This window comes from Streptomyces sp. NPDC054887 (assembly GCF_053610585.1).
Genome location: NZ_JBSGYQ010000008.1, coordinates 1 through 115,343 on the forward strand (window position 1 = coordinate 1; position 115,343 = coordinate 115,343).

Here is a 115,343-nt window from a genome sequence, read left to right on the forward strand (position 1 = left end):
CCGGTGTACCGGTCGGGCCCCGCCGTGGCGTGGTGTGTCAGGCGGTCACCGGCGTGCCGAGCATCGCCGAGGCTCGCTGGAGAGGGCTGAGGGCCGGCGCGGGCGCGGCCTGGGGGACGGCGCCGCGGCACGTGAAGCCGAGCATGGTCATGGCCCGGACGACCTCGCCGGCGCTGAAGTCACGGCGGTCCTGGCGGGTGACGACCTCACCCACTTGCTTGACCGGGTAGTGGCGGCGGCCGATGATCACGGAATCGCCGGTGACCGGCTCGGGCTTGACGCCCTTCATTGACTCCAGCACGCCGTCCTTCGACAGGTCGAACGGGAAGCGGGCGATGACACAGCGCATGAGACCTCACAATGAGTGGGAGGGAACGGTCCGGCCTGGGCGGGACGGCTCAGGAGGAGAGGGCGAGATCGCCCGGGGTGCCGCCGTGGTCGGTGACCCGGGGCAGGAGTGCGGGCCACCGGTGACCGCCCATGGCCGGCAGGTCGCGCAGGCGCAGCCGGTCCGTGTACGTTCCGTCGGCGCGGGCGGCGGTGAGCTGGGCCTCGGTGATCAGAGCGGTGCGCCGGCCGTCCCCGTCACAGACGATCAGATGCGCGGCGCGGGCGCCGGCCATGACCGACAGAGCCACTTCGACGGTCATGTCGTCCCAGACCTGCGGCCCGTCCGAGTACGTGCCGTCCACCAGGTGGTGCCCGGTGGCGGTGGCCGCCGGGTGGACTCGCGTCTGAACCGGTGTCAAAGGTGCCTCCTGCGAAGACGGTGAGCGTGCGGAGCGAGGTACTAGGCCGCCGCGCCGAAGGGCGCGGCGCCGCGGGTGGTGCGGCGGGCGGCCTGCGCGGGCCGGCCGCGCCGCGAACGGGCCGCGCCGGCACGCTTCGGGCGCTCGCTCACCGGCGCGGTGATGACGACCGGGATGCCCGAGGGGGCCTGCGCCCCGGTGATGCGGTCCAGTTCGGACTCGCCCGAGCGCACCTGGGTGATCTGCGGCCGGATGCCGGCGTTGGACATGAGGCGGACCATGTCCCGGCGCTGGTGGGGGGTGACCAGGGTGACGACGCTGCCGGACTCGCCCGCGCGGGCGGTGCGGCCGCCCCGGTGCAGGTAGTCCTTGTGGTCGGTCGGCGGGTCGACGTTCACGACCAGGTCGAGGTTGTCGACGTGGATGCCGCGGGCTGCGACGTTCGTGGCGACCAGCACGGTGACGTGACCGGTCTTGAACTGCGCCAGCGTGCGGGTGCGCTGCGGCTGGGACTTGCCGCCGTGCAGGGCCGCGGCCCGCACACCGCTGGTGAGCAGGTCCTGGGTCAGCCGGTCCACGGCGTGCTTGGTGTCCAGGAACATGATCACCCGCCCGTCACGGGCGGCGATGCGGGTGGTGGTGTCGTGCTTGTCGCCTCCGTGGACGTACAGCACGTGGTGCTCCATCGTCGTGACCGCGCCGGCCGACGGGTCGACCGAGTGCACGACGGGGTCGGCCAGGTAGCGGCGGACCAGCAGGTCGACGTTGCGGTCGAGCGTGGCGGAGAACAGCATCCGCTGGCCCTCCGGACGCACCTGGTCGAGCAGTTCGGTGACCTGCGGCATGAAGCCCATGTCGGCCATCTGGTCGGCCTCGTCCAGCACCGTGACCGCCACCTGGTCCAGCCGGCAGTCGCCGCGCTCGATCAGGTCCTTGAGCCGTCCGGGGGTCGCGACGACGACCTCGGCACCGCTGCGCAGCGCACCGGCCTGGCGGCCGATCGACATCCCGCCGACCACCGTGGCGAGCCTCAGCCGCACGGCGCGGGCGTACGGGGTGAGCGCGTCGGTGACCTGCTGCGCCAGTTCCCGGGTGGGGACGAGGACGAGGGCGAGCGGCTGACGGGCCTCGGCGCGCTGTCCCGCCGTACGCGCCAGCAGCGCGAGACCGAAGGCCAGCGTCTTGCCGGAGCCGGTGCGGCCACGGCCCAGGACGTCGCGGCCGGCGAGGGAGTTGGGCAGCGTGGCGCCCTGGATGGGGAACGGTACGGTCACGCCCTCCGCCGTCAGCGCCGCGAGCAACTGCTCAGGCATGCCGAGGTCGGCGAACGCCTCGACGGCGGGCAGCGCCGGGGTGATCGTCTCCGGCAGGGCGAACTCACCCTGCACCGCGGCGGGCCGGCGGCCGTATCCGCCCGAGCGGCCGCTGCCGCCGGAGCGGCTCGGCGTACCGGAGCGGCCGGGCGTACCCGAGCGGGTGGACGCCGGCGAGCCGAAGCGACCGCTCCGGCCGGCGCCGCCGGAACCGTCGGTGTAGCCACCGCTCGTACGGGTGCGGGAGGAGCGTTCGTTCGTGCGAGTGCGGTTCATGATGCGGGGCCTTCCTCGATGCGGCAGGTATCAAGGAGTTTCCGCAGCGAATGAACAGCACGGAGAATCGCGAGAACGAGCCGGAATGAATGCGCAGACGAAAGTCGAGCCGACCACCGGACAAGAAGGTCCGGGCAATCGCTGAAGCGTGCGGCGAGCCTTGAGAGCCGGGGGCGCGGTTCCGGAGCGAAGCTCTTACGGAAAATACGCGTCCGGAGCCAGGTCGGACGCTCGTCGTGCGGTGGGGCCTGCGGATGCTCCGATGCCGGCCGGAGCGGGAATCGCCGCAGGAGCGGGGAGGGCAGTGCCCTGCGCCCGGAAATGCAACGAGCTGGGGCCCGCACCCCAAGGTGCGGGCCCCAGCTCGTACTACGCGTCAGCGTCAGGCGGGAACGATGTTCTCCGCCGTCGGGCCCTTCTGGCCCTGCGCGATGTCGAAGTTCACCTTCTGGCCTTCGAGCAGCTCACGGAAGCCCTGGGCGGCGATGTTCGAGTAGTGGGCGAACACGTCCGCGCCGCCACCGTCCTGCTCGATGAAGCCGAAGCCCTTTTCTGCGTTGAACCACTTCACGGTGCCAGATGCCATGTCAATCTCCTTCGGGGCAGTGCCGGAGTCCGCACTGTGCGGCTCCGCGTCGCTGCGATGATCACCCGCCCGGAAATGACCGGAAATACAAAAGTGTCGCCACCGGAGGAAAATCCGGTGGAGGCACCTAGAGTTTTGGGAACCACAACTGCAACTTGTAACGACAGTAGCACGGCGAGATCGGCCGTGCGTCTTCAGTGATTCCGCTCGGCCTGTTGTCGGAGATACCCTCTGTCCGCCTTGCTTTAATTTCTCGCTTCGCGGCTGCAGATATTCGACGGTCCCGGAATTCGACGTGCGGGCAGGTCCCGGGTGCACGGGTGGTCCCAGTACGTGGCGGCGGAGGGGTGCCAGGACCGGCGCAGGGGGTCGCGGACCCGCCGTACGCACAGGCCGACGGGCGTGAGCACCAGGAAGTACAGCGCGGCGAGCGCCGCCCGGCGCGGGGGGTCAGTCCATTGGAATCGCCTCACGCCAGTCGTCCCCCTTCTCCCGCCACGGGGGCTGGGCCTCCTTCTCCAGCAGGAAGTCGCCGAGGACCAGCAGGTCGATCCCGGTGCGCATGAAGCACGTGTACGCCTCCTCCGGCGTGTTGACGATGGGTTCGCCCCGGACGTTGAACGAGGTGTTCACCAGCACGGGGCAGCCGGTCAGGTCCCGGAAGGCGGTGAGGAGCCGGCGGAAGGACGGATTGCCGTGCGGGCCCACCGTCTGCACACGGGACGACCGGTCGACGTGGGTGACCGCCGGAATCGTGGACCGCCGGACCCGGAGCAGGTCGAGCCCCGTCGGCCCGCCACGGTCGCCGGTCCGCTCGTTTCCGGCGCCGTCCCGGCACTGCTCGGCCGCGACCTGGGCGGTCAGCAGCATGTACGGGCTCTCCTGGCGGAGGTCGAACCACCGCCCGGCGTCCTCGCTCAGCACGGCGGGGGCGAAGGGCCGGAACGACTCCCGGAACTTGATCCTCATGTTCAGCGTCGACTGCATGCGGGCGTCGCGCGGGTCGGCCAGGATCGAGCGCGCGCCCAGCGCCCGGGGGCCGAACTCCATGCGGCCCTGGAACCAGCCGACGATCCGGCCGGCGGCGATCTCCGCCGCCACCCGCCGGGCCAGGCGGTCGCCGGACAGACGGGTGTGCGGGATGCCACCGCGTTCCAGGAACGCCGCGATCTCCTCGGCTCCGTAGGCGGGCCCGAGCAGCGCTCCGGACATGGCGTCGGTGTGCCGGGCGACGTGCGCGCGGGGGGCGCCGCGCCGGTGGGACTCGGCCAGGGCGGCGCCCAGGGCGCCGCCCGCGTCACCGGCCGCCGGCTGTACCCACACCTCGTCGCAGACGCCCTCCGCCACGATCCTGCCGTTGGCCACGCAGTTCAGGGCGACCCCGCCGGCCAGGCACAGCCGCCGCTCCCCGGTGCGCTCGCACACCGTCCTCGCGAGCCGCAGCATCACTTCCTCGGTGACCTGCTGGACGGAGGCCGCCAGGTCGAACTCGCGCTGGGTGAGCGGCCCTTCCGCCTCCCGGCGCGGCCCGCCGAACAGCTCCTCGAAGCCGCGTCCGGTCATGACGCGGCCGTACAGGTAGTCGAAGTGGCGCAGATCCAGGCGGAACGAACCGTCCGGTCTGACGTCGATGAGCCGCTCGCGGATGAGGCGGGCGTAACGGGGGGTCCCGTAGGGGGCGAGGCCCATCAGCTTGTACTCGCCCGAATCGACCTTGAAGCCGCAGAAGTAGGTGAACGCCGAGTACAGCAGGCCGAGCGAGTGCGGGAACCGCAGCTCGCCCAGCGCGTCGAGCCGTGTTCCCCGGCCGTGCCACATGCTGGTCGTCGCCCACTCGCCGACCCCGTCGACGCACAGGACGGCCGCCGACTCGTACGGGCTGGGGCAGAACGCCGAAGCCGCGTGCGAGGCGTGGTGCCGCCCGGAGACGACCGGCGGCAGCACGCCGCCGTCGCCGGGCCGCGCCCCCAGGTGGCGGCGCACCTCCCGTACGGTGTTCCGCTTGTGGGCCCGCCACTGCGGGAAGGCGTCGGCGAACGCCGGGAAGCCCCTCGGCGCGGTGGCCAGCCAGGTGGCCATGACACGCCGGGACTTCAGGGCGGAGTCCTCGTAGAAGGCGACGGCGGCGACGTCGCCGAGCTTCGCCCCGACGGCTGCGAGGCAGTAGTCGACCGCCCCGGCCGGGAAGCGGGGATCGTGCCTGCGGCGGCTGAAGCGCTCCTCCTGGGCGGCGGCCAGCGGGACGCCGTCCGCCACGACGGCCGCCGCGCTGTCGTGGTAGAACGCGGAGATTCCCAGGATCAGTTCCGGCACCGGCGCCCCTCCCGTTCCCGTCCCCGTATGCCCCGGTCGTGTGCCGGGCGGCGGCCCCGCATCAGAAGAGCGGGTAGATGGACGCGTCGTCCTCGGGCTGGGGGCGCAGCCCGGACCGGCGGTCCCGGCCGGGCGCGGGAGACGGCAGGGGCGCCGGGCCCGCGGCGGGCGGCCGTCGCCGCAGTCGGTCCAGGAGTCGCCGGATCACGGACACGGGTGGCTCCTCAGGTGAGATCGAGATGCCCGGCGAGCAGCCGGGCGACGGTGTCGTACCCCAGGTCGGTGCAGTGGACCCGGTCGATGAACAGCCACGCGTCGGGCGTGGTGGCCTCCGCGAGCGCGGCGTTCATGTCGAGGAAGGGCACGTCGAGACCGGCGCATCCGGCGCCGATCGCCCCGGCGTACCTCCGGCCCACCTCCAGGGTGGAGATGTCGTTGTGCAGCCGGCGGAAGTTGGACACGTCGTCCAGCTCGTCGAAGAGCAGCTTCTCCTCCGGGGTGGGTTCCTCCCGCACCCAGGGGGCGAGCGGCTGGAGGACGAACGTCAGGCGTGCGCCCATGGCCTCGGCGAGCAGCTTCCACGTACCGAGGTGCCGCACCGTGAGGCCGGCCGCCCGGTCGATCCGCTCCTGCGGCGTCGGCACGGTGTCGGGGGCGGCCCCGCACTCGAAGAACGCGCCGTGCCGGCCCTGGCGCTCCGCCGGCAGCCTGCTCAGCACCAGGTTGTTGACGCCGGAGAACAGCACGATGTCCGCCACCTCGGGCAACTGCTGCTGGAACAGCGTGAGGAGCATCAGCTCCTGCGCCGAGTTGTGGCTCTGCCCCGAGAAGTTGAGCCAGGGCAGCCGGGGCGCGTGCCGCGTCCACAGCCGGGAAGGCACGGTGGCGGCGTCACCGGTGGCCCCCACGCCGAACGTCGCCGAACTCCCGGCGAGCAGCCGCACCGGGCCGGACGGCCGCTCGCCGCAGACCGTGGCCACGGCGTCCCCCGGCCCCCGGGTAACGCGGAAACCGTGTTCGTCGGTGCTGTAGACGGGTGTCTTCTCGTTGCCGTACTGGAAGAACCCCAGGTACGGCTGGTCCTCCAGGACGAAGGTGTAGTGCTCCATCTGCGGGGCGAGCTGAGCTCGGGGTGACTGCACGGCGAAGGGTCTCCCGTCCCTGGGTGCCGGTCGGTGGACGCGTGGGCGCTAGGCCGACGCGGGGGGCGGCGGCGCGGGCAGGGAACCGGGACGGTCCTCCCGTATCAGGTCCGCGTTGACGGCCATCGCCGCCAGACCTCCGCTGGCCGCCGCCATGGCGGCCTGCTGCATGTTCCTGCCGAGGTCCCCCGCCACGTAAAGCCGGGGCAGTGAGGTGCGCCCGCGCTCGTCGGTCTGCACGGACTCCAGGTCGCCGCCGGGCAGCCACGGGCGCAGGGGTTCCACGCGCGGCTCGGTGTCCATGTGGAGGAACAGCGCGCCGAACGTCAGCGACCGGCCGTTCGCCAGCTCCACCGCCACGCCGTCGGGGTGCGGGGAGACCCGGGCGACCGCGTCGGTGACGGTGGGGATGCCCGCCGCGGTCAGCCGCTCCCGCTCGTCCTCGGGGAGTTCGCGCCGGTCGGACAGGTAGGTGAGGGAGCCGGACCAGACGGTCAGGGTCGCCGCCAGGCACTCACCGGGCACGACACCGCCGTACACGCCGAAGGACTTGCCGCGTACTTCCCAGGCGTGGCAGTACGGACACTCGAACACCGAGGTGCCCCACAGAGCGGCCAGGCCGGGCACGGGCGGCAACTGCGAGCGCACGCCGGCCGCGTAGATCACGGTACGGCTGCGGAAGACGCCGGACTCCTTGGTGGTGGTCACCACGTGGTCGCCGTCGGGCTCCACCGACACCACCGCGTCGTCGCGGAACGTCACGTCGTACGCGCCCAGTTCGGCCCGGGCCCTGGCGCGGAAGCCGGCGATGTCGGCCCCGTCGTTGGTGAGGACGTTGTGCATGACGCCGGCCGCCATGTTGCGCGCGTCACCCGAGTCGACGAGCAGGACGCGGCGGCACGAACGGCCCAGGTACAGGGCGGCGTTCAGCCCCGCGGGTCCGCCTCCGACGATCACGGTGTCGTAGGGCTCTGCGGTCAAGGGTCCACTCCTTCGTCGGGGGGTCGGAGTTCCGCGGCGTCCGCGCGCAGGGGAGCGAGCAGCAGCAGCGCACCGGCGGCCAGGGCGCAGCCGCAGATGACGAACACGGTCGGTACGGACAGGGCCTCGGCCAGCAGCCCGCCGAGGGTCGCGCCCACGGGCATGGCGCCCCAGGCGCACAGCCGGGACACGCTCATCACACGGCCCTGGAACTCCTCGGGCGTCAGCCGCTGCCGCAGCGACATGACGGGAATGTTCCAGCCCATCATGAACACGCCGTTGCACAGCAGCGCGACCGCCGCCTGCACCGGGGTGCGGGCGAGGCCCAGAGCGGCGTACGAGAGCCCCGAGGCGACCAGGCACCAGCACGCCAGCCGTACGGCGGGCAGCCGTCCGGCCAGCTTCGGGGCGAGCCAGCTGCCGCCCACCGCGCCCACGGAGCCGGCCGTCAGCAGCAGCCCGTAACCGGTGGCGTCCAGCCCGAGCGTTCCGTGGCTGAGGAGTACGAGCATGGAGAAGGTGGCGGAGAAGACGAGCCCGTACAGCGCGCTGGCCGCCAGCGTCCGCCGGAGCGTCCGGTGGCCCGCCACGAAGCGCAACCCGGCCCGGATACCGGCGAGTACGGGCTCCGGCGGAGCGCCGGGGGCACGCTCGGCCGGCTCGCGCCGCAGGGGAACGAGACCCAGCAGCAGGACGGCGGCCACGGCGTACAGCACACCGCCGGTGGCGAGCGCCGCCGTGGCGGCCACACCGACCAGCAGGCCGGCGACCGGCGGCCCCGCCATCTCGTTGCACACGATCTGCGCGGCGGACAGGCGGCCGTTGGCCCGTTCCAGGTCCCGCGCTCCGACGATGCGCGGGAGCATCGCCGGGGCCGCCGTGTCGACCAGCGTCTCGGCGATCCCCAGCACGAACGCGAGCGCGTACAGGACGGCGAGCGGCCGGTCGCCGGCGAGCGCCGCCGTCGCGCCCAGCAGGACGGCGCCGCGCGCCAGGTTGCTCCACAGCACGATGCGCCGGCGGTCCAGACGGTCGACCAGCACGCCGGCGGGCAGCGCGAACAGCAGCCACGGCAGCATGTTGACCGCCGTCAGACCCGCCACCGCCGCCGGGTCCGGATGGCCGGCGACCACCAGCAGCGGCAGCAGGGTGCGGGTGACGCCGTCGCCCGCGTTGGACGCGGCGGTCGACGCCCACAGCCACCGGAACGGGCGGCCGAGACCCGGCCGGGCGGTGGACGTGGTGGGGGAGGCGCTAGCCAAGTCCTCTCCCCGCGTGCCGGCGGGCCCCGGGCCGTTCACTCATGCCAGCTCCGCAGCCCCAGCAGCCGTTCGCCGAGCGGGCTCAGCTCGGCCGGTCCGTACAGCAGGTGCTCCTCCTTGCGCACTCCGCCCTCCGGGGGGTGCGGCGGCACGCGGTCCCGCCAGAACCGGACGCGCGCCTCCCGCAGCGGCGCGTTCTCCTCCCAGGCCGGGGCCATGGACATGTACTGCGCCATCCGCACCCGGTCCCGCGAGACGTTCGGGTGGACCCCGTGCGGCAGCAGGCTGTTGAAGACGATCAGGTCGCCCGGGCGCACCTCCGGGACGGTGATGCGGTACCCGGTGATGTCCGGGGTGTACGGGTCGCGGTCCTCCGGCTGCCCCTTCACCCAGGCGTCCCACTCGGTGAAGATCTCCGGCACGCACTGGAAACCGCCGATGTCCTCGTTGCCCTCGGTCAGGGACAGCACCGCCTGGCAGCTCACCGGCAGGGGGTCGCCGGACGTGTCCACGTCCCAGTGGACGAAACCGCCGAAGGCGCGGGAGCCGTGGTTGGGCGGATTGACGTTGGCGAAGTCGATGGTCACCCACAGGTCCGTACGGTCCCAGATGTCGACGAAGGCGTCGTAGACCCGCCGCGTCTGCCGGTTGTCCCACTGCGCCTGGTGGTTGTACATCTCGACGAGGCCGCTGTGGCCGGGCAGCCGCTCGTTCCCGGTGTGGGCCGACGACCAGGTGGACGGGTCGTCCGGGCGCATGCCCTGGAAGTCCCACAGCGCCTCGGTGAGCCGGGTGACATTGCGCTCCGGCACCGCCTGCCGCACCACCACATAACCCTCGGTGGTCCACTGCTCCCAGTCCCGCGGGGACAGGACCCGCAGGGGCAGCGACTTGTGTACGTCCCTGAGCTGGACTGTGTTCACGGACTCACCTCCGGCAGGTGGAGCGCCCTCACATGGTCGAGTACCTCGAAGGGGTTCACCAGCGAGCTTTCGGACAACCCCGCGCGGGGGCCCGGCGGGCGACGGCTCACTCGATCACCAACCGCTGTCCGGGCAGGACGACGGCGTCCAGCGCGGTACTTGCCAGCAACTCCAGCGCTTCGTCGAGATGGTTGAGGATCGGGCGCCCGCCGCCGTTGGCGCTCGTGTTGATCAGCACGGGCAGGCCCGTGCGGGCGCCGACGGCCCGGCAGAGCCGGTGCAGCGCGGGGTGCGTGCCGGACCGTACCGTCTGCAGGCGGGCCGTCCCGTCGATGTGCCGCACCTCCCCGAGGAGCCGGGCCCGTTCGGGTCGCACGCGCGCGGCGAACAGCATGGTGTCCGTGTGGTCGAGGGGCCCGGTGAAGTACCGCTCGGCGTCCTCCGCCGGACACAGCGGGGCGACGGGGCGGAACCACTCCCGGCCCTTGATCGTCTGGGAGACGTACTGCCGGGCCCCCGGCCAGTGCGCCGAGACGAGCAGGGAACGGTGGCCCAGGGCGCGCGGCCCGGTCTCCATGCCGCCCTCCAGCCAGGCCACGCACTTGCGGTCGGCCAGCAGTTCCGCCACCGCCTCGACGAACTGCGCCTCGGTGTCGGTCGACCGTACGGCGTGCCCCGCCCGCAGCGCCGTAGTCCGCGCCCCGTCCCGGGGAATCGTCAACGGGCCGCCCGCGTACGGCAGAGGGGAGCCGGGTGAGCCGTCCCCCACGGCCGGCCGCTCCGCCGGGTCGGCGGCGGCCAGCGCCGCGCCGAGCGCGATGCCGGAGTCGTCGCAGCAGGTCGGGATGTGGACCCGGGTGAACTGCCCGGACTCCACCAGGGCGCTGTTCGCGGTGATGTTGAGCGCGCAGCCGCCCGCGTAGCAGAGGGTGGAGTAGCCCGGGAAGCGCGTGCTGATGCCGGTGACCAGGTGCGCCAGGTCCCGTTCGACGGCGGCCTGGAGGGTCGCGGCCAGGTCCCGGCACACACGGTCGTCGGGGCTGTGGCCCACCTCGGTCCGGCGGCCGTCCGCGGTACGGAACTCGTCGGGGAACACCGACCCGTAGGAGTGCACGACGTCGTCGTCGGAGGAGTCCGCGAGGCCCGCGTCGAGGTATCCGCCGCTGTCCGGGTCGTACTCCCACCAGTGGTCGGCGTAGCGCAGGGCCGTGCCCGTCAGCGCGTCCTCGTCGAGGGGTTCGTACAGGTCGGGGGAACGGGTCCGCGCGCCCTGGGGAACGAGCATGGCGCGCAGCACCGGGAGCAGCGCGGGGTCGGGCTCACCCGTCGCGGACAGCCCGAGGAGCTTGCCCGTGTCGAACTGGCTGCCGTGCACGCGCCGCGCCAGCGCTTCGTAGACGAGTCCGAAGCGCGGGCCCGTCCGGTTGGTGAAGGACAGTACGGGGGTGAGCCTGTCGCCCTCGCCGAGGCAGACCATGCCGTTCTCGGCGTAGTTGCCGGTGCCGTCGAGGGCGATCACCAGGGCCTTGCGGGCCCCCGACGTGTAGTAGGCGAGCGCGGCGTGCGCGTAGTGGTGGCGCACCACGGTCAGTTCCACCTCGCCCAGGCCCTCGGCCAGTGGCCAGCCCGCGAGGTCGACCGTGCGGACGACCGCGTCGAGGAGGTTCCCGCCGGGCCGCGCCCACCAGGCGTCCTTGCCGACCAGCTCGACCAGCGCCGGCGGCAGCACGCGGCACACCGGCGTGTACCAGTCGGCCACGGCGACACGGGTCAGCGGCGACTCGGCGGCGGCCCGGAGTTCGGCCAGCCACTCCGGAGCGGTCCGTGCGAACCGCTCGTTCCCTCCGCACACGTGGCGCAGGCCCAGACGCCGTTCCGCCTCGATGACGTGGTGGCCCGACGCCTGCGTCAGGGCGGCGCCCGCGTCATGGCCGAAGTGCATTCCGATCGTTGCCACGAAACCGTACCGCTCTCTCTCGGGGGCGTCAGGCCAGGGCGGCGGTCTGGGCGTGGTGCCGCTCCAGCAGCCCCTGGACCACTTCGCGCATGTAGGCGCAGTAGCCGGGAGACATCACCTGGATCGACCCGTTCTCCTCCTCCAGCGCTCCGGCCGAACCGCCCGAGCAGGTGCCCTGGAGTTCGCAGCCCTGGCAGCCGGGGCCGTTGGTGTACGCGCGCATGCCGTAGTCCTGGTAGGCGTCGGAGGCGAAGATGCCCTGCCAGTCGTCGATGGTGCCGAGCTTGCGGGCGGTGGCCTTGCAGGCGAAGACACTGCCGTTCGGCTCGATGGACAGCTGGCGGCCCACCGCGGGGCACGTCTTGTAGTCGGCCTGCGCGGCCCACTTGCGCTCATCGATGATCATCTGGAACGTCTGGTACCAGTACCCGCTGAGCTGTACGCCGCGCTCGCGCCCGTAGTCCACCGCGTGCAGCAGCCGCTGGGCCACGTCGTGCGGGCTGTGCCGGTCGAAGAACTCCTTGGCCTGGAACGACACGATCACGTCGAGCGAGTCGAGGCCGGCCTCGGCGACGAAGTCGATGAGCGGGGTGCCCCACTTGTCCCACGTGAACTGCGAGAGGACGGTGGTGATGCTGACCGGCACCCCGGCCGCCTTCATGTCCAGGATGGCCTTGCGCACCACGGGCCACGGCGTGCGCTGCTGCTGTCCGCCCCGGAACTCGCCCGTCTCCGGCACCAGGTAGTCGATCGAGACGGTGGTGTCCACCTTGTGGCGGGCCAGGGCCGCCAGCAGTTCGTCGTCGATGCGCGAGCCGTTGCTCGTCAGGTCGTACGAGAGGGAGACGCCGTCGTGACGGTCCCCGAAGGTACGCAGTACGTGCAGGATCGTGCCCCGGGCCAGAGTCGGCTCGCCGCCGAAGAACGAGACGGTCAGGTGCCCGCCGCCGTTGGCCTTGCGAAGGGCGATGGCCTCCTTGACGGTCTTCTCCGCCACGTCCAGGGACATGTGCATGGACGGGTTCCGCCCGGAGTCGGATCCGTGGTTCCAGTCGCCCTTGGCCAGCGTCGGCCCGGAGTCCGGCCGTGCGCGGCGCAGTTCGACCAGGACGGGACCGGGCTTCACGCTCTCGCCCGAGGTGTTCCGCTCCTCCACACCGCCGTCGAAGTTGTACGCGAAACAGCCCTGGCAGGAGAAGTTGCAGGCGTTCGTCAGCACCAGCTGGATGGAGGAGTGGAAGACGCCGCTGCTGAGCGCGGCCTGCCGACTCTCAAGCAGCGCGTCGATCTCCTCGGCCTCGTCGCGGCCGGCCTCCACCAGATAGCGCGCGTCGATGAGATCACGCAGTGACGCCTCGTCGATCCTTTCCCGCAACTGATCGAGCGTCATGCCGTCCGCCGCTTCCTTCAGCAGCTCCACGATGTCCCGGTCGATCAGCCGCGCATTTCCGTACAGGGAATGGAAGGCCATCGTGCGCGCGCTTCCGTCATACGTGCCGAGGCGTCCGCCGAAAGCGGTGAAATCACGATCTTCGGCGGAACGCAGCGTGCGGGCGTAACGCGAGGACTGGTAGATCGAATTCGGCATGGAAGGGCCTCTCCCTGCGTATCGGAGCATCCGGCAAGGCATCGGGACAATCGGCCGCCGCAGGCGGGTGCACGACATGCCCCACCTGCGGCGTATGAAGGCCCGGCCGTGTCCGGCGGGCCCGGGAGGTGCTTCGGAACTCAGGCGGGCGTGTCCTCTTTCCGCTGTTCAGCGGCGACAGGGGCGGCCTGTGCTTCCTTCCGCACCGGGGTGATGGTCGGAGCGTTGCCCTTGTCGGGCGATACGAACGCGCAGGGCCGGGACGACGCGGTGACCGCGGGCCGGACCACTTTTCTCACTTCGGCCATGGAGCCTCCTCCAATTGTGGGGCGCGCAACAGACCACACTGAAGCAGATGCCGCCGACACGGATAAGAGGACCTTTCGGCCACGACCCGACGGCCGGAACGGGAACATTTCAGGCCGTGCGGAGCGCCCCGGGAAATTCGCACCGTGAGGCCGGATATGGCGTGCCGTTCGGAGTCGAATTCGCCGTCGATTAGATCAATTGCGGCCGCGACAATTGATCGACAAGGGTGCCCTGTCGGTCCTGCCGCCGCGCGCCGAAGGGCATTCGCGGCGGCGCTACCGGCCCCTTTCCCGCGACGGACGACCGGCGCGGGAGAGGAGCGGCCCGGCCCGGCACCGGGGGCGGCCGGACGGACTCCCGGAAGGGTCGGCACGGCGGTGGTGGCCGTCGACTGGCGTGATGTGTTCCGCCCCGCCGCGCGATGCCGACCGGCCGCCGGACACCGCAGCGGCCGGCGGCCCTGGCGCGTTCAGCTCCACGGCGGGGTGCCGCTGCCGCCCCCGGCGTGCCCGGGCGGACTCGTGGGTCGGCCCGGCCGCCCGTACGCGCCGAAACCCGTTTGACGCTCGCCACAGGTCCGGGCTCGGATGACGTTCCATGAGCAGCACACATCACACGCCCCCCGGCCCGCCCGCCGTCGACGACCACCTCGTACGGCGGCTGATCGCGCGGCAGTTCCCGCGCTGGGCACACCTGGACGTGGTGCGGTTCCCGTCCGGCGGCACGGTCAACGCCATGTACCGGCTGGGCGACGACATGGTCGTACGGCTGCCGCTGCGCGACGGCGGGGCCGGTGACGTGGCGAAGGAGCGCCAGTGGCTGCCGCGGCTCGCGGACCTGCTGCCGACGGCTGTGCCCGAGGTGCTCGGCGCCGGGGAGCCCGCCGAGGGGTACCCGTGGTCCTGGTCGGTCTACCGGTGGCGGGCCGGTGAGAACCCCCGGGAGGGGGCGCTCAGGCAGCCCGTGCGGCTGGCCGAGGATCTCGCCGCCTTCGTGGCCGCGATGCGCGGGATCACCCTGCCGGGCGCTCCGGAGGCTTACCGCGGAGGCGCCCTCGCCACGCTCGACGCCGGGACCCGCGCGGCGATCGAGGCACTGCGGGGAATGCCCGGCGAGGGCGTGGACTGCGACGCGGCGGCAGCCGTGTGGGAGGACGCGCTGCGCGCCCCTGGCCGGGAGAGGCCGTCGGTGTGGCTGCACGCCGACCTGATGCCGGGCAACCTGCTGGTGGACCAGGAGGGCAGGCTGACGTCGGTGATCGACTTCGGCTGTGCGGGGACGGGCGATCCGGCCTGCGATCTGTTCCCCGCGTGGAACCTGCTGCCGGCCGACGGGCGGCGGGTGTTCCGCGAGGCGCTCGGCGTGGACGACGCGACCTGGGCCCGGGGACGGGCGCGGACGCTGTCCCAGGCCCTGATCTCGCTGCCGTACTACCACCGCACGAACCGCGCGATGGCCCGCAACGCCCGGTACGTGATCCGGGCGGTACTCGGGGAAGTGGCCGGCACCGGCCGCAGGCCCTGACGGGTGATCGTCAGGGCCTGCGGCCGCGCGGTGGGCTCTTGGGTGGGTTACGGGCACTTCACCCGTGGGTTGTACGGTGCGAAGAGGCCGCTGGGGTTGTCCTTCCACAGCCAGACGTGCAGCGAGTAGTGCACGGGCAGCCCGGGGATGTCGGTGAACGGACCGTCGAACTTCTGGCCGAACAGCTTCGGGCGGTCCTTGGTGGTCTTCGGGTTCTGGTCGGCGTCCGGCACGATGTACTCCAGCGCCACCAGTTGGCGCTTCCCTGCCTTGTCCGGCGCGTAGAGCACCGCCGCGGGACGCCCGGGGTGCAGGGAGCCGATGTTGGCCGGGTCGACGTAGTGGTACCCCATGCCGCCCCGGGTGGGGTCGCTGACGCACTCGTCGGTGCTCTTGAACCCGGCGGCGACCGCGAGCCTGGGCGCGTGGAAGGCGCCGCTGGCCGCCGCCGCGACATCGAGCCGGCGGTTGGTGTCGTCATTGGCGCCGGGGGCGGCGGCGATCGTCAGCGAGGCCAGTGCGGCGAGGGAGATGCCGACGGCGACCGGTCGTGCGCGCATACGTCTGCTCCTGTTCGGTCCTGGAATTTCACCCCGAGCCTGTACGCCGGTGCCTGCCACCGCACACGAAGCGCATCCGTTAGGGCGTCGGCGGCGCGGCGGGCGTGCTGGGCGGGACGGGTCCCTGGAGGCGGGGAGCGTACGTGCGGAACGGGACGGCGGGAGGGACGCGACGCCTCGCGCCGGCCCACGGGGGGAAACATCTCGCGGCCAAGGGGAATGGTCACGACAGGTTCGGTTAACCGGTTGTCATGGCACGGATACTGAAGTTGGGGCAGCACAAGGGAGCGGACTCGCCGCCGGACGCCGGGGACGGCACCGGCCCTGGGCCCGATCCGGAGGTGGAGCGGGACGCTCCCGACGCGTTGGCGGACATGCCGAAGAAGTCCTGGTGGGCGGTACTGCGGCGCACGGTCAAGGAGTTCACGGACGACGAACTCGCCGACCGGGCGGCAGCCCTCACCTACTACGGCGTGCTCTCGCTGTTCCCGGCGCTGCTGGTGCTGGTCTCCCTGCTGGGGGTCGCGGGGGAGTCGGCGACCAAGCAGGTGCTCGACAACCTCCAGCAGCTGGCTCCCGGCTCCGCGCGCCAGGTGATCGCCGACGCGGTGGAGCAGTTGCAGTCCAGCGGCGGTACGGGTTCGGTGCTGGCCGTGGTCGGTCTGCTGACGGCGCTCTGGTCGGCGTCGGGGTACGTGGCGGCGTTCATCCGGTCCTCCAACGCCGTGTACGACATCCCCGAGGGGCGCCCGGTGTGGAAGGTACTGCCGGTACGCCTGGGCGTGACGGTGGTACTGATGGTGCTGGCCTGCGCCAGTGCGCTCATCGTGGTGTTCACCGGCGGCCTCGCCCGCCAGGCCGGGAAGGCCCTCGGAGTCGGTGACGCCGGGCTGACCCTGTGGGGGATCGCCAAGTGGCCGGTCCTCGTCCTGCTGGTGATCATCATGATCGCGATCCTGTACTGGGCGTCGCCCAACGCGAAGGGGCGCGGCTTCAAGTGGGTCACGCCGGGCAGCTTCCTGGCCCTGGTCCTGTGGATGGCGGCGTCCGCGGGCTTCGCCGTGTACGTGGCGAACTTCTCCTCGTACAACAAGACGTACGGCACGCTCGCCGGTGTCATCATCTTCCTCGTGTGGCTGTGGATCACCAATGTGGCGATCCTGCTGGGCCTGGAGTTCGACGCCGAGATGGTCCGCGAACGCGCCATCGTGGGCGGCCATCCGGCGGACGAAGAGCCGTACGTGGCACCGCGCGACACCCGTGCGTGGAGTGAGGCGGAACGCCGTGCCGCTGAATGACCCCGTACGCGCGACCGTGACCGGCGGCGGGGCCGGGCACCGGCCGGCCGCGTCCGGGCCGTCGCGGGGCGCGGTGGACCGGCTGCGCCGCATGGACCGGGAACTGACGCGCCGCGCCGCCGCCTGGGACTCGCCCTTCGCCCGGCGCGTACTGCCGGCCGTGGAGTCCGCGGCCGAGCACACCAAGCTGTGGTGGGCCGCCGCCGCGCTGTCCGCCGCCGCCGGAGGCCCCAGGGGCCGCAGGGCGGCGGTGGCCGGACTGACGAGCATGGGCGTGGCATCCCTCGTGTCCAACGGGCTGTGCAAGCGGCTCTACGACCGATGCCGGCCGCCGAAGGGCATCATTCCGCACGAGGACGTGCACGAGAGGCCGGACAGTTCCTCCTTCCCCTCCGGACACACCGCCGCCGCCGTCGGGTTCACCGCCGCCGTGCTTCCCTCGTCCCCCCGCGCCGGTGCGCTCTGCGCGGCCCTCGCGGCCATGGTGGCGGTCGAAAGGGTGCACAGCGGCGCGCACTACCCCACCGACGTCGCCGCCGGAGCCGCCATCGGCCTCGCCAGTGCCTCACTGGTGCGCTACGCGCCCCGTCTGCTCCTCCACAGGATCACGACGCTGTGACCGGTCGGTGCGCATACGGGTGGTACGCCGGGTCGGGGGTACGCGACGCGGCGACAGGGGCCCGCACCCGCACCGCTCGACGACCGCTCGGCCGGAGCGCCGAGAAGTCATGACGGGTGGTCGGGCGGGACGGCTGAAGAGAAACGAAAGGCAGGTGAAGGGGTTTGAGTACCGCCGACCATCGCGGCACGCACGGCACCGGCCAGGAACCCGTGGGTGAGCTGGTCTCCCGGGCGTCGGAGCAGATCTCACAGCTGATGCGCGAAGAACTGCGCCTCGCGCAGGCCGAGATGACGCGGAAGGGCAAACGGTTCGGGATCGGCGGCGGCCTCTTCGGCGGCGCCACCATGATCGCGCTACTGGGGCTCCAGGCGCTCGTGGCCACCGTGATCGCGGTCCTCGCGCTGGTGCTGCCGCTGTGGGCCTCCGCCCTCGTCGTCACCGGCGTCCTGTTCCTGCTCGCCTCGGTCCTGGCCGTGGCCGGCAAGAAGCAGGTCGGCGGGGCCACTCCGCCCGTACCCGAGCGGGCGATCGACAGTGTCAAGGCCGACGTGGCCGAGATCAAGGAAAGGGCACACCGATGACCGACCAGTCCCACGCGTACACGCCCACGCCCGAGGAACTGCGCGAGCAGGTGGACGGCACCCGCGAGCAACTGGGCCAGACCGTGGAGGCGCTGGCCGCCAAGGCGGACGTGAAGGCCCGCGCCCAGGACAAGGCGGCCGCCGTCAAGCAGCAGGTGGCCGAGAAGACGGCCCAGGCCAAGGTGCAGGTCCTCGAAAAGGCCGCCCAGGTCGGCCAGTTGGCCAAGGACCGGACGCCGGAGCCGGTACGGGAGAAGGCCGCGCAGGCGAAGGCCCAGCTCACCGGCACGGCGGACACCCTGGCGGCGAAGATCCAGGAGAAGACGCCCGAACCGGCGCGGGAGAAGGCCCTGCACACCGCGCGGGCCGCGCGCGACAACCGGAAGCCGCTGCTGGCCGCGGCCGCCGCTCTCGTCGTCGTCCTGGCCGTGCGCCGCAGGCGCAGGCGCTGACGAGGGCTCCCGGGCCGCCCCGGACGGGGCGGCCGACCGCGGCACGGCACCGGTCCCATCGACCGCGGGCCGTGCCGCGGCCGTCCCCGGGTGCGCGGTGGCCCCGCGCTCCCCGTACCGCTGCGAACGCCCTTGGTCCGGCATACGAGCAGGTCGGGTGAACAGCCGCACCTCCCGGTGCATGATGGGGGGCATGACGACCAACGGGGGAGGTCGGCGCGAGCCGACCAGTTACGAACTCAAGCCGCCCACTCCGCCCGTGCCCGACGAAACGGGCTCCGCGACCACACGCCCCGAGCCCTTCACGGCACCCCCCGCGCCCGCCCGGCCGTCGACGCCCCCGGCGCGTTCCGCGGCACCCCCGGCGCCGGCCGATGCCGGTCCGCAGGCCGGCGCCGGCCGCCTGGTCGGCGGCCGCTACCGGCTCTTGGAGCGCCTGGGATCCGGCGGCATGGGCACGGTGTGGCGGGCCCGCGACGAGGTGGTCGACCGGGATGTGGCGATCAAGGAGCCCCGGCTGCCGGAGCATTTCACGCCTGCCGAACGCCACACCGCACACCAGCGCATGCAGCGCGAGGCCCGGGCCGCGGCGCGCATCGACCATCCCTCGGTGGTGGCGATCCATGACGTGGTCACCGAGAACGACAGCCCCTGGATCGTCATGGAGCTGCTGCGGGGCAAGTCCCTCGCCGAAGTCCTCGACGAAGGCACCCTGAACCCGCCGGAAGCGGCCAGGATCGGCCTCGCGGTGCTCGGCGCACTCGACGCGGCGCACGAAGCCGGGGTGCTGCACCGCGATGTGAAGCCCGGCAACGTCATGATCGGCAGCCACGACCGGGTCGTACTCACCGACTTCGGCATCGCGCAGATGGAGGGCGAGCAGAAGCTCACCGAGACGGGCGGCTTCGTCGGTTCCCCCGAGTACATCGCCCCGGAGCGGGTGCTGGGCCGCCGCCCGGGGCCCGAATCGGATCTCTGGTCGCTCGGCGTGATGCTCTATCAGGCGGTCGAAGGCGTATCGCCGTTCCGGCGGCAGACCACCCCCAGCACCCTTCAGGCCGTCCTGCTCGCCGAACTGCCGCCCCCTCAGCACACGGCGGAACTGACCGAGGCGCTCACCGGCCTCCTGCGCAAGGAGCCGGAGAGCCGGCTCACCGCCGGCTCGGCACAGACCCTCCTGCGCGCGGCCCTCGCACCCGCCGCCCGCCCGGATCCGAGCCCCCGGACATCCGCCACGTCCGAGGGCGGCGCGCCCCGGAGGCCACGCACCCCGAGGCTGATCGCCGTCGCGGCCGCTGTCGCGCTCACTCTCGCGCTGGCCGTCGTGCTGGTCCCCCGGTTGACCAGCGACGAACCGCCGGAGGGGTGGAAGCGCTACGAGGAGTACCGCATGCAGCTCACGGTCGCCGCTCCGGCCGACTGGACCATCTCCACCGCGGACGACCTGGAGAGCAGCGACGGAGCCTATGTCGCCACCGAGTACACCTCGCCCAAGGGCGACATGAGCCTGCTGGTGAGCCAGAAGCAGAAGGCCACCGAAACGGCACGCGCGACGGCGGACCGCTGGAAGACCGAGTACGAGCAGGCCGGTCCGCCCGACGGCGGTTCCCCCGCCGCCTCGACGGTGGAGACCACCACCGAACAGGGCAAGGACGCGGCGATCATCACCAACGAGTACAGCGAGGAGACCGAGGGCACGCCGCGGCGCCTCAGCAAGACCCTGATCGTGGTCAACTCCGCGCAGGAACGCCTGACGCTGTCGGTGGAGGTGCCGGCCGGGAAGTCGGCGGCCAGGACGGCCGGTGATCTGCTGAGGAAGGCACGCTCGGAGTACCGGATAAACGACCTCTGACCGGCCGGGTGCTCTCTCTGGGGTCCCGGCAGGCCGGTACGGCCTGGCCCGCACCCGGCGGCTCGCCCGTACCCCGAGTCGCGCACGCCTACGCCAGTACGGCCATCGACACGGCCCCGCAGGCGTCGACGACGCAGCACCACTCCGACCAGGCGCGGGGTACGACCCGCCCGCTCCGGTGGTGGACGAAGTCCCAGGCGGCGTGGCCCAGCCAGCCGGCGGCCAGCAGATAGAGGCCGAAGGTCTCGTCGGCGGTCACGGCGATCAGCGCCACGGCGGCGAAGCCCACGAGCCCGGCGATCTGGAGGGCGAGGACGCGCGGGCGTCGCAGCTCGCCCCGCAGCGCTCCGAAGAGCAGGTAGCACACCGGCATGGTGACCAGGAGGGCGGCGAGGAACCCCGGCGCCGGCAGTCCGTCGGCGAACGTGGCGACAGCCAGGGCGAGCGCCAGCATCGTGGGCCACCGGTGCCCGACCGCGACCAGAACGCCCCTGCCCGGCGAAGGGCGCAGCCGGGTGCCGACTCCGGGTGCGGTGCGCCCGCCGTCGTCCCGTTCGTCCTGCGTGGTTCCGGTCGTCATGGCGTCTCCAGGTGCTGAAGCGGGAAGGGGAGCGGCGGGGCGGGACCGAGGGCGGCCCGGTTCCACTGTCGCGCCCGGCCGGGCCGATCCGGGCGCGTCGCCGGAGGGGATGTCCGCCGCCTTGGGGTAGTGGTCCTTCCGGCATAGGGTCGGCGCATGGGGGAGCGCTTCATGGTGGTGGTCGGTTACGCGTCGGCCGAGTTGCTCGACATCGCGTGCGTGACCACGGGCCTGGCCATGGCCAACGGGATCGGCGAGCCCGCGGTGCCGTACCGGGTGAGCGTGGCCGGCCCTGGCGGCGATCCGATCGTCTGCGGGTCCGGACTCACGCTGCTGAGCCAGCACTCCCTGGAACGGCTGGTCGGTCCGATCGACACGCTGATCGTGTCGGGCGGCATCGGATTCGAGAACGCGGCCCGCGACGACCGGTTCGTCGGGCACGTGCGGCGGCTGGCCAGGGAGAGCCGGCGGGTGGCCTCCGTGTGCACCGGGGCGGGCGTGCTCGCCGCCGCCGGACTGCTGGACGGCCGCCGGGCCACCACGCACTGGCGGTTCGCGGACCGGCTCGCGGCACGCCATCCGCAGGTCCGGATGGACCCGGCCCCCATCTACATCCGCGACGGGAACGTCTACACGGCGGCGGGCATCACCAGCGCACTCGATCTCACCCTCGCCTTCATCGAGGAGGACCATGGCCCCGAACTGGCCCGCCAGGTGGCCCGGGACCTGGTCACCTACCTGCAACGGCCCGGCAACCAGGCGCAGATGAGCCTGTTCACCGCCGCGCCGCCGGCGCGCGACGACATGGTGCGCGAGCTGGTCGCACACATCACCGCCCACCCCGACCGCGACCTCGGCACAGTGGCCCTGGCCGCCCGCGCGGGTGTCACCCCGCGCCACCTCACCCGGCTGTTCACGGAACATCTCGGGCTGGCGCCCGCCCGGTTCGTACGGCGGGCCCGCACCGAGGCCGCCGCCCACCTCCTGGCCTCGACCACGCTGCCCATGGCGGGCGTGGCCGCCCGCTGCGGATTCGGCAGTGCCGAGTCGCTGCGCCAGGCGTTCACCGCCCGGTACGGAATCTCGCCCTCCCGCTACCGCGCAACCCAGCGGCGGCGCCCGTCCCGCTGACGCCGGCCTGACCCACGCCCGAGGGGCGCCGCCGTGGCGGTCGCCGTCAAGAAGGAGACGCACGGCTCTTGTCAGTGCAATGTCACATTACTATTTTACATGGCACGCGAAGTCGTGCCCGATCGTCAACCTCCTTACTGGGCAAGGGCATTCGCGGATCCGTACGCACGCTGTCGCACCACCACCCCCCATCTCCGACAGGAGTTCACTGGTGTCCCAGCTCAGATCCCTGTGCAGGCCGCTGCTCGCCGCAGCCGCCGCCGTCGCCCTGCTCGCCCCGCTGGGGCAGGTGGCGCGGGCCGAGGAGTCCGGCACGCGGCCGCCCGCCGCGGCCGCCCCCCAAGGCCCCCGCTCACCCGGCGGCGAGCATCCGCGCGACGAGGTCGACCGCCTCGCCCGGGCGCCCCGGTCGACCCCGGCCCCCGCACCCGCCCCTGGCGGACAGGCCAAGGGCCGGACGCCCGGCCGCCAGAGTCCGGCGGCGGCACACCGCGCCGGGTCCGCGCCCACCACCGCGGCGGGGGTGGCGTGCACGCTCGACGGCGTCACCGGCCTCACGCCGGAGCGGTTCACCGACTTCCTGGCCGACCCGGCGGTCACCGCCGACGGCTGTCTGGCCGCACTCGTGTGGAGGTGGGACGCCCGGCTCGCACCCGTCATGTCCGACGCCCACGTGCAGGCGGTGAGCCGGCGCGTCGCCGCGCTCTCCGGCTCCCACGACGGCCGCAACTCGACCCACCTGCTGGAGATGCTCACCTATCTCCACGCCGTGGCCTACCACGACTTCTCGCGTACCGAGATCGACGTCACGGACCCCCCGACCACCGAGGCCATGCGCCGCGCGCTCCACGCCTTCGGCACCGCGCCCCGTACCTTCGCCGTCACCAGGACCAACGCCGAGAGCCTGCGGGAGGCGCTCTACGCGGGCAGCGCCCCGGGCCTGCGGCACAGCCAGCTCGGGCTGATCAAAAAGGTGCTGGCCACGATGGACAAGTACCACAAGGGCCAGTACGACAACGCTTCCTGGGGCGGCGCCGCGCTGGCCGCCCTCTCCGTGAACTACCTCGGTGTCTACCCCGGCAACAAGGACACGGCGTTCCACGCCCTGGTCGCCCGCAGCGACGCGTACCGGGCCGCGTTCCGGGCCTTCGCGCACCACACCCACCTCAAGGGCACCGTGAACGAGTGGGTCGTCCGCGACGCGCTGAGCGAGTACGGCCGCTTCGGGCAGATAGCGGAGCTCACCGGCCGCACCGTGCCCGACCTCGGCGCCCTGCTGCCCGTCGCCGAGCGCAACTTCGGCACGGGGCGCGCGCCCTGGGCCGCCCTCGCGTCGTGGCTCAACTTCTACGAGGCGTGCGCCCCCTACGGCGTCTGCAAGGCGGACATCGAACGGCGGATCTTCCCGCACACCTACACATACGACGGCGGGGCGATCAAGGTCCGCACCGGACTGGACCGTGCCACCGTCGACCAGCTGTACTACGCGAGCAAGCAGGTCAAAGCACAGTTCCACCGGGTGGTCGGCTCGCTGGAACCGCTGGCCGGCGACACCAACGCCTCGCTCGGCGTCGTGCTCTACGCCTCCCGGGCCGACTACGAGAACTACCACCCGCTCCTCACCGGGATGGGCACCGCCAACGGCGGCGTCTACATCGAGCGGGGCGCGACCTTCTACACGTATCAGCGCAGGGTTCCGCAGGACTCCTCGCTCACCCTGGAGGAACTGTTCCGCCACGAGTACGTCCACTACCTCAACGGCCGCTGGGCGGTGCCCGGTTACTTCGGGGAGGGCCCCTGGTACAGCGGTGACCGCACCACGGCGATGGACGAGGGGACCGCGGAGTTCTTCGACGGCGCCACCCGCGACGACGGCGTGGCCGTACGCAAGTCACTGGTCCGGAGCGTCATCGCCGACACGGCCGGCGGCCGTCCGCGCATGAGTGTCGACCAACTGCTGCACGCCACGTACGACGGGGACGGTTTCCGGTTCTACGCCTACGCCGGAACCTTCTTCGAGTTCCTGTGGACCGAGCGGCCGGCGCTGCTGCGGCAGATGTACCGGCATCTGCGGGCCGACGACCCGGCGGCTTTCGACGCCTGGCGCGCCCGCCTCGGGGACGACGACGGCCTCCAGCGGGCCTACGACGCCTTCCTGGACGCGCAGATCGCCAAGGTGGACGACCTGTTCGTGCCCCACACCACCTACACGCCCAACGACCGGCTCGAGGACGACTCGGTGGCTGCCGTACGGGAGGACCTCCAGTCGGCGACGGCCGCGCACCCCGACTGCGTCGAGAAGGGAGGGCCCGGCATGAGGCGTTTCGCCTGCACCGGCCGGATCACCGCCCGCCTCTCCGACGCGACGGACGCCGGCCGCGTGTTCCAGGACATGTCCGAGACGGTGGACCATTTCATCCTCGACCGGGCCGAGGGCGCCTCGAACAACCTCGGCGACATGAACTGTTCCTTCGACGAGGTCGAGATCTGGCCCAACGGCCGGGCGGGCACGTCCTCGTACGCCTGCGAAGGCCCGCTGCGCAGCTGACCCGGAGCGGACCGGGGCAGGGCACGCGCCCCGCCCCGGTCCCCCCGTCACGCCGGGACGGGGGCGTCCGGGTGCGCCGCTTCGGCCTCCGGCTCCTGCGGCGGCTCGCCGAGCTGCTCGCGCAGGTAGTTCCAGATCACGGCGATCAGCGCTGTCGCCGGCACCGCGAGCAGGCTGCCCACGACGCCGGCCAGGCTGCCGCCCAGCGTCACCGCCAGCAGGACCACGGCCGCGTGGAGGCCGAGGCCCCGGCTCTGGATCATGGGCTGGAACACATTGCCCTCCAGCTGCTGCACCAGGACGATGATCGCCAGCACGAGCAGCGCGTCCGTCAGGCCGTTGGACACCAGCGCGATGAGCACCGCGACCAGGCCGGCGAACAGCGCGCCCACGATCGGCACGAACGCGGACACGAAGGTCAGGACCGACAGCGGGAGCACCAGCGGTACGTCCAGGATCCACAGGCCGAGCCCGATGAAGACGGCGTCCAGCAGGCCGACGAACGCCTGCGAGCGCACGAACGACCCCAGTGTGTCCCAGCTCCGCGCCGCCACGACCGGGACGTCGGTGGACAGCCGGCCGGGGAGCTGACGGGAGAGCCACGGCAGGAACCGCGGCCCGTCCTTGAGGAAGAAGAACATCAGGAACACTGCCAGGACGGCGTTGATCAGGCCGTTGAACACGGTGCTCACTCCCGTGCCGACCGCGGTGACCATGCTGCCGAGGCTGTCCTTGATACGGGCGATCGCGGAGTCGAAGGCACCCGCGATCTGGTCGTCGCCTATGTTCAGCGGCGGTCCTGCGGCCCAGGCGCGCAGTTTCTCGACGCCTTCCACCACGCCGTCGGTCAGCTCGCCCGACTGGGACGCCACCGGCACCGCGATCAGCGCCACGATGCCCGCCGCGACCAGCAGGAACAGTACGGTCACCAGCGCCGCGGCCAGGGCGGGGCGCCACCCGTGACGGCGCAGGAAGCGCGCCAGGGGCCAGGTCAGCGTGGTGAGCAGCAGGCCGATGATGAGCGGCCACACGACCGACCACATCCGGCCCAGGACCCACAGGGCCACCGCGGTCATCAGGAGGACCAGCAGCACATCGAGGGAGACGCGCGCCGATGTCCGCAGCGCGGCGGCGGTTTTCGTGGAACTCAAGGTGGCAGCCATGGGGGTCACCCTATGGGGAGGCCGCCGAGCGCGGGACGCCCGGTGGCCGGGACCCCCCAACCACCCGCGCGGACGCGTGAGTTCCGGATGCGCGCTGTGGCCCGAAAGCGGCGCTCACTACCGCTCCCCGCGCCCGGCGTAGTCCTTCTCTGCCGTCGGCGCTTGCTCTACCTATCGAGAATCGATAGATTACCATCGTAGGTCGATCGAGGGAGAGATGATGGGGAAGCTGACAGTGCTGGCGCTGCGTGCCGTGCTCGTGGCGCTGCTCGCCGGTTCGGTGTTCGTGCAGGCGGTGATGGTGCCGCTGCTGGCCATCGACATGGAGGGGCTCAAGCCGGAGTACGCGTACCTGCGCACCCCGCTCCTCGTGATTGCGGTGCTCGGCGTCCTGACGGTGCAGGTCGTGCTGGTCTGCGTGTGGCGGCTGGTGACGATGGTGCGACGCGGAACGGTGTTCTCCCACGCGGCCTTCCGGTACGTCGACGTGGTGATCGGCGCGGTCGTCGCGGCCGCTCTCGTCGTGTTCGCGCTCGGGGTGGTCCTGGCGCCGGGCGAGGCCGTGGCCCCGGGCATCGTGCTGCTGATCGGCGGGGCCGGCGTGGCGGTGCTGGGGGTCGCGCTCATCGTGCTCGTACTGCGGATGCTGCTCGCCCAGGCCGTGGCACGTGATGTCGAGGCGGCGCAGATGCAGGCCGAACTCGACGAGGTGATCTGATGCCGATCGCCGTCGACATCGACGTGATGCTGGCCAGGCGGAAGATGTCCGTCGGCGAGCTCGCGGACCGTGTCGGGATCACGCCCGCCAACCTGGCGGTGCTCAAGAACGGCCGCGCCAAGGCGGTGCGCTTCGCGACGCTCGCCGCGCTCTGCGAAGTCCTCGAATGCCAGCCGGGAGACCTGCTGCGCTGGGAGGCGCCGGACGGCGCTGACAGCTGACCCGGCCACGGACGGCTGACCCGGGCGCGCGTCCCACGACCGGCCGGCCGGCACGTCCCTCCCCGCCCTGGGGAGGGACCGCGGGCACGGACCGGGCCGCCGCGGGCGCCCCGGCCTACGCGCCCTTGGGCAGGCTCGCAAAGAACTCCACGACGTCGTCGATCAGGAGCTGCGGCTGTTCGAGGGACAGGAAGTTGCCGCCGCGCTCGAACTCGGTCCAGCGCACCACGTGGTGGTCCCGCTCGGCGAACCGGCGGATCGCCACGTCGGTCGGCAGGGCGACGGCCACGGCGGTCGGCACCGTTCCGGCGGCCTTCGGTGCCCAGGCGGCCGGGTCGTGGGCCATCTCGTAGTACAGGTGGGCCGAGGGGCCGGCGCTGCCGGTGAACCAGTAGAGGCTCACGTTCGTCAGCAGGGTGTCGCGGTCGACGGCGTCCTCGGGCAGTTCGTTCGCCGGATCGGTCCACTCCTTGAACTTCTCCACGATCCAGGCGAGCTGGCCCACCGGCGAGTCGTGCAGCCCGTGGGCCACCGTCTCGGGGCGCGTCGACTGGATGGCGTTGAAACCCATCTTGTCGTCGCGGAAGTCCTGGAGGCGCTGGAGCCGGGCCTGCTCGGCCTCCGTCAGGCCCGCGAAGTCGGCGGGGTCCTCGGAGGGGAAGGTGACCAGGCCGTTCACGTGCACGCCCACCACGTGCTCGGGGGCCGTCCTGGCCATCTCGCCGGCGATCCAGGCGCCGCCGCCGTTGCCCTGCACGCCGTAGCGGTCGTAACCGAGGCGGGCCATCAGTGCGGTGAAGGCCCCGGCGATACGGCCGGTGTTCCAGCCCGTGGAGGACAGCGGCGTGGAGAAGCCCACGCCGGGCGTCGAGGTGACGACGACGTGGAACCTCCGTGACAGCGCCTCGACGACGTCGGCGAACTGGACGAAGGAGCCGGGCCAGTCGTGCACGAGGAGCAGCGGCAGGGCCTGCGGATCGGCCGACCGCACGTGCGCGAAGTGGATGTTCTGCCCGTCGATCTCGGTCACGTACTGGGGGAACCGGTTCAGCCGGGCCTCCGCCTCGCGCCAGTCGAAGCCGTCGGCCCAGTAGGCGGCCAGTTCCTTCAGGTACGCGACGGGGACACCCCGCTCCCAGCCGTCCACGCCCGGGACGCCGGCGCCCCAGCGGGCCTGGCGCAGTCGGGAACGCAGGTCGTCGAGGTCTGCCTGGGAGATGTCGATCCGGAAGGGCCGGATCTCCGCACCGGCGGCGTCGGCGTGCGAGGGGTTCACAGCTGCGGCGTTGCTGTTGGTCTCCATGGGGACGACTCTAGGACGGGTACAGGAAAGATACGTTCGTAATGGCAGGGCAGAGTGCCGCCCATGCTCGACGCCACCAGGGGGGCCGCCGGCGGATACCGGCTCGCCGCCGGGGCGGCCATGCCGCCGCAGAGGCGATCGACGCCGGAACGTGTGTGCTGGAGGCCGGCGCCGATTCGCCGGCCTCGCTCGCCCCGCACCTCGGGCTGCCCGGGCACGACTTCACGGTGGCCGGCCCGCCGGAACTCCGCGCTCACCTGCGGGAACCGGCCGGGCGCTACGCCAGCTCGACGCCACCGCCGCCCGAATCCCCGTCCGGCGGCTTCACCGCCCCGTCCGACCGGTGAGCCGGGAGGCATGACCGGCGGGTAGGTGGGTACATGGCGCGGGGCCTCGGGACGACGTGTCCGGGGGCGAGGGCGGGCGTCGGCACGGCGCCGGTCCCCAGTCGTGATCCACAGGGTGGTGCAGGGACTTGGAACACCTCCGGAACGGGTGCGCGCTGCTCGCCGCCGCCGTGACCGCCGTCGTGCTCTTCGGCCGCTGGTGGGCGACGCGGAACCAGGCCGCGAGCACGGCCCCCACGGCCCGGCGGGGCGCACCCCCCGTCGCCGGGGCGAGGTCGCTCGCCGCCCGCGCGTTCGCCGGTCTGCCGCCGGACGGCGCAGGGCGTACGTACGCGTCGGCCGCCAGGGGATCGCGGGTGGTGCACGAAGCCGAAGCGCATCTGCGCCAGTGCTGGGAGCGGATGCGACCGCTGTACGAGCCGCCGGGCGGGTGAGCCCGTGTGCGGGGCCGGGCGCGTGTGCGTCAAACGGTCACACGACCGTCACACTCCCGGGCGGTGCGACGGCGATATGCGGCAATGCGAAGAGAAACCGGATTTCTCCCCAGGGAGCCGTCGTGTTGGCCATCGCTCTGCTTCTCCCGCCGTTCCTCCTGGGCCTGATCGTCCTCATGGGCCGCTACGAGGACCGGATGCTCACCCCCGCCGAAGCGCCGCGCCACGCCCGCCCACGCCATCTGCGACTGGTGCCACGCAGCGGTGCCCGCGCCGAGCCCACCACCGAAGCACCGACGGGTGACGTGGCCGCGTAACCGCGACCGCGCCGACCGGACCGCCGGGCCTGCCGACTCACGGCTGACCCGCGGGGTTCACCACTCCCGGGTGGCGATCAGCTTCTCCACGTCCGCGTCACCGAAGCCGTAGGCGTGCGCGACGAACCAGAAGTTCTCCGCGATCTCCTCGCGGGCAGTGGTCTCGATCGCACAGCCCGCGGCCTCGAACTCGGTCTCCAGCGCGTTGAATTCCTCCGTGGCGGCCTGCGTCAGGACGTAGAGCGCGGCCAGATCGGCCGGCGGGTCCGTCTCGATGCGCTCGCACAGCCGGAGGAGGATCGCCTTGCCCTGGTCCACCACCCGGTCCGGGAAATAGCTGTCCGCGTACATGGCCCGCAGGAACGAGTGTGCGGACACCTTCTGATTGCTGATGGACACGCGGTTCCCCGTCCTTGGCATGCATGGAAGTGCAGAGCGTCGAACAAGCTATCCCATGCTCCGGCGGGGCGAGTTGCCGGCCGTGGTCGCGGAGAATCCGGGGCGCCCGCCGAAACACCGCCGCGCGCCCCGGACTGCGGGGCGCGCGGCGGCGCGACGGGGCGGAACCGGATCAGAAGGTCAGGTTCCAGGCGTCGATCCTGCCGGTGTCCTGGGACGCGATGTCGCGGACACGGAGCTTCCAGGCGCCGTTGGCGACCTCGGAGGAGGCGTTCACCGTGTACGTCTTCGCCACGTTGTCCGTGCCGTCGCTGTTGGCGAAGTCCTCCAGGACGTACACCGTGCCGTCCGGCGCGACCAGGGACACGACGAGGTCACCGCGGTAGGTGTGCTTGATGTCCACGCCCACCTTGAGGGTGGCCGGCGCGTTGCCGGTCACGCCCGAGACGGCGAGGGGGCTGTCGACGGTCGCGTTGTCGGCGATCGTGACGTCCGCGGTGTTCTCGAAGTACGCGCCGGGGAGCGGGGGAGTGCTGCCGACGGCCTTCAGCGCGTCGGTCTGGCCCTCGCCGAAGAAGCCGTTCTTGGTGGTCGTGCCCGTGCAGCGGCTGTCCGAGGGGCAGGCCGTGTCGGTCGCCTGGACGCCGAGCCTGGAGCGAAGGTCGGCCGGGGTCGCGGTCGGGTTGACGCTGGCCAGCAGCGCGGCGACGCCGGCGACGTGCGGGGAGGCCATCGACGTACCGTTCATGTTGCCGTACTTGCCGCCCGGGAGCGTCGAGTAGACACCTGACGTGCCGTCGCCGCCGGGGGCGGCGATGTCGATGACGCCGTTGCCGTAGTTGGAGTACGACGCCTTCACGTTGCCCTTGCCCATGGCGGCGACGGTCACGACGCCCGGCAGCTCGGTCGGGATGTCGAGGCAGGCGTTGGTGATCGTCCGGGTGACGGGCGTGGAGTCGTTCGGGCTCTCCGTGTCGACCGTCTTGTTCGCGAGGTCGAGGTTGGAGTTGCCCGCCGCGGCGACCTGGAGCGAGCCCTTGCGCTCCGCGTACTCCTGGGCGCGCTTGACGCCCTCGATGATGGCCGCCTGGTCGGCGTTGTCCGGGCAGTTGAACTGCCAGGGATCCGTGTAGTAGCTGTTGTTGGTGACCTTGAAGCCGTGGTCGCCGGCCCACATGAATCCGCAGATGGTGTTCTCGGCGAAGAACAGGCTGCTGCCCGGCTCGGCGATGCGGACCGAGGAGACCTTGACCCCCGGCGCCACACCGACGACGCCCTTGCTGTTCTTGGCGGCCGCGATGGTGCCGGCGACGTGCGTGCCGTGCGTGCCGACGTCACGCCAGGCCCCGGTACGGGTGTCCGCCTTGCCGTAGGCGCACGAGACGGAGTCGGCGGCGTTGAAGTTCGGGGCGATGTCCTGGTGCTGGTCGTCCACGCCCGTGTCCAGCACGCCGACCTTGACCGACGCGGAGCCGGTCGTCACGGCCCACGCCTGGTCCGCCTTGATCTGGGTCATGTCCCAGCGGTTCAGGCTCTCGGTGAGCGTGGTCGCCGACTGGGTCGGGTTCGCCGGCAGCGCGGGGTTGTACGCGTCGGCCGGGACGTCGGAGGTGCGGGTCGCGCCGACCTGCTGCACTCCGGCGACGCTCCGCATGGCCGGGGCGAAACCGGTCGAGGCCGAGTGCGCGACGATCACACCGATCGCGTCGTACGCGGCGAAGACCGAACCGCCGTTGGCGGTGATCGCCGTCCGTACGGCGCTGGTGTCCCCGGGGGTGGTGATCACGAGGTGGGCCCGGGTGCCGGCGGCCCAGGCGGCGGTGGTGGCGGCGTCGGCCCGGGGGGCCGCGGCGACGGCCGCGGCCGGAGCGGCGAGAGCCAGCGTGGCTCCGAGGGCGACGGCGGCGACCACGGGGGCCTGGAGCCGGCTGGATATGTGACGTCTCAATGCGTCCTCCGAGTCCCGGCACGCCGATGGGGCCGCCGGGGACGAAAACGTGTAGGGGGTGAACGCAACATGTCAGACACCCCCGCCGCCGGGTAAGAGGGGAATCCCTTGCAGTGCGCGGGACGGAGGGCGAGGGTCCCGCGCGGACGCCAACAGGGGCCGCTCCGCGCCCGGTCGGCACTGCCGGCCGGCGGATCCGGCCGGGCCCCTACCGGCGCAGGAGGGACAGCTCTCGGTTCATCTCGGCCAGGAAGCGGACGACGACCCTCAGCTCGTCGGGGGTGAAACGGCCGCGTGCGGCGTCGGTGCCGCGGGCAAGAGGAGAGAAGTAGTCCCGGGCCACCTTCCTGGCCGCCTCGGCGTAGTGCAGGTGGACCACCCGGCGGTCGTCGGCCGCCCGGACGCGCCGGATGTGACCGGTCTTCTCCAGGCGGTCGAGACAGGCGGTCATGGCGCCCGACGTGAGGTTCAGGCGCTTGCGCAGCCGGCCGGGCGTCATGGGCCCCTCGTCGTCGCCGTCCCCGTCGAGGACCGCGATCAGGGCCTGCACGTCGGTCAGGTGCAACCCCTGGGCCTGGGCGAACTCCTGGGCGATGCGGTTGAACTCGCCGTTCAGGCGGCGCAGCAGTACGGCGAACTCCTGCAACCCGACGGGGTCCTCGGAGGGAAGTGGGGGGGAGGGGGTGCCGGCGCTGCTCATCGCACCAGGATAAGGTATCTCGACCATTGACATACTTGATGGCTGACATAACTCGTTCACGTCGCTTGGGATCCTCATGAGAAGCACACCGCGCTGGGCCCGATGGCTAGTCCCCGTAGCGCTCCTGATCGTCTGGCTCGGCATCGGCGGCACCCTCGGCCCGTACGCCGGCAAGCTGGGCGAGGTGGCCACCAACGACCAGGCCGCGTTCCTGCCGCGCAGCGCGGAGTCCACCAGGGTGCTGGAGGCCCGCCGGGCGTTCGACCGGGCGGAGACGGTCCCCGCCGTCGTGGTGTGGACGGTGGACGGTGGCCCGGTCACCCGGGACCAGCGGTCCGCCGCGACGAGGGCCGTCGCGGAGCTGGCGGGGCGGCCCGGAGTCGTCGGGCGGCCGTCGCCCGCCCTCGTGTCGAAGGACGGCGCGGCGATGCAGGCCGTCGTCCAGCTGCGACCGGACCTGGGGGAGGAACTGCCCGACGTCCTCGGGGCGGTGCGCGAGGCGGCGGGCGGCGTACCGGGCTCGACCGCGCGCATCGCCGGACCGGCGGCGAGCCAGGCCGACCTGTCGGACGCGTTCGCCGGCATCGACGGTCTGCTGCTGGGTGTGGCGCTCGGCGCCGTACTGCTGATCCTGCTGCTCGTCTACCGCAGTGTGCTGCTGCCGTTCGTCATCATCCTGGGGGCGGTCTTCGCGCTCGGACTGGCCTGCGCCGTGGTCTACGCGCTGGCGGACCGGGACGTCGTGCGGGTGGACGGCCAGGTGCAGGGCATCCTCTCCATCCTGGTCATCGGCGCGGCCACCGACTACGCCCTGCTGCTGGCCGCCCGCTTCCGGGAGGAACTCGCGGTACGGGAGGACCGGGCGGCCGCCGCGCTGGCCGCGGTGCGCCGCTCGTTCGGCGCCGTCACGGCGAGCGCCGCGACCGTGGCGCTCGGGCTGCTGGCCCTGCTCGCGAGCGACCTCACCAACAACCGCGCGCTCGGCCCGGTCGGCGCGATCGGCATCGTCTGCGCCGTGCTGTCCACCCTGACGTTCCTGCCGGCCGTACTGGCGCTGCTCGGCCGTGCCGCGTACTGGCCGGCCCGGCCGAAGCCGTCGGACGCCGACGCCGAGGGCCACGGCGTGTGGCGCCGCGTCGCCGCGCTGGTCGACCGCCGGCCGCGCCGCGTGTGGGTCACCACCGCCCTCGTCCTGACGGCGTTCGCCGCGTTCTCCCCGGCGCTGTCGTCCAAGGGGGTTCCGCTCGACGAGATCTTCGTCAACGACGCCCCCTCCGTGGCGGCCCAGGAGAACCTCGGCAGGCACTTTCCGGGCGGCTCGGGAAACCCCGCGGTGATCATCGCCGACGCCGGTAGTGCCGCGGAGGTGACGGCTGCCGCACGGAGCACCGAGGGTGTGGCGTCGGCCGCCGCCGTTTCGGCGTCCGGCCGGCCGGGCGCCGGGCAACCGCTCGTCGTGGACGGCCGGTTGCGCATCGACGCCACCCTGGAGGCCGCCGCCGACAGCGACGCCGCCAAGGACACGGTCGAACGGCTGCGTGCGAACGTGCACGCGGTGAAAGGCGCAGACGCCCTCGTCGGCGGCTACACGGCGCAGCAGTACGACACACAGCAGACGGCCGCCCGCGACCGGCTGGTCATCGTGCCGGTCGTCCTCGCCGTCATCCTGCTGATCCTGATACTGCTGCTGCGCTCGCTGCTGGTCCCCGTGCTGCTGGTGGCGACGGTCGCGCTCAACTTCCTCGCGACGCTCGGGGTGTCGGCGCTCGTCTTCGAGCACCTCCTCGGCTTCAGCGGCACCGACGCGTCGGTGCCGCTCTACGGGTTCGTGTTCCTGGTGGCGCTCGGCGTCGACTACAACATCTTCCTGATGTCCCGGGTACGGGAGGAAGCACTCGTCCACGGCTCCCGCCGGGGCGTGCTGCGCGGCCTCGCCACGACGGGCGGGGTGATCACCTCGGCGGGCGTGGTCCTCGCGGCGACGTTCGCCGCCCTGATGGTGATCCCCCTGGCCTTCCTGGCGCAGATCGCGTTCATCGTGGCCTTCGGTGTGCTCCTGGACACCCTCGTGGTCCGCTCCCTGCTGGTGCCGGCGCTGGTGGTCGACATCGGCCCCCGTGCCTGGTGGCCGAGCGTCCTGGCGCGGGCGGACGCCCCGGCGGGTACGGCGGCTGAACCCACGCGGTGATACCGCCCGCCGCCCGGCCCGCCGCCGTACGGCGATCAGGCCGGCCGACGCGGCGGGGCGGGGACCGGACAGGACCCCGCCCCGCCGCCGAGGGCGAGGCCGCCGGCCCCCGCGCGTCCGCCGGCCACGTCAGCGCCCGTCCGCAACCCGGGCCCCGACGTCCTCGCGAAGCCGCGCCTTGTCGGTCTTGCCGACGGCGGTCAGAGGAAGCCCGTCCACCTCGACGAGGCGTTCGGGCAGCTTGAACCTCGCCAGCCCGCTGCTCTCCAGGAACCCGCGGATCTCCCGCAGCGACGGCGCTCCCTCGTCACCGCCGACGACGTACAGGCAGACGGCTTCGCCCAGCACGGGATGCGGCATCGCGACGGCCGCGGCGGCCCGTACCCCGGGGTGCGTCAGCACCAGCGCCTCCAGTTCGTCCGCCGGGATCTTCTCTCCACCGCGGTTGATCACGTCCTTGAGGCGGCCGGCGACCACGAAATTGCCGCAGGGGAGGCGGCGCACGAGGTCGCCGGTGCGGTAGAAGCCGTCGGCGGTGAACGACGCGGCCGCCGCGCCCCCGTGGTAGGCAGTGATGACGCCCGGTCCCCTGGCCAGGATTTCGCCGGTCTCCCCGTCGGCGACGGACCGGCCCTCGCCGTCCACCACCAGGATCTCGTCGCCGGGCGAGGACGGCCGCCCCTGCGTGGTGAACGCGACCTCGGGCGGATCGTCGAGCCGGGTGAAGTTCAGCAGTCCCTCGCTCATGCCGTACACCTGCTGGATCCGGCAGTCGAAGACGCCGGCCAGCCGCTTCGCCGTGGACTCGTCGAGGCGGGCCCCGCCGACCTGGAGGACGCGCAGACTCGACAGGTCGCGGCCGCCCAGGGCGGCACGCGCGGTGAGCCACTGCCGGGCGAGCGCGGGAGTGAGCGCGCAGTGCGTGACGCGTTCGCGCTCGATCAGCGCGAGGGCCGCGGCCGCGTCGTCCGGCGCGGCGAGCGCGACCTTCCCTCCCCGGGCGAGCGTGCCGAGCAAACCCGGACTGGAGAAGGCGAAGCCGTGCGTCACGGGCAGGACGGCGAGGAACACCGAGTCCGGTGTCAGCCCCGAGACCGCCGCGGAGGTACGGATCACGTGCCCGAGCGCCTCGTGGGTGCGGGCGATGGGCTTGGGCGCGCCCGTGGTCCCGCTCGACAGCAGATACAGGGCGGTGTCCGAGGGCCGCCGGTCCACCCGCGCGGGCGCCGGCTCACGGGCTTCGACGCACCGGTCGAGGTCCACGTGGCCGCCGGCCGGCCCCTCGGCGCCGGAAACCAGCAGGGTGCGTACGGACGGATGCCGTTCCCGGAGCCTCTCCGCGAGCCGCAGGTGGTCGAAGCGCTGATGCCGGGCCGGTACGGCGAGCGCCGCCGGGGCCAACGCGTCGAGAACGGGCCCCAGTTCGTGTTCGCGCAGGGCGGGGAGCGCGAGAGCCGGTCGCACACCGAGCCGGATCAGCGCCAGCACGAGAACGACGAACTGCGCCTGGTTCGGCAGCTGTACGAGCACGGTCTCGCCGGCGCGGATCCCGGTGTGCGCGAGCCGGGCGGCGCACCCCGACACCGCTGCGTCCAGTTCGGCCCGGGTGAACGCGCGGCCGGCGCCCACCAGCGCGGCACGGTGGCCGGGATGCGCGCGCGTACCCAGGACGAGTTCGTCGAGGAACTCCGGCCGCCACCAGCCGCGATCCCGGTACTCGGCGCCGGCCCCCGCACCCGGCCCGTGATCGCCGACGGCGTCCGCGAGCTGCCGCACGGTGTAGTCGTGCTCGGTCCACAGGTCGACGCGGACGGCGAACCGGTCGGCCAGTTCGACCTGAAGCTGCGTCAGATCGACGGAGTCGAGCGCGAGATCGGCGCGCAACCGCGCGTCCTCGTGCAGCAGTTCCTCACGGATGCCGAGGTCGCGGAGGATCCTTCGCGCTGTGTCGATGCCCCTCAACCGGGACTCCTTCCGTCGCCGCCGCCGCTCCCGCCGTCGTGAGCGCAGTGAGCGGTATGCCCGGTGCGTCTGCCGGTGAGACGGGCGCACGGGCGCAGTGAGGAGCACAAGTGCCCCCGGAGGCGTACGCAGTGGACGGCGGCGGCCTCCGCGCGCTCTGCATGGTGCGTGTCCGGTGTGTGACGCTGAGACATCACGCCGGTTGCGGCACGGGAGTGAGATGGACCCAACACACAGCGGGACGCTCGCGGTACCGGGCGCCCGGATCTATTTCGAAGTACGCGGTGAGGGGCCGTTCCTGCTGCTCATCGGCGGAGGCAACTCCGACGCGTCCGTGTTCAAGCGCCTGGCCGCCGTCCTGGCCGGGGGCCACCGCGTCGTCACGTACGATCCACGCGGCAACTCACGCAGCGTGCTCGAAGGACCCCCGGTGGACCAGCGGGTCGAGGAGCACACGGACGACGCCCACCGGCTGGTCGAGCACCTCGCCGCACCGGACGAGCCGGTGCACGTCTTCGGAAGCTGCTCGGGGGGTCTCGTCGCGCTGGAACTCACGATCCGCCATCCGGACAGGATCCGCCTGACGATCGCCCACGAACCGCCCGTCCTCAGCATCCTCCCGGACGCCGAACGCCACCTCGCGCTCCTGGACGACATCTGCCGCACCTATCACCGCGAGGGCATGGTGCCGGCCCTCGTCAAGCTCCAGGCCCTGCACGGCGGCCGGCCCGCCCCGGCCCTCCCCGAAGTGCACGACAACACCGCCTTCTTCCTGGGCCACTTCGTCCGGCCGTTCACCCGGTTCGTCCCCGACCTCGCCGCACTCGCGCAGGTCGCGGACCGGGTGGTGTGGGCCGGCGGCCACGCCTCGCGCGACGACCTCGTCCACCGTCCCACGCTCGACCTCGCCCGCCGGTTCGGCCGCGAACCGGAGCTGTTCCCCGGCGGACACGTCGGCTATGCGAGGTACCCCGCCGACTTCGCCGAGCGGCTCGTCGAGGTCCTCGCCGCCGTACCCGGCGCGGCGGCCTGTCCGGGTGGCGCCACCGGCGGGGGACAGTGACGTGCGGATCGTGATGGGGGCCCAGAACTGCGGCTTCGGGCCCGCCGCTGAACTCGTCGCCGTATCGCGGCTGCTCAAGGGGCACGAGCGCGTCTTCGTCGGCGACGGCGTCGCCGCCGCCTTCGCCCGGCGCAACCCCGAGGCGTTCGACGACCTGTACGACACCGGCGGGATGCCGGAGAGGGCCGCAGCGGCGGTGATCGACGACCTGCTGCGCGGCGGTGACCACGTCGTCTCGGTCATGGACGCCGACCTGGTCCTCCGGTCCGTGGTGGCGCGGCGGCCCGTCACCATGGTGGACAGCCTGTTCAGCTTCTGGCAGCTCACACGGCCGCTGCCGGCCGTCCGGGAGCTCTGCGCGACCATGCCGCGCTCCTGCTTCGCCTCCGCCGACAAGCACCTCGCGGACCTCTCTCCGCACGAGCGGGTCGTCGCGGCGCACCTGCTCGCCACGCACAGCGTCGTGCAGAACTTCCCCGGTGTCGCCGAGCGGGCGGCCGAGTTCGCCGCCCTCGGCGCCGGTCCCGCGCTGTACCGGACCGGCTCGATCGTCGACGTGGAAGGGCTGCGGAGCGTCGTCCGCGCCGCCGGGCCGGAGTACGACCTGCTGATCAACGTCGGGGGGTTCAAGAACTTCCTGCTGGACTTCGACATCAACAACGACTACCTGCGGCTGCTGCACCGGTGGATCCCCGATCTGCTGCGCGACTGGCCCCGGTTCCCGCGCGTCCTGGTCTGCGGCGGCCCGTTCGGCCCGGGCCGCGAGCGGACGGTCCGGGCCGCCGGGCGGCAGGCCGACTGCCGCTTCCTGCGGCAGCGCGAGCTGCTCCAGGTGGTGGCGAGCACGCCCGACTACCTGCTGGCGCCCGGGCTCACGGCACTCCACGAGTCGATCGCCCTCGGGCGGCTGCCCCTGGCGATCCACGAGCAGCACTACGCCCATGTGTTCACCCTGCGCGCACTGGACGGCACGCTGTTCGGCCGTGGCGGGGCGCGGTTCGCGGACGTGGCGCCGCACCACGCGCTGCCGGAGGACGACTTCGCCGGCACGGCGGCCCTCGTGCTGCTGGCCGGCCGCGTCCTGGAGGACGAAGAGCTGTACGGGACGTTCCGGCGGACGTTCAACGCGCGCATCGAGCGGTACGTCTCACTCCGCCCGCTCCAGCGGCAGCACGGCGTCGAGGAACTCGCGCGGCTGCTCGACGGCAGGCCGGTGCACTCGGCGCTGTCCGCCATCCTGGGCACCCCGCGCGCGGCGTGACCACCGGCTCCGCTCACTCCCCGCGTCGGCGCGACCCCGCCGACGGCCGACCGCCGCGGCCTCGCGGGGCGGCTGGGCTGCCGCAGGGGCCCGCCGTATCCCGCGCGCCCCGAATCGTTGCCGTACGCCGTGCAACGCCACCGCGTACGCGCGCCCCGAAGCCTGCCGCCCGTCGCACGCCGCGTAACCCTGCCGCCCGTCCCACGCCGCGCAACCTGCCGCGTCCCACGCCCGCGGCCTGCCCCGCCTGCGCCGACCCGCCGCTCCCCGTGCCCGACCTCGCCTCGGCACGCTTGCGGCGTACCAGGCAGGCTGTCCTCATGTCTCAGCTCACTCCCCAGCCCCAACTGCCCGGAGAGTCCGGCCACATGGTTGTCTGCGGCGACGACGCACTGGCCGTGCGGCTCGCCTCCGAACTGCGCCACGTGTACCGGGAGCGGGTCACGCTCGTCGGCCCCGCCGGCGGCGCGGCCCTCGGGACGCGGCTCACCGTGCCGGCGCAGAGCCGCGGATCCGTGCTCCTGGGGCGCGTGTCGACCGTGCTCGCCCGGTCGGCGTCCCATCCTGTCGGCTCCGCGCCCCTGGCGGTGCTGGAAGCCCCCGAGCCGACCGACTCCGTACTGGCGACGGCCGGGATCGGCCGGGCCGCCGCGCTCGCGCTCGTGTACGACGACGACGAGACGAACATCAGGGCCGCGCTCGCGGCCCGACGGCTCAACCCCGGGCTGAGGCTGGTGATCCGCCTCTACAACCGCAAACTCGGCCAGCACCTGGAAGAACTGCTCGACCAGGCGGCCCTGGTCACCCTCCCGGATCTGGACCCGGCCGCCCTCGACGCGTCGACCACCGTGCTGTCGGACGCCGACACGGCCGCGCCCGCCCTGGCCGCCAGCGCCGTCGTGGGCACCAGCAAGGTCGTCCATGCCGACGGGTTCCTCCTGCGTGCGGTGGAGCGCACCCCGCCGGCGCCCGGCGAGGTCTCCGAACCCGGCCTGTGCACGCTCGCCCTCCTCTCCGCCACCGCGACCGACCCGGCCGGACAGGAGGGATCGGAGGCAAGCGGGACGTCGGGGCCGCAGCTCCTGCCCGACCCCCGTACCGTCGCCGCGGCGACCGGGCGGGGCACGGTCGTCCTCGAAACCGTCACCCACACCGGTCCGCTCCCGTCGGCCGGCCGCCTCTCCGGCCGGGGCGTACCCCTGGCGCAACTGTTCTCGCGCCGCCTGCGGTGGTCGCTCGCCGCCGGCGCACTCGCCGTCGTGGCCCTGACCGTGGCGTCCGCCGTCGTCACCGACGAGGGACCGCTGCACGCCTCCTACATCACGCTGCTGGACCTGTTCTCCATCAACGAACCCGCGCTGGGCGAGCGCCCGGCGCGCCAGGTCCTGCAACTGCTGTCCGGACTGGTGGGCCTGGCGCTGCTGCCCCTGCTCATCGCCGCGTCCCTGGAGGCGCTCGGCGTACTGCGCAGCGCCTCCGCCCTGCGCCGCCCGCCGCGCGGGCTCTCGGGCCACGTCGTCCTCCTGGGACTCGGCAAGATCGGCACCCGGGTCCTCGGGCAACTGCGCGACCTCCACATCCCCGTCGTGTGCGTCGAGGAGGACCCGGAGGCGCGCGGCATCGCACTCGCCCGCCGCCTGCGCGTGCCCACCGTGATCGGCGACGTGACCCAGGAGGGCGTACTGGAAGCGGCCAAGATCCACCGCGCGCACGCCCTGCTCGCCCTGACCAGCTCCGACACCACGAATTTGGAGGCCGCCCTCTACGCCCGCACGGTCCGCCCTGACCTCCATGTGTCGCTGAGGCTGTACGACGACGACTTCGCCACCGCCGTCTACCGGACGCTGCGCGTCGCCCACCCGCGCGCACTCACCCGCAGCCGCAGCGTCTCCCACCTGGCCGCCCCGGCCTTCGCCGGCGCCATGATGGGGCGTCAGATTCTTGGCGCCATACCGGTGGAGCGCAAGGTGCTGGTCTTCGCCGCCCTGGTGGTGGCCGGTCATCCGCAACTGGAGGGCCGTACCATCGCGGAAGCCTTCCGGCCCGGCTTCTGGCGCGTCCTCGCCCTCGACACCACCGCCCCCGCCGACCGGCGCCCCGACCTTGCCGCACCCCGCGCGGCCGACGGCGACGAGCATCCGACGGGGCTCATCTGGGACCTGCATCCCGGTTACGTCCTCCAGCCGCAGGACCGTGTCGTCCTCGCCGCCACCCGGCGCGGCCTGGCCGAACTGCTCGGCAGACACGCCTAGCCACGGGGGAGTGCCCCGGACCGTCCCGCGTGAGGCCGACCGGCCGGGCCGAGCGTCGCGGGCCCGCCGGCTCTCAGTAGGCTCTCGGTGTCCCCGGCGGAGGCCGACCTCCGGCCGCACTCCGCCCCCCGACGCCCCAGGAGCCCCATGACCAGCGGTGACCCGACGGCCCGCCGCCCCCGGGGCGGCACCCCGCCGGCCGGCGCTCTCACCTACGCTCCGGCGGGAGCCACGTGCCCCGGCGACGCGGCGTGGCCGCCGACGGACGGCACGTTCCGGCGGTACGAACACACGGTCGTCATCGGGCACGGCGACGCCGACTGGCGGGCGGCGGCCGACGCCGTACTGCGGTGGGGCGTGAAGCGCCGCAGCGGCTTCGCCGTCACGCCGGGCCCCGGGGCCGGGGAGCGGGTGGCCGAGGGAGCCGCGTACCGGATCACCGCCGCCCGGGGGCCCGTCGCGGTGCACGAACCGGTACGGGTCGTCGCGGTCGTGGACCGGCCCGACCGGTGCGGCTTCGCGTACGGGACCGGGCCGGGGCATCCGATCTGCGGTGAGGAGGCGTTCGTCGTCCACCGGGCGTCCGACGGCACGGTCTCCTTCACGCTCCGCTCCCTGACCCGTCCGGCACCCTCCGGACCGTGGCGCGTGCTCTTCCCGCTGCTGCTGCTCGCGCAGGGCCACTTCCGCCGCCGGTACCTGCGCGCGCTGCTGCCCGCCGCACGCGCGGCCGCCGCCGCCGCGAAGCGCCGCGAGCCCTGAGGCGGCGGGAGCGTCGGAGGGACTCGCCGGGGCCGGCCGGCATCGCGCAGCCCGGCCGACCGCCCGCGACGAATACCGGGACGGGCGTGCCGCAGGAGGCCCACCGCCGAAGCGCCCCGGGGAACTCCGCATTCCCGTCGGCGGTCATGACGTCATCCTGCACCGGGACGTGATTACCGGTGTCTTACGGGGGACGCCCGCCGGTGTACCGGCGGGGCGGCCTCCTGTTTGCTGAGGGCATGATGGGGCCCGGCCGATCGCGGTCGCCCCGCTCGTCCCGCAGGAGGTCCAGGTGTCCCGTGTGTCCCGCCGTGTCGTCGTGCCCGCCCTTCTGGTGCTGGTGGTTGCCGCCGGCATCGGGCTGTACCTCTTCCAGCCCTGGAAGGCGTTCACCGAGACCACGGTGAACGAGGCCCTTCCGACCGCCTCAGAACCCGCGGCCGCGCCGGAGAAGCCGGACGAGGCCGGTGGCGAGAGCAAGGAGCCGGCGGCGAAGGACACGGGGCCCCTGGACCTCGCCGAGGGCGGCTTCGTCACCCACGAGCACGGCACCAGCGGCACGGCCCGCACGGTCCGGCTCGCCGATGGCGGGCAGGTGCTGCGGCTCGAGGACCTCAAGACCTCGGACGGACCGGACGTACGGGTCTACCTGTCGACCCGGGACGCCGACGCGGTGGAGGCGGGGCTGGGCGAGGGGGCCGTCCAGCTCGGCAAGCTCAAGGGCAACCTGGGCAACCAGAACTACGCCGTCCCGCCCGGCACGGACCTGTCGAAGTTCCACAGCGCCGTGCTGTGGTGCAAGCGGTTCTCGGTCTCCTTCGGCGCCGCCGACCTCGCCCCGGTGACGAGCTGACCCGTTGAACACCCGCCCCGCCGCCGCCCCCGCCCGCCGCGTCCTCGTCGTCGAGGACGATCCGACCGTCGCCGAGGTCGTCACCGGCTACCTCACCCGCGCCGGTTACCACGTCGCCCACGCCGCCGACGGCCTCGCCGCGCTCGACATGGCCGCCGCCCTGCGGCCCCAGCTTGTCGTCCTGGACCTCATGCTGCCCGGCCTGGACGGCCTGGAGGTGTTCCGCAGGCTGCGGGCGGGCGGCGGGCCGCCGCTTCCGGTGGTGATGCTGACCGCGCGCGGCGAGGAGGCGGACCGCATCCTCGGCCTGGAACTCGGTGCGGACGACTACATGGCCAAACCCTTCAGCCCCCGCGAACTGGTGCTGAGAGTGGCCTCCGTTCTGCGCCGCTCCGAGGCGACACCGCCCGTCGCCGCCTCGGCGGCCCTGCGGGCCGGCGACCTGGCCGCCGACCCGGTCGCCCGGCGCGCCGAACGCGGCGGCCAGGAACTGGCGCTCACCGGGCGCGAGTTCGACCTCCTGGTCTTCCTGCTGCGCCACCCGGGCCGGGTCTTCTCCCGCGAGGAACTGCTGCGGCAGGTCTGGGGATGGGAGTTCGGCGACGCGTCGACCGTCACCGTCCACGTCCGCCGGCTGCGCGAGAAGGTCGAGGACGACCCGGCCGCACCGAAGCTCATCAGCACCGTATGGAGCGCCGGCTACCGCTTCGACCCGCCGGCGGACACGGCGGCCCGGGACGGGGGCCTCCAGCCGTGATCGACATGCTGATCATCGTCGCCCTCGCGGCGCTCGGCGCCCTGCTCGCCGGCCTCCTCGCCGCCCCCGCCGTCACCCTGCTGCGCCGCCGGTCGGTCGTCCTGTCGATGTTCGCCGTCGCCGCGCTCGCCGTCGTCGCGATGGCGGCGGGCACGGTCGCGGTGGCGCTGGAGATGTTCCTGTCCGGCCACGACTTCCGCGTGGTGCTGATCGTGGTCGCCGTGTCGGGCGCCGTCTCGCTGGGCGCCGCGCTGCTGTTCGGACGCCGGATCGCCGCCGGCAGCCGCGAACTGGCGGCGGCCGCGCTCACCGTCGGCAGCGAGACCGGCTTCGTGGCGCCCGCGGACCCGCCCACCGCCGAACTCGCCGCGCTGGCCGCCGCCCTGGAGGAGACAGCGGCCCGGCTGAAGGCCGCGCAGGCGCGCGAGCGGGCACTGGACGCCTCGCGACGGGAACTGATCGCCTGGATCTCGCACGACCTGCGCACCCCCCTGGCCGGGCTGCGCGCGATGGCGGAGGCCCTGGAGGACGGCGTCGTACCCGAACCGGGCCGCTACCACGCCCGCATCCGCACCGAAGTCGAACGGCTCACCGGCATGGTCGACGACCTCTTCGAGCTGTCCCGCATCCAGGCCGGGTCCCTGGAGCTGGCCCTGACCCGCATGTCGGTCTACGACCTGGTGGACGACGCCCTCGCAGCCGCCCGGCCGCTCGCGGAGGAGCGGGGGGTGCGGCTGCTGGACGGCGGCATCGCGCCGCTTCCGGTCCGCGTCGACGGGCAGGGCATCACGCGGGTGCTCGGGAACCTCCTGGTCAACGCCATCCGGGCGACACCGGCCGACGGCACCGTCGCGGTGAGCGCGCGCCGCGAGGTCGACCGGGTCGTGCTCGCGGTCGAGGACGGCTGCGGCGGCATCCCCGAGCAGGACCTGCCGCGCGTCTTCGACACCGGATGGCGCGGCGGCCAGGCGCGTACCCCACCGGCCGGCGGCACGGCCGCGCCCGCCTCCACGGCGGGTGACGCCGCGGGCGAGGTGCCGGCCACCGCCCATGCGGCGGCGGGGGGACAGCGGCGGCACGGCGACACCGGCGCCGGACTCGGGCTCGCGATCGTGCGCGGCATCGTCGAGGCCCATGCCGGGCACGCCTCGGTCCGGAACACGGGAGCGGGTTGCCGCTTCGAGATCACCCTCCCGGCCGCCGACGCCCGCCGGCCGGAGCACGCCGTGTGAGGCGGTTGCGCGCGCCGCGGGGCCGTACGACCCGTCGGGCGGCGGCCGCGCGGTGACGCGCCCATCGCCTCCCGTCGCACCGTCGGCACGGCTGCCCGCGGGGAGTCGGCCCGCGACCGACGAGCCACCGGCCGCCCGACCGGCCGCCCGCCGCGCGTCCGCCCACCGAGCCGGACGCCCCCTGCCCCCGCCGGCCCGGACGACGCCCGGCCGCCCACCGCCGGGCCGTCCGCCCGCCCGGCAACTGCCCGCTCGCCTACCGCCCGTCCGAGCCCCGAACGCCGCCCGCCGAACCGGACGACGCCGTGTCCGCCGTTCCCTCGCCTTCGGTGTCCACGTGCGGCAGGACGCGGTCCAGCCAGCGCGGTGTCCACCAGGCCGCCCTGCCGAGCAGGGTCATGGCGGCAGGGACGAGCAGCAGGCGGACGACGGTGGCGTCGATGAGCACACTGGCGGCGAGCCCCAGGCCGAGCATCTTGACCACGATGTTGTCGCTGACGATGAAGGCCGCGAAGACGCTCACCATGATCAGCGCGGCGCACGTGATGACCCGCGCGGTGATCTCCAGGGCGTGCGCGACGCTCGCCTTCGGGTCACCCGTGCGCAGCCACGCCTCGTGCACACGGGAGAGCAGGAAGATCTCGTAGTCCATGCTGAGGCCGAAGACGATGGCGAACATCATCATCGGTACGTAGCTCTCGATCGGCACGTCGCCGGACACGCCGAGCGCCGGGCCGCCCCAGCCCCACTGGAACACGGCCACGACCACGCCGTACGAGGCCGCGATCGACAGCACGTTCAGCACGGCGGCCTTGACGGCGACGAGCACGCCGCGGAAGACGACGAGGATGACGAGGAACGCCAGGCCGACGACTACCGCGATGATCAGGGGCAGCCTGCTGGACACGATGTCCAGGAAGTCGACCTGGGCTGCGGTCGTGCCGGTCACATAGGTACGGGCGTCGGTGCCGGACACCGCCTGGGGCAGGACGTCGTCCACGAGGTGGTTGACGAGCCGGGTGGTCCTCTCGTCCTGGGGGGCGGCCACCGAGTACGCCGTGCCGATCAGCACGTCGCCGTCCGACGTGGGGCTCAGCGGAGTGATCAGCGCCGCGTCCGGCACGTCGTCGAGGGCCTTCTGCAGGGTGTCGGCCAGGGCGGACCGGTCGGACTGGGGGACGTCGCTCTGGTCGACGACCAGTGTCATCGGACCGTTCGACCCGGGTCCGAAGGCCGAGGACATCAGATCGTAGGCGCGCCGGTCCGTGAAGGACTTGGGGTCCGCCCCGTCACCGATGTGACCGAGCTGGATGAACAGCAGCGGAATGGCGAGGACCGCCAGGACCACCACTCCGGACGCCGCGAACCACCACGGGCGGCGTTCCACCCGCTGCGCGTAGCGGTGCCACGTGCCGTGGGCCTCCCCGCCCGGTCCGGCGTCGGACTCCGCGACCGGACGGCGCACCCGGAGCCTGTCGATCCGCCGGCCGGTCAGCCCGAGCATCGCCGGGACCAGGGTGAGTGCGCCGAGTACCGCCGTGACGACGGTGACGGCGGCGGCCAGGCCCAGCTTGCCGATGAAGCTGATGCCCGACACCCACAGGCCCGACAGGGCGATGACGACCGTGCAGCCGGAGACCAGCACCGCGCGGCCGCTGGTGGCCGCCGCGAAACCGGCCGCCGTCACGGGGTCCTTCCCGTCGAGCAGGTTCTGGCGGTGGCGGGTGATCAGGAAGAGCGCGTAGTCGATCCCGACGCCGAGACCGATCATCGTGGCGAGCGTGGGGGAGACCGTCGCGAACGTGAATGCCGCCGCCAGCAGCCCGAGGAGGGCCAGTCCGCAGATCACGGCGACGAGCGCGGTCACCAGCGGGAGCACCGCCGCCACGACGCTGCCGAAGCCCAGCAGGAGCACCAGGATCGCCACGCCGAAGCCGATCGCCTCACTGGTGCGGTCGTCCGCCTCGGGCCGGGCCAGCTCCCCGAGGGGTCCGCCGTACTCCACGGTCACCTCGGCGTCCCGCAGCGGCTCGACGGCCGAGTCCACCCCGTCCAGGTACGACGACCCGAGCGTGGAGGGCTGCACGTCGAACCGGACGGTGATGTACGCCGTCTTCCCGTCGGTGGACAGGGGGCCGACGTTCTTGGAGCCGGAGGGCGGCGGAGTGCCGGGAGGGGGAAGCGGATTCTGCGCGCTCAGCACGTGCGGCAGTTTCTTGAGGTTCGCGACCGTGGTGCCCATCTGGTCACTGACGTCGCTCAGCGGCTTGGCGGAGTCGTTCAGTACGATCTGGGCCCCGTAGCCGCCGGCGGCCGGATCGTGCGCCTTGAGCACGGCGAGGCCGTCCTGCGACTGCGAGCCGGGCAGGGCGAAGTCGTCCGAGTACTCGCCCCCGTGGGTGCGGCTGAGTGCCTGTGTGCCGGCCAGCGCCGCAAGCCACAGGACCAGCACGATCACGAAATGACGGGCGCACCATTCGCCGGTCCGCCGCAGCGCCCCTCGGGGGCGCCGCGCCGTGGTGGACCCGGCGGACGGCTCCGGCATCGACATGCGCTCTCCCGACGTCCACCGGTTCTCTCGCCACCGCGGCCCGTGGACGTCCATGCCGCGCCCAGGAGGCGACGCACCGGGCTGACGCCATTCAAACCGGCGCACCCGGGCGCGGCATCTTCACGGCGGAGAACGAGTGACGAGGTCACGCCTTCCCGCGCGTCGCCTCCGACGCCGTGCGGGCGCCGAGCGCCCGAGCGCGTCCGGAGGGTCGGCGGTGCGCCGGTCTCACCAGGTGCGGCCGAGCCGCAGCACCTGGTCGCGGACGCGCGTGACGTGCGGGTTCTCCGTACCGCCGGGCCGCTGCACGAGGTAGGCGGTGTTGATGGGCGGGTCGTCGGGCTCGTGCAGGGCGACCAGAGCGCCGGAAGCGAGTTCGTCCGCGCACAGGTAGCGCGGCAGGACCGTGAACCCGCCGCCGGCCGCGACCGCGGACAGGACGCCGCGCAGGTCGGGGACCGTGACGGCGGCCCGTCGGGTCAGGCGCTTGCCGAAGACGTGACGCCAGTAGCGCCGTGCGATGGGCAGGTCCTCGGCGTAGGTGACCAGGGGTACGGGGCTGAGGACCGCCGGGCCTTCGGCGGCCAGTCCCTCCCGGAGGCGGTCGGCCCAGACGGGGGCGGCGACCAGGACGAACTCCTCGTCCATCAGCGGCACGGAGGCCAGGGTCCGCCCGCGCGGACGGGTGGTGGCGATCACCACGTCGTGCCGGCCGGCGCGCAGTTCGTCCAGCAGGTGATCGGTCAGGCCGGTGGTCACGCGCAGCCGTACGCCGTCGGCGACGAGGCCGGCGAGCCCCGGCAGCACACGCGTGCACAGCAGTTCGGCGGGGCCCGCCAGGTGTACCGGCTCGGCCGGGCTGTCGTCCGGCGAGGCGGGCGCGGTCGCGACGGCCAGGGCGTCCAGGGGTGCGGCGACCCGGGTGGCGAGCTCGTCCGCGACCGGGGTCGGCGCGACGCCGCGCGGCAGCCGCTCGAACAGCTCGCGCCCGGTCTGCCGTTCCAGCGTGCGGATCTGCGTGGTGACGGTGGGCTGCGAGAGGCCCAGCAACTGGGCGGCGGCGGTGAAGGATCCGGCGCGGTACACCGCGAGGAAGGTACGCAGGAGGTTGAGATCCGCCGGGGGTTGCGACCCGCCCGCGTGCTGGGGCGGACGTACCGGCTCATCGGTATTCCTATGCTTCACACACCGAACCTTATGTGGCACCTATGGGGGCGCTGGAGAGACGGGGTGCTCCGTCCGCACCCCGTCCCTGCCGGCAGGCCGTTCAGGCCGCCGGGGTCTCCTCCACCACCAGCACGATCTTGCCGGTGGTGCGGCCGGTCTCGCCGAGGCCGTGGGCCTTGGCGGCTTCGGCGAGGGGGAAGGTGGCGTCGACGTGGGCGCGCAGGGCGCCGGCCGCCACCAGGTCGGCGATCGCGTTCATTCCGCCGTGGTCGGCCTCGACGAGGAGGGTCTCGACGCGCACGCCCCGCGCGGCCGCCTTCCGCGCCTCTTCCGGGTCCTCTCCGGGCAGCAGCGAGACGAGGATTCCGCCCGGGCGCAGTACGTCCAGGGAGCGGGTGCGGGTGTCGCCCGAGAGGGGGTCGAGCGCCATGTCGATGTCCTGGACGGCCTCGGCGAAGTCGACGGTGCGGTAGTCGACGACCTCGTCGGCGCCGAGCGAGCGTACGAAGTCGTGCTTGGCCGCGCTCGCGGTGCCGATGACGTATGCGCCACGGGACTTGGCGATCTGGACGGCGAGGTGGCCGACCCCGCCGGCGGCCGCGTGGACGAGGACGCGCTGCCCGGCGCTGACCGCGGCGGTGTCGACGATCGCCTGGTGGGCGGTGAGGGCGGCGAGGGGCAGGGCGCCGGCCTGCACGTGGTCGATGCCTGCGGGCTTGCGGGCGAAGGCGCGGGCGGGCGCGGTCACGTACTCGGCGTGGGACCCGACGCCGTAGGGGTACGGCAGCATGCCGAAGACCTCGTCGCCGGGCTTGAAGACCGTCACGCCGTAGCCGACGGCCTCGACGACCCCGGAGACGTCCCAGCCGAGCACGAGCGGGAGGCGGTCGAGGAAGAGGCCCTGCGCGCGGTGCTTCCAGTCGGTCGGGTTGACGCCTGCGGCGCGGACGGCGACCAGGATCTGGCTCGGGCCGGGAGCGGGCCGGGGCACGCGAACTTCCCTCAGTACGTCGGCGGTCCCGTGGGTGTCCTGGCTGATGGCACGCATGGTGGTGGTGTTCGTCATACGTACAGCCTCGCCGGGGTCCGGGTTCCGTACCATGGCATGATTGCCATCTTTCGACAGGATCGTGCCATGGGAAACGCTCACCGTGTGGTCGTACTGGCTCTGGACGGGGTGTACCCGTTCGAGCTGGGCATGCCGAGCCGTGTCTTCGGGGCGGCCGGCGGCCGGTACGAGGTGCTGACGTGCACCGTCGACGGGCGGCCGGTGCGGACCAACTCCGACTTCTCGGTCACCGTCGAACACGGCCCGGAAATCCTGCGTACGGCCGACACCGTCGTCCTCCCGCCGTTCGACACCTCCCGCCTCCAGCGGGAGGCGCCCGCGGCCGTCCTGACGGCGCTCGCTTCCGTGCCGCCCGGCGTCCGCATCGTGTCCATCTGCACCGCCGCCTTCCTGCTCGCGGCCGCCGGGCTGCTCGACGGCCGGCCGGCCACCACGCACTGGGCCGTCGCGGACGTCTTCCGCGACTGGTACCCGCAGGTCGACCTGGATCCGGACGTCCTGTTCGTCGACGACGGCGACGTGCTGACCTCGGCCGGCGCGGCGTCCGGAGTCGACGTCTGCCTGCACCTCGTACGCGAGGACCACGGCAGCGAGGTCGCCAACCGGGTGGCGCGCGCCTGTGTGGTCCCGCCGTGGCGGGACGGCGGCCAGGCGCAGTACATCGAGCAGCCGGTGCCCGGAACCTCCGGGAACGGAACGTCCGCCACCCGCCAGTGGGCGCTGGAGAACCTCCACGAGCCGCTGACCCTGGCCGAACTCGCCGGCCACGCGCGCATGAGCCTGCGCACGTTCGCCCGCCGCTTCCGCGAAGAGGTCGGCATGAGCCCGGGCCGGTGGCTCATCCAGCAGCGCGTCGCCCGGGCGCGGCACCTCCTGGAGTCCACCGACCTGGCGGTGGACGACGTCGCCGGGCAGGTCGGCTTCGCCACCGGCACCTCGCTGCGGCAGCACCTGCACGCCGCCATCGGCGTGACGCCGCTCGCCTACCGGCGGACCTTCCGGGGCGCGACGCCGGCGGGTGTCTGAGCACCGCAGCGGCCGGGGGTCCGAGGGGGCGGGTGCCCGAGCACCGGAGCGGCCGGGGGTGCAAGGGGGCGGGCCGTGACGACGGTATTCCCCGCGACCCATCGGGAACCCGATGTCCGTCATCGGATTCGTCATTGGCCGCCGACGGGCGACCGGGCCTACCTTCGGACACCTCGCCGCACCGGCGAGCCGGACCCGCGTCGTCGGAGCCCGGCGACCGCCGGAGCGTGCGCCCCGCACCCTTCTGGGCCACAGCGGCCCGCGACCTCGGAGTGACCCACCATGTCGAAGATCCTTTTCGTGATGACCGGCGCCGACCACTGGACGCTGGCCGACGGCACCAAGCACCCCACCGGCTTCTGGGCCGAGGAGGCCGTCGCCCCGTACGAGGTGTTCAGGGCCGCAGGTCACGAGATCGTCGTCGCCACGCCCGGCGGCGTCGTGCCGACCGTGGACGGGAGCAGCCTGGCGCCCGAGGTCAACGGCGGCCCGGAGGGGGCCGCCGGGATCGCCGCCGCCCTCGGTTCGTTCACCGAGCTGCGCCGCCCGATAGCCCTCGAGCAGGTGCGTCTCGACGACTACGCCGCAGTGTTCTACCCCGGCGGCCACGGCCCCATGGAGGACCTGGCCGTCGACTCCGCCTCCGGCCGGATCCTCGTCGACGCCCTCGACTCGGGCAAGCCGCTCGCCGTCGTCTGCCACGGCCCGGCGGCGCTCCTGGCCGCCCGCAAGGCCGACGGCTCCCATGCGTTCGCCGGTTACGAGGTGGCCGCCTTCAGCAACGCCGAGGAGACGCAGGCCGGTTTCGCCGACAAGGCGAAGTGGCTGCTGGAGACCCGTCTCGTCGAGGCCGGCGTACAGGTGCGCACGGGTGAGCCGTGGGCGCCGAACGTGCTCGTCGACCGCAACCTGATCACCGGTCAGAACCCCGCATCCTCCGCCCCGCTCGCCGCCGAAGTCCTCAGGAAGCTGGCCTGACGACGCCAGAGGGCCCGCCGGCCGGGAGCAGTCACCCGTCCGCGCCCCGGGGGTTGTCCGTCGCCCCGCGCGGATACGGCGGGAGCCGCGGGCGGCCCCGGTTGCAGGGTGCCGCCCGCGGCGAGACCGTGGAAAGGGGAGCACCGAAGCGGCGACGGCGCTGCGCGCGACGCCACCGCCGGCGGTGGCACGACACCCGGTTGTACTGCGCCGTTACCCGGCAGAACTGTCCCGTCATCTCGTCCTGGCGTTCCAGCGGTCCGCGAATCGGCGTCGGTCCCCGACCCGGAAGAAGCGCACAGGAAGCTGAGAAGGCCATGGTGAACGGACCAATGGGCAGGCGTCCCAATGGAGAGCATCCGGAGCGGGCCGACGCCGACATCACGAAAGTCGCCGAATTCACGGGCCGCTACGTGGTCCTGCTCGACCAGGAGGAGCCGGAGCGCGGCATGGACGCCCTGCGCACCTCCGTCGGCATCTCGTCGGTCGAACACGTCCACGGAGCCGAGGCCGGCGGCGTCGCCGACCTCCTCGAGAACCCCGACACATCGGTGCTCTTCGACGAACTCGGCGTCGCCGTCGTCGAAGTGCAGCCGGACCAGCGCCACTCGCTGGTCACCACGGCCGAGGGCGAGGCGAGCATCGTCGCGGCGGAACCGGAACGCGTCGTCTACGCCTCGGTGATCACAGAGGCGCAGCACACCCTGACCGGCTTCTACCCGACGTACCGCAGCGACGAGGCCGAGGTCGACCGCCACACCATCGCCGGGGCCGCGGGCGCCCTCGGACCGGCCTGGGACGAGCACCAGATGACCTGGGGCATCCAGGCGATCCGTGCCAACTGGTCCCTGATGACCGGGCGCGACGTGAAGATCGCGGTCCTCGACACCGGAGTGGACACCGACCACCAGGACCTGGTCGGCTGCATCGAGGAGGCCGTCTCCTTCGTCCCCGGTCAGAGCGCGGAGGACGGCAACGGCCACGGCACGCACTGCGTCGGCACCGCGGCCTCCCCCGCGGAGAACGGCCGTTACGGGGTCGCCGTCGGCTCCCGCGTGCTGGCGGGCAAGGTGCTCAACAACCGCGGCAGGGGCTCCGACGGCCAGATCCTCGCCGGCATGGCGTGGGCGGTCTCGCAGGGCGCCAAGGTCATCTCCATGTCGCTGGGCGGCCCGGTGGAGCAGGGTGAGCTCTTCCCGCAGACGTACGAGAACGTGGCGCAGCGGGCGCTCCAGCACGGAGTGGTGATCGTCGCCGCGTCGGGGAACGAGAGCCGCCGCCCCGGGTTCATCGCCCCCGTCGGACGGCCCGCCAACTGCCCGTCCATCCTCTCGGTGGGCGCGCTCGGCAAGGACCTGGCGACCGCGTCGTTCTCCTGCGGCGGCATCAACGGCGCGGGCGGACAGGTCGACATCGCGGCGCCCGGCGTCGAGATCTGGTCGGCGGCCCCGGACGGCACGTACCAGACGCTGGACGGCACCAGCATGGCCACGCCGCACGTGGCCGGTGTCCTGGCGATGCTGGCCGAGGCGCACCCCACCGCGTCGGCGACGGACCTCAAGGCACGACTGCTGTCCATGGCGCACCCGCTGCCGCAGCCGGCCCGGGACGTCGGCTCGGGTCTCCTCCAGGCCCCATGAGCGAGCTACCCGGTGGCGGCGTACCGGTCGAGGTCATCGTCTCCCTCGATCCCGACCGGTACGCGCGGACCGTCGAGGACGCCCGCCGGATCGGCCTGGTGGTCACCGGTGAACAACCGGTGCTCGGCTCCCTGTCCGGAACCGTCGCCGAGGACCGGATCCCGGCCCTGCGGGCCGTCGAGGGCATCGAGTCGGTCGACCGTGCCCGCAGCGTACGGCTCCCCCCACCGGACTCGCCCGTCCAGTGACCTCGCTATAACTGGACCATGATCTATCACGTGGTCACGCTCGACGAGTGGCTGGCCGATCCCGACCGCCCCTACGCGCCGGCCTCCCTCGCGAGCGACGGCTTCGTGCACTGTTCCGCCGACGAGAGCACGACGCTCGCCGTCGCGGACGCCTACTTCCGCGACCGGAACGGTCCTCTCATGGCCCTGCTCATCGACGAGGACGGACTCGACACCGGCGTGGAGTGGGAGGGCGCGGGGGGCACTCCGCCCCCCGGCGTCGCCCCCGGCATGGCGTTCCCGCACGTCTACGGGCCCATCAGGCGTGACGCGGTCGCAGGGCTGATGGAGATTCAGCGGGACGACGAGGGCCGCGCCCTCGGCCTCGCGCCCTGGAGCTGAGGGAACCCCGGCCGGCCGAGCCGGACCGGTACGGCGTTCAACCGGCGGGGGTCGCCTTCAGCAGCACACTGATGACACGGTCCAGGGAGTCCTTGCCGTGGGGGTCCGCGAGGTTCGCCCAGAGCTTGAACATCAGCCGCCGTACGGTCGGATTGGGCAGGCTGTTCTTGGCGATGAACCGCATGACGTGCGGATTGCCGAGCGCGTGCACGATGAAGCGCCCCAGGGTGAAGTAGCTGCCCACGGCGCCGTGCAGGACACGCGAGTAGGCGCCGAGGGCGCGTTCGCGCTGCGCGGCGCTCGGCCGGGCCAGCGCCTGGGCGATGACGTCGGCGGCGAGGCGGCCCGACTCCATGGCGTAGTCGATGCCGTCCCCGCTCAGCGGATTGATCGTCCCCCCGGCGTCGCCGGTCAGCAGCATGCCCCGGGTGTACTGCGCGGGGCGCGTCAGGCCGGCCGGCAGCGCGGCGCCCCGGACGGGGCCGGCCGCGTGCTCCTCGCCGATGCGCCAGTCCTCCGGCAGGCGGGCCGTCCAGTCCCTGAGCAGTGCGCGGTAGTCGACGTCGAAGGGCAGGTCGACGCCGAACGTGCCGACACCGACGTTCGAGCTGCCGTCGCCCAGCGGGAAGATCCATCCGTAACCCGGCAGCATCTGCCGGCGCCCCCGTGCGTCCGGGGCCCAGAGATCCACCCACGCCTCCAGGTAGTCGTCGTCGTGGCGGGGCGTGGTGTAGTAGCGGCGTACGGCCACTCCCACGGGGCGGTCCTTGCGCTGCGGCAGCCCCATGGCCACCGCCATGCGGCTGGAAGCGCCGTCGGCGGCGACGACGACCCGGGCGTCGATCTCGCGTGAGCGGTCACCGCACCGCGCGACCACGCCGCGGATCCGGCCAGTGCGCTCGTCCAGCACCGGGCCGGTGACCTTGGTCCCCTCCAGCAGCCGGACGCCGACCGACGCCGCCCGCAGCGCCAGCAGGTGATCGAGGTCCATGCGCGTGCGGACCAGGCCGAAGTCGGGAAAGCTGGCCAGCTCCGGCCACGGGATCTCGACCCTGAGCCCGCCGCCGTAGGCACGCAGCCCCTTCGTACGCACCCAGCCGGGCTGCGCGGGGCTGACGTCGATACCCATGGCGACGAGCTCCTTGACGGCCCGTGGGGTGAGGCCGTCGCCGCACGTCTTGTCGCGGGGAAAGGTCGCCTTCTCCACCAGCAGGACGTCCAGCCCCGTCTGGGCGAGGTAGTAGGCGGCGGCGGACCCCGCCGGGCCCGCCCCCACCACGACGACGTCGGCCGCGTCCCGCACCTGCAGAGCCGTCATGGCGTTCCCTCTTCGCTCGTCCACGTGCCGTTCGACCGGCGGAGAAGGGTTCATTACCCCGTCCGGCGACGGGTCGACCCACCGTTGGTCCGTGAGGGGTACGAGCCCGGAGTCAGGCGCTCGTGAGGACCACCAGTTGCCGGGTCGCCCGGGTCATGGCGACGTAGCGGTCGACCGCCCCCTCGACACCCGTGCCGAACGCCTCCGGATCCACGAGGACGACCAGGTCGAATTCGAGCCCCTTGGACAGCTCGGGGGTCAGCGACCGGACGCGGGGTGTCGTCCGGAACGTGGGATCACCGATGACGCAGGCGGTCCCGTCGGCATGGGCGGCGAGCCAGGCGTCCAGGATCGAGTGCAGATCCGCGGCGGATCCGTGCACGACCGGGACGCCGCTGTTGCGGATGGAGGCCGGCACGTTGGCGTCCGGCAGTTCGGCACGGATGACCGGTGCGGCCTCCGCCATGATCTCCTCCGGGGTCCGGTAGTTGATGCCGAGTGAGGTGAGAACGATCCGGTCGAATCCGACCCGGCCGAGCCGTTCCTCCCACGACTCCGTGAATCCGTGTCTGGCCTGGGCGCGGTCCCCGACGATGGTGAAGCTCCGGGACGGGCAGCGGAGCAGCAGCATCTGCCACTGGGCGTCGGTCAGTTCCTGTGCCTCGTCCACGACGATGTGCGCGAAAGGACCGGCGAGCAGATCCGGTTCTGCGCCGCGCGTCGCCGTGTCGTCGGCGAGGCTGTCCCGCATGTCCTGGCCGCGCAGCATGGTCAGCACCCCCTCGCCGTCGTCGTCGGCTTCGAGAAGGGCGTCGACGACCTTGGTCATGTGCTCCCGGTCGGCGGCCGCGGCGGCGGCGCGCCGGCGCTCGCGTCGTGACGCCTCCGGGTCGCCGAGCCGCTGCCGCGCCGCGTCCAGGAGCGGAAGGTCCGACTCCGTCCACGCCTGTGGGTCCTCGCGCCGCAGCCGCCGCACGTCGTCGGGGCCGAGCCAGGGAGCGCACTTGCGCAGGTAGGCGGGGACCGACCACAGGTCGCCCACGACATCGGCCGCCTCCAGCAGCGGCCACGCCCGGTCGAAGGCCGTGAGCAGTTCCCTGTTCTGCGTCAGCGACTTGCGCAGGAGGTGGGGCGGGACGTCGTCCTCGTGCTTGTCCACCAGGATCGTCAGCAGTTCCTCCCAGACCTGGCCGCGCGCCTCGTTGTGCGGAGTGCCGGGTTCGGCCGCTTCGAACGCCACGGCCCAGTCGTCGGCGCTCAGCCGGACGTCCGACCAGTGGGTCGTCACGGTCATTCCCCTGGCGGGCGGCTCCTCGTAGAACCTGACGGCCGTCTCGATCGCCCGCACCAGGTGCGCGGACGACTTCAGCCGTGCCACGACCGGGTCGGTCTCGACCCCTGCCGAGGCGCCCTCGGCGACGAGGTCCCGCAGGGTGCACGTCTGCACGCCCTCCTCTCCGAGGCTGGGCAGTACGTCGGCGACGTACCCCAGGTACGGCTGGTGCGGGCCGACGAACAGCACGCCGCCCCGGCGGTGACCGAGCCGGGGGTCCGAGTACAGGAGGTAGGCGGAGCGGTGCAGAGCCACGACGGTCTTGCCCGTACCGGGACCGCCGTCGACGACGAGGGCGCCGCGCGACCCCGCGCGGATGATGGCGTCCTGGTCGGCCTGGATGGTGCCGAGCACGTCCCTCATCCGGGGCGAACGGGTACTGCCCAGGCTCGCGATGAAGGCGGACTGGTCGTCGAGCGCGGCGTGCCCGGCGAAGCCGTCCGAGGCGAACACCTCGTCCCAGTAGTCGCTGATCCGGCCCCGGGCCCAGCGGTACCTGCGGCGGCTGGCCAGCCCCATGGGGTTGGCGTGGGTGGCTCCGAAGAACGGCTCGGCCGACGGGGAGCGCCAGTCGAGCAGCAGCCGGCGGCCCGCGCTGTCCGTGAGGCCGATCCGTCCGACGTACACGGGCTCGGGATCGTCGGCGGCGACCATGTGCCCGAGGCACAGGTCCAGCCCGAAGCGGCGCAATGCGCGCAGCCGGGCCGTCAGCCGGTGGACCTCCAGGTCCCGGTCCATCGCCTGGCGGCCCGTGCCCCCGGGGGCCCTGCGCTCGGCGTCGAGGCGGTCGGACACCTCGGCGATCGACTGCTCCAGGCACTCCGCGACGGCCGCGAAGTGCTGCTCGTCGCCCGCGATCAGGGCCGGGTCGGACTTGGGGGAGAGGCGGTCGGGAAGGTCGAACGCGCTGGTGGTCAGGGGGTGCACTCCACAACTCCGATCTGGCGCCGCTTGCGGCTGCGGCGCGGGCGTCCGGTCCGGGTGACGGTCGGGGCGGCCGGGGCGAACGATGCTCCGCCTCGACATGGGTTCCGTGGCCGGGACCGGGGCCGGTTCGGGCGCCGGTGTCCGTCCGTTCCCGTGCTCTGGTGCGGCTTCGAAGGTTCCGCGTGTTTCGGGCAGTTTCGCGCCTCTCGCTCCTGTGAATTGCGGCTACGGCGGACGATTCTGCGGCACGACCGGGGCCTTGCGGCAAGCCCCCCGGCGCGCTATAAGTTGAGAGTGGCAAGGAGGCGGTATTCTCCTTGCCTTTTTTCGTCCCGCATGGCGGAGACCCGGCCCGGCGGGCGGAGCCCCGCCCGGTCCCCAGTGCGGTACGTCGCGAGAGCCGGCGCCGGCCCGCGTGGATTCCGGGCCTCGTCAGCGCCGCAGTGCACCGGCGGCGGTCGGGGCCGTGTGACCGCGGTACGGGCCTCGGGATACCCTCGCGGGGTGACTCTTCTCGTGATGCGCCGACACGTGGACTACGTGCGCGTCACGACCATGAGCTGTCTGCCCCAGGACTGACCTTCCCCTTTCCAACGGTCCTGTAGCGGACGAGCGGTACTCGGGCACACCCCTGCCGACGGCTTTCCGTACCCCCGCGATCCCGCCATCTTCGGGAGCAGGGCCTCGCTTCAGCAGAGACGGAACACCATCATGTCGCGCATGTCGCCCCTTTCCGCCGGCTCGCTGCCGGTCATCGATCTGTCCAAGGCCGACGACCCCGTGGCCCGGGAGGCGTTCCACAAGGAACTGCACGCCGCAGCGCGCGACGTCGGTTTCCTCCATCTGACCGGCCACGGCGTCAGCGCCGAGGAGACCGCCGAAGTACTGCGCCTCACCAGGGAGTTCTTCGCACTGCCGGAGGCCGACAGGCTGGCCGTCAGCAACGTGCGCTCCCCGCACTTCCGCGGCTACACCCGCGTCGGGCACGAACTCACCGGCGGCCGCTTCGACTGGCGCGACCAGCTCGACGTGGGCGCCGAACGGCCCGCACCCGTCGTCGGACCCGGCGACCCGCCGTACCTCTGGCTGGAGGGCCCCAACCAGTGGCCCGCCGCGCTGCCGGAACTGCGTACGGTGGTGCTGGCCTGGCAGGAGCGGCTGGCGGCGGTCGCCCACCGGTTGCTGCGCGAACTGCTGCTCTCCATCGGGGCGCCGGCGGACTTCTTCGACGAGGCGTTCGCCGACCGCCCGCACCTGCACACCAAGCTGATCCGCTACCCCGGATCGGCGCCTTCCGGAAGTGGCCAGGGCGTGGGGGCGCACAAGGACTACGGGTTCCTGACGCTGCTGCTCCAGGACGGGGTGGGCGGTCTCCAGGTCCGTTCCGACGACGGTTTCGTCGAGGTGCCGCCGCTGCCCGGCGCGTTCGTGGTCAACCTGGGCGAGCTGCTGGAAATCGCGACGGACGGCTACCTGTCGGCCACCGACCACCGGGTGGTCAGCCCGCCGGGGGCGGTGGAGCGCTTCTCCGTGCCCTTCTTCTACAACCCGCGCCTCGACGCCGTCATCGGCACCGTCCCGGGTCCCTACCTGAGCGAGGCCCCGGGCATCGCGCACGACCACACGAACCCGCTGCACGCGGAGTACGGCCGCAACGAACTCAAGGGCTGGGTACGGGCCCACCCCGAGGTCGCCCGCCGCCACCACCCCCAACTGATCGGCGAATGACGCAAAGCGGGGTGCGCGCCCCCTCCGGGCAGCGCACCCCGCTCGCCGCGGTCCCTACCGGGAATTGCGGGGCTGGGTGAAGCGGAGCATGTTGCCGGCCGGGTCGCGGAAGGCGCAGTCGCGGACGCCGTACGGCTGGTCGATCGGCTCCTGGAGGACTTCGCCCCCGGCGGCCCGGATCTGTTCGAAGGTGGCGTCGCAGTCGGCGGTGGAGAAGATCACACCGCGCAGCATCCCCTTGGCCAGCAGTTCCGCCATCGCCTGCTTGTCCGCCGGCGAGGCGTTGGGGTCGGCGGCCGGCGGTTCGAGCACGATCTCCACGTCCGGCTGCGCGCGCGACCCGAGGGTCACCCAGCGCATTCCCTCGAACGCGACGTCGTTGCGCACCTCCAGGCCGAGGACGTCTCGGTAGAAGGCCAGGGCCTTGTCATGGTCGTCGACTGCGATGAAGCACTGAGCGAGGTTGATGTCCATGCCTCCGACGCTACGAGGCGGCGCCGGGTTCCGCTTCTCCGATCCTGACCGATCCGGTGCTCCCGACCGGGTCGCCGTTGCGCAGCGGCCGAGTGAGGACCTTGGCCACGCAGGCGGGGATCGCGGCGCCCTCGTCGTGGCGGCGGGCCCGGTACGCGCTCGGGCTCTCGCCCACCAGCTCGGTGAAGCGTGAGCTGAACGAACCCAGCGACGTACATCCGACCGCGAAGCAGACGTCCGTCACACTGAGGTCGCCCCGTCTCAGCAGCGCCTTGGCCCGCTCGACACGGCGGGTCATCAGGTAGCTGTACGGCGTCTCGCCGAACGCGGCGCGGAAGCTGCGGGAGAAGTGCCCCGGTGACATGAGGGCGACCTTGGCCAGCGCCGGAACGTCCAGCGGCTGCGCGTAGTCGCGGTCCATCGCGTCGCGTGCGCGCCGCAGTCGTACGAGATCCTCAAGCGTCACGCCCACCAGCATCGCACGGACCGGGACGCCCGTCCGGCCGGTCGGCCGGGTCCGGCGCGGGCAGGCGCCACGACCCGGACGACACCGCCGACGGGACGGCGGACCGCCGCAGCGACCGGTCCGGCGAAGGAGAACCGGAGATACTGGCTCGCGTAGATCGAAGTCTCGACGCAGGCGGAGAGCGCGAAGGCGCCCGTAACAGAGGGAGACGTGATGAGCAGGGTCACGAGGACGGACACGCGGTCGGCCGGTCCGCATGTCGCCGACAGCCATGACCTGATCCGCGTGCACGGCGCGCGCGAGAACAACCTCAAGGACGTCAGCATCGAGATCCCCAAGCGCCGCCTGACGGTCTTCACCGGTGTCTCGGGCTCGGGGAAGAGCTCGCTGGTGTTCGACACGATCGCCGCGGAGTCGCAGCGCCTGATCAACGAGACCTACAGCGCGTTCGTGCAGGGCTTCATGCCCACGCTGGCCCGGCCCGAGGTCGACGTACTCGAAGGTCTGACGACCGCGATCATCGTCGACCAGCAGCGCATGGGCGGCGACCCCCGTTCCACGGTCGGCACCGCCACCGACGCCAACGCGATGCTGCGCATCCTCTTCAGCCGGCTGGGGAAACCGCACATCGGCCCGCCCGGCGCGTACTCCTTCAACGTCGCCTCGGTCACCGCGAGCGGCGGGTTCAGAGTCGAGCGCGGCGCCGAGAAGACCAAGACGGAGAAGGTCACCTTCAGCCGCACCGGCGGCATGTGCACCCGCTGCGAGGGCCGGGGCGCCGTCTCCGACATCGACCTCACGCAGCTCTACGACGACTCCAAGTCGATCGCGGAGGGCGCCTTCACCATCCCCGGCTGGAAGTCGGACAACGTGTGGACCGTGGGGATCTACGCCGAGTCGGGCTTCCTCGACCCGAACAAACCGATCCGCAGATACACCAAGAAGGAGATGCAGGACTTCCTCTACCGTGAGCCAACCAAGGTCAAGGTCAACGGCGTCAACCTCACCTACGAGGGGCTGATCCCCAAGATCCAGAAGTCGTTCCTCTCCAAGGACAAGGAGGCGATGCAGCCGCACATCCGGGCGTTCGTGGAGCGGGCCGTCACCTTCACCACGTGCCCCGAGTGCGACGGCACCCGGCTCAGCGAGGCCGCGCGGTCCTCGAAGATCGACAAGATCAGCATCGGCGACGCCTGCGCGATGCAGATCAGCGACCTCGCCGAGTGGGTGCGCGGCCTCTCGGACCCGACGGTCGCGCCGCTGCTCACCGCGCTCCAGCACACCCTCGACTCGTTCGTGGAGATCGGCCTCGGCTACCTTTCGCTGGACCGGGCCTCGGGCACGCTGTCCGGCGGCGAGGCGCAGCGGGTCAAGATGATCCGCCACCTCGGCTCCTCGCTCACCGATGTCACGTACGTCTTCGACGAGCCCACGATCGGCCTGCACCCGCACGACATCCAGCGGATGAACAACCTGCTGCTGCGCCTGCGGGACAAGGGCAACACGGTGCTCGTCGTGGAGCACAAGCCGGAGACGATCGCGATCGCCGACCACCTCGTCGACCTCGGTCCGGGCGCGGGAACGGGAGGCGGCACCGTCTGCTTCGAGGGCACCGTCGAGGGGCTGCGGGCCAGCGACACCGTCACCGGCCGCCACCTGGACGACCGGGCGTCCCTCAAGGAGACCGTCCGCGAGTCGACCGGCGCACTGGAGATCCGTGGCGCGTCGGCACACAACCTGCGCGACGTCGACGTCGACATCCCCCTCGGGGTGCTGTGCGTGGTCACGGGTGTGGCCGGCTCCGGCAAGAGCTCCCTCGTGCACGGGTCGATCCCCGCGGGCGAGGGCGTGGTGTCGGTCGACCAGGCCCCCATCCGGGGTTCGCGCCGCTCCAACCCGGCCACGTACACCGGTCTGCTCGACCCCGTCCGCAAGGCGTTCGCCAAGGCCAACGGTGTCAAGCCGGCGCTCTTCAGCGCGAACTCCGAGGGCGCCTGCCCCAACTGCAACGGGGCCGGCGTCATCTACACGGACCTGGCGATGATGGCCGGGGTGGCGATCCCGTGCGAGGAGTGCGAGGGCAAGCGGTTCCAGGCAGCGGTGCTGGAGTACCGCCTCGGCGGCCGTGACATCAGCGAGGTGCTCGCGATGTCGGTGACCGAGGCGGAGGCGTTCTTCGCCGCCGGCGAGGCGCGCACACCGGCCGCGCACAAGATCCTCGACCGGCTCGCCGACGTCGGCCTCGGCTACCTCACCCTCGGCCAGCCGCTGACCACCCTCTCCGGCGGCGAGCGGCAGCGGCTCAAGCTGGCGACGCACATGGGCGACAAGGGCGGCGTGTACATCCTCGACGAGCCGACCACCGGCCTGCACCTCGCCGACGTCCAGCAACTGCTGGGCCTGCTCGACCGGTTGGTCGACTCCGGCAAGTCCGTGATCGTCGTGGAGCACCACCAGGCGGTCATGGCGCACGCCGACTGGATCATCGACCTCGGCCCGGGCGCCGGCCACGACGGCGGCCGGATCGTCTTCGAGGGCACGCCCGCCGACCTGGTCGCCGCCCGCTCCACGCTCACCGGCGAGCACCTGGCGGCCTACGTCGGCGCCTGACCGCGGGCGTTCCCGTGGTCCGGGTGTGGCCGGAGTGAACCTCCGCCACACCCGGACCGGACCCCGTTGTCGGTGGTGGCTGGGAGGCTTGGGGACATGGACAGGGACGAGGAGTTGCTGCGCGGCCGGATCTACGGCCAGGACCACGACGACCCCCGGCGCGGACCGCGGCCGGGACGGGAGTACGCCGAGCTGGTCGGCGGACCGCTGGACGGCCTGCTGCTCGACATCACCGGATGGGCGGCCGACCGGACCGACAGCGGTGTCGCCCTGGAGACGGAGCTGGGGCAATTCGGGGCCGGCGGACGGGCTCTGTACGATCCCCGCCCCGGCGACCCCTGCCGTTGGGACTGGTCGGGGGACGCTCCCTGAACGCCTCGCACCGCGCGTCGGCAGGGCGGCCCGTACGCCCCGTAAGACGCTTCCGTCCGCCTCGTCCTCCCGGGCCTGCGGCCGTTGCCCGAAGGGCGGTGCGGGCGGCGGGCGCGCTGCTCGTAAGCTGACCCGCTATGGACACCAAGGAGGCCGGCAGACGGCCGATCGACGGCCGGTTCGAACTGCTGGGCAGGCTCGGCAGCGGCGGCATGGGCACCGTGTGGCGGGCCCGGGACATCGTGCTGCACCGCGAAGTCGCGCTGAAGGAAGTACGTGCGCCCGACCCCGCGACGGCGGAGGCCGACCCGGCCAGGGCGCGCATGCTCAGCGAGCGCGTGCTGCGTGAGGCCCGGGCACTCGCCCGGCTCGCCCATCCCCATGTGGTCACCATCCATCACATCGTGGACTCGTCCGACGGCCCCCACCCGTGGATCGTCATGGAGCTGGTGCCGGGGCAGTCCCTGCACGAACGCCTGGCCCAGGGCCCGTTGAGCGTCGCCGAGGCGGTCACCGTGGGGCGCGGCGTGCTGTCCGCGCTCCGGGCCGCGCACGGCGCGGGCATCCACCACCGGGACGTGAAGCCCGCCAACGTCCTTCTGCGCCCCGACGGCAGTCCTGTTCTGACCGACTTCGGCATCGCCGTACTCCGCGAGTCGACCAGCCTCACCGCCACGGGCGACCTCATCGGCTCGCCCGAGTACATCGCGCCCGAACGCATCCGCGGCGAGGAGGGCAACCCCGCCTCCGACCTGTGGTCCCTCGGCATGCTGCTCTACACCGCCCTTGAGGGATGGCACCCGTTGAGGCGCGACACGAGCCTGTCGACGCTGGTGGCCGTCCTCGACGAGCCGATACCCCCGCCGGTGCGCTCGGGCCCCCTCGCCCCGTTCCTCGACGCCGTGCTCACCCGGGACGCCTCGGCGCGCCCGGACGCCGCCCGGCTGGAGCAGATGCTCGTCGACGCCGGGCGCGGGGCCGAGTCCGCTCCTCCGACGGCCGCGCCGTGGCCCGCGCCGCCCGCCGTTCCCCAGGCCGCGACCGTGCACGACGTCCCGGGGCGGCCCGTGCCGTCCTGGCCGTCGAGCGCCCATCCGGCGACCCCGTCGTCCGGCTTCGGCCCTCCGCCGCAGCCCGGCACGGTTCTCGACAACCCGTCGTACCGCCCCTCGTCCCCCGGGGCACGGAAACGGTGGACCGTGCCCCTGCTGACCGCCGCGTTGCTGGCCACGGCGACCGTGGCGGTGCTGAACGCCCTGCCCTTCGACAGCGGTCTGTTCGGTGGGGACCAGCGGAAGGATTCCGCCTCCACGGCGGGCGTCACCGGCGGCGGGGACAGCCCGGACACGACGGAGCGCAAGGACGTCAAACAGCCGGCGCAGGCGTCACTGCCGCCGTCCAAGCAGACGAAGAACCTCCTCGCACCGGACAGCGCGCGGAAGGCGATCGCGGCGCTCAAGGCGAAGACGGGTACGACGAAGTTCTTCGAGTTCACCGTCTACAAGGAGTACGCGATCGCCAACGTGCCGGTCGCGGGAAGCGGGTCGAAGTACGACCGTTACGTGTACCGGAACGGCTACGCCGCGAAGGAGGGCCCCGGCGGCACCGCCATCGGTACGGAGGAAGGCCCGATCGACGTCAGCAAGGTCGACTGGGACAAGCTGCCCGCGCTCATCGGGAAGGCCGACAAGGAGCTCGGCATCAAGCAACCGACGATGCGTTACGCCATCGTGCGCGGTCCGGTGTTCGAGAGCGTGCCGACCATCAACATCTACCTCATCGACGAGTACAGCTCGTCCGGATACCTCGTCGCCGATTTCGACGGCGCGGTGCTGAACACCTTCGAAGCCCAGAACTGAGCACACCGTGGAGCCGGTACGACACCAGGCGTCGTACCGGCCGGACGGTCGAGGTGCTCAGAAGTTGCTGGGCGGCAGCGGAAGAGGCAGACCGGGCAGACCGTCGATGCTCTGCGCGATGTGGTCCTTTTTGGCGAAGTACGCGCTCAGCGAGGCGTCGTCCTCGCGCGAGAAGCGCTTGCCGTGCAGGTCGCGGTCCTCGTCGTACGACATGAACGGCACCCCGTAGCCGCAGGAGTCACGGACGAGTTCGGCCGTCACGACGATGATCGCGCGCAGCCCGTGCAGGGCCGGGTCGATGTCGGGGAAGTGTGCGAGGAGTTCCTCGAAGCGCGGGTCGTCGCGGAAGACGGGCTCGCCCCGGCCGTGCACGCGAACGATGTTGGGCGGTCCCTGGAAGGCGCACCACATCACCGTGATGCGGCCGTTCTCCCGCAGGTGTGCGACGGTCTCGGCCGTGCTGCCGGCGAAGTCGAGATAGGCGATCCGCTCCTCGTCGAGCACCGCGAAGGAGCCCTTGAGGCCCTTGGGGGAGAGGTTGACCGTTCCGTCTCCGGCCAGTGGGGCGGTCGCGGTGAAGAATATCGGCTGCTGCTCTATGAAGGTGCGCAGCCGGCCGTCGATGCGTTCGTAAGTCTTTCCCATGCCTAAGAATTATGTGCGGAAACTCTTCGCATGTCTAACGATCTGACCGGTCCGGTCGCGCGCACCCAGCCGACCGGACCGCGGGGAGTCAGAAGTGTGTGGGCGCGTACTCGTCGACCGCCGGAGCGCGCCGCCTGCCCGCGAGGCCGGCCAGTCCGCCGAGCAGGAAGGCGACCGGCATCGAGACCAGTACGACCGTCTGGAGCGGGAACCAGTCGATGTCCCACTCGGGGAGCAGCGCGGTCGGCGTGCCCGAGAAGATCGGGCTCGACATCTGGAGTCCCACGGCGCAGAACAGACCTCCGTACAGGGTCCACAGGAGACCCCCGCGGGTGTAGCCGCTCCAGAAGAGCGAGTACACCAGGGCGGGCAGCAGGCTGGAGGCCGCCACCGCCAGGGCCAGCGCCGACAGGAACCCCATGTTCCACCCCTGCACCCAGACCGCCAGACCGATGCTCAGTACACCGACGCCGGCGGACGCCATGCGGGCTGCCGCCACCTCGCGGCCCTCGCTCGTACGTCCCCGGCGCAGCACATGCGTGACCAGGTCGTGCGCGACGGCCCCCGCGGCCGCGAGGGTGACGCTCGCGACGACCGCCAGCGTGGTGAGGAAGACGGCGGAGGCGACCAGGACCGGGAGCCAGGCGTCGCCCGCCGACGGGCCGGCCGCGAGTTCGCCGGTGAGCATGAGCAGGCTGCTCGTGGCGCCCGGGTCCGCGGCGAGGATCCTCGGAGCCCCGACCAGTGCGCCGGCCCCCAGGCCCAGCACGGCGGTGGCGAGGCACAACGCACCGACGATGCCGATGGTGTGACGCACCGTACGGCGTGCCGTGGCCGCGTCGCGGGCGGTGTTGAGCTGTGTGGCGACGTGGGGCAGACACGCCACGCCCAGCACGATGGTGACCATCAGACCGATGTGGTCGAGGGTGTCCTCGACCGTGCCGCCGGCGGCGAAGCGCAGTCCCGGCCGCATGTAGTCGGCGGGGCGGCCACTGCCCTGCCCGGCCGCGTGGATGAGCGAGTCGGCGCTCCAGTCGAAACGGTGGAGCACCACCGCCGCCACCGCGAGCGCCATGCCGAGCAGCACCACCGTCTTGACGATCTGCACGGTGATCATGCCGCGCATCCCGCCGAACGCCGTCGCGCAGACGACCAGGAGACCGATCATCACCGTGGCCGTCTGCTCCGGGCCCGGGCCGGAGAGCCCCAGCAGCATCGCCGTGGTCACTCCCGCACCGGAGAGCTGCACCACCAGGTAGGGGACGCAGACGCTGAGCACGACGACGGCGACCGCGATGCGCACCGCGGGCCCGGGAGCGCGGAGTGCGAACAGGTCGCCGTAGGTGTAGCAGCCGCGTTCGCGCAGGGGGCCGGCCAGCAGGAGCAGCACACCCAGGGACAGCACCGTGCACAGGGCGGTGAACAGGCCGTCGTACCCGAAGACGGCCACGCTTCCCGTCGTCCCGAGCACCGTGGCCGCCGACAGGTACACGCCGGACAGTACGAGGGCGCCGCGCAGCGGGGAAAGCGTGCGGCCCGCCGTGTAGAAGTCATTGACGCGGTCCCGCGCGGGGCCGCTGAGCACGCAGATGAACAGGATGGGCACGATGAACGCGAGGAACCCGACGAGCACCATGCCCCGCGTGTCCGAGTCCAGGACCGGGGCACCGGGGGACGCGAGGCCGGCGAGGCCGGCGGCCGTCATGACCGCTCCTCGTCGGCGTGGCGGTCGTACCGCGCGGCGGTCCACAGCAACAGGCAGCCCTGGACGAGGATCACCAGCATGCCGATGTTCACCTGCCCCCATACGCGGGTGGCCAGGAAGCCGGCGGCACAGAGCGCGAGCAGCAGATGCACGCACAGGGCCACCGCGTTGACGACGGCGAAGGACACGCCTGGGCGGCGCCGCTGTGGCCGGTGAGGAAGCGGCGGGGCGTACTGCTGGGCCATGAAGGTCTCCTGGCGGGCGGGGAGCGCGGGCGGACGACCCGCGACGCGCGCTCACTGGAGCACGTACGCCCCGGCCCGTCGATCCTCCGCGCCCGTGCCGTTGCCTCCGCCCAAGGCGGCTACGGCGTCGCTGTGCCGCTGCCCACCCGGCCCGGCCCTTCGCCGGGCAGTCGTCCGGCGGCGGACGGCGGGGGCACGTCCGCGGCGCCCGTGAGAGCGGCTGCCGGCCCGAGCAGGCGCAAGGCGTCGAGGGCGAGGGTCAGCTGCACCAGGTCGCGGGGGCGCGACAGCGCGAGCCCGGTGATCTGTTCGAAGCGGCGCAACCGGTTGAGCACGGTGTTGCGATGGCAGAGCATGTGCCGGGCGGTCTGGACGGCGGAGCCGCCCTTCTCGATCCAGACCCCGAGCGTGTCGAACAGGATCTCGCGGTCCGCCGGTTCCAGGGCGTACATCGGCTGGAGCACCCGGCTGGTCAGCGCGGTGGACAGGTCGGGACGCGAGAGCAGCAGGCCGTCGGGCAGGCGGGAGTCGAGCCGCGCGACCTCGCCGTCGGCGCGGCAGGTGCGCAGCGCCAGTACGGCCATGTCACGCGCCCGTGGCAGCCCGTGCAGGCCCCGCACGACCGGGCTGACGCCGATGCGCAGGCCGTGGCCCGCGGCCAGTCCCGAGACCAGCGCGTCCAGAGGGCGGTCGCCCAGGTGGGCGACGAGGACGGCGCGCTGCCCGGACGCCTGGCGCAGTATCCGGATGCCGCGCACCTCGGGGACGGCCTCCGGCACGCGACCGTACGGAGGGGTGGCCCCCACCACCGCTACGGCGAACCGGCCGTCCAGCGGCAGATCGAGGATCGTCGCCGCTTCCCGCGCGAACTCCGGCTCGTCGCGGCTCTCCAGCAGGGCCGCGAGGATCAGCCGGACGCGTTCGCCGTGCCGGCTGGCGACGCCCTGGGCGACCTGCCGGTAGGCGTCGGCGACCAGGACCGCGTCCCGGTCGTTGTGCTTCCACACCAGCTCCGCCACGTGCACCAGCTGACGCGTGTCGCCGAGTCCCTCCTTCTCGACCACGCGGATGATGCCGCTCCACACGCCCGCGCCGGCCACCCGGTAGGCGTGCATGACCTCGTCGAGCGGGCGGCCCTCCTCCGCGCGCCGGATGCCCAGCTCCCTGGTGTACCGCTCGACGTCCACGAAGCGGTCCGGGTCGCGGCCGGACTCCAGCCCGTGGCGGACACCGGTACTCACCGAGCGCGGCAGGTCGGGCGGCGCGAGCACCGGGTCGCTGTAGTAGGGGACCTCGGCGCGGATCTTCCCCACCACCGCGTCGGTGAATTCCGAGCCGCGCCCCAGGAGGCGCCGGCAGGCACGGTCCAGCAACTGGACGGCGGACGCTTCCGCGGAGCCGTCGGACCGCGCACCGCCCGCGGTCTCGTGGTCGCGTGCCCTCTCCCGGCGCGGGTCGGAGCGGAGTTTGCCGGTCGGCGCGGGGGAGCGTTCGTCCGCGCGGCCGGTGCCGGCGGCGGTGGGGCGGACGCTGCCGGGGACAGCATTGGCGTGCATGGACCCTCCAGACGGATGGGACGTGCAAGAACACCACGGCGGGTCGCCATGTCGTGCGCCGCGCGGTGCGCGGTGTGGTTCCCTCCACCGGTCGGCCGCCGGGGCGGGGTGGGCGGCGGCGGCCTCCGGGAAGCCACCATGCTAAGCAGTCGGTTACCCCAGGGCGAGGTCGCTGCCGAACCGTGATGATTCCGCCACATCCGGCGGGCGTGCCGGTACGGCGCCCCCGGCACGCCCGCCGCTCCCCGCCGGCCGCCGCCGCTCTCGTCGGAGTGAGGGGAGCTGCGCCGCGCGGGTGAACGTCGGTGGGGCGCCGCGCCGACGCGGAAGCAGTCAGAGGTGAACGTTGGCAGGGTTTTCTCGGGCCGGTTGCGGGAGCGGGGACACAGTCGTGCCCGGAAATGGCGCATCCGCAGGCGCGGGTCGTACCTCCCGCTGCTCGGCCTGACCTTCGTCGGCGCGGCGGTCCTGCTGTTCCTCGCGGTCACGGCCGTGATCACGCTGGCCGAGGGCGACGAGTTCTGGACCCCCATCAAGTGGGCCGACGACCACTGCAAGAAGAGCCAGCTCTCCTGCGGAGTGCTCCAGACCGTCGTCATGCCGTTGCTCACCCTCGCCCTGGCCACGGTCGCGTACCTGTTCTTCCGGTTCACCCGGGTGCGTACGGCGTATCTGAAGAAGGCCAGAGAGCAGCCGCACGAGCTGGTGGAGACGGCGGGCGGCATCTTCGGGAGGGTCGTCGGGCGTGACCAGCTCTGCGAAGTCCTCATGGAGGACCAGCGGGACAGCCGGTTCCGCCGTACGCACGTCGTGGTGGGCGGCGTCGGCACCGGCAAGACGGCGTTGATCGTGCTCCTCACCGAGCAGCTGGCCCGGCGCAACGCCGTGGCGGTGCCGCTGCGGCTTCGGGGCGTGGGCAAGGAGCTCGACTTCCGCCGGCTGGCCTTCGACCGCTTCTCCCGTGAGGTGCAGGGGCACATCCGCTCCGAGGCGGAGGCCGAGAAGGTGTGGCGGCGGCTGTGCCAGCAGGGACGGATCATCGTACTCGCGGACGGCTTGGAGGAGGCGCTGACCGACCCGGAAGTGGAGGAGGAGCGCGACACCATCATCCGGCTCGCGATCCGGCGCGCCAATGACGAGGGGCTGCCGCTCATCGTCACGTCACGGCACCACGACTCGCTGCGCGGAATGGAAGCCTCCCTGACCGACCTCGAACCGCTGAGCGAGGAGGCCGCGCTCACGTACATCTCCTCCGGAGACGCTTGGGAGGACCGGCAGCGGCTGGACTGGATCATCGAGAAGGCCGGCATCGCCGAGGCCCCGACCTACCTCCAGATCGCCTCCGAACTGCACGACGAAGGACTGCTGGAACGGCCTCTCACCGGCCAGTCCGAGGAGGCCGTGGAGACGCGCGGCGGAGACCGGGCGGCTCTGCGCTTCCACCTGCTCGACACCTGGCTCAACGCCCTGATCGGCGGGCGGATCCGCCCTGAACTGCCCCTCGGGCAGGAGGAACGGCGGGCGGCCGTCGACTACCTTTCGGCGATCGCCTGCGTCGGGCTGGCCACGGACTCCTCCGAGGTGCGCTTCGCCGACGTCGTGGACGAGCACAACCCGTCGCGCCCCCGCTACCCAGAAGTCCTGCGCGAGCTGGTGAGAAGGGTGGAGGGCAGCCGCCTGGACCTGCGCCTCGCCGCGCACTGGGGTATGCGGATGGGGCTCCTGGACGTCGGCGGGGACCGGGTCCGCTTCCAGCACAGCGTGCTCCAGGCGCACCTCGGCGCCCGGTTCATGAACGCCGTGATCCATCCGAACATCCCCGAGGAGCCGACGAAGGGCTCCTTCTTCCCCGCGGCCCTGGCGAAGCCCGGCCGGGAACTGCTGATCGCCATGGTCCTCTACTCGCGCACCGCAGAGGGCGCGTGCCTCCACGAAGAGGCGCGCGACGGAGGGAAGCCGTGGTGCCCGGTGTCCACCGCACGCGATCTCCTGCTGAAGGCGGCGTGCCAGGCGCAGACGACCGGGGAACGCCGGCCGGAGTCCTCCCGCGCGTGCGGCGCGCAGGGGCCGGCCGCGGACGCCCATCGGCTCTTCGGCCGTACGCTGCACGCCAAGGCGCTGGAACTGTACGCGGCGGCCCTGGAGATCGACTGCGTCGACGCCGAGCCGAAGCAGCACCTGATCGCCATGCGGCTGGCTACCAGCTGGCCGGACCTGCGGGCGCGCGATCCGCACACGCTGCGCGCCGCCAAGTCGCTGCTGGTGTCCCGCTTCGGCGAGGCGATGCGGGACGTCGCACGCCGCCGCACGCTGCAACCCGCCTACCTGGAACTCTTCGAGATCGCGCGCCTGGAGCCGTCGTACCCCGTCCGCGTCGCGATCGCCCAGGAGATCGGCGCGGGCGGCGACAGCGCCTTCGCGGTGCTCCAGGCCCGGCTGCGCGGTCCTTCGGGCGTCCGGGAACAGCGGCTGGAACGCGAGCCGGACTGGATGGAGCAGCTGTGGGCGGGCCAGCAGCCCGAGACCGTGGGGGAGGAGGAGCACCGCAGACGCCGCAGGGGCGAGGGGGACATCGTGCGGACGAAGCGCGAGTCGAGGGAGAAGTGGGAGCGACGGCGTGAGGAGCGTCGGCGGGAGGACAGGGAGCGCGAGGACGAGGAGGAGAGATGGCGGGACGACACCATGTGCGCGTGGCTGGTCCCGCTCCTCGTGGGGTCCGTGACCACGCAGCGGCATCAGAACACCCCGTACGAGTTCCTCGAGGGCTGGGTGCGGCGGGTCGGCGCCGGGGACGGGGCGCCCGCGCTCGACCTCACGGTGGAGGTGGCCCTGGCCCAGGGTTTCAAGTACGCGGCCAACCGCCGCCACCGCCATCCGCACGCGCGCGCCGAGGCGCGCGAGTACCTCAGCGGGCAGGCCTGGGACATGCTCAAGCGCACCACGTTCTGGTTCAGCCGGCTCACCCTCCTGCACGCGCTGACCCTCTGGGCGCTGCCCGACGGGGCCGCCGGCGAACGCCCCGCGCACGGACACGGCTCCGATCCGGCCGAACAGGTACGGCAGTGGCTCGCCCTCCCGGACGGCGAGCCGCAGCACCCCTTCGTCGAGGCGGCCGCCGAGCAGTGCGTCCGGGCGCTGGAGGAGCGGCAGCCGGAGCGGTTCCTCTGGATCGACGAGTCGGGCGTCGCCGCCCGCGTCGGCTCACAGGCGGCCCCCCAGCAGGAGGCCCGCAAGCACCAGCTGTGGATTCCGCCCTCGACCGGCTGGAGCGCCCTGCACCCGCGAGCCCAGCAACTGCTCGCCGACGTCCTGCTGCTGCTCAACCTGGCCGAACGGGGCGACTGGCCCAACGACCGGCTGCGGCGCCTCCAGCACACGGGCCAGGCCGAACTGCCCCCCTGTCTCACCCGGGACCGCCGCCCCCTCGACCCCGGACGTGCGGCCGTCAGGACGGCGGCGTCACAGGCCGGCTCCAACTGCCGGGACGACTGCGCCTTCGAGCTGTGCCCGTACCCGCCCCGGGGTCTCGACGGCCACCGGGTGGAGCTGAGCGAGGCGTTCTGCCGTGCCCAGTCCGCGCAACTCGCGCGCTCGCTCTTCCGGCCCCAGGCCCAGTGGCAACGCCGCACGGACGTGGCCGAGCTGAGGCGCTTCTGGGAGCGCATGGGGGAGCGGGCGCAGAACAACGCCCGCCCCAGGTGAGTCCCGCCGGCCGCACCCGCGGTCTCCTGGTGCCGCGCCCACCGTCGTACGTCTCGCCCCGCACGGTCCTGCACCGGCCCCCGCCTCGCGCCCTCAGCCGGTGAAGGAGACCCGCGCGAGGCGGACGGGACCGCGCAGGCGGACGTGCAGGTCGTGCACCCCGGACAGTGACAAGCCGGCGCTCAGGGTGACGTAGTCGTACGGGCCGCCGGTGGCAGGGGCGGCGTACGACGCGAGGAGCGTGCCGTCGGCCAGACGCAGCTCTGCCCCCGCCGGTCCGGTGGCCGACACCTCCACCGACGCGGCCGTGGCGCCGCCCCCGAAGTCGCAGCGGCGGAAGACGAGTTCGCCGGCCCGGCCGCCGGTGGTGGTCACGGCGTCGCCGGACGTCCGGGAGCGGTCCACGAGCGACGTGCCGCTCTGCTCGTCGTAGTCGGCGGCTTGCAGGCCGCGCTCCAGCACGGCGCGCGGGCCGCGTTCCTCACCGTCGATCTCCAGCCCAGCCGTGCAACGGACGTCCGTGCTGGAGGCGGCCGCCATGAAGAGGTAGCGCCCGCCGTCCACCGTCCACCGACCGTGGGCCACGTCCCAGAAGCCGAGGTCGGCCAGGGGCACCTCGAACTCCAGCCGCTCCCGCGCGCCCGCGGGAAGGCGCACCCTGCGGTGGGCGAGGAGCTGCCGCAGGGGGCGGACCACGGACGTGTCCGGGGCGCGTACGTAGAGCTGGGCGACCTCGTCGGCGGTGGCCGCCGCGGTGTTGGCGACGGAGAACGCCACCCGGACCGTGTCGCCGGCGCGTTCGGCCGACAGGCCGCCGTAGGCGAAGGACGCGTAGGACAGGCCGTGTCCGAAGGCGTACAGCGGAGTGCCCTCGTAGTAGAGGTAGGTCTGGCGGCTGCCGATGACGTCGTAGTCCAGCAGGCCGGGCAGGTCGGCATCGGCCGCGTACCACGTCTGCGGGAGCCGGCCGCCCGGCGAGACGTCGCCGGCCAGGACCCGGGCCAGCGCGGTCCCGGCCGCCTGACCTCCATGAGCGGTCCAGAGCAGGGCCGGCAGGGCGGTGTCCGCCTCCGTCACCGCGTACGGGTACGAGGAGGTGAGGACGAGCACCGTGCGGGGGTTCGCGGACCGGGCCGCCCGCCAGAGCCGGTCCTGGTGGTCCGGAAGAGCGAGTGTGGTGCGGTCCTCCGTCTCGCGCCCGTTGATGTGGGGGTCGTTGCCGGCCACCACGACGACGACGTCGGCGTCCGCGGCGGCCGCCGCCACCGCGTCCTCGCCGCGCTCGGCGACCACCCATTCGAAAAGGTCGCCCTCGTCGGCAACCTTCAGGCCCTCGGCGGTGACAGAGACATACCGGCCCGTCCCCTCGTGCGCCAGGAGGTGCCCCTCCCCGTGTTGCTCCAGCCGGAACGTCTCCTGTACGACCCAGCCACCGGGCTGGTCCGCGGAGGCGCGCACCCAGCCGTCCTGTGCGACCGACAGGTAGTTTCCGTCGGGCGCGCGGAGGGTCAGCAGGCCCGCCCCCCAGTCCGCCACGGCGAACTCCGTCGGCTCGCCGCCGCAGGTCACCGGCGGCAGATCCGTGCGGCCCGCGAGCAGCGCCGGGTCGAGGGCGCCCCCGGCCCCCCGCGCCCCGGCGGCGGCGGGCGAAGTGGGCACCCGCACCCAGCCGCCCGCCGTCCGCAGCCGTACCCGGTCGACGCCCTCGGCGAAGGAGACGTTCCGCGCGCCGAAGCGTTCGCGCAGCCCGTCGAGCGGGGTGGCGCGTCGCAGCGGCGTCCCGCTGTACCAGTCGAGCTTGCACTCGTCGGCGAGGAGGCCGACGACCGCGATCCGCTCACCGCCGGCCAGCGGCAGCAGGCCGTCGTTCTTGAGCAGTACGACGGCCTGCTCGGCCGCCTCCCGCGCCAGCGCGCGGTGCCCGGGGGTGTCGAACGTCCTGACGCCGGCGTACGGGTCGAGGCGCGGGTCGAACTCGCCCAGGGCGAACCGCAGGGCGAGCAGCCGGCGCACCGCGTCGTCGACGTCCTCCTCGCCGATCAGCTTCCGGTCCAGCGCCCCGCGTATCCGGCCGACGACGATCGAGGAGTCCTGCCCGTGGTCGGTGAAGCTGTCCACCCCGGCGCGCAGGGCGGCGGCCGTCGCCTCCTCGTGGGTGGCGTAGTAGTGCTCGGCGTCGACCAGGTTCGAGGGCGCGCCGGCGTCCGAGCAGACCACCAGGGACTGGTCCGTCCACCGGCGCAACTCCTCGCGCAGCAGCGGCGAGAGGTGGTTCGGCCGGCCGTTGACCAGGTTGTAGGCGGGCATCACTCCCGCTACCGCGCCGGCCTCGACGGCGGCGCGGAAGGCGCGCAGGTCGTACTCGCGCAGCACACGCGGGCGGATCGACGAGGAGGAAGTGGCCCGGTCCGTCTCGTTGTTGTGCGCCAGCCAGTGCTTGAGCACCGGCGCGGTACGCCAGTAGACCGGATGGTCCCCGCGCAGGCCGCCGGTGTAGGCGACGGCCATGGCGGACGTCAGGTGCGGGTCCTCGGAGTACCCCTCCTCGTTGCGGCCCCACAGCGGGTGCCGCAGCAGATTGACGGTGGGCGCCCAGACGTTCAGGCCGACCCGCGGATCGCCGGCGCGCATCGCGCGCGCCTCGGCCGCGACCGCCTCCCCCACCCGGCGCACGAGGGCGTCGTTCCACGTGGCGCCGAGCCCCACGGCCTGCGGGAACACGGTGGCCGGGCCCATCCAGGCGACCCCGTGCAGCGCCTCCTGGCCGGTGCGGAAGGCGCCGACGCCGAGCCGGTCGACGGCCGGCGCGAACTGGTGCAGCATCGCGATGCGCTCGTCGGGAGTGAGCCGCGTGAGCAGGTCGTCCACGCGTGCGTCGACGGAGAGCGCGGCATCGCGGAACGGCGGCTGGGCGTCGGTCACGTGGGTTCCCCCGAAGGCGATCGATCTGGGCGTACACCGGATTCGAAGCGCTTCGATGCTGAGGCTGCCCAGGTAAGGGTGTCAAGAGGGCCGGACCGACAACAGCCCTCTCCTCGCGAGCCGGACGGATGCGGGAAGCCTCAACCGGCAAGCAGTTGCGAGGATTTTCGCACCGACCCTTGAACGGACTGGCGTCCTCACTTAACCTCGCTGCAACATCGAAGCGCTTCGACGGAGAGCTCGCACAGAACCGACAAGGCTGTGCGAAGCCCGCCGTCCGATTCCCTCAGCGCATCCCCGCACGCCGACACGCATGCGCGCACGCCGACCCCGAACGCCCACCGGCTGTCCGCACGAGGAAAGGGTTGACCCGATGCCCAGGACCACAGCTCCCAGCCGGAGAGCGTTCCTCGCGTCCACCGCGGTGGCCGCGGCAGCCGTCGCCGGCGGAGTCCCCCTGCTCGGCGCGTGCAGCGGTACGTCCGGTGGGGACGACACCGACGGCGCCACCACCGGGAAGAAGCTCCGCGGTGTTCTCCCGGCCTTCGTGGGCTCGGACGTCGTGAAGCCGGACCTGCCGAGCAAGAACGGTTCGGCACTGGGCTTCACCACCGCCCTCCCGGCCTCCCGCCTCGCGGTATCCGTACCCGAGAAGCTCGGCAGGGGCGGCACCGTCACGGTCATGGCCCCGCTGTGGGGCACCCCTCCCCAGTCCGGCAACCCGTACTACAGGGCGATGGACGAGGCCATCGGCGTCCAGGTGAAATGGCAGAACCAGGACGGCAACACCTACGGGCAGAAGCTCGGCGCGGTGCTCGCCTCCAGCTCCGTCCCCGACGTCGTCGTGGTCCCCGCCTGGGAACTCGGCGGCAAGATACCGAGCGCCATCAACAACAAGTTCGCGGACCTCGGGCCGTACCTGTCAGGCGACAAGGTCAAGGAGTACCCGAACCTCGCCGCCGTACCGACGGGCGCCTGGCAGCGTGCCGTGTTCGGCGGCAAACTGCGGGGCCTGCCCATGCCGGCGAGCGACATCCCCAACATCGCGCCGTTCTACCGCTCCGACCTCTTCGAGAAGAAGGGGTACGAAGCGCCCACCTCCACCCAGGAGTTCTTCGACCTGGCCAAGGAGATCACGTCGGCCAGGAACAAGGTCTGGGGCTGCGGCGACATGACCTGGGCCGCGTACAAGTTCTTCGGCGTGCTCGACGAGAAGCCCACCTGCTGGAAGCTGGTGGGCGACAAGCTCGTGCACCGCGTCGAGACCGACGAGTACCTCGAAGCCCTCGCGTGGTCCCGCTCCCTGTACTCCGCGGGGGTCGTGCACCCGGACGCCAAGGCCGAGACGGGCGACATCGGCAACCTCTTCGCCTCCGGCCGCGTGTGGATGTACAACGCGGACATCTCCGACTGGTACGGCAAGACCGTCGTCCAGCGCGGCGACAACCCGAAGTTCACCATGGCGGCGATGGACTACTTCCACCACGACGGCGGCGATCCGAAGCTCTACGCCGGCTCGCCCTCCAACATCTGGGCCTTCGTCAACAAGAGGGCCGACGAGAAGACCGTCCGCGACGTCCTCGCCATCGCCAACTTCACCGCGGCCCCGTACGGCACCAGGGAACAGCGGCTCAAGGCATACGGCGTCGAGGGCGTCCACCACACCGTCGAGGGCGACGGCATCACCAAGACCGAGACCGGCAACAACGAGGTCTTCGCCACCTACGAGTACATCGCGAGCCCGCAGCAGTTCTTCGCCTACCCCAACCACCCCGACGTCGCCGAGGGCATGGTGCGCTGGCAGCAGCGCATGGGCGCGTTCGTCACCAAGCCCCTGTTCTACGGCGCGCAGGTCCAGGAGCCCAGGCGCTGGGCCGAACTCAGCAGCCAGTTCGAGGACCTGGAGAAGGACGTCGTCCGCGGCCGCAAGAAGGTGAGCGACATGCAGCAGGCCGTGTCGGACTGGCGTTCGCGCGGCGGCGACCGACTGCGCGACTGGTACCGCGAACTGCTCGACGAGGTCGGCCGGGCGTCCTGAGTCCCGAGGACACCGGCCGAGCCGGGAGCGAGGGAGAGAGAACGTGTCGCACAGCAGGGTGGCGGACCCCGATCGCGCCGCCGACGACAGCACCACAGCCCCGTCCCGGCCCGTCGCGCACCCGGACGCGGGGCCCGCGCACCCACCGGCGCGCCGGCCCCGCCCGCACGGGGGGACCGGCTGGAGGGTCCGCCTCCGGCGCGACCGCACACTGATCCTGATGACGCTGCCCGCCGTTCTCCTGGTGGCGGTGTTCCACTACGTACCGCTGCTCGGCAACGTGGTGGCGTTCCAGGAGTACGACCCCTACCTCGGCGACAACGCCTGGCAGGCCGTCTCCCACAGCCCCTGGGTGGGCGGCGAGCACTTCGTCCGCATGTGGGAGGACCGGCTGTTCCGGCAGGCGCTGGGGAACACCCTGGCGATCTTCCTGGTGCAGCTCACCCTGTTCTTCCCCGTCCCGATCCTGCTGGCGCTGCTCATCAACAGCTTCGTACGGCCCCGGGTCCGCGCCGTCGCGCAGGCGATCCTGTACCTGCCGCACTTCTTCTCCTGGGTGCTGGTCGTCACGATCTTCCAGCAGATGTTCGGCGGCGCCGGCATGCTCGCCCAGACCCTGCGCGAACACGGGCACGAAGGCGTCGACCTGATGACCGACCCCGGCCTGTTCACGTTCCTCGTCACCTTCGAGATGGTCTGGAAGGACGCGGGATGGGGCGTCATCGTCTTCCTCGCCGCGCTGTCGTCGGTCAGCCCCGACCTGTACGAGGCGGCGGCCATGGACGGCGCCTCGCGGTGGCGGCGGATGTGGCACGTCACCCTGCCCGCCCTGCGTCCGGTGGTGGCACTGCTGCTCGTCCTCCAGGTGGGCAACGCGCTGACCGTCGGCTTCGAGCAGATCCTCCTCCAGCGCACCGCCGTCGGCCCGACGGCGGCCGAGGTGCTCGACACGTACGTCTGGAACGTCGGCATCCAGTACGGCGACTTCAGCTACGCCGCCGCCGTCGGGATCGTCAAGGGGATCTTCGGCCTCTGCCTGGTGCTGGCCGCCAACAAGATCGCCCACATGATGGGCGAGCAGGGGGTGTACAGGCGATGAGCACCGTGACCGGTACGAGGCGGCGGGAGGGCGCCCGCGGCCGGCTGCGGCCCGCCTGGGAGGAGGAGCCCGGCCGGGCGGGACTCGCGGCCAAGGGCACGGTCCTCGCGCTGGCCTGTACGGCGATCCTCTTCCCGCTCTGGATCGTCGTCGTCACCAGCCTGTCGTCGTCGAAGACGATCACGGCGGCCGGCGGACTCGTCGTCGTACCCCGCGACCTCACCTTCGTCGCCTACCAGGAACTGCTCGGCGGCGGCCAGGTCACGCGCGCGGCGATGGTGAGCCTGGGCGTCACGGCCGTCGGCACGCTCTTCAGCATGACCGTCTCCGTCCTGTGCGCGTACGGGCTCTCCCGCAGCGGATCGCTGCTGCACCGGCCGCTGCTCGTGACGCTCCTCGCCACCATGTTCTTCGGCGCCGGACTCATCCCCACCTACCTGCTGGTGCAAGGACTCGGTCTGACCGATACCTACCTGGCCCTGATCCTCCCCAGCGCGGTGAACGTCTTCAACATCCTCGTCCTGCGCTCCTTCTTCATGTCGGTCGCACCGGAACTCACCGACAGCGCCCGCATCGACGGGGCGGGCGACTTCCGCATCCTGTGGCAGATCGTGATGCCACTGTCCCGGGCGGTGCTCGCCGTGATCGCCCTGTTCTACGCGGTGGGCTACTGGAGCGCCTGGTTCAACGCGTCGATCTACCTCAGCGACCAGGACATGATGCCGCTGCAGAACGTGATGATGCAGCTCGTCCTCAAGCAGGAACGGCCCGCCGGACTCGCCCAGGCCATCAACGCCGGACAGCTCTCACCCCTGTCGATCCAGATGGCCGTCATGGTCCTCGCGCTGCTGCCCGTCGCCGTCCTTTCACCGTTCGTCCAGCGGCACTTCAAGAAGGGCATGCTCACGGGCGCGGTCAAGGGCTGACACGCCCGTCGTCCGCCGCCGGCCGTCGCGTCACCGCACCGGCCGTCCCGGCGTCACCCGCCGGCGCCGCACCCGGCCCCCCGAACCACCGCCGTGCCCCGCCCACCCCCCCGACGGTGGGGGCCGGCGGGGCCCAGGCGGCCCACCCCCCCCCGGGGCCCCCCCCCCAGGCGGGCCGGGCCCCAGGCCGTGGCCCCGGGCCCCCCGAACCCCGGCGGGGCCCTGCCGTACCTGCCGAGGGCCGGGCACGGCGGTCACCACGCGCCACCGCCCTGCCAGGACCCCCCACCGAAGAGAGGCCGCAGACATGGCCATGTCGTCACACCGCCCCGGCCGGCGCACCGTCCTCGCCGCAGGCGCCGCCGCCGGTCTCACCGCCTGGCCCGCCGCGCACTCCGCCCACGCCTCCCCGGCGGACCGCGCGGCGGGCCGGCCGCCGCAGGCCGCCGCGGCGCAGCCGCACCGCTGGCGCAACGCCGTCATCGGCGGCACCGGCTTCATCACCGGCGTGCTGTTCCACCCCGCCGTCCGCGGCCTGGCCTACGCCCGTACCGACATCGGCGGCGCCTACCGCCGGGACGACCGCACCCGTGCGTGGACGCCCCTCAACGACGGCCTGGGCTGGGACGACTACAACCTGCTCGGCGTCGAGGCCGTCGCCGTCGACCCGCGCGAACCCGACCGGCTCTACCTCGCCCTCGGCACGTACACCCAGAGCTGGGCGGGCAACGGAGCGGTGGTGCGCTCCGACGACCGCGGCGCCACCTGGGCGCGCACCGACCTGCCGGTCAAACTCGGCGCCAACGAGGACGGCCGCGGGGCGGGCGAGCGCCTGATCGTCGACCCGCGCGACAACTCCACCCTGTGGCTCGGCAGCCGTCACGACGGCCTGTGGAAGTCCACCGACCGCGGAGCCGCCTGGGCGCGCGCCGACTTCCCGGCCGAACCCTCGCCGACCGGGCAGGGCATCACCCTCCTCGTCGCCGCCGGCCGGACGCTGTACGCCGGATGGGCCGACGGGGGCCCCACGCTCTACCGCTGCCGCGACGGCGCGACCTGGGAACCCGTACCGGGACAGCCGGAAGGCCCGGCGGCGCGCACACCGGTCCGGGCGGCGTACGACACCACCACGCGCGCCCTGTACGTCACCTTCGCGGACGAGCCGGGGCCCAACGGCCAGAGCGACGGCAGCGTGCACCGGCTCGACACCGCCACCGGCGCCTGGAGCGACGTCACGCCGGTAGCGCCCGGCGGCACCGCCTCCGACGGATCACGTGACACCTTCGGCTACGGCGGCGTCGCCGTGGACGCCCGCCGCCCCGGCACCCTCGTGGTCACGACCAACAACCGGTGGGCCCAGGTCGACACCGTCTTCCGCTCCACCGACGGCGGACGCACCTGGTCGTCGCTGAAGGACCGGGCCGTGCTGGACGTCTCGGAAACGCCGTACCTGCGCTGGGGCGAGCGCGCGCCCAAGTTCGGCTGGTGGATGCAGACCGTCGCCGTCGACCCGTACGACTCCCGCCACATCGTGTACGGCACCGGCGCCACCCTCTACGGCACCCGCGACCTGGTCCACTGGGCCCCCGAGATCCGCGGCCTGGAGGAGAGCGCCGTCCGGCACCTGATCTCCCCGCCCACCGGCAGGGCCCACCTGATCAGCGGCCTCGGCGACATCGGGGTCATGTACCACGACTCGCTGACCGCCTCGCCGTCCCGGGGCATGGCGGACAACCCGGTCTTCGGCTCCGCCACCGGCCTCGCGACGGCGGCCCTGAAGCCCTCGTACGTCGTACGGGCCGGCTGGGCGCCGGACCGCAACGGCGCCTGGTCCGAGGACGGCGGGCAGACCTGGCAGCCCTTCGCCGGCCAGCCGGACATCGCGGCCACGGCGCCGGGGCCCCTCGCGGTCAGTGCCGACGGCCGGGTCCTGCTGTGGTCGTTCGTCCACTGGGACGGCTCGACGCACCCCACCCACCGGTCCACCGACAACGGCGCCACCTGGGCCGAGGCGCCCAGCTTCCCCCGGGGAGCGACCCCGGTCGCCGACCCCGTGAACCCCCGGTGCTTCTACGCCTACGACACCGCTTCCGGGACCGTTCAGCGGTCGGTCGACGCCGGCCTGAGGTTCACCCCCGGCGCCACCGGACTGCCCTCGGGCGACAGCCAGTTCCGGATCGCCGCCGCCCCCGGACGCGAGGGCCACCTCTGGCTTTCCGCCAAGTGGAACGGCCTGTACCGCTCCACGGACGGCGGCCGCACCTTCACCAAGGTCGCCAGCTGCTGGGCCTCGTACACCCTGGGCTTCGGCAGAGCGGCCGAGGGCGCCGGATACCCGGCGCTCTTCCAGGTCGGCGCCACGGGCGAGCAGACGGCCGTGTTCCGCTCCGACGACGAGGCCGCCTCCTGGATCCGCGTCAACGACGACGACCACCAGTGGGGCTGGATCGGGGAGACGATCACCGGCGACCCACGGATCCACGGCCGCGTGTACCTCGGCACCAACGGACGCGGCATCCAGTACGCCGACCCGGCCTGACCCCGGTCGGCCCGCACCCCTCCTGCGACGAAGCGAGTGACGGCATGCCCTCCCTGAACGACGCCACCGGGGGCCGCATCCTGTTCGGCGGCGACTACAACCCCGAGCAGTGGCCCGAAGACACCTGGCCCGACGACGTACGGCTGATGAAGGAGGCGGGGGTCACCTCCGTCACCGTCGGCGTGTTCTCCTGGTCGCGGATCGAACCGCGCCCGGGAGTACGCGACTTCGGCTGGCTCGACCGGCTGCTGGACCTGCTGCACCGGCACGGCGTCGGAGTCGTCCTCGCCACCCCCACCGCCGCACCGCCGCCGTGGATGGGAGCGAGGCACCCCGAGACCCTGCCGCGCGGGGAGGACGGATCGGTGATCTGGTACGGCTCGCGCCAGCACTTCTGCCCCAGCTCACCCGTCTACCGGGGGTTCGCGACAGCCCTCACCGAAGACCTCGCCGCGCGCTACGGCGGCCACCCGGCCCTGCGGATGTGGCACGTCAACAACGAGTACTGCACGTTCTGCTGGTGCGACGAGACCGCACGGCACTTCCGGCGCTGGCTGCGCGAGCGCTACACGACCACCGACGCGCTCAACGAGGCGTGGGGCACCGCCTTCTGGAGCCAGCGCTACGACGACTGGCAGGAGATCATCCCGCCGCGCAGGGCCCAGTACCTGCGCAACCCCGCCTGCACCCTCGACTTCCGGCGCTTCACCTCCGACGCGCTCCTGGAGTGCTACAGCGCCGAACGGGACATCGTCGCGGCGCACACCCCGCACATCCCGGTCACGAGCAACTTCATGCCGTTCTGGACCGGTCAGGACGCCTGGAAGTGGGCGGGGGAGGAGGACGTCGTCTCCGTCGACATCTACCCGGACCCCGCCGACCCGCTCGGGGGCCAGTACGGCGCGATGATCCAGGACATGACCCGCTCCCAGGCACGCGGACCGTGGATGGTGATGGAGCAGGCGCCCGGCGCGGTCAACTTCCGGGGCGTCAACCATCCCAAGCCGCGTGGCCTCGGCCGCCTCTGGTCCCTCCAGGCCGTCGCCCGGGGCGCGGACGCCGTGTGCCACTTCCAGTGGCGGCAGTCCCGGCAGGGCGCGGAGAAGTTCCACTCGGCCATGGTGTCCCACGCCGGCGAACACGGCCGCACCTACCAGGAGATCAAACGGATCGGCGCCGATCTCGACCGGCTGGGGGAGCGGGTCGCGGGCACCGGCGTCACCGCCGAGGTGGCCCTCCTGCACGACTGGAACTCCTGGTGGGCCGACGAGCAGGAGGGCCGGCCGTCCTGTGAGCTGCACTACCCCACGGTCGTACGGGCCTGGCACCGGGCCCTGTGGGACGCGGGCCTGACCACCGACTTCGCCCACCCCGAGCACGACCTGAGCGCCTACCGGCTGGTCGTCGTCCCGCACCTGTACCTGCTCACCGACACGGCCGTCGACAACCTCGTCGCCTTCGTGTACGGCGGCGGCACCCTGGTCTCCGGCTTCCTGACCGGCGTCGCGGACGGGGACGACCGCATCCGGCCGGGCGGCATGGACGCACGCCTGCGCGACCTGTTCGGCATCGCCGTCGTCCACGAGTGGTGGCCGATGAAGGCCGGCGAGGCGGTGGAATGCGACGGCTTCCGCGCCTTCGACGGCACGGTGTGGGCGGAGGAACTGGAAGCGTCCACCGCTGACGCCGTCGCCGTGTACCGCGGCGGCGAACTCACCGGCCTGCCCGCCGTCCTGCGCGACGGCCGCGCCTGGTACGTCTCCACCCTCCCCGAACCGGCGGCCCTGTGCGCACTGCTGACCGAGATCGCGGACGCGGCGGACGTGCGGCCCGTCCTGGCGGACCGGCCCGCAGGACTGGAGGCCGTACGCCGCGGTGGCCTGCTCTTCCTGCTGAACCACGCGCCGGGACCAATCACGGTCACCGTGCCGGGCCACCACCTGGACCTGCTCTCCGGCCGCCGGACCGACGGAACGGTCCGCCTCGAACGCCATGGCGTGGCCGTCCTGGAGGAAGGGCGGCCGTGAGGCACGGGACGTGGGAGCCGGAACCCGCGGTCCGGTGGGAGGACGCCTACCTCAGCGGCAACGGCCGGCACGGCGCCATGGTCTTCGGCGACCCGGCCGACGAACGCGTCGTCGTGACCCACCACACGCTGGTCCGCCCCAACGGCAGCGAGCACCTGGGACCGCCCGCCCTGGCCGCCGAACTCCCGGCTCTCCAGGACGCCTTGCTGGCAGGTGACACCACGGCGGCGGAGCGCTTCGGCGCCGGGCATCCGCTGGTGTGGGTGCAGCCCTTCCACCCCGCCTTCCAGGTCGGTGTACGGCGCGCCGCACACCGATCGCGGGACTACCGCAGGCACGTCGACTTCACCACGGGCGTCGCGAGCGCCGTGGACGGCGACTGGCGCGGCGACGTCTTCGTCTCCCGCGCCGACGACGTGATCGTGCACCGGACGAGCACCCGGCCGGGCGGCCTCAGCGCCGGCGTACGGCTCGACGAACGCCTGCCGGGACTGCCCGAAGGGCTCCGCTTCAGCCGTACGTCGACTGTCGACGGCGGCGAGCACGGCGCCACGGCGGTACTGGTCCTGCGCACCGACTACGCGGACGGACGGACCGCCTTCACGGGCACGACCGTGGTGGCCGTCACCGGCGGCCGCACGGCGCCCACCTCCGCCGGGCTGCGGGTGACCGGTGCGTCCGCGCTGCTTCTCCTGACCCGGGTGGAGCGGCACCCCGCGCGGCTGGACCCGGCCGCGGACCAGGAAGCCGCACTGCGGGCGCTGCTCGCCCCGCCCCCACGCGGCACCGCCCGCCCGGCCACCGCGTCCCCGCCGCCGGACACGCCCACCGTGCCGCGGGACACGCCCACCGTGCCGCGGGCCACCCCCACCGCGCCGAACACCCCCACCGCGCCGCCGGGGATCGCCTCCGTGCCGCCGGCCACCACATCCGCACCGCCGCCGGACACCTCCGCCGAGGTCTACGGCCGGCTCCTCGCGCGTCACCTGCCCCGTCACCGTGACGCCTACCTCCGCGCCGAGCTCACCCTGACGGCCGATGCGGCGGAAAGAGCCCTGCCGGGAAGCGCTCTGCTGCGCCTGCCCGACAGCCCGGCGCTCCTCGAACGGCTCTTCGCCGCCGGCCGCTACCACCTGCTGTCGTCCAGCGGCCTCCTGCCGCCCCGCCTCACCGGCCTGTGGACGGGCGACTGGGACACCGCATGGTCCGGCGCGTTCACCACCAACGCCAACCTCAACCTGCAGATCTCCTCGGCCGCCGCCGGGGCGCTCCCCGAGGTGTCGCAGGCCCACGCGCGGCTGGTGTACGGCCAGTTGTCCGACTGGCGCGACAACGCCCGGGCGATCTTCGGCGCGCGCGGGATCGTCGCGCCCTCGCACACGGACGGGGAGAGCGGCCACACCCGCCACTTCGAACGGGCCTATCCGCTGCACCTCTGGACAGCGGGCGCCGACTGGCTGCTCCAGCCCCTGGTCGACGACGTCCTCACCGGCGGCCGGCCCGACCCCCGTCTGCGACCCGCCCTCGTCGAAGTCGCGCAGTTCTACGAGGACTTCCTCGTCCGGTCGGGACCCGGCGGCCGCCTCGCCGTGGTCCCCTCGTACTCGCCGGAGAACCGCCCCGCCAACGCCGGCTGGGGCACGGTCGACGCCACGATGGACATCGCCGCCGCCCGGCACGCCCTCACCACCGCCGCCGCGTTCGCCCCCGACCACCCGAGCGCCCCCCACTGGCGGGCACTCGCAGAGCGCCTGCCGCCCTACCGCGTCAACGAGGACGGCGCCCTCGCCGAATGGGCCCGCCCCGGGCTGGCGGACACGTACGACCACCGCCACCTCAGCCACCTGTACCCGGTGTGGCCGCTGGACGACATCACCCCCCACGACACCCCCGCGCTCGCCGCCGCCGCACACCGGGCCCTGGCACTGCGCGGCGCCGAGAACGACTCGGCGCACGGCCACCTGCACACCGCACTCGTCGCCGCCCGGCTGCGCGACCGGCGTCTCGCGAGCCGGGCTCTGGGCCGGGTGCTGGGCGGCGACTTCTTCCACGCCTCGCTGATGAGCTCCCACTACCCGGGCCGGGACGTCTACAACGCGGACGCGGCGCACGCACTCCCCGCCGTACTCGTCGAGTGCCTCGTCCAGTCGGCCCCCGACCGCCTGGTATTGCTGCCGGCGGTGCCGCCGGGGTGCCCGGCCGGATCCCTGCGCGGCGTCCGCACCCGGTTCGCGGCCCGGCTCGACCTGACCTGGTGCGACGAGTACGCCACCGCCGCGATCACGTCACCGGCCGACCGGACGATCGAAGTGGTCACTCCGGTCGGCCGCTTCCCCCTGACCCTCGTCGCCGACGAGACACACGTCCTCTCCGTCCCCGGGACGACGTGACCCCCACCCGGAAGGGATTCCATGGAAGGCACAGCACACACCGCACACGCACCCCGCCGTACACGCCGCCGCCCCGGCCTCGCCGCGCTCCTGGCCCCGCTCCTCGCGATGTTCGCCGTCGTCGGTCTCGCGTCCGCCCCCGCCCACGCGGCCGTCTGGCACTCCTCCGACCGCTGGGGCACGTGGAACAGCGGCGGATACACCCTCTACAACAACATCTGGGGCTCCGGGGCCGGCGCCCAGACCATCTGGGCCGACTCGGCCACCGACTGGGGCGTGTGGGCCGACCACCCCGGCACCGGCGGGATCAAGTCCTACCCCAACGCGAAGAAGGTGGTGAACCGCAGGATCAGCGCGCTGTCGTCGCTCAGCTCCCACTACAGCGTCTCCGTCCCGGCCTCGGGCGCGTACACCACCTCGTACGACATCTGGGACACCGCCTACGACCACGAGATCATGCTGTGGGTCAACCGGACCGGCCCGGTCGGGCCGCTCGGCACGAGCCAGGGCAGGGTCACCCTCGGCGGTCACACGTGGGACGTCTACCGGGGCGACAACGGCTCCAACGCCGTGTACTCGTTCCTGCGCACCGGCAACTCCACGTCCGGCACGGTGAACATCAAGGCCGTCCTCGACTGGCTCAGGTCCTCCAAGGGCTGGATCGGTGACGTCACCATCGGCGACGTGCAGTTCGGTTACGAGATCACCTCGTCACCGGGCGGACTGGACTTCGTCACGCACGACTTCGGCGTCACGGCGAGGTGACACCGCGACCGCGGTGCGACCGGCCCTCCCGCCCGGTCGCACCGCGGTCGTCCGTCACCCGGTGACCGGCAGCCGGGCCCCGTCGCGCAGGAAGAGCGGGATCCGGTCCAGCGGCGCGTCGACCGTCACGGTGTCCCCGCCCGTGTACGTCTCGCCCGTCCACGCGTCCGTCCACCGCGCCCCGGCCGGCAGGTACGCCGTACGGCTGGTCGCCCCCGCGTCGAGGACCGGGGCCACCAACAGGTCGGGCCCGAAGAGATAGGCGTCCGCGACACCCCACGCCCGATCGTCCCTCGGGAACTCCATGAACAGCGGGCGCATCGGCGGCAGTCCCTCCTCGTGGGCCGCGCGCATCTGCTCCAGTACGTACGGCTGCAGGCGCTCACGCAGCCCCAGGTACCACGAGAGAATCTTCCCGGCCCGTTCCCCGTACGACCACACCTCGTTCGGCCCGCCCGTCATGGCGGGGCCGAGCGGCATCCCCGGGTCGCGGAAGCCGTGCAGCCGCATCAGCGGGGACAGCGCGCCGAACTGGAACCACCGGACCATCACCTCCCGGTACGCCTCGTCGTCCGGGTCGCCGCCGTGGAAGCCGCCGATGTCGGTGTTCCACCACGGGATGCCGGACAGGGACGTGTTCAGGCCGGCCGCGACCTGCCGCCGCAGGGTGGCGAAGTCGGTGCCGATGTCACCGGACCACAGGGCCGCCCCGTAGCGCTGACTGCCCGCCCACGCCGAGCGGTTGAGGGTGACGATCTCGCTCTCGCCCGCCGCCACCATCCCCTCGTAGAAGGTACGGGCGTTCTCCCGCGGATAGAGATTGGCGACCTCCTGGCCGGGCCCCGCGTGATAGCGCAGATTGGCGGAGAAACCGGGCTTGAGCTCCGGCTCGCAGGCGTCCAGCCAGAACGAGCGGATCCCGTACGGTTCGAGGTAGTTCTCCCGCACTCTGGACCAGACGAACGCGCGCGCCGCCGGGTTCGTGGCGTCGTAGAAGGCCACCTGCACGGGCTCGGCGACCTCCTTGTCGGGCCAGTCGGCGTGTGCCATCGGGCCGTACTCCGTACCGATGAAGTAGCCCCGCTGCTCCATCGGCACGTGGTTCTCGCTCAGCGGCGACACCGACGGCCACACCGAGACGACGAGCCTGATGCCGAGTTCGTCCAGCTCGCGCGTCATGGCAGCCGGGTCGGGCCACTCGGCCGGGTCGAACTTCCACTCGCCCAGGTGGGTCCAGTGGAAGAAGTCGCAGACGATCACGTCGATCGGCAGCCCGCGCCGCTTGTACTCGCGGGCCACCGCCAGCAGTTCCTCCTGCGTGCGGTAGCGCAGCTTGCACTGCCAGAATCCGGCCGCCCACTCCGGCAGCATCGGGGTGCGGCCCGTCACGGCCGAGTAGCGCCGCTGGGCCTGCGACGGGTCGCCCGCGGTGATCCAGTAGTCGATCTGGCGCGCGCTGTCGGCCACCCAGCGCGTCCCGGTGCGCGCCAACTCCACCCGCCCGACGGCGGGGTTGTTCCACAGCAGGGTGTAACCGCGGCTGGAGGTGAGGACGGGGACGCTGACCTCGGCGTTGCGCTGGATCAGGTCGACGACCGCCCCCTTCTGGTCGAACAGGCCGTGCTGGTGCTGGCCGAGACCGTAGAGCCTCTCGCCCTCGTAGGCGGCGAAGCGCTGCTCAAGACGGTGGTACCCGTTGCCGTTGGGGGTGTAGAGGCGGGGGCCGGGCCACCAGAAGTGCGCGCGTTCCTCCGCGAGGAGTTCCCGCCCGTCGTCGGTGGCGGTGAACCGCAGCATGCCCTCGGCGTCGATCCCGGCGGTGATCGCCCCGTTGACCAGCGTGCCGGAGTGGGCGTCCGCCTTGACGGCCGCGTCGGACACCGGGGGCACGTCGAGGAGCGCCCCCGGAAGCGCTTCGAACAGCGGGCCGCCGATGCGCGCGCGGACCCGGACGGCGTCGGGCCCCCACGGCTCGATGCGCACGGTCTCCTGACGTCCGCTCCATTCCAGAACGCCGTCGCGCTCCCGGACGGTTCCTGCGGTGGGCGACGACTGGGCGAGGCCGGGTGACTGGTCCACGGGCGAAACTCCTGGGCGTGAGAGGGCACACGAAGAGCGCTATGGAAGAGCTGCGGGGGAGTGGCGGAGGGGGGCGGACGCTGAACGGTGGGCAACGGGGCGCAGGCGCCGGGCTGTGCGGCGTTCCCGATGCCGGAACGGTCTCCGCTTCCTGGACGGTTTCAGGCTCCTGGGCCGGGCAGTTGCGTGCAGAGCCCCCGGCTCCGGGGCTCAGGCGGAGACGGGCGCCGGACCGCTGCTGGAACGTACGACGAGTTCCGGCTCCAGGAGGACGACATCGTCGTCGCCCCGTCCTTCGATCTTGGCCACCAGCTGTTCGACGGCCTGCCGCGCCATCTCGCGCGCGGGAATGGTGACGGAGGTCAGCCGGACCGATCCCTGGAGCGCCACCTGCTCCGGGCAGATGGCGACCACCGAGATGTCCTCCGGCACGGCGCGCCTGTCCTGGCGCAGCAGGCTGAGCAGAGGCTCCACGGCCTGTTCGTTCTGCACCACGAAGCCCGTGATGTCAGGGCGTTCGGTGAAGATCTGCCCGAGGGCGCCGACGACGGCCGTGTACGTACCCTCGCAGGGGCGGTGCAGCACGCGCAGGCCGAGCTGCCGCGCGCGGCCCCGCAGCCCGTCGATGGTCCGCTCCGCGAAGCCGGTCTTGCGCTCGTACACCGCCGGCGCTTCCCCGATCACGGCGATCTCGCGGTGTCCCAGCCCGGCCAGGTGCTCCGCGCAGAGCGCGCCGGCCCGGGCGAAGTCGAGGTCCACACAGGTCAGGCCGGTGGTCTCGGCCGGCAACCCGATGAGCACGGCGGGCCGGCCGCTCTCCCGGAGCAACGGGAGCCGGGCGTCGTCCAGTTCCACGTCCATCAGGATGATGGCGTCGGCCAGGCCGCTGCCCACCACGCGGCGCACAGCGGCGGGCCCCTCCTCGCCGGTGAGCATCAGCACGTCGAACCCGTGCTCACGGGCATGGGTGGCGACCGCGATGGCGATCTCCATCATGACCGGTACGTACATGTCCGTGCGCAGCGGCGTCATCAGGGCGATGATGTTGGACCTGCTGCTCGCCAGGGCCCGCGCCCCGGCGTTGGGGTGGTATCCGAGCTCCTTGATGCTGTGCTCGACCCGTTGCTTGGTGACCGCGGAGATGGTCCTCTTGCCGCTGAGGACGTAGCTCACCGTGCTGGCGGAGACTCCGGCATGCTGCGCCACGTCGGCAAGGGTGACCATCTGATCTCCAGGTGATGAAGCGCTTCGACAGCGCACTGTGCACCGGTCTCTTGGCTGGTCGTTCACAGTAATGCGGCCAAGTGGAGGCTGTCCAGAGCTCGAATCGAAGCGCTTCGATATGGTCCCGTGAAACAGGTGGTTCGGTGCGGCCGCCGGGCCCGTCCGCCGCAGGCCCGGCAGCCGCACCGCCAGGGGAGCGGAATCCCCCCGCTTCCGGTCCGCCGGCGTACGGTCCGGCCGCCCCGGCGGTCAGCCCAGATCCAGCACCAGCTTGCCGACGTTCTCGCCGCGGAAGAGCATCTGCAGCGTCTCGGGGAAGTCGTCCACGGTTCCCTTCACCACGTGCTCCTTGACCTTGAGCCGGCCGTCGCCGATCCACCCCGCGATCTCCTGCGCGGCCTGTGCGTAGCGCTTGGCGTAGTCGAAGACCACGAAGCCCTCCATGCGCGCGCGGCGGACGAGCAGGGTCAGGTAGTTGGACGGGCCCTTGACCGGCGTCGCGTTGTTGTACTGGCTGATCGCGCCGCAGACCACCACACGGGCGTGCATGGCCAGCCGGGTCAGCGCCGCGTCGAGGATCTCCCCGCCGACGTTGTCGAAGTAGACGTCGATGCCGTCGGGGGTCTGTTCGCGCAACGCGCGCTTGACGTCGCCGGCCCGGTAGTCGATCGCCGCGTCGAAGCCCAGCTCGTCGGTGAGCAGCGCGCACTTCTCGGGTCCGCCGGCGATGCCGACGACGCGGCACCCCTTCACCTTGGCGATCTGTCCGACCATGGTGCCGACCGCGCCCGCCGCGCCGGAGACGACGACGGTCTCCCCCTCCTTGAGGGCGCCGACGTCGAGCAGGCCGAAGTACGCCGTCATGCCGGGCATGCCGAGAGCGCCGAGGTACGTCGAGGGCGGCGCGAGCGAGGTGTCGATCTTCAGTGCGCCCTTGCCGTCGGAGACGACGTGCTCCTGGACCCCGAACGTGCCGACGACGTGATCGCCCGGCTTGAAGTCGGGGTGCTCGGAGGCGGTCACCTCGACGACCGACCCGGCCCGCATCACTTCGCCGAGCCCGACGGGCGGGAGATAGGACGGACGGTCGTCCAGCCAGCCGCGCATCGCCGGGTCCAGTGATATGACGCGGGTCCTGCCGGCGAACCGGCCGGGACCGGGAGCCTCGACCGGTACGGAGACGTGTTCCCAGTCGGTGGCCTTGACGTCACCCTCGGGGCGGGCCGCCAGGCGGATCTGGCGGTTGGTAGCAGACATGGAGCCTCCCTGATCGTCCATCAACCCCACGACCATACCGACCAGTAGGTACGCCTGTGTCTGTGATCTGCGCCACTTGCGCTCCGCGCCCCGGCTCGGCACGAGCAGCGTTGGCTCCGGACCGCCGCCGGGGCGGCTGTCGGGGCGACCGGCGCGGCTGCGTCTGCAGTCCCGGTTCCACCGCACGGCCGATTCCTCGACCTTCTGACGCCGACGGGGACTGTCAGTGCGGTCGGCTACCTTCGGAGCATGTCGATCACCGCACAACTGCGCGACTCGGTGAGCCTGCCGGGTGGGGGCGCACTGGTCAACGGGTTCGCCTTCGAAACCCGCGGAAGCGGGCCGAGCCGCGCCCTCCTGTGGAACGGGCATGAGCTCGAGGTCTACGACCTGTACGACATCTTCGCGGGGGAACGGGCGCCGGCCGCCGTCTTCCCCGCGCCCTGGCCCGGGTGGGACCGCGGCGCCCACTCGGTGAGCCCCGACGACACGTTCGCGGTGTTCTCCGGCCAGCGCGCGGTTCGGGCCGTCGGCGTGGGAGGCCGGACGCTGTGGGAGTACCGGCACGGTTGCTGGGGGTCCGAGACCGACCATCCGCACACGGGGGACGAGCAGCAGGTGTGCCGCGGCCTCGAGCACGGCTCATGCCGGGTCTCCGACGACGGCCGGCTCGTCTGGGCGCACGTCGTGGTCGAGCCCGCGGTGGGGGACCGGCAGGAGCGCTGGGTCGTCCTGGACGCCAGGAACGGAAACGAACTGGCCCGGCTGCCGCTGGACAGCGCGGCCTCCGGCTCACAGCACCTCTCCCACCCCGACGGTGTCCACATGGGTCTGTGCATCGGCATGGGACAGGACGGCGTCCTGCTCCACTGGGCGCGCTGGGACGGTCGGGTACTCACCGGCTGGAATCTCAACGACACCATGGACCGCATCCTGGCGGACGCCCACCCGGCGCATCCGGGCTTCCTGACGGTCGAACACTCGGGAGAGGACCTGGCCCTGCACGCCCTGGACGGCACCGTGCTCGCCGAGGCGGCGCTCGAACCGGCCGACGACGAGGACCCGCCCCGCTGGGACTACGGCTGCGGATTCGTCGACGCCGACACCGTCATCGCCTCCACGGTCGACGCCGACGAAGACCCGGAACAAGCCCGCCACTGGCTGCTCGACGCCCGCACGCTGGAGATACAGGGAACGGTCACGTATCCCGCGGGCCCCGTCGACAGCTACGTACGCCCGCTCGGCGACGGAACCTGGCTCACCTACGACGACACGACCGAAACCCTCCACCGCTGGACCGGGACTCCCTCCGGCCCGAACCCGCACTGAACCACCAGCCGTCCTCGGCCCTCGCCGGCCCGCGCCCCGAGGGCGGCAGCAGCGGACGGACGGCCCGCAGCGCGAGGCCGGTCCACGCCTTGCCCGGCCCTCGCGGACGATGCGGCTCCCGAGGGGTCGGTCCTGCCGTGGGAAATTCTCTTAAGTGCGCCGGGTGTTCGACCCGTTGACGCCCTTACCGGGGGGCCGGAGTCCGGGTGAGGAGGTCCAGGACGGCGGCGGCGGTCCAGCTGAAATGCCTCGTGCCGCAGGCCCGTCCGGTCCGTGGATCGACGTACTCGGCGAAACCGGACGCGCCGGCCGTGTCCAGCACGGCCTGCCGCACGGTGTCGGCCAGGTCGGTCATGCCGTGCTCCCGCAGCCCCCGCTCCAGCAGCCAGTTGACGTTGAACCAGGCCGGCCCGCGCCAGTAGCGCGAGGTGTCGAACGCCGGGTCCCGCACGTCGAAGCTGGGCACCAGCCGCGTCGTGCTGCCGAGGCCGAAGTGCCGCCCCGTCATGGTCCGCACCAGTGCCCGGGCCACGGACTCCGGCAGGTCGGGGACCACCAGCGGCACCAGGCCGGTGACGCTCTTCTCCGGAAGCGCGGCACCCGTCCGTACGTCCCGGCAGAGGAAGAGTCCGGCGTCCTCGCTCCACAGCCGCCGCGTCAGCGCCGCGGTCAGGCGGCGTGCCCGCGAACGGTGGTGCTCCGCGTCCTCTCCCAGCTCCTGCGCGATGTCGGCCAGGGCGTACTCGGACAGGATGAGCAGGGCGTTGAACCCGGGGTCCTCGACCACGAACGCGTGCTGGGCGCCCTTGTCGCGGTAGCCCCCGTCCCTGTACTGCGCAGCCAGGCTGACGTAACGGCCGTAGTCGAGGTCGGTGGGCCGGTCGGAGGCCGCACCGTGACTCAGGTCGGCCCGGCGGAACGATCCGGCGGGCGCGGGCTCGACCCTGCCGAGCGGCCCGTCCCAACAGGGGCTGTTGTCCATTCCCGACTCCCACGGGTGAAGTACGGCGGCGAGCCCGTGGCCACCGAAGTCGCGGCAGTCGGTCAGATAGTCGTGCCAGGCGGTCAGAGCCGGACGGACTCGCTCAAGGAACCCCCTGCGACGTGACGCGTCCGGATCACTGCGGTGAACCAGCAGGGCGGCCAGCGCGTGTACGGGTGGCTGCACGATGCCGGACGTCTCACGGGCGACGGGCGCGCCCGCTTCCCCGCCTGCGGTGGAGGACCGCCAGAAGTCGGGACCGGGGAAGTACGCCTGGAGCGGCACGGCGGGATTGAACACGATGTGGGGGATGCGGCCGTCGGCCCATTGGGCGGCGAGGAGCGTCTCCAGCTCCTGCTGGGCTCGTTCCGGCGACACGTGACGCAGCCCGATCGCGATGAAGGCGGAGTCCCAGCTCCACTGGTGCGGGTAGAGGCTGAGGGACGGAACCGTCGACGCGCCGGTCCAGTTGTCCGAGAGGACCTGAGCGGCCGCCCGCCGCAGAACGTCCCGGCGCGCGGTGTCAGGAGCGGTGGGAGCGGGTACGGAGACCGGCCCCGCCTGCGCGGGAACGCGGGCACTGAGCGCGGTCGGCGCGGGCAGGGGGAGCTCACTGTCGGTGAGTGCCTCGGGGACGGCTTGCCCGGGGACAAGCGGGTCGCGGGTGACGCCTTCCACTACAGGAGCTCCAGATGCTTGCTTGGGCCGCGCTGGCTAGGCGAAAGGCTACGCACTGGACGTGGGTGAAGCGTACGGGTCGGGAGAGTGATATTTCCGACATTGGCATGGAAGTCGTTGCGGGCTTGGGCATCTGGGGCCAGTGCGACAGGGGTTCTTCCGTAAAGGCGGAAACGCTCGGCCCTTCGTCGCGCCAGGCGTAAAACGCGTGCCCGCCCGTCGCGCGAGACGGAAGCACACGCCCGCCCGCCCGGCCGAGCTCAGCGGCTCCCATGCTCCCGGCCATCGAAGCCCGCCCAGTGATACGGGTCACGTCCGGTGCGGGCTACGCGTAGGGCAATGGGGGCCACTCACTCGCGAGGTCGGCGTGTGGCGCCGCTCACACCCCCGGGGCGTGCCTACAGTGCCCAGCCAGTCGTCCGCAACAGAAGAAGGGCCCCCTGTGCGCTGGGCATACATCGGTTCGTTCACCTCCGGCGGTGGCCGCGGCATCACGGTCGCATCCGTCGACGCGGCGACCGGGGCGCTGACCCCGCGTACGTCGGTCGACTCCGTCGCCAACCCCTCCTGTCTCGCCCTCGACGCGGCGAGCGGAGTCCTCTACGCCGTGAGCGATACGGAGCCGGGCGCGGTCGCGGCCTTCCGTATCGGGTCGGACGGCGGCCTCACCGCCCTCGGCCCTGCGGTGTACGCGGGCGGCCGCGGCCCCACCCACCTCAGCCTGGCCGGCCGACGCCTGCTCACCGCCAACTACGGCTCCGGCAGCGTCAGCAGCTTCCGGACGAACCCGGACGGCAGCATCTCGGGGCCGCCCGCCGTGCTCGAGCACCACGGTTCCGGTCCCGACGGCGAGCGGCAACAGGGGCCGCACGCCCACCACGTGCTGCCGGACCCGAGCGGCCGTTGGGTGCTCACCGTGGACCTGGGCACCGATTCGGTCCGGGTGTGCGCACTCGACGAAGCGTCGGGCGCACTCCGGGTACGGGCGGAAACGCCCCTCCGTGCCGGGTCGGGCCCGCGTCACCTCGCCTTTCACCCGGCCGGCGACGTGGTGTACGTACTGCACGAGCTGGAACCGCAGATGACCGTGTGCCGTTTCGATCCGGCGTCCGGGGAGCTGGAGTCGTTGGCCGAGGTCGCCATCGACCCGGAGGGCGCCGCCGCAGGGGAGCGCCTGTACCCCTCCGTGGTCTCCGTCCCGTCCGACGGGCGCTTCGTACGGGCCGCGGTGCGCGGCGGCAACACGATCCTGACGTACTCCCTCGCCGACGGCGCCGAGAAGCCCCGGCTCACGAGCAGCGCGGAATGCGGCGGGGTGTGGCCGCGCGACCTGGTGGCCGACCCCTCGGAGCGCCGGCTGTACGTGGCCAACGAGTGGTCGGGGGACGTCACATGGTTCGACGTCGACGCGGAGAGCGGCCGGTTGAGCCGCGCCGGCGCGGTGGAGATTCCGGCCGCGGCGTGCGTGGTCTTCGCCTGACCGACGCCGGGGACGTGCCGCTTACGAGGTGCCCTGCGACGACGCGAGTCGGCCTTCGCCGTGCCGCCTTCCTGGCCGTCGGCGCCATGCGGTCGTCCTCAGCCGTCAGCCCTCAGCCCTTGGTCACGGCCTGAGGCCGGGTTGGGGCCGGCTGCCGAAGAAGCGTTACTAAGCGGACCGGTGCGGAGCGCAAGGGCCGGCCCCGCTGCGAAGGCCGACCGCAGGATGCCCGCCCGGGATGGCGCCACGCACACCCGAGGCCGTGCCCTGGCAGGTCCCGTACGCGGGCCGCTTACGTCGCTACGGAAGGCCCGCCCCAGGGTGTGGACGGCCGAGACCGTCGGCTGCCCGGGATGCGGGGGTACGAACACCCCGTGGACCGTGACCTGCGACTGGCATGTGATCACGCCGGCCTGCTCGTGCGGCGTGGTGACGCGAGAGCACGGTCCGACCTTCACGGAAGTTGGAATACTCCTGCGGACGTGTGAATCAGACTCACGGCGGCCAACGTCCGTGCGGGCACGCGCCCTGCGCGGCCGTTCCTACTTGCTGTGCACGATCTGGATCAGATTGCCGCACGTGTCGTCCAGCACCGCTGTGGTGACCGGACCCATTTCCAACGGTGCCTGGGTGAACCGCACCCCGAGCGCGGCCAGTCGGTCGAACTCCGCGTGCACGTCGTCCACGGCGAAGGACGTGGCCGGAATGCCGTCTGCGACCAGCGCCTCCTTGTACGGCTTCACCGCGGGATGACCGTCCGGCTCAAGCAGCAGTTCGGTCCCGTCGGGATCTTCCGGCGAGACCACGGTCAGCCAACGGTCCTCGCCCACCGGGACCTCGGTCTTCTTCACGAAGCCGAGCACGTCGGTGTAGAAGCGCAGGGCCTTCTCCTGGTCGTCGACGAAGACGCTGGACAGATGAATCCTCATGGGGTGCCCTCCGGTGCATCTGACCTGAGCCACCGTGTGGCGATGCGCTCAAGGGGTTCGGTGTTCAGATCGTGGAACTTGTAGCGGCCCTCGCGTCGCGAGAGAACCAGCCCAGCGGATTCCAGTACGGCCAGGTGCTGGCTGATCGCCTGGCGGGACAGCCCCAGGCCGTGCTTGGTCACCAGTCGCGTGCAGATCTCGAACAGGGTCTGGCCGTCCTGCTCCGTCAGCTCGTCCAATATGCGCCGACGTGTGGGATCGGCCAGCGCTTTGAAGACGTCTTCCGCCATGACTCCACCATAGGCAAGTGACTGCTTGCCTATCAAGTCGGACGCGCGCCGCCCCGGCCTGATGCGACGGGAAGACTCCGGCCGCGTGCGGGGGCGGACCGCCAAGAGGTGCCGTTTCTCGGATTGACAACCGCGCCACGGGGAAGTCGCGTACCCAGACGTACACGCCTGGCCCAGAATTATTCAGATTTTACGAAGGTGAGAGCCCGTGACCGCTGAGACGCGCAACCTCAACGTAGAAGTCGAGATCCCCGACCCCGACACCGCGGTCATGACGGTCGGCGGCGATCTCGACTTCGACACGTCGACGCTGCTCAACCATCACCTGGCCAATCAGATCGCCCATGGGCGGCGTCACCTGGTGCTGGATCTCTCCGGTCTCGACTTCATCGACTCGTCGGGCTTGAACGTCCTGGTCAAGGCCAATCGCGAGACGCGGCTCGCCAACGACCACCTTTACCTTGTCGCACCCGCCCCTGCCGTCCGTCGGCTGCTGGAGATCACGGGCATGAGTGCCGTCACCCCTACGTGTGCCACGGTCGAGGAGGCGCTCGCCGCCCGCTCCAGGACGGAGGCGCGGGCGGCGGAGGCGCCGGCGGCCTTCTGATCTACGGCTTCCGCTCACCGGCGGCGCGGAACAGGTCACGGGCTCGACGCCCGAGCCCGCCGCTGCCCGGCGGTCCGAGGGACGTCGGACCCGCCGGGCAGTTACGGGTTGTGCTGTCGGCAGGGCCTCTACCCCGCGTACGTCTCGTACTCGGCGACCTGCGGCGTGCCGTTCGAGCTGGTGATCTCGAAGGTGACCTTGTTCAGCGTGGTGCGGGGAAGGGTGATGGCGCCCGCGCCGCTGCCGGTGGTCAGGACGGCGCCGGTGTCACCGTTGACGACCCTCCAGGAGCCGATCCGGCCCGCGGCGGCTGACGCCTCCCTGATGTTGATCTTGGACACCGTGGTGGGGGAGCTCCACTTGATCGAGACGGCGCCGGTCGACCCCGCCGGCGACCAGTAGGTGCTCATGTTGCCGTCCCGCACGCTGCCGTAGCTGGTGCCGTCGGCCTTGCTGGAGCCGTCCGAGCCGGCCCCGATGCTGAGGTTGGTTCCGCCGGGCTGGGTCGGGGTGGGGGTGGGCGTGGGGGTAGTGGGTCCGGGCGTGGGGTTCGTCGGTGTCGGTGTCGGTGTGGGCGTGGGCGTCTGGGGCGAGCAGCTGCCGTCCGACACACGGAGACCCTTGTTGGCGCCCGCTGTCTGACTCACGACGCTCGGCACGCAACTGGCCGCGTCGAGGGAGTAGGAGTAGGGGATGCTGACAGTAGTGTTGGACTGCGGATTCGGGCCGGCCGGGTTGTGCTCGGCGCTGCGGGGGGACCAGGTGACGTTGTCGAAGATGTTGCCGCTGACCTGCCAGTACCCGGCCGCGTCGGTGTAGAAGGTGCCCAGGACGTCCTTCGAGTCCTTGAAGTGGTTGTTGTCCACCTTGGCGCGCGCTCCGGCGCGGGAGTTGATGCCGGACTCGTTCAGCTTCACGTACGAGTTGTTGTAGATGTGCGCAGTGCCGCCACGCAGCAGGGGGGCGCGGGAGTCGATGTTGTCGTACAGGTTGTGGTGATACGTGATGAAGCCGTTCGAGAGGTCGCTCTCACTGGACCCGACGAGACCACCGCGTCCGGAGTTGCGCAGGATGCTGTAGGAGAGGGTCACGTACTGCGTGTTGTCCTTCATGTCGAAGAGGCCGTCGTACCCCTCCGACTCGCCACCGGACGCCTCCAGGGTGACGTGGTCGACCCAGACGTTCCGGACGTTGCTCTCCATGCCGATGGCGTCACCGCCATTGGATATGGGCGAGCCCGACTTCTTGACGTTCCGCACGGTCACGTTCTGAATGATGATGTTGCCGGCGTCGCGGATGTGGATGCCCAACTGGTCGAAGACGGCTCCGCTGCCGACGCCGACGATCGTGACGTTTCTGATCTGCTTGAGCTCGATGACGCCGTCGGCGGTGCTGCAACTTGTGCCCGAAACCTTGCTGGTGTTGCCGTGGTTGATGGTCCCCTCCACCTGGATGGTGATCGGGGTGGTGCTACTGGCCCGGCCGCACAGGGCCGCGTGGATCGCGGTCCCGGTAGTGGCACGCACGGTCTGCCCGCCCGCACCGCCTGTGGTCCCGCCGTTCTGGGTCGCGTAGCCGGTGGCGCTGCTCGTCGCCGCCGACGCCTCGGGCGTGGACAACACCATGCCTGTGCCGGCCGCGAGGGCCATCGTGGCCAGTGCCGCGCAGAGTTGCAGTGTGACTGGTCGCCTCATGCTCGTCTCACCTTTCGTCTTCGTCGTTGAATGACAGGTGTTGCTGCTGAGTGGTGCCGTGGTCGTTTGGGCAGCTCTGTACGCCGAAGTGGCCGACACTGCCGTAGGGGTGGGCCCGGCTGCGGTGCTCCGGCTGACTGCCGAACGATGCCGCTCGTCGCTGCAATGTCCGTATCAGCAGGCCCTGTTGGGGGAAGGAGGCCTGCCTGCACAGACGATCGTCGAGCTGAGCGGTGTGACCGGCGACCACCTACTGGTGGCAGTCGCCGATGGTGTGACGGTGCGGGACGGTGCGGTGTTTCTTGTTGTTGTGTGCGTCCTTCGTTCCATGGCACGTCGATGTCCGCAGTGGGACCGAACGCGCGGACCGGTGGCCGCTCACGCGCAACGCCGCAGCGGGTGCCGCGACGCACTCCGGACGGAGGGAAGTACGTGGTGCAGAAAGCGCTTTCTTGCTCGGAGGATAGGGCGGCCTCTGTTGAACTGGCAAGGTTCTGAACAAGCTCCGTTCCGCTTGCCGCGTCACCGTCCTGCCGGGGCCTCACGGGGTCGGCCCGGCCGGCTTCAGCGCCGCCATCGACGGGAGGGTGCGGGGTATCGGCCGTGCCGTTCAAGGGCGGCCCCGGCGACCGCCGTACTGAGCAGGACAGTCATCCGCAGGAACCGGCCGGCTACAACCAGGCGTTGAGCGAGCCTGCGGCTCACGTGGCGTGCTGGAGGCGTCGCTGGTGCCCGCTTCGGCCGGCAAGGGCTCACAGCGAGTCGGCGCGCCAACCACGAAGGGGGGCGAGGATGCGGCGCCGTGGCCGCCACCAGTCGACGTACCTCTCGCACTCCGTCACCGCGTGCACCACAATCGCGCGGTGACGGGAGTAGCAGCCTCCTGTCTCGCTGTTGATCACGACAGGTCCCAGCCGCCGCAGAATGGAGATGGCATGACCGACACCCCGTCCTCACGTTTCCTGCGCGGCGTCCTGCGTGCCGACTCCTTCACGGCGTCGTCAGCCGGGACGATGGTCCTGGTCGCCGCCCTGCTCGCGCTCGTCTCCACCGACACCGTCGCGGGTGTCGTCGCTGCGGCATTCTTTTTCGCCGCCTGGGTGGCCGTTGGCTGGACCGGCCGGAGACATCAGCGGCTCAGTGAAGGGACCGGTCGGTCGAAGACGGATGAGGCCACGAGGTGCCGACGGTTCGCTTCGTCGGCGGTCGGTCGCGGGCCCCTGGCATCGTTAACTGCCGAAGTTGGCGTCGGAGGTGAGGCCCTCTACGAAGGAGTGGAAGTCCGGAGCGAGGGCCAATTCTGGGATGCCGTCCGCGTCGAACCAGGCAACCGACGGCTCGCCCTGCCGGCCGCAGGTCCGGTAATCCAGCGCTATCCAGTAGTGGCCGCCACCTGAGATCGGCACTACGTCCGTGGGCAGGCCCCATTCCTCGACGAGGTACGGGCTGTCGAGCAGGCAAAGGGACTGCTCACAGCGGCCGATGCCCATCACGAAGTCGAAGGGGACGTGATCAGGAGCCCATGAGGTGGGCCGGCTTGTCGGGAAGGCGGCCAAACTGGGTGCGACCGGCCCGCCATCCTGTTCGCTGAGGAGGTCGAGCAGGGAGCTGGGAAGTGCGACGCCCAGCAGGCGCTCGGCCTCCGCGATCGCTTGGTCGGTCAGCGGAGGCCGCACCTGTGCGTCCCCGCGGGTGTCCCGAACGGGTGCACCACATCCTCACCGTGTGCCATGAGCTCATCGTAGGAGCCGGGTCCGACAGTGGACCTTGGGGGCCCGGCCGGTGAAGCACCCTGCTCACGACGCCACTGGCCACTGAGCGTCGCGACATCGGCTCGTCTTCACTCCTGCGGACTGCCCGCACTTGGTGATCCCGCCGGGACAAAGAAACTCAGCCGGTAGGTGGTCGGCTGTGCCAGTCGCCCACAGAACATGTCCAGGCGCGCTGTCGACCAGTCAATTCGCTGCTCCGTGGAACGCAACCGGTGGAGGTGGGCGCGCCATTCCGACTCGTCCTGCGTCTCGAAGACGACCTCCCAGTGACCGGCGTCGGGACGATCGACTACTCGTCCGCTCCGGCCCCCTTGTCGCCGCTTCCTCTTTCGTTGTCCTGGCACCGGTTCAGCATCGCTGTCCCAGTCCTGTCCCGGGAAGGCCGCTGGCAGTTCCGTGGACGACTGGCCACCCGGCTGGTCCGGGAGGGGACGCGGTGTCGGGGGCGCGTTCCGCTGCCCGGCCGACCGGTACGCGACCCGGGCGAGGTCGCACACCGCCCCGGCGCGGCGGCGCACCCTGACGAAGCGGATCATGCTTGGTGCGGCCGGCACCCTCGTCAGGACCCGATCGAGGGACCAGTACCTGCACCCCGTACGCGGCACTGGACCGTGAGACGGCCACCTCATCAACCAGTTGTGGACCGGAACCGCCTGGTGGCCGAACCGATGTCACCCGCTGAGCCAGCCCCGCAGCAGTCGGCTCACCGTCGGCATGGCCGCGTACGTCATCAGCACGTTGTAGACGCAAGCGATGACCGCGCCGGCCACGGCCACCGGAAGTGCGGTCAGGTGGGGGACCAGGAGGTAGCCGCCGAGCAGCGTGATCGGGTAGATCGCCAGGGTGGCGCTGACGGCCATCTTCCATCGGGGTGGCGCGGGGCGGGTCGACCCGGGCTTGGCGAACCAGGTCTCCATGCCGGTCAGCGTTCGCCGGGCTATCTCCATGTGACGGTGACCCTCGCACTGGGCGAACCACGCCGCCCGTTCCGGGGACTCCTGCCAGAGGCGGCAAGCCTCCGCGTCACGGAAGCGATGGACGAGGAACCAGGGAGCACCGTCACCCGACGAGCGGAACAAACCGTGACCCAGGTGCCCGGGGAAGCGCGACGCGCTGTCGAGGATGCCCCTCGCCCACCGCTCGAAATCCGCCTCGTGACCCGGCTCGACCTGGCGGGCTATCAGCAGGGTCACCTCGTCGCTGTCGGCGGGGACACTGGTGTGCTCAAGGCTGGGTGCAGACACGTGTTCGTTCTCCTCGTACTCGTGTCGCGCCCATGGACACCCTACGGCCCGATGCGCCGGGTCCTGCCCTGGCCCACGTGCTCAGTCGTCGGGCCTTGGGGCGAAGCGGCTGTGGCAGCGGCGCGCGAGGAGGCTGTGTCGGCATCTACCCGTACCTGGGCGCGGCCAGGGTCGTCGGCCGCCGCTCGGCGTAGCCGGAGCAGGCCGCGGCGTGACGCGAACGATCACACGCATGCCTCACGCGACCCGCCGGCGGCATATGACAGCCTCCAGCATTTCCCCCCTCTGGCGATCTACTCTGCGGTCACCACGCCCCGATAAACGGGGTTATTCAGTCACAATCGATCGAAAAACGACCTGGAGGAAGAGATGGCCAGCCCGCAACAGCCGTTCGGCACCGTCGTCAGCGGCATCGGCGTGAATCTGCGCAAGTACCCCAGCACCGATTCCGCGATCATCGGGACACGCGCTCACCATGCCCAGATCGGCCTGCGGAGCAAGGTCCGCGCCCAGGTCATCGACGGCAACGGCATCTGGTACCTGCTGCGCGACGAGACCGCCTGGGTCGCTGCCAGGCACGTGGAGAACACCGGGCAGGTCCCCCTGTCCAAGGATGCGGAGCCCGAGGGCTGACGGACTGGCGCCAAGGACTCAGCAGGGAGCATCCCCCGAGGGCGACGTAGCACCACAAGACATGGCGGAGCGCCAAGCGCCCAAACGTCGGCAGCCCTCAGCCGTCGCAGGCGTCACGGCTTCCGCCGCCCCACGACAGGCGACCCCACCGTCCTGCACCCACCTGCGTACGAGGGTCGAGTCCCCCGGACTGTACGCAGGAACATCACCGCCGCCATGCACGCCCCGAGCCTCCCTGGTGACCTCGGCACCCCGCCCGCCGTGGGTACGAGCCGTCACCTGCGCGCGTGACTGGTGGAGGAGGCGTGCGGCGACGGCCGACCCGAGCGGCCATGACAGCCTTCCTGGCCGCGGCGCTCCCCGACGGCGTACGTCCCGCTGCGCCTGTACGAGGCGATGGACCCGGTCGTTCGGGCCGGCCGCACGGGGGCCGCATCCGCTACCGAGCGCCGACGCGCCGGCTCGGCCTGGCGCAATCGGAGGCTGGGCCCGCGTCCTCGGCCCGACGCGATCGAAGGCCGGGCCCGCGTCCTCGGCGTGACGCGATCGGGAGCCAGGCCCGCTCCCTCGGTGGGCGCGGGCCCGGCTCCCGGCCGTAGACGCGTCCGCTCCACAGTCAGGACCTCGCCCCACCGCAGGCCGACCGCCCCAGCGCATGCAGGGCGACGATCCCGGACGTAGCGTGAAGTGACGGTCGGGTCAGCGAAGGGAACGTCATGTCATGCGCCGTTACCCACCGATCGCCGACCACGGGCTCATCGGCAACCTCCGCACGGCCGCGCTGATCTCGTCGGACGGAGTCCTCGACTGGTTCTGCGCGCCCCGCTTCGACTCGCCCAGCCTCTTCGCGGCGCTGCTCGACCACGACAGGGGCGGCCACTTCGCCATCACCCCCGAGGCGGACAACGCGACGACGCGTCAGCTCTACCTCGCCGACACCGCCATCCTCGTGACGCGGTTCATGACGGAGGAAGGAGTCGGCGAGGTCGTCGACTTCATGCCGCTCGGTGAGGCCGAGGACCCGGCCGCCCCGCACCGCGTCTTCAGGGTCCTGCGCGTCACGCGCGGCACGGTTCGCTTCCGGCTCTCCTGCCGCCCCAGGTTCGACTACGGCCGCGGAACACACGAGCTCGACATGAGCGGGGACGCGGCGCGCTTCACCGGTTCCGGCACGACGGTCTTCCTCCACATCGGCCGGGACACGGCGGAGCCAGTGGAACTGCTGCCCGACGGCGACGGCGTACGGGCCGGCCTGACGCTCCGGCAGGGGCAGCGCGCCGCGGCGGTACTGACCGTGTGCGGCGGCGCGGACGCCGAGACTCCGCCGCCGCCCACCGAGGCCACCGTCCTGGACGCCTTCGGTTCCACGTACGACTTCTGGCACCGCTGGGTACGCCGCAGCCGCTACCGGGGCCGGTGGCAGCAGGAGGTCAACCGCTCCGCCATCACCCTCAAGCTGATGACGTACGCCCCCACCGGCGCACCCGTGGCCGCCGTCACCACCGGGCTCCCGGAACGCCTGGGCGGTGAACGCAACTGGGACTACCGCTACACCTGGGTGCGTGACGCGTCCCTGTCCGTGAAGGCGCTGCTGGACCTCGGGTACGAGGAGGAGGCAGACGCCTTCCGGCGCTGGCTGGGCGCCCGTATCGTGACGGGCGGGACGGTCACGGGCGAACCGCTCCAGATCATGTACCGGGTGGACGGCGACCCGCACCTGGGCGAGGAGGTCCTCGGCCACCTGGAGGGCTACCGAGGCTCCGCCCCCGTACGGGTCGGCAACGACGCCGCAGGCCAGCTCCAGCTCGACATCTACGGCGAGGCGGCGTACGCGCTGAGCCACGCACACGACGCGGCCCAGCTCGCCGGGTACGACGGCTGGCGGAAGTTCAGCGCCCTGCTCGACTGGCTGGCGCGCACCTGGGACCGCCCCGACGAGGGCATCTGGGAGACCCGGGGCGGGCGCCGCGACTTCACCTTCAGCCGCCTGATGTGCTGGACGGCCTTCGACCGCGGCATCCGCCTGGCCACCGCTCTCGCGAGGCCCGCTGACATCGCCGCCTGGACCGCGGCCAGGGACGCCGTGTTCGAGCAGGTCATGGAGAAGGGCTGGAGCACCCGGCGGGGGGCGTTCGTACAGCACTACGACAGTGAGGTCCTGGACGCTTCCCTTCTTCTGATGCCCGTCGTGGGCTTCCTGTCGCCGAAGGACCGGCGCTGGCTGTCGACCCTGGACGCCATGGAGGCCGAGCTGGTCTCCGACAGCCTCGTCCACCGCTACGACCCGCTCGCCTCACCCGACGGCCTCCGCGGCGACGAAGGCACCTTCTCGCTGTGCAGCTTCCTTTACGCCGGGGCACTCGCCCGCGCGGGCAGACCGGGGACGGCGAGGTACGCGTTCGACAAGATGCTCACCTACGCGAACCACGTCGGCCTCTTCGCCGAGGAGATCGGGCCGACCGGCGAGCAACTGGGCAATTTCCCGCAGGCGTTCACCCATGTGGCGCTCATCATGGCGGCGCTCGCCCTGGACGAGGAACTGAACCGTACGGACGGCTGAGCCGTGCCGCTGCACGGGGTGGACCGTACGGACGGCCGAGCCGCGGGGCGTGGACCGTAGGTGAGCCGCTCCCGTGCCCGTGCGCGGACCGAGGCGGCCGGTGGTCAGGGCAGACCGATATGGGCTGCCCGCAGCGGGCGGCCGTTGAGCTCCTCGCAGCCGTCCTCGTCCCACCACAGTTTCCCGTCCGTAGTGACGTAGGGGTGGAGGTCGCGGACGCCTCCGCCGTGGTGGAGCGCCTGCGCGACCGCGTGGAGGAAACTCGCCAGATCGGGCCAGGAATCGGTGAAGTCGCCACCTCCGCCGTGGCCCGCCCAGCCGAGCCGCCCCGCGTCCGGACCGGGGCGCTGGTCGATCACCTGCGCCGTCCCGTCGGCGCCCTCGGCCCAGGGGACCCAGAGCGGGTGCCACCAGGGCTCGTCGTCCCACGGGCGCGAGACCAGGCCGTCGTTCTCCACCGCCACGGCCATGCGGGTGCGCCAGTGTTCCACGATGCCGCTGACCGCGAGCGGGGACTGCTCCGGCAGGAGAGTCGCCCACTGGTTCACGCCGTTGTGGCAACGCAGCGACTCGGCGAGATCACCGGGCAGCGGGATGCCGAGCAGGCGCTCGGCCTCACCTATCTCATCCGTCGTAGCGGGCGGACCGAGCAGGGCGGACTGGGATGCCACGTGGGTCGCCAGCCAGGCGTCGATCCGCCGCCAGGACTCCGCCGGGGGCAAGATCCGCTGTGCCATGGCGCCATCCTGCCGCACGCGTGATGATCGACTGGACGCGGATCCTGCCGCGCGGCGGGGAACTGCTCTCACAGCGTTCCCCCAAGGGAAGCGCGCTGCTCGCCGACATCACTCGCTGACGTGGAGCGGGAGGCCGTCGGCGCCACGGGGGTCATGGGCGGGGGCGCCGGCCCGGACCAGGTAGTCGACGACGTCGATGTGACTGTTCCGCCGGCGGTAGGCCGCTCGCTGGCGATCGGCGCCGTTGCCCTCGGTGACGAGGCGTTTCTGTGCGGCATGCAGAAGCGTACGGTCGTCCGCGTCCGCCACAGCGGGCAGCGCCGTGTCCCACAGGCGGTCCAGGTGTACGGCGGCCGGTTCGAGCCGGCCGGTGTCCAGATCAACGCTCCGTCCGCTCAGCCCGTCGCGAGCGGCGCGCCAGCATGCGGCGCGCAGCATCTCCGGCTGCGGGCGCGGGGCGGGTTCGGAGCCGTGCAGGGCAGCCATGGCGGTGACGGCAAGGCCCTTGACGACCCCTGCGAGCAGCACCGTGTCGCCCACGGTCGGGGTCGCGTCGGCGATCCGGACCTCAAGGGTGGGCACGTGGTGGGAGGGGCGGATGTCCCAGTAGAGGCCCCCGCGGTCCAGCAGCGTCTCGCTGGTGACGAGGCGGTCGAGCAGATCTTCGTAGTGGGTGGGGGACTCGAAGTACGGGGGCGGCCCGGCGGCCGGCCAACGGCCCCAGGTCAGGGTGCGCCAACTGGCGTAGCCGGTGTCCTGCGCCGCCCAGTACGGCGAGTTGGCCGTCATGGCGAGGAGAGCCGGCAGCCAGGGCCGCAGACGGTTGCTCAGCTCCAGCGCCGTCGCCAGGTCGGGTACACCGACGTGGACGTGGCAGGCGCAGACGCTCTGCTCGTAGTCCAGCGCGCCGAACCTGGCGAGGCTCTCGGCGTAACGGGCCCCGGAGGAAACCGGCGGGGGGTTGCGCTGCCCCAGGATGGGCGTGCCGCTGGAGATGATGTGCAGCCCCAGCCGCGCGGCGGCACGTGCGACGGCGTGGCGGGTGGCGCGCAGTTGGTCGCCCAGATCGGTGAGGCTGGTGTGCGGGTCGGTGCGGACCTCGACCTGGTAGCGGGTGAACTCGGTCGTGACCCGGTCGCCGAGCTCCTTCGCCGCTTGCGCGGCCACTTGGTCCGCCCGCGGGCTCAGCTCCCGCGAAGCGGGATCCACCAGCAGGTACTCCTCCTCCACCCCCACGGTGACCGCTGCCGTCGGGACCGGCAGCCCCTGGCGGGCCGCGCTGTATGCCGAAGGCTGCCCGTCCGCGGGTGTTCCCTTCTCACTCTTCATGCAATCAGTCTGTCACCTAGAGTGATCAACGTGGAGTGCGCCTCACCCTGGCACCCCGGGGCGCCCCCCGATCCGCCGGCGCGTACCCGCCGTCAGGGCCGGGCGAGATTCGCCAGGGCGGCGGCGAAGCTCAGTACGGCGGCTAGTACGGCAAGGACCAGCAGCAGAAGGCGCAGCACCTTCAGCGCCCGCCCCATCCTGGGCGTCTCGTCCACCGGTCCTTCCGGCCGGTCGGCGTGGCCGTGCCAGTTGTTGACGGGCTCTACGGGGCTGGTGTCATCGTTTCGTTTCACTGCCTGACAACGGCCGCCCCCCGCCGGAGGTTGGGCGCGAGCGGGACTCTGTCACGGAATCGGGACGAGCCGCACGCCACGGGTGCGGCTGCGGACACGCCGATTCGGCCGACCACCGGTCGGGCCCCCGGTCCGGGCGCGACAGTCGTCGGCCCTCCCGAGGGGAGGCCGGGAGGGCCGACGTGGCCCTCTCGCGTGGCAGCACGCAGGGGCCCAGAGACCTCCGCCGGCTGGAGGATCACCGCCCTCACAGCATTGCACCGGATTCAGCCACACAACAGGTTCGTGACTGAATCCGGCCGTAAGGGCTGCGACAGGGATCCGAAGCCCGCCCGAGTACACGCGCCGTACCCGCGGGAGCGCCGTCGGGCAAGCGGCCGGCCCCTGTCCGAGACCTCGCCAGACCGTTGCCCCCTGACGCAGGCCCCGCCCCTTTCGGCGCCAGGCCACCTTGTGGGGCACTTACGAACTGAGCAGGGACGATGCGCATGAGCGGGGGAGCGGCGGGCACCCGCTCCTCCGTGCCGCGGCAGCGCCCAGGAGGGCGTTAGGGCGCGGGGCGGGGCGTGGGGTGGTTCAGTAGCCGTGACGGAGTGACCGGCGGGGCCTGGGAGAATAGCGGGCATGGACATCTACCAGCGGAACAACGTCACCGTCATGGGCAACCCCGAAGGGCCTGCGGTGGTGCTCGCTCACGGGTTCGGCTGTGATCAGAACATGTGGCGGCTGACGGTGCCCGCGCTGGTGGACGACTACCGTGTGGTGCTGTTCGACTACGTCGGCTCGGGCCGCTCGGACCTTTCGGCGTTCTCGGCGGACCGCTACGCCTCCCTCGACGGCTACGCGCAGGACGTGGTGGAGGTGTGCGAGGCGCTGGACCTGCGCGACGCGGTGTTCGTGGGGCACTCGGTGAGCGCGATGGTCGGCGTGCTGGCCGCCGACCTGGCTCCCGAACGCATCGGGGCGCTGGTGATGGTCGCCCCCTCCCCGCGGTACATCGACGACGACGGCTACCGGGGCGGGTTCAGCGCGCAGGACATCGAGGAACTGCTGGCGTCGCTGGAGTCCAACTACCTGGGATGGTCGGCGGTGATGGCGCCGATGATCATGGGGAACGAGGACCGCCCCGAGCTCGGTGACGAGCTCAAGAACAGTTTCTGCGCCACCGACCCGGACATGGCGCGCGTCTTCGCCCGCACCACCTTCCTGTCCGATTCGAGGGACGATCTCCAGCGTGTGAAGGTGCCGACGCTGGTACTGGAGTGCACCCAGGACGTGATCGCCCCCCGGGAGGTCGGCGCCTTCGTCCACCGATCGATTCCCGGATCGACGCTGATCACGCTCGACGCGACGGGCCACTGCCCGCACCTGTCGGCTCCCGAGGCCACCAACGCCGCGATCACCGGTTTCCTGGCGGGCCTGCGGTGATGTGCCGCACAGGGCAGGGACACGACCCGCACGACGCCGACGACGGGACCACGTCGGACGCGGCGTTCGCCGCGCTGCTGGAGGACAGTTCCGAGGAACTGTACGAGAACGCCCCGTGCGGGTATCTGTCCACGCTGATGGACGGCACCATCGCCAAGATCAACGCCACGCTGCTGGGATGGCTCGGCCTGGAGCGGGAGGCGGTGGTGGGCCGGATGCGTTTCACCGACCTGCTCACCGTGGGCGGCAAGCTGTACCACGAGACGCACTTCGCGCCGCTGCTGCGCATGCAGGGAGAGATCAGCGGCGTGGCGCTGGAGATCAAACAGGCCGGTGGCGACCGGCTGCCGGTGCTGGTCTCCTCCGTAATCAAGAACGGCAGTACGGGAGAACCGCTGCTGGTCCGCACCACCGTCTTCGACGCCCAGGACCGCCGCGCGTACGAGGAAGAGCTCCTGCGCAGCCGGAAAGCGGCGGAGGAGGCGCGGGAGCAGGCCGAGGCGGACCGTGCACGGCTCCAGGACGCCCTCGCGGTACTGCAGCAGTCGCTGCTGCCGGCGAGCCTGCCGCCGGTACCGGGTGTGCAGACGGCCGCGCACTACCACACCGCCTCACCCGACCGGCTCGGCGGCGACTTCTACGACGTGTTCTCCGTCGACGGCAAGCGCTTCGCGTTCTTCCTCGGCGACGTGTGCGGCAAAGGCCCCCAGGCGGCCGCCGTCACCTCGCTGACCCGCTACACCCTGCGCGCCGCCGCCCTGCACGACCCGGACCCCGTCTCCGCCCTGAACACCCTCAACCAGGTGCTCCAGGAGCGCTACAGCGGCGGTGACCCGCGCTACTGCACCGCCATCTTCGGCATCCTCGAACCCGACCAGGCGACCGGGAAGGTCGCCGTCCGCATCGCTTCGGGCGGCCACCCCCCGGCCCTCGTGCTGCGTGCCGACGGGACAGCCGACTTCCTCCCCACCCCCGGCGGCCTCCTCGTCGGTGTGCTGTCCGCACCGCACTTCGCGACCGCCACCACCACCCTCGGCCCCGGTGACACGTTCCTGCTCTACACCGACGGCCTCACCGAGGCGCGCACGGGCCATGGACGCGCCACCCTGTACGGCGACGACGCCCTGCGCGACTTCGCCGCCGGCCACGCCGGCAAGTCCCCGCAAGCTGTCATCGAGGCCCTGACCGGCCTGCTGGACGACTTCGGCGACGGCCTCGACGACGACACCGCCCTGCTCGCCCTCGGCGTCCCCACCGCCGGCCCTACGACGAAGAACCAGTGATGAGTCCCCTGGAAATCACCCCCCGAGACACCGCGGCCGGCCCCGTGCTGGCGATCACCGGCGAGTTCGACTACACCAACGCCGCGACACTGCGCGAACTGCTCACCACGCTCACCGTCCGGCCCGGGCAGCGCCTCGTCCTCGACCTGGCCGGCATGAAGTTCTGCGACTCCAGCGGCATCACGGCCCTGATCGCCGCCCGCAACCACGTCCACGCGGCCCAGGCCGACATCGCGCTCGCCGCCGTCCCCGACCACACGCTGCGCATCCTGCGCATCGTCGGCCTCGACCAGATCTTCCCCCTGTACCCCGACGCCGACACCGCCGTCTGTGCCTGACCCCGGAAGGGCGAAGGCACACGGCACCGTGGCTCGCGCCCGCGCCGGGACCGTATCGCCCGATCGGGTGAGCGGCCCACGGCGCGCGCTTGCAGAAGAGTGGAAAGTGCGGCCGCGGCGTATCACCGCGCCAGTACTGGCAAGATAGGCCCGTTGTCCGGGCAAAGTCTGGGACAACACCGTACGTACGGGCCTTTTCGGGCCACGGGCTGTGCTGAGGAAGAGGAGTGGTGGGGTGCCGGTGGAGAGGCTGGTGATCACGCCGGCGGTGGTGGAGCGGGACGCGGTGCTCGCGCTGGCCGGTGAGCTGGACATGGGCTGCGAGACGCCACTGGCCGGAGCGGTCGGTGAGATGCTCGAAGCCGGCTACCGGCGCGTCGTGCTGGACTGCGCGGACATCTCGTTCTGTGACTCACGCGGGTTCAGCGCGCTGCTCGTGACCCGCCAGACGGTCCAGGAGGCGGGCGGCGCTCTGGCGCTCGCCGCGATTCCCGAGCGGCTGGACAACCTGCTGACGCTCGTCGGGGCGAAGGAGATCTTCACCATCGCCCCCACCGTCGAGCAGGCGCGCCTGCTGCTCGCCGACTGCCCCGACGCGACCGACGCCGGCGCCGAACCGGCGTAGCCCGCCGGTCCCGGGTCGGGTCGCGAGCGGTGGGCGACGCGAAGCTCCGTGCCATCCGTGTCAATGCGGCGTGCGCCCCCGGGGCCGGCGGACGTACCGGGCCCGACGGTCATGCCGCCCGGCCTCCGTCGAGGCTCTCCGCCGATGGGGGATACTGGGGCCCAGGCAGCAGGTGACCGAGGGGCGAGGGCGTGGACAGTTCGGGGGAGTCGGGTGCGCTGGCAGCATCGTCGGCCCCGTCCATGGGCGCTTTGAGCGTGCATCCGTTGACGGACCGGCCAGGATGGCAAGCGGTGGGCGAAATCAGTCTGACCACACGGCCCGCCTGGAAGCAGGCGCTGCACCAACTGGCCCTGAGCGACGAAGAGGCGTGCCACTTGGAGCTTTCCGCGATCACCTTCGTCGACATCGCCGGCGTCTCCGCTCTGGCGGTGGCCGCCCAGAGCCTTCCGGAGGGGCGACGCATCGTGCTGGAGGAGCCCCCGGCGGCGCTGCGGCGCATGATGGACATGTTCTGGCCGGATCTGCCCACCGTAGAGATGGTGTCGTGATGACTGTCCAGACGACCGAACCGTTCGTACATCCCGCCCTGTTCTACCGGGGCGAGGAGGAGTACCTGCACGGCACGGTGCCCTTCATCCGCGACGGGCTGACGGCCGGGGAGCCGGTGGCGGTCGCCGTGCCCGGGCCGAATCTGGCGATCCTCAAAACGGCCCTGGGCGCTGATGCCTCGGACGTACGGTTCCTCGACATGACCGAGGTGGGGCGCAACCCCGGACGGATCATCCCCAGGGTGCTGCGCGCCTTCGCGGACGCCCATCGCGAGACGCGGGTGCGGATCATCGGTGAGCCGATCTGGGCCGGGCGCACCAGCCTGGAGTACCCGGCGTGCGCACAGCACGAGGCACTGATCAACCCGGCGTTCCAGGGCCGGGACGTCACCATTCTCTGTCCGTACGACGCCGAACGCCTCGACGAGCACGTACTCACCGACGCCCACGCGACCCACCCCGTCGTCATCTCCGGCGGCCGGGAACGGCTCAGCACGGCCTACGCCCCCGAGCACGTCGTCGCGCGGTACAACCAGCCCCTGGCGCACGCGGCGACGACCGAAGAGGTCTCCTTCGACGCCGACGCGCTGCCCGGCGCCCGGTACTTCGCGGTCACCCGGGCCGCCGAGTTCGGCCTCTCCGGGATCCGGCTGGAGGACGTGGCCCTGATCGTGGCCGAGCTGACCACCAACAGCGTTGTGCACGGCGGTGGATCGGGCACCATACGGGTGTGGTTCGACGACGGCCAACTGGTGTGCGAGGTCCGCGACCACGGGCACCTGAGCGATCCGCTCGCCGGACGCCGCCCGGCGAGCCGCGACCAGCAGGGCGGCCGGGGCCTGCTGCTGGTGCACTACCTGTCCGACCTGGTACGCATCCACACCGGCCCCGACGGTACGGCGATCCGCTGCTACATCGGCCGCTGACTCCGTCCGGCGGCTCACCCGATGGCCACCACCGGGGAGATGGGAAGGTAGGGACGCTCTCATCTGCCCACCGGAGGGGAAACTTCGATATGGCCGTCATCCACCAGACCGACCTGAAGCCGTCCAAGCTCGACCTGCTCACTGAATGGCTTCCCTCCCGGCCGTGGTACGAAGGCGCCGGTGGCGAACCGCGACTGGCCAAGGCCGGCGGCTTCCGGTTGGACGATCCGCAGGGCGAGGTCGGGATCGAGTTCATCGTGGCCACCGACACCTCGGGTGTCCGCCCGGCCGGCTACCTGGTGCCCCTCACCTATCGCGGGGCCCCGCTCGACGGAGCGGAACACGCTCTCGTCGGCACCATGGAGCACGGAGTGCTGGGGCGGCGCTGGGTCTACGACGGCTGTCAGGACCCGGTGATGGTGGCCCAGTTGCTCGCACTGATCGAGGGCCGCGCCCAGGCCCAGGACCAGAACATCAGCGACACTCCGGACCGGGAGATCAGCCGCTCCTGCACTGGTACCGGCCCCGCCCCCGCGGACTTCACCGCAGCCACGGACGACCGGGACGGCACGGAGATGTCAGGCTCGAACGGCGCCACCCTCCGCCTGCACAGGGTCCTGCGCCCCGCTCCCGACGGCCGGCCCGCCCTGCCGCAGGGAGCGACCGGCCACGTCGGCGGCGCCTGGACGCTGCCGGACGGCACCCGTGCCCAGGGGCTGTTCGCCGTCCTGCACACCGCTGCCCGGTCCTGAACCACTTCGAGTAGTTGACCCTTCGGCTGCCGGTCCTCCCCTCCGCGAGGGGAGGACCGCGCTGCACCGTCAGCCGTCCCCGAAGCCGCGAAACGTTCCCGAGCCGTCAGCGGCGTCGGCGAAATCGGCGAAATCCATGTTGGCGATGCTGAGGTTCGCCGACACGTCCGGGAACCACCGGGCAGGCACCCGGAACGCCCGTCCGGGCTCGTCCCCCAGGTCTACGGCAAGCAGTGGGCGCGACGGGTCGCTCATGGTGGTCGCATCCGCGAGGAAGACGTGGGCGATGCGGTCGTCTTCGTCCGCCGCGGCCTCCTCATCCACCAGCGTGCGTATGTCGACCTCGGCGAAGCGAGGGTCGCTGACGTACGTGGCGTGGCCATACGTGTCGGCGGCGTCGAGTGCGGCTCGGACTTCGTTCCAGGAGCCCGCGTCACCGAATGCGGTACGCAGGACGAGCGAAGTCAGGTCATCGGGCATGGGCAGCGGCATACGGACGAGTCTCTCAGCCGCCTATGACATCGACACCGACAAGGGTGGGCGTGGTGGTTCAGGCGCCCTGATGCGTGAGTGACGCGGGGCGAATTCGTCATTCCGTCCCCGGTTGGGTACGGCGGGCGTACGCGCGGGCGGCGCGGGCGCGGTCGCCGCACCGCGTGGAGCACCAGTGCCGGCGGCCGTGCCGCAGCAGGTAGCGGTTGCAGGGAGTGGACCCGCACGCGGTGAGGCGTTCCGCGTCGGGTGAGGTCAGGAGGTCGGCGGCATCGGCGGCCAGGACCGCCAACGCGTGGTTCACGATCTCGCTGGTGGGATGTTGGGTGGCGCGGTAGGGGCCGTTCTTGTCGTCCCACTGCAGCAGCGGGGCCGTGGGGACCCGGGTCATCGCGTCGTTGATGGCCGTGACGGCGGCGGGCAGTGCGGGGAGCCCGGCAGCGCGGGCGGCCAGCAGAGACCTGATCTGCTCGCGCAACGAGCGCACCAGCGTCGCGCACATCTCCAGCATGCCGGCGTCGACCGGGGCGAGCCCGTGCTCCGTCAGCCAGTGGTTGGTCTGTGCGGGAGTCCCCAGGAAATCGATCGTATGCCCGCCGGGCAGTGTGATCGAGCTGTTGGCCAGGGCGAGGGACAGGTACTCGTCCTCGCCCTGTGCGGGGGGCAGGGCGGGCTCTTCCATCACGGGCTCGGTCATA

At 72.1% G+C, this 115,343-nt stretch carries 96 protein-coding genes and 1 pseudogene; 50 read left to right on the plus strand and 47 right to left on the minus strand.

Annotated elements, in window-relative coordinates:
* Window positions 1-37: 37 nt before the first annotated feature.
* The 13 genes from ACWGH0_RS06460 to ACWGH0_RS06520 form a co-directional block, all read right to left on the minus strand.
* Window positions 38-349 (minus strand): SCO5918 family protein, encoded by a 312-nt coding sequence (locus tag ACWGH0_RS06460; RefSeq protein ID WP_453403016.1) that lies wholly within the window; start codon window positions 347-349, stop codon window positions 38-40.
* 49 nt (window positions 350-398) lie between these two features.
* Entirely contained in the window at window positions 399-749 is a 351-nt protein-coding gene (locus ACWGH0_RS06465) for a CBS domain-containing protein (protein ID WP_453403017.1), read from the minus strand.
* 41 nt (window positions 750-790) lie between these two features.
* Complete coding sequence (locus tag ACWGH0_RS06470; RefSeq protein ID WP_453403018.1) at window positions 791-2,338, minus strand: DEAD/DEAH box helicase; 1,548 nt, start codon at window positions 2,336-2,338, stop codon at window positions 791-793.
* A 382-nt stretch (window positions 2,339-2,720) separates the two neighbouring features.
* The gene (locus ACWGH0_RS06475) at window positions 2,721-2,924 is read right to left on the minus strand and encodes a cold-shock protein (RefSeq protein WP_028810498.1); all 204 of its coding nucleotides are present in this window, start codon (window positions 2,922-2,924) and stop codon (window positions 2,721-2,723) included.
* A 450-nt stretch (window positions 2,925-3,374) separates the two neighbouring features.
* A complete protein-coding gene (locus ACWGH0_RS06480) occupies window positions 3,375-5,237 on the minus strand; it encodes a carbamoyltransferase family protein (protein WP_453403019.1) in 1,863 nt (620 codons plus the stop codon).
* A gap of 61 nt (window positions 5,238-5,298) precedes the next feature.
* Window positions 5,299-5,451 (minus strand): hypothetical protein, encoded by a 153-nt coding sequence (locus ACWGH0_RS06485; protein ID WP_453403020.1) that lies wholly within the window; start codon window positions 5,449-5,451, stop codon window positions 5,299-5,301.
* A gap of 10 nt (window positions 5,452-5,461) precedes the next feature.
* Entirely contained in the window at window positions 5,462-6,379 is a 918-nt protein-coding gene (locus tag ACWGH0_RS06490) for an SGNH/GDSL hydrolase family protein (RefSeq protein WP_453403021.1), read from the minus strand.
* 48 nt (window positions 6,380-6,427) lie between these two features.
* Window positions 6,428-7,360, minus strand: a complete 933-nt coding sequence (locus tag ACWGH0_RS06495; RefSeq protein ID WP_453403022.1) for an NAD(P)/FAD-dependent oxidoreductase — start codon at window positions 7,358-7,360, stop codon at window positions 6,428-6,430.
* Complete coding sequence (locus ACWGH0_RS06500; protein WP_453403023.1) at window positions 7,357-8,622, minus strand: MFS transporter; 1,266 nt, start codon at window positions 8,620-8,622, stop codon at window positions 7,357-7,359. Before ACWGH0_RS06500 ends, ACWGH0_RS06495 begins: the two co-directional genes overlap by 4 nt.
* A 35-nt stretch (window positions 8,623-8,657) precedes the next feature.
* Window positions 8,658-9,545, minus strand: coding sequence for a phytanoyl-CoA dioxygenase family protein (locus ACWGH0_RS06505; protein ID WP_453403024.1), 888 nt, complete (start codon window positions 9,543-9,545; stop codon window positions 8,658-8,660).
* Window positions 9,546-9,651: 106 nt separating this feature from the next.
* Window positions 9,652-11,502, minus strand: coding sequence for a carbamoyltransferase C-terminal domain-containing protein (locus ACWGH0_RS06510; RefSeq protein ID WP_453403025.1), 1,851 nt, complete (start codon window positions 11,500-11,502; stop codon window positions 9,652-9,654).
* A gap of 28 nt (window positions 11,503-11,530) precedes the next feature.
* Complete coding sequence (locus ACWGH0_RS06515; protein WP_453403026.1) at window positions 11,531-13,090, minus strand: radical SAM protein; 1,560 nt, start codon at window positions 13,088-13,090, stop codon at window positions 11,531-11,533.
* A 140-nt stretch (window positions 13,091-13,230) separates the two neighbouring features.
* Window positions 13,231-13,398, minus strand: coding sequence for a hypothetical protein (locus ACWGH0_RS06520; protein ID WP_453403027.1), 168 nt, complete (start codon window positions 13,396-13,398; stop codon window positions 13,231-13,233).
* A 598-nt stretch (window positions 13,399-13,996) separates the two neighbouring features.
* Here ACWGH0_RS06520 and ACWGH0_RS06525 point away from each other — a divergent pair.
* A complete protein-coding gene (locus ACWGH0_RS06525) occupies window positions 13,997-14,923 on the plus strand; it encodes an aminoglycoside phosphotransferase family protein (RefSeq protein WP_453403028.1) in 927 nt (308 codons plus the stop codon).
* Window positions 14,924-14,970: 47 nt separating this feature from the next.
* Here the strand turns inward: ACWGH0_RS06525 and ACWGH0_RS06530 are convergent, their stop codons facing one another.
* On the minus strand, window positions 14,971-15,483 hold the full coding sequence (locus ACWGH0_RS06530; protein WP_453403029.1) for a hypothetical protein: 513 nt from the start codon (window positions 15,481-15,483) through the stop codon (window positions 14,971-14,973).
* 251 nt (window positions 15,484-15,734) lie between these two features.
* On the opposite strand from ACWGH0_RS06530, the gene ACWGH0_RS06535 reads away from it, so the two are divergent.
* From ACWGH0_RS06535 to ACWGH0_RS06555, 5 genes are all read left to right on the plus strand, one after another.
* A complete protein-coding gene (locus tag ACWGH0_RS06535) occupies window positions 15,735-16,781 on the plus strand; it encodes a YihY/virulence factor BrkB family protein (RefSeq protein ID WP_453403030.1) in 1,047 nt (348 codons plus the stop codon).
* On the plus strand, window positions 16,768-17,400 hold the full coding sequence (locus ACWGH0_RS06540) for a phosphatase PAP2 family protein (protein WP_453403031.1): 633 nt from the start codon (window positions 16,768-16,770) through the stop codon (window positions 17,398-17,400). The genes ACWGH0_RS06535 and ACWGH0_RS06540 overlap by 14 nt, the downstream gene beginning before the upstream one ends.
* Window positions 17,401-17,564: 164 nt before the next feature.
* Complete coding sequence (locus ACWGH0_RS06545) at window positions 17,565-17,984, plus strand: phage holin family protein (protein ID WP_453403032.1); 420 nt, start codon at window positions 17,565-17,567, stop codon at window positions 17,982-17,984.
* Window positions 17,981-18,436, plus strand: a complete 456-nt coding sequence (locus tag ACWGH0_RS06550) for a DUF3618 domain-containing protein (RefSeq protein WP_453403033.1) — start codon at window positions 17,981-17,983, stop codon at window positions 18,434-18,436. The genes ACWGH0_RS06545 and ACWGH0_RS06550 overlap by 4 nt, the downstream gene beginning before the upstream one ends.
* A 193-nt stretch (window positions 18,437-18,629) precedes the next feature.
* Entirely contained in the window at window positions 18,630-20,288 is a 1,659-nt protein-coding gene (locus tag ACWGH0_RS06555) for a serine/threonine-protein kinase (RefSeq protein WP_453403034.1), read from the plus strand.
* 88 nt (window positions 20,289-20,376) lie between these two features.
* Here ACWGH0_RS06555 and ACWGH0_RS06560 read toward each other — a convergent pair whose 3' ends face one another.
* On the minus strand, window positions 20,377-20,868 hold the full coding sequence (locus tag ACWGH0_RS06560) for a hypothetical protein (protein ID WP_453403035.1): 492 nt from the start codon (window positions 20,866-20,868) through the stop codon (window positions 20,377-20,379).
* A 156-nt stretch (window positions 20,869-21,024) separates the two neighbouring features.
* On the opposite strand from ACWGH0_RS06560, the gene ACWGH0_RS06565 reads away from it, so the two are divergent.
* Window positions 21,025-21,999: a GlxA family transcriptional regulator gene (locus tag ACWGH0_RS06565; protein WP_453403036.1), complete on the plus strand. Its 975-nt coding sequence runs from the start codon at window positions 21,025-21,027 to the stop codon at window positions 21,997-21,999.
* A 211-nt stretch (window positions 22,000-22,210) separates the two neighbouring features.
* Complete coding sequence (locus ACWGH0_RS06570; RefSeq protein ID WP_453403037.1) at window positions 22,211-24,547, plus strand: collagenase; 2,337 nt, start codon at window positions 22,211-22,213, stop codon at window positions 24,545-24,547.
* A 47-nt stretch (window positions 24,548-24,594) separates the two neighbouring features.
* On the opposite strand, the gene ACWGH0_RS06575 is transcribed toward ACWGH0_RS06570, so the two are convergent.
* Window positions 24,595-25,710 carry an AI-2E family transporter gene (locus ACWGH0_RS06575; protein ID WP_453403038.1) on the minus strand — a complete coding sequence of 372 codons (1,116 nt, stop codon included), beginning with the start codon at window positions 25,708-25,710 and terminating at the stop codon, window positions 24,595-24,597.
* A gap of 220 nt (window positions 25,711-25,930) precedes the next feature.
* On the opposite strand from ACWGH0_RS06575, the gene ACWGH0_RS06580 reads away from it, so the two are divergent.
* Together ACWGH0_RS06580 and ACWGH0_RS06585 are read left to right on the plus strand one after the other, a co-directional pair.
* The gene (locus ACWGH0_RS06580; RefSeq protein ID WP_453403039.1) at window positions 25,931-26,428 is read left to right on the plus strand and encodes a DUF2975 domain-containing protein; all 498 of its coding nucleotides are present in this window, start codon (window positions 25,931-25,933) and stop codon (window positions 26,426-26,428) included.
* Window positions 26,428-26,649 (plus strand): helix-turn-helix domain-containing protein, encoded by a 222-nt coding sequence (locus tag ACWGH0_RS06585; protein WP_453403040.1) that lies wholly within the window; start codon window positions 26,428-26,430, stop codon window positions 26,647-26,649. Before ACWGH0_RS06580 ends, ACWGH0_RS06585 begins: the two co-directional genes overlap by 1 nt.
* 115 nt (window positions 26,650-26,764) lie before the next feature.
* Here ACWGH0_RS06585 and ACWGH0_RS06590 read toward each other — a convergent pair whose 3' ends face one another.
* Window positions 26,765-27,952, minus strand: a complete 1,188-nt coding sequence (locus ACWGH0_RS06590) for an epoxide hydrolase family protein (protein WP_453403041.1) — start codon at window positions 27,950-27,952, stop codon at window positions 26,765-26,767.
* Window positions 27,953-27,993: 41 nt separating this feature from the next.
* On the opposite strand from ACWGH0_RS06590, the gene ACWGH0_RS06595 reads away from it, so the two are divergent.
* The 3 genes from ACWGH0_RS06595 (at window position 27,994) to ACWGH0_RS06605 (ending at window position 29,050) form a co-directional block, all read left to right on the plus strand.
* Entirely contained in the window at window positions 27,994-28,299 is a 306-nt protein-coding gene (locus tag ACWGH0_RS06595; RefSeq protein WP_453403042.1) for a hypothetical protein, read from the plus strand.
* A 128-nt stretch (window positions 28,300-28,427) separates the two neighbouring features.
* Window positions 28,428-28,733 carry a hypothetical protein gene (locus ACWGH0_RS06600; protein ID WP_453403043.1) on the plus strand — a complete coding sequence of 102 codons (306 nt, stop codon included), beginning with the start codon at window positions 28,428-28,430 and terminating at the stop codon, window positions 28,731-28,733.
* 122 nt (window positions 28,734-28,855) lie between these two features.
* Complete coding sequence (locus tag ACWGH0_RS06605) at window positions 28,856-29,050, plus strand: hypothetical protein (RefSeq protein ID WP_453403044.1); 195 nt, start codon at window positions 28,856-28,858, stop codon at window positions 29,048-29,050.
* A 57-nt stretch (window positions 29,051-29,107) separates the two neighbouring features.
* Here the strand turns inward: ACWGH0_RS06605 and ACWGH0_RS06610 are convergent, their stop codons facing one another.
* The 3 genes from ACWGH0_RS06610 to ACWGH0_RS06620 form a co-directional block, all read right to left on the minus strand.
* Entirely contained in the window at window positions 29,108-29,449 is a 342-nt protein-coding gene (locus ACWGH0_RS06610; RefSeq protein ID WP_453403045.1) for a DUF5713 family protein, read from the minus strand.
* 172 nt (window positions 29,450-29,621) lie between these two features.
* Complete coding sequence (locus ACWGH0_RS06615; RefSeq protein ID WP_453403046.1) at window positions 29,622-31,397, minus strand: S8 family peptidase; 1,776 nt, start codon at window positions 31,395-31,397, stop codon at window positions 29,622-29,624.
* 208 nt (window positions 31,398-31,605) lie between these two features.
* The gene (locus ACWGH0_RS06620) at window positions 31,606-32,097 is read right to left on the minus strand and encodes a MarR family winged helix-turn-helix transcriptional regulator (protein WP_453403047.1); all 492 of its coding nucleotides are present in this window, start codon (window positions 32,095-32,097) and stop codon (window positions 31,606-31,608) included.
* A 76-nt stretch (window positions 32,098-32,173) separates the two neighbouring features.
* On the opposite strand from ACWGH0_RS06620, the gene ACWGH0_RS06625 reads away from it, so the two are divergent.
* Window positions 32,174-34,285 carry an MMPL family transporter gene (locus ACWGH0_RS06625; protein ID WP_453403048.1) on the plus strand — a complete coding sequence of 704 codons (2,112 nt, stop codon included), beginning with the start codon at window positions 32,174-32,176 and terminating at the stop codon, window positions 34,283-34,285.
* Between the two features lie 129 nt (window positions 34,286-34,414).
* On the opposite strand, the gene ACWGH0_RS06630 is transcribed toward ACWGH0_RS06625, so the two are convergent.
* Window positions 34,415-36,247 (minus strand): AMP-binding protein, encoded by a 1,833-nt coding sequence (locus tag ACWGH0_RS06630; RefSeq protein ID WP_453403049.1) that lies wholly within the window; start codon window positions 36,245-36,247, stop codon window positions 34,415-34,417.
* A 220-nt stretch (window positions 36,248-36,467) separates the two neighbouring features.
* Between ACWGH0_RS06630 and ACWGH0_RS06635 the strand changes: the two genes are divergently transcribed.
* The 7 genes from ACWGH0_RS06635 to ACWGH0_RS06665 all read left to right on the plus strand — a co-directional run bounded on the left by ACWGH0_RS06635 (window position 36,468) and on the right by ACWGH0_RS06665 (window position 44,427).
* On the plus strand, window positions 36,468-37,310 hold the full coding sequence (locus ACWGH0_RS06635) for an alpha/beta fold hydrolase (RefSeq protein ID WP_453403050.1): 843 nt from the start codon (window positions 36,468-36,470) through the stop codon (window positions 37,308-37,310).
* 1 nt (window position 37,311) lies between these two features.
* Window positions 37,312-38,571 carry a hypothetical protein gene (locus tag ACWGH0_RS06640; RefSeq protein ID WP_453403051.1) on the plus strand — a complete coding sequence of 420 codons (1,260 nt, stop codon included), beginning with the start codon at window positions 37,312-37,314 and terminating at the stop codon, window positions 38,569-38,571.
* Window positions 38,572-38,891: 320 nt separating this feature from the next.
* Complete coding sequence (locus ACWGH0_RS06645; RefSeq protein ID WP_453403052.1) at window positions 38,892-40,823, plus strand: NAD-binding protein; 1,932 nt, start codon at window positions 38,892-38,894, stop codon at window positions 40,821-40,823.
* Window positions 40,824-40,970: 147 nt separating this feature from the next.
* Window positions 40,971-41,585: a DUF1990 family protein gene (locus tag ACWGH0_RS06650; protein WP_453403053.1), complete on the plus strand. Its 615-nt coding sequence runs from the start codon at window positions 40,971-40,973 to the stop codon at window positions 41,583-41,585.
* 292 nt (window positions 41,586-41,877) lie between these two features.
* A complete protein-coding gene (locus ACWGH0_RS06655; RefSeq protein WP_453403054.1) occupies window positions 41,878-42,438 on the plus strand; it encodes a DM13 domain-containing protein in 561 nt (186 codons plus the stop codon).
* Between the two features lie 4 nt (window positions 42,439-42,442).
* Window positions 42,443-43,195 carry a response regulator transcription factor gene (locus tag ACWGH0_RS06660; RefSeq protein ID WP_453403055.1) on the plus strand — a complete coding sequence of 251 codons (753 nt, stop codon included), beginning with the start codon at window positions 42,443-42,445 and terminating at the stop codon, window positions 43,193-43,195.
* Complete coding sequence (locus tag ACWGH0_RS06665; protein ID WP_453403056.1) at window positions 43,192-44,427, plus strand: sensor histidine kinase; 1,236 nt, start codon at window positions 43,192-43,194, stop codon at window positions 44,425-44,427. Before ACWGH0_RS06660 ends, ACWGH0_RS06665 begins: the two co-directional genes overlap by 4 nt.
* Before the next feature lie 256 nt (window positions 44,428-44,683).
* Here ACWGH0_RS06665 and ACWGH0_RS06670 read toward each other — a convergent pair whose 3' ends face one another.
* The 3 genes from ACWGH0_RS06670 to ACWGH0_RS06680 form a co-directional block, all read right to left on the minus strand.
* Window positions 44,684-46,978 (minus strand): MMPL family transporter, encoded by a 2,295-nt coding sequence (locus ACWGH0_RS06670; RefSeq protein WP_453403057.1) that lies wholly within the window; start codon window positions 46,976-46,978, stop codon window positions 44,684-44,686.
* 228 nt (window positions 46,979-47,206) lie between these two features.
* Complete coding sequence (locus tag ACWGH0_RS06675; protein WP_453403058.1) at window positions 47,207-48,163, minus strand: LysR family transcriptional regulator; 957 nt, start codon at window positions 48,161-48,163, stop codon at window positions 47,207-47,209.
* An 82-nt stretch (window positions 48,164-48,245) separates the two neighbouring features.
* Complete coding sequence (locus ACWGH0_RS06680; RefSeq protein WP_453403059.1) at window positions 48,246-49,211, minus strand: NADP-dependent oxidoreductase; 966 nt, start codon at window positions 49,209-49,211, stop codon at window positions 48,246-48,248.
* Window positions 49,212-49,280: 69 nt separating this feature from the next.
* Between ACWGH0_RS06680 and ACWGH0_RS06685 the strand changes: the two genes are divergently transcribed.
* The 5 genes from ACWGH0_RS06685 to ACWGH0_RS06705 all read left to right on the plus strand — a co-directional run bounded on the left by ACWGH0_RS06685 (window position 49,281) and on the right by ACWGH0_RS06705 (window position 53,487).
* Complete coding sequence (locus ACWGH0_RS06685; RefSeq protein ID WP_453403060.1) at window positions 49,281-50,240, plus strand: GlxA family transcriptional regulator; 960 nt, start codon at window positions 49,281-49,283, stop codon at window positions 50,238-50,240.
* 282 nt (window positions 50,241-50,522) lie between these two features.
* The gene (locus ACWGH0_RS06690) at window positions 50,523-51,218 is read left to right on the plus strand and encodes a type 1 glutamine amidotransferase domain-containing protein (protein WP_453403061.1); all 696 of its coding nucleotides are present in this window, start codon (window positions 50,523-50,525) and stop codon (window positions 51,216-51,218) included.
* A gap of 317 nt (window positions 51,219-51,535) precedes the next feature.
* A complete protein-coding gene (locus tag ACWGH0_RS06695; RefSeq protein WP_453403062.1) occupies window positions 51,536-52,858 on the plus strand; it encodes a S8 family peptidase in 1,323 nt (440 codons plus the stop codon).
* A complete protein-coding gene (locus ACWGH0_RS06700) occupies window positions 52,855-53,106 on the plus strand; it encodes a hypothetical protein (RefSeq protein WP_453403063.1) in 252 nt (83 codons plus the stop codon). The genes ACWGH0_RS06695 and ACWGH0_RS06700 overlap by 4 nt, the downstream gene beginning before the upstream one ends.
* 18 nt (window positions 53,107-53,124) lie before the next feature.
* A complete protein-coding gene (locus ACWGH0_RS06705) occupies window positions 53,125-53,487 on the plus strand; it encodes a DUF952 domain-containing protein (protein WP_453403064.1) in 363 nt (120 codons plus the stop codon).
* Between the two features lie 37 nt (window positions 53,488-53,524).
* Here the strand turns inward: ACWGH0_RS06705 and ACWGH0_RS06710 are convergent, their stop codons facing one another.
* Window positions 53,525-54,805 (minus strand): geranylgeranyl reductase family protein, encoded by a 1,281-nt coding sequence (locus ACWGH0_RS06710; protein WP_453403065.1) that lies wholly within the window; start codon window positions 54,803-54,805, stop codon window positions 53,525-53,527.
* Window positions 54,806-54,917: 112 nt separating this feature from the next.
* A complete protein-coding gene (gene helR, locus ACWGH0_RS06715) occupies window positions 54,918-57,065 on the minus strand; it encodes an RNA polymerase recycling motor ATPase HelR (protein WP_453403066.1) in 2,148 nt (715 codons plus the stop codon).
* A gap of 720 nt (window positions 57,066-57,785) precedes the next feature.
* Between helR and ACWGH0_RS06720 the strand changes: the two genes are divergently transcribed.
* Window positions 57,786-58,793, plus strand: a complete 1,008-nt coding sequence (locus ACWGH0_RS06720) for an isopenicillin N synthase family dioxygenase (RefSeq protein WP_453403067.1) — start codon at window positions 57,786-57,788, stop codon at window positions 58,791-58,793.
* Window positions 58,794-58,847: 54 nt separating this feature from the next.
* On the opposite strand, the gene ACWGH0_RS06725 is transcribed toward ACWGH0_RS06720, so the two are convergent.
* Entirely contained in the window at window positions 58,848-59,267 is a 420-nt protein-coding gene (locus tag ACWGH0_RS06725) for a VOC family protein (RefSeq protein ID WP_453403068.1), read from the minus strand.
* A 10-nt stretch (window positions 59,268-59,277) separates the two neighbouring features.
* Window positions 59,278-59,733 (minus strand): helix-turn-helix domain-containing protein, encoded by a 456-nt coding sequence (locus tag ACWGH0_RS06730; protein ID WP_453403069.1) that lies wholly within the window; start codon window positions 59,731-59,733, stop codon window positions 59,278-59,280.
* Between the two features lie 213 nt (window positions 59,734-59,946).
* Between ACWGH0_RS06730 and ACWGH0_RS06735 the strand changes: the two genes are divergently transcribed.
* From ACWGH0_RS06735 to ACWGH0_RS06745, 3 genes are all read left to right on the plus strand, one after another.
* Window positions 59,947-62,343: an ATP-binding cassette domain-containing protein gene (locus tag ACWGH0_RS06735; RefSeq protein WP_453403070.1), complete on the plus strand. Its 2,397-nt coding sequence runs from the start codon at window positions 59,947-59,949 to the stop codon at window positions 62,341-62,343.
* A 96-nt stretch (window positions 62,344-62,439) separates the two neighbouring features.
* Window positions 62,440-62,715, plus strand: a complete 276-nt coding sequence (locus tag ACWGH0_RS06740) for a hypothetical protein (protein WP_453403071.1) — start codon at window positions 62,440-62,442, stop codon at window positions 62,713-62,715.
* Window positions 62,716-62,852: 137 nt separating this feature from the next.
* On the plus strand, window positions 62,853-64,574 hold the full coding sequence (locus tag ACWGH0_RS06745) for a serine/threonine-protein kinase (RefSeq protein WP_453403072.1): 1,722 nt from the start codon (window positions 62,853-62,855) through the stop codon (window positions 64,572-64,574).
* Between the two features lie 57 nt (window positions 64,575-64,631).
* Here the strand turns inward: ACWGH0_RS06745 and ACWGH0_RS06750 are convergent, their stop codons facing one another.
* From ACWGH0_RS06750 to ACWGH0_RS06765, 4 genes are all read right to left on the minus strand, one after another.
* Window positions 64,632-65,219 carry a pyridoxamine 5'-phosphate oxidase family protein gene (locus tag ACWGH0_RS06750; RefSeq protein WP_453403073.1) on the minus strand — a complete coding sequence of 196 codons (588 nt, stop codon included), beginning with the start codon at window positions 65,217-65,219 and terminating at the stop codon, window positions 64,632-64,634.
* Window positions 65,220-65,307: 88 nt separating this feature from the next.
* Window positions 65,308-66,924, minus strand: coding sequence for a sodium:solute symporter family transporter (locus tag ACWGH0_RS06755; protein ID WP_453403074.1), 1,617 nt, complete (start codon window positions 66,922-66,924; stop codon window positions 65,308-65,310).
* Window positions 66,921-67,169: a DUF485 domain-containing protein gene (locus ACWGH0_RS06760; RefSeq protein WP_453403075.1), complete on the minus strand. Its 249-nt coding sequence runs from the start codon at window positions 67,167-67,169 to the stop codon at window positions 66,921-66,923. Before ACWGH0_RS06760 ends, ACWGH0_RS06755 begins: the two co-directional genes overlap by 4 nt.
* Window positions 67,170-67,288: 119 nt before the next feature.
* On the minus strand, window positions 67,289-68,725 hold the full coding sequence (locus tag ACWGH0_RS06765) for a PucR family transcriptional regulator (RefSeq protein ID WP_453403076.1): 1,437 nt from the start codon (window positions 68,723-68,725) through the stop codon (window positions 67,289-67,291).
* A gap of 339 nt (window positions 68,726-69,064) precedes the next feature.
* Between ACWGH0_RS06765 and ACWGH0_RS06770 the strand changes: the two genes are divergently transcribed.
* The gene (locus ACWGH0_RS06770; protein ID WP_453403077.1) at window positions 69,065-72,427 is read left to right on the plus strand and encodes a hypothetical protein; all 3,363 of its coding nucleotides are present in this window, start codon (window positions 69,065-69,067) and stop codon (window positions 72,425-72,427) included.
* Between the two features lie 93 nt (window positions 72,428-72,520).
* On the opposite strand, the gene ACWGH0_RS06775 is transcribed toward ACWGH0_RS06770, so the two are convergent.
* Entirely contained in the window at window positions 72,521-75,349 is a 2,829-nt protein-coding gene (locus tag ACWGH0_RS06775) for a glycoside hydrolase family 3 C-terminal domain-containing protein (RefSeq protein ID WP_453403078.1), read from the minus strand.
* A gap of 373 nt (window positions 75,350-75,722) precedes the next feature.
* Between ACWGH0_RS06775 and ACWGH0_RS06780 the strand changes: the two genes are divergently transcribed.
* The 7 genes from ACWGH0_RS06780 to ACWGH0_RS06810 all read left to right on the plus strand — a co-directional run bounded on the left by ACWGH0_RS06780 (window position 75,723) and on the right by ACWGH0_RS06810 (window position 87,133).
* Window positions 75,723-77,387 (plus strand): extracellular solute-binding protein, encoded by a 1,665-nt coding sequence (locus ACWGH0_RS06780; RefSeq protein WP_453403079.1) that lies wholly within the window; start codon window positions 75,723-75,725, stop codon window positions 77,385-77,387.
* Between the two features lie 43 nt (window positions 77,388-77,430).
* The gene (locus ACWGH0_RS06785; RefSeq protein WP_453403080.1) at window positions 77,431-78,486 is read left to right on the plus strand and encodes an ABC transporter permease; all 1,056 of its coding nucleotides are present in this window, start codon (window positions 77,431-77,433) and stop codon (window positions 78,484-78,486) included.
* Window positions 78,483-79,412, plus strand: coding sequence for a carbohydrate ABC transporter permease (locus tag ACWGH0_RS06790; RefSeq protein WP_453403081.1), 930 nt, complete (start codon window positions 78,483-78,485; stop codon window positions 79,410-79,412). Before ACWGH0_RS06785 ends, ACWGH0_RS06790 begins: the two co-directional genes overlap by 4 nt.
* A gap of 313 nt (window positions 79,413-79,725) precedes the next feature.
* Complete coding sequence (locus ACWGH0_RS06795; RefSeq protein ID WP_453403141.1) at window positions 79,726-81,951, plus strand: 1,4-beta-glucanase; 2,226 nt, start codon at window positions 79,726-79,728, stop codon at window positions 81,949-81,951.
* Window positions 81,952-81,995: 44 nt separating this feature from the next.
* On the plus strand, window positions 81,996-83,978 hold the full coding sequence (locus ACWGH0_RS06800; RefSeq protein WP_453403082.1) for a beta-galactosidase: 1,983 nt from the start codon (window positions 81,996-81,998) through the stop codon (window positions 83,976-83,978).
* Window positions 83,975-86,368, plus strand: a complete 2,394-nt coding sequence (locus tag ACWGH0_RS06805) for a glycosyl hydrolase family 95 catalytic domain-containing protein (protein WP_453403083.1) — start codon at window positions 83,975-83,977, stop codon at window positions 86,366-86,368. The genes ACWGH0_RS06800 and ACWGH0_RS06805 overlap by 4 nt, the downstream gene beginning before the upstream one ends.
* A 21-nt stretch (window positions 86,369-86,389) precedes the next feature.
* Entirely contained in the window at window positions 86,390-87,133 is a 744-nt protein-coding gene (locus ACWGH0_RS06810) for a GH12 family glycosyl hydrolase domain-containing protein (protein WP_453403084.1), read from the plus strand.
* 54 nt (window positions 87,134-87,187) lie between these two features.
* Here ACWGH0_RS06810 and ACWGH0_RS06815 read toward each other — a convergent pair whose 3' ends face one another.
* From ACWGH0_RS06815 to ACWGH0_RS06825, 3 genes are all read right to left on the minus strand, one after another.
* On the minus strand, window positions 87,188-89,212 hold the full coding sequence (locus tag ACWGH0_RS06815; protein WP_453403085.1) for a glycoside hydrolase family 31 protein: 2,025 nt from the start codon (window positions 89,210-89,212) through the stop codon (window positions 87,188-87,190).
* A 210-nt stretch (window positions 89,213-89,422) separates the two neighbouring features.
* Window positions 89,423-90,436: a LacI family DNA-binding transcriptional regulator gene (locus tag ACWGH0_RS06820; RefSeq protein WP_453403086.1), complete on the minus strand. Its 1,014-nt coding sequence runs from the start codon at window positions 90,434-90,436 to the stop codon at window positions 89,423-89,425.
* Window positions 90,437-90,685: 249 nt separating this feature from the next.
* Entirely contained in the window at window positions 90,686-91,693 is a 1,008-nt protein-coding gene (locus tag ACWGH0_RS06825; protein ID WP_453403087.1) for an NADP-dependent oxidoreductase, read from the minus strand.
* Window positions 91,694-91,942: 249 nt separating this feature from the next.
* Between ACWGH0_RS06825 and ACWGH0_RS06830 the strand changes: the two genes are divergently transcribed.
* On the plus strand, window positions 91,943-93,022 hold the full coding sequence (locus ACWGH0_RS06830; protein WP_453403088.1) for a hypothetical protein: 1,080 nt from the start codon (window positions 91,943-91,945) through the stop codon (window positions 93,020-93,022).
* 184 nt (window positions 93,023-93,206) lie between these two features.
* Here the strand turns inward: ACWGH0_RS06830 and ACWGH0_RS06835 are convergent, their stop codons facing one another.
* Window positions 93,207-94,607, minus strand: coding sequence for an amylo-alpha-1,6-glucosidase (locus tag ACWGH0_RS06835; protein ID WP_453403142.1), 1,401 nt, complete (start codon window positions 94,605-94,607; stop codon window positions 93,207-93,209).
* A gap of 517 nt (window positions 94,608-95,124) precedes the next feature.
* On the opposite strand from ACWGH0_RS06835, the gene ACWGH0_RS06840 reads away from it, so the two are divergent.
* Entirely contained in the window at window positions 95,125-96,162 is a 1,038-nt protein-coding gene (locus tag ACWGH0_RS06840) for a lactonase family protein (protein WP_453403089.1), read from the plus strand.
* 542 nt (window positions 96,163-96,704) lie between these two features.
* Here ACWGH0_RS06840 and ACWGH0_RS06845 read toward each other — a convergent pair.
* Window positions 96,705-97,091 (minus strand): VOC family protein, encoded by a 387-nt coding sequence (locus tag ACWGH0_RS06845; RefSeq protein WP_453403090.1) that lies wholly within the window; start codon window positions 97,089-97,091, stop codon window positions 96,705-96,707.
* Window positions 97,088-97,381, minus strand: a complete 294-nt coding sequence (locus ACWGH0_RS06850; RefSeq protein WP_453403091.1) for an ArsR/SmtB family transcription factor — start codon at window positions 97,379-97,381, stop codon at window positions 97,088-97,090. Before ACWGH0_RS06850 ends, ACWGH0_RS06845 begins: the two co-directional genes overlap by 4 nt.
* A 208-nt stretch (window positions 97,382-97,589) precedes the next feature.
* Here ACWGH0_RS06850 and ACWGH0_RS06855 point away from each other — a divergent pair, with 208 nt between their 5' ends.
* Entirely contained in the window at window positions 97,590-97,988 is a 399-nt protein-coding gene (locus tag ACWGH0_RS06855; RefSeq protein ID WP_453403092.1) for an STAS domain-containing protein, read from the plus strand.
* 128 nt (window positions 97,989-98,116) lie between these two features.
* Here the strand turns inward: ACWGH0_RS06855 and ACWGH0_RS06860 are convergent, their stop codons facing one another.
* The 3 genes from ACWGH0_RS06860 to ACWGH0_RS06870 form a co-directional block, all read right to left on the minus strand.
* Entirely contained in the window at window positions 98,117-99,682 is a 1,566-nt protein-coding gene (locus ACWGH0_RS06860) for a pectate lyase family protein (RefSeq protein ID WP_453403093.1), read from the minus strand.
* Between the two features lie 1,229 nt (window positions 99,683-100,911).
* Window positions 100,912-101,358 carry an SMI1/KNR4 family protein gene (locus ACWGH0_RS06865; RefSeq protein ID WP_453403094.1) on the minus strand — a complete coding sequence of 149 codons (447 nt, stop codon included), beginning with the start codon at window positions 101,356-101,358 and terminating at the stop codon, window positions 100,912-100,914.
* Between the two features lie 767 nt (window positions 101,359-102,125).
* On the minus strand, window positions 102,126-102,698 hold the full coding sequence (locus tag ACWGH0_RS06870; protein ID WP_453403095.1) for an antibiotic biosynthesis monooxygenase: 573 nt from the start codon (window positions 102,696-102,698) through the stop codon (window positions 102,126-102,128).
* A gap of 369 nt (window positions 102,699-103,067) precedes the next feature.
* Between ACWGH0_RS06870 and ACWGH0_RS06875 the strand changes: the two genes are divergently transcribed.
* Both ACWGH0_RS06875 and ACWGH0_RS06880 read left to right on the plus strand, forming a co-directional pair.
* Entirely contained in the window at window positions 103,068-103,331 is a 264-nt protein-coding gene (locus ACWGH0_RS06875) for an SH3 domain-containing protein (RefSeq protein ID WP_453403096.1), read from the plus strand.
* A 715-nt stretch (window positions 103,332-104,046) separates the two neighbouring features.
* Window positions 104,047-105,891 (plus strand): annotated as a pseudogene (locus ACWGH0_RS06880) (glycoside hydrolase family 15 protein); the annotation flags it as partial.
* Window positions 105,892-105,995: 104 nt separating this feature from the next.
* Here ACWGH0_RS06880 and ACWGH0_RS06885 read toward each other — a convergent pair.
* From ACWGH0_RS06885 to ACWGH0_RS06895, 3 genes are all read right to left on the minus strand, one after another.
* Window positions 105,996-106,628, minus strand: a complete 633-nt coding sequence (locus tag ACWGH0_RS06885; RefSeq protein ID WP_453403097.1) for an SMI1/KNR4 family protein — start codon at window positions 106,626-106,628, stop codon at window positions 105,996-105,998.
* Between the two features lie 108 nt (window positions 106,629-106,736).
* Window positions 106,737-107,957: a carboxylate-amine ligase gene (locus tag ACWGH0_RS06890; protein ID WP_453403098.1), complete on the minus strand. Its 1,221-nt coding sequence runs from the start codon at window positions 107,955-107,957 to the stop codon at window positions 106,737-106,739.
* A 92-nt stretch (window positions 107,958-108,049) separates the two neighbouring features.
* Complete coding sequence (locus ACWGH0_RS06895; RefSeq protein ID WP_453403099.1) at window positions 108,050-108,250, minus strand: hypothetical protein; 201 nt, start codon at window positions 108,248-108,250, stop codon at window positions 108,050-108,052.
* 624 nt (window positions 108,251-108,874) lie between these two features.
* On the opposite strand from ACWGH0_RS06895, the gene ACWGH0_RS06900 reads away from it, so the two are divergent.
* The 7 genes from ACWGH0_RS06900 to ACWGH0_RS06930 all read left to right on the plus strand — a co-directional run bounded on the left by ACWGH0_RS06900 (window position 108,875) and on the right by ACWGH0_RS06930 (window position 114,153).
* A complete protein-coding gene (locus ACWGH0_RS06900) occupies window positions 108,875-109,678 on the plus strand; it encodes an alpha/beta fold hydrolase (protein WP_453403100.1) in 804 nt (267 codons plus the stop codon).
* Window positions 109,678-110,961 carry a PP2C family protein-serine/threonine phosphatase gene (locus ACWGH0_RS06905; protein WP_453403101.1) on the plus strand — a complete coding sequence of 428 codons (1,284 nt, stop codon included), beginning with the start codon at window positions 109,678-109,680 and terminating at the stop codon, window positions 110,959-110,961. Before ACWGH0_RS06900 ends, ACWGH0_RS06905 begins: the two co-directional genes overlap by 1 nt.
* On the plus strand, window positions 110,961-111,299 hold the full coding sequence (locus ACWGH0_RS06910; protein WP_453403102.1) for an STAS domain-containing protein: 339 nt from the start codon (window positions 110,961-110,963) through the stop codon (window positions 111,297-111,299). The genes ACWGH0_RS06905 and ACWGH0_RS06910 overlap by 1 nt, the downstream gene beginning before the upstream one ends.
* A gap of 235 nt (window positions 111,300-111,534) precedes the next feature.
* The gene (locus ACWGH0_RS06915) at window positions 111,535-111,924 is read left to right on the plus strand and encodes an STAS domain-containing protein (RefSeq protein ID WP_453403103.1); all 390 of its coding nucleotides are present in this window, start codon (window positions 111,535-111,537) and stop codon (window positions 111,922-111,924) included.
* A gap of 293 nt (window positions 111,925-112,217) precedes the next feature.
* Complete coding sequence (locus tag ACWGH0_RS06920) at window positions 112,218-112,475, plus strand: STAS domain-containing protein (RefSeq protein WP_453403104.1); 258 nt, start codon at window positions 112,218-112,220, stop codon at window positions 112,473-112,475.
* The gene (locus ACWGH0_RS06925) at window positions 112,475-113,401 is read left to right on the plus strand and encodes an anti-sigma factor RsbA family regulatory protein (protein ID WP_453403105.1); all 927 of its coding nucleotides are present in this window, start codon (window positions 112,475-112,477) and stop codon (window positions 113,399-113,401) included. The genes ACWGH0_RS06920 and ACWGH0_RS06925 overlap by 1 nt, the downstream gene beginning before the upstream one ends.
* A gap of 89 nt (window positions 113,402-113,490) precedes the next feature.
* On the plus strand, window positions 113,491-114,153 hold the full coding sequence (locus tag ACWGH0_RS06930; protein ID WP_453403106.1) for a maltokinase N-terminal cap-like domain-containing protein: 663 nt from the start codon (window positions 113,491-113,493) through the stop codon (window positions 114,151-114,153).
* 69 nt (window positions 114,154-114,222) lie between these two features.
* On the opposite strand, the gene ACWGH0_RS06935 is transcribed toward ACWGH0_RS06930, so the two are convergent.
* Both ACWGH0_RS06935 and ACWGH0_RS06940 read right to left on the minus strand, forming a co-directional pair.
* Entirely contained in the window at window positions 114,223-114,645 is a 423-nt protein-coding gene (locus ACWGH0_RS06935; RefSeq protein ID WP_453403107.1) for a DUF6924 domain-containing protein, read from the minus strand.
* 97 nt (window positions 114,646-114,742) lie between these two features.
* Entirely contained in the window at window positions 114,743-115,342 is a 600-nt protein-coding gene (locus tag ACWGH0_RS06940; protein ID WP_453403108.1) for a CGNR zinc finger domain-containing protein, read from the minus strand.
* Between the last annotated feature and the right edge of the window lies 1 nt (window position 115,343).

What these genes read in the sequence shown, in the direction of transcription:
- ACWGH0_RS06460 (WP_453403016.1), bottom strand. Translation starts at nt 349, where the DNA reads ATGCGCTGTGTCATCGCCCGCTTCCCGTTCGACCTGTCGAAGGACGGC.
- ACWGH0_RS06470 (WP_453403018.1), bottom strand. Translation starts at nt 2,338, where the DNA reads ATGAACCGCACTCGCACGAACGAACGCTCCTCCCGCACCCGTACGAGC.
- ACWGH0_RS06475 (WP_028810498.1), bottom strand. Translation starts at nt 2,924, where the DNA reads ATGGCATCTGGCACCGTGAAGTGGTTCAACGCAGAAAAGGGCTTCGGC.
- ACWGH0_RS06515 (WP_453403026.1), bottom strand. Translation starts at nt 13,090, where the DNA reads ATGCCGAATTCGATCTACCAGTCCTCGCGTTACGCCCGCACGCTGCGT.
- ACWGH0_RS06520 (WP_453403027.1), bottom strand. Translation starts at nt 13,398, where the DNA reads ATGGCCGAAGTGAGAAAAGTGGTCCGGCCCGCGGTCACCGCGTCGTCC.
- ACWGH0_RS06525 (WP_453403028.1), top strand. Translation starts at nt 13,997, where the DNA reads ATGAGCAGCACACATCACACGCCCCCCGGCCCGCCCGCCGTCGACGAC.
- ACWGH0_RS06530 (WP_453403029.1), bottom strand. Translation starts at nt 15,483, where the DNA reads ATGCGCGCACGACCGGTCGCCGTCGGCATCTCCCTCGCCGCACTGGCC.
- ACWGH0_RS06535 (WP_453403030.1), top strand. Translation starts at nt 15,735, where the DNA reads ATGGCACGGATACTGAAGTTGGGGCAGCACAAGGGAGCGGACTCGCCG.
- ACWGH0_RS06550 (WP_453403033.1), top strand. Translation starts at nt 17,981, where the DNA reads ATGACCGACCAGTCCCACGCGTACACGCCCACGCCCGAGGAACTGCGC.
- ACWGH0_RS06555 (WP_453403034.1), top strand. Translation starts at nt 18,630, where the DNA reads ATGACGACCAACGGGGGAGGTCGGCGCGAGCCGACCAGTTACGAACTC.
- ACWGH0_RS06560 (WP_453403035.1), bottom strand. Translation starts at nt 20,868, where the DNA reads ATGACGACCGGAACCACGCAGGACGAACGGGACGACGGCGGGCGCACC.
- ACWGH0_RS06565 (WP_453403036.1), top strand. Translation starts at nt 21,025, where the DNA reads ATGGGGGAGCGCTTCATGGTGGTGGTCGGTTACGCGTCGGCCGAGTTG.
- ACWGH0_RS06575 (WP_453403038.1), bottom strand. Translation starts at nt 25,710, where the DNA reads ATGGCTGCCACCTTGAGTTCCACGAAAACCGCCGCCGCGCTGCGGACA.
- ACWGH0_RS06580 (WP_453403039.1), top strand. Translation starts at nt 25,931, where the DNA reads ATGGGGAAGCTGACAGTGCTGGCGCTGCGTGCCGTGCTCGTGGCGCTG.
- ACWGH0_RS06585 (WP_453403040.1), top strand. Translation starts at nt 26,428, where the DNA reads ATGCCGATCGCCGTCGACATCGACGTGATGCTGGCCAGGCGGAAGATG.
- ACWGH0_RS06590 (WP_453403041.1), bottom strand. Translation starts at nt 27,952, where the DNA reads ATGGAGACCAACAGCAACGCCGCAGCTGTGAACCCCTCGCACGCCGAC.
- ACWGH0_RS06595 (WP_453403042.1), top strand. Translation starts at nt 27,994, where the DNA reads ATGGCAGGGCAGAGTGCCGCCCATGCTCGACGCCACCAGGGGGGCCGC.
- ACWGH0_RS06620 (WP_453403047.1), bottom strand. Translation starts at nt 32,097, where the DNA reads ATGAGCAGCGCCGGCACCCCCTCCCCCCCACTTCCCTCCGAGGACCCC.
- ACWGH0_RS06625 (WP_453403048.1), top strand. Translation starts at nt 32,174, where the DNA reads ATGAGAAGCACACCGCGCTGGGCCCGATGGCTAGTCCCCGTAGCGCTC.
- ACWGH0_RS06635 (WP_453403050.1), top strand. Translation starts at nt 36,468, where the DNA reads ATGGACCCAACACACAGCGGGACGCTCGCGGTACCGGGCGCCCGGATC.
- ACWGH0_RS06645 (WP_453403052.1), top strand. Translation starts at nt 38,892, where the DNA reads ATGTCTCAGCTCACTCCCCAGCCCCAACTGCCCGGAGAGTCCGGCCAC.
- ACWGH0_RS06650 (WP_453403053.1), top strand. Translation starts at nt 40,971, where the DNA reads ATGACCAGCGGTGACCCGACGGCCCGCCGCCCCCGGGGCGGCACCCCG.
- ACWGH0_RS06670 (WP_453403057.1), bottom strand. Translation starts at nt 46,978, where the DNA reads ATGTCGATGCCGGAGCCGTCCGCCGGGTCCACCACGGCGCGGCGCCCC.
- ACWGH0_RS06680 (WP_453403059.1), bottom strand. Translation starts at nt 49,211, where the DNA reads ATGACGAACACCACCACCATGCGTGCCATCAGCCAGGACACCCACGGG.
- ACWGH0_RS06685 (WP_453403060.1), top strand. Translation starts at nt 49,281, where the DNA reads ATGGGAAACGCTCACCGTGTGGTCGTACTGGCTCTGGACGGGGTGTAC.
- ACWGH0_RS06690 (WP_453403061.1), top strand. Translation starts at nt 50,523, where the DNA reads ATGTCGAAGATCCTTTTCGTGATGACCGGCGCCGACCACTGGACGCTG.
- ACWGH0_RS06695 (WP_453403062.1), top strand. Translation starts at nt 51,536, where the DNA reads ATGGTGAACGGACCAATGGGCAGGCGTCCCAATGGAGAGCATCCGGAG.
- ACWGH0_RS06700 (WP_453403063.1), top strand. Translation starts at nt 52,855, where the DNA reads ATGAGCGAGCTACCCGGTGGCGGCGTACCGGTCGAGGTCATCGTCTCC.
- ACWGH0_RS06705 (WP_453403064.1), top strand. Translation starts at nt 53,125, where the DNA reads ATGATCTATCACGTGGTCACGCTCGACGAGTGGCTGGCCGATCCCGAC.
- ACWGH0_RS06710 (WP_453403065.1), bottom strand. Translation starts at nt 54,805, where the DNA reads ATGACGGCTCTGCAGGTGCGGGACGCGGCCGACGTCGTCGTGGTGGGG.
- ACWGH0_RS06720 (WP_453403067.1), top strand. Translation starts at nt 57,786, where the DNA reads ATGTCGCCCCTTTCCGCCGGCTCGCTGCCGGTCATCGATCTGTCCAAG.
- ACWGH0_RS06725 (WP_453403068.1), bottom strand. Translation starts at nt 59,267, where the DNA reads ATGGACATCAACCTCGCTCAGTGCTTCATCGCAGTCGACGACCATGAC.
- ACWGH0_RS06735 (WP_453403070.1), top strand. Translation starts at nt 59,947, where the DNA reads ATGAGCAGGGTCACGAGGACGGACACGCGGTCGGCCGGTCCGCATGTC.
- ACWGH0_RS06740 (WP_453403071.1), top strand. Translation starts at nt 62,440, where the DNA reads ATGGACAGGGACGAGGAGTTGCTGCGCGGCCGGATCTACGGCCAGGAC.
- ACWGH0_RS06745 (WP_453403072.1), top strand. Translation starts at nt 62,853, where the DNA reads ATGGACACCAAGGAGGCCGGCAGACGGCCGATCGACGGCCGGTTCGAA.
- ACWGH0_RS06750 (WP_453403073.1), bottom strand. Translation starts at nt 65,219, where the DNA reads ATGGGAAAGACTTACGAACGCATCGACGGCCGGCTGCGCACCTTCATA.
- ACWGH0_RS06755 (WP_453403074.1), bottom strand. Translation starts at nt 66,924, where the DNA reads ATGACGGCCGCCGGCCTCGCCGGCCTCGCGTCCCCCGGTGCCCCGGTC.
- ACWGH0_RS06760 (WP_453403075.1), bottom strand. Translation starts at nt 67,169, where the DNA reads ATGGCCCAGCAGTACGCCCCGCCGCTTCCTCACCGGCCACAGCGGCGC.
- ACWGH0_RS06765 (WP_453403076.1), bottom strand. Translation starts at nt 68,725, where the DNA reads ATGCACGCCAATGCTGTCCCCGGCAGCGTCCGCCCCACCGCCGCCGGC.
- ACWGH0_RS06780 (WP_453403079.1), top strand. Translation starts at nt 75,723, where the DNA reads ATGCCCAGGACCACAGCTCCCAGCCGGAGAGCGTTCCTCGCGTCCACC.
- ACWGH0_RS06790 (WP_453403081.1), top strand. Translation starts at nt 78,483, where the DNA reads ATGAGCACCGTGACCGGTACGAGGCGGCGGGAGGGCGCCCGCGGCCGG.
- ACWGH0_RS06795 (WP_453403141.1), top strand. Translation starts at nt 79,726, where the DNA reads ATGTCGTCACACCGCCCCGGCCGGCGCACCGTCCTCGCCGCAGGCGCC.
- ACWGH0_RS06800 (WP_453403082.1), top strand. Translation starts at nt 81,996, where the DNA reads ATGCCCTCCCTGAACGACGCCACCGGGGGCCGCATCCTGTTCGGCGGC.
- ACWGH0_RS06810 (WP_453403084.1), top strand. Translation starts at nt 86,390, where the DNA reads ATGGAAGGCACAGCACACACCGCACACGCACCCCGCCGTACACGCCGC.
- ACWGH0_RS06820 (WP_453403086.1), bottom strand. Translation starts at nt 90,436, where the DNA reads ATGGTCACCCTTGCCGACGTGGCGCAGCATGCCGGAGTCTCCGCCAGC.
- ACWGH0_RS06825 (WP_453403087.1), bottom strand. Translation starts at nt 91,693, where the DNA reads ATGTCTGCTACCAACCGCCAGATCCGCCTGGCGGCCCGCCCCGAGGGT.
- ACWGH0_RS06830 (WP_453403088.1), top strand. Translation starts at nt 91,943, where the DNA reads ATGTCGATCACCGCACAACTGCGCGACTCGGTGAGCCTGCCGGGTGGG.
- ACWGH0_RS06845 (WP_453403090.1), bottom strand. Translation starts at nt 97,091, where the DNA reads ATGAGGATTCATCTGTCCAGCGTCTTCGTCGACGACCAGGAGAAGGCC.
- ACWGH0_RS06850 (WP_453403091.1), bottom strand. Translation starts at nt 97,381, where the DNA reads ATGGCGGAAGACGTCTTCAAAGCGCTGGCCGATCCCACACGTCGGCGC.
- ACWGH0_RS06860 (WP_453403093.1), bottom strand. Translation starts at nt 99,682, where the DNA reads ATGAGGCGACCAGTCACACTGCAACTCTGCGCGGCACTGGCCACGATG.
- ACWGH0_RS06875 (WP_453403096.1), top strand. Translation starts at nt 103,068, where the DNA reads ATGGCCAGCCCGCAACAGCCGTTCGGCACCGTCGTCAGCGGCATCGGC.
- ACWGH0_RS06885 (WP_453403097.1), bottom strand. Translation starts at nt 106,628, where the DNA reads ATGGCACAGCGGATCTTGCCCCCGGCGGAGTCCTGGCGGCGGATCGAC.
- ACWGH0_RS06890 (WP_453403098.1), bottom strand. Translation starts at nt 107,957, where the DNA reads ATGAAGAGTGAGAAGGGAACACCCGCGGACGGGCAGCCTTCGGCATAC.
- ACWGH0_RS06900 (WP_453403100.1), top strand. Translation starts at nt 108,875, where the DNA reads ATGGACATCTACCAGCGGAACAACGTCACCGTCATGGGCAACCCCGAA.
- ACWGH0_RS06905 (WP_453403101.1), top strand. Translation starts at nt 109,678, where the DNA reads ATGTGCCGCACAGGGCAGGGACACGACCCGCACGACGCCGACGACGGG.
- ACWGH0_RS06910 (WP_453403102.1), top strand. Translation starts at nt 110,961, where the DNA reads ATGAGTCCCCTGGAAATCACCCCCCGAGACACCGCGGCCGGCCCCGTG.
- ACWGH0_RS06925 (WP_453403105.1), top strand. Translation starts at nt 112,475, where the DNA reads ATGACTGTCCAGACGACCGAACCGTTCGTACATCCCGCCCTGTTCTAC.
- ACWGH0_RS06930 (WP_453403106.1), top strand. Translation starts at nt 113,491, where the DNA reads ATGGCCGTCATCCACCAGACCGACCTGAAGCCGTCCAAGCTCGACCTG.
- ACWGH0_RS06935 (WP_453403107.1), bottom strand. Translation starts at nt 114,645, where the DNA reads ATGCCGCTGCCCATGCCCGATGACCTGACTTCGCTCGTCCTGCGTACC.
- ACWGH0_RS06940 (WP_453403108.1), bottom strand. Translation starts at nt 115,342, where the DNA reads ATGACCGAGCCCGTGATGGAAGAGCCCGCCCTGCCCCCCGCACAGGGC.